107 protein-coding genes, 1 tRNA gene and 2 pseudogenes (2 of these 110 running past the window's edge) are annotated in these 114,065 nt (G+C 67.5%); 46 read left to right on the top strand and 64 right to left on the bottom strand.

Going from position 1 to position 114,065, the window contains the following annotated elements; genetic code table 11:
* Together FND50_RS00790 and FND50_RS00795 are read left to right on the top strand one after the other, a co-directional pair.
* On the top strand, window positions 1-235 hold the end of the coding sequence (locus FND50_RS00790) for a DUF881 domain-containing protein (RefSeq protein ID WP_144284424.1). 467 nt of this gene lie to the left of the window's left edge; the window shows 235 of its 702 coding nt (coding positions 468-702); its start codon lies off the left edge, out of view; its stop codon occupies window positions 233-235.
* Window positions 236-289: 54 nt separating this feature from the next.
* Window positions 290-943, top strand: a complete 654-nt coding sequence (locus FND50_RS00795; protein ID WP_005263451.1) for an aminodeoxychorismate/anthranilate synthase component II — start codon at window positions 290-292, stop codon at window positions 941-943.
* Window positions 944-1,003: 60 nt separating this feature from the next.
* On the opposite strand, the gene pknB is transcribed toward FND50_RS00795, so the two are convergent.
* The 7 genes from pknB to FND50_RS00835 form a co-directional block, all read right to left on the bottom strand.
* Entirely contained in the window at window positions 1,004-2,923 is a 1,920-nt protein-coding gene (gene pknB / locus FND50_RS00800; protein WP_144284425.1) for a Stk1 family PASTA domain-containing Ser/Thr kinase, read from the bottom strand.
* On the bottom strand, window positions 2,920-4,305 hold the full coding sequence (locus tag FND50_RS00805; RefSeq protein ID WP_005561059.1) for a protein kinase domain-containing protein: 1,386 nt from the start codon (window positions 4,303-4,305) through the stop codon (window positions 2,920-2,922). Before FND50_RS00805 ends, pknB begins: the two co-directional genes overlap by 4 nt.
* A gap of 2 nt (window positions 4,306-4,307) precedes the next feature.
* Window positions 4,308-5,795 carry a penicillin-binding transpeptidase domain-containing protein gene (locus FND50_RS00810; RefSeq protein WP_005263445.1) on the bottom strand — a complete coding sequence of 496 codons (1,488 nt, stop codon included), beginning with the start codon at window positions 5,793-5,795 and terminating at the stop codon, window positions 4,308-4,310.
* Window positions 5,792-7,246, bottom strand: a complete 1,455-nt coding sequence (locus FND50_RS00815) for an FtsW/RodA/SpoVE family cell cycle protein (protein WP_005249076.1) — start codon at window positions 7,244-7,246, stop codon at window positions 5,792-5,794. The genes FND50_RS00810 and FND50_RS00815 overlap by 4 nt, the downstream gene beginning before the upstream one ends.
* Window positions 7,246-8,715, bottom strand: a complete 1,470-nt coding sequence (locus tag FND50_RS00820) for a PP2C family serine/threonine-protein phosphatase (protein WP_144284426.1) — start codon at window positions 8,713-8,715, stop codon at window positions 7,246-7,248. Before FND50_RS00820 ends, FND50_RS00815 begins: the two co-directional genes overlap by 1 nt.
* Window positions 8,712-9,176 (bottom strand): FHA domain-containing protein, encoded by a 465-nt coding sequence (locus FND50_RS00825; protein ID WP_005249074.1) that lies wholly within the window; start codon window positions 9,174-9,176, stop codon window positions 8,712-8,714. Before FND50_RS00825 ends, FND50_RS00820 begins: the two co-directional genes overlap by 4 nt.
* A 256-nt stretch (window positions 9,177-9,432) precedes the next feature.
* Window positions 9,433-10,737 carry a DUF3662 and FHA domain-containing protein gene (locus FND50_RS00835; protein ID WP_005263441.1) on the bottom strand — a complete coding sequence of 435 codons (1,305 nt, stop codon included), beginning with the start codon at window positions 10,735-10,737 and terminating at the stop codon, window positions 9,433-9,435.
* A 255-nt stretch (window positions 10,738-10,992) separates the two neighbouring features.
* Here FND50_RS00835 and FND50_RS00840 point away from each other — a divergent pair.
* From FND50_RS00840 to FND50_RS00860, 5 genes are all read left to right on the top strand, one after another.
* Window positions 10,993-11,078 (top strand) — tRNA-Leu (locus tag FND50_RS00840).
* 280 nt (window positions 11,079-11,358) lie between these two features.
* On the top strand, window positions 11,359-11,754 hold the full coding sequence (locus FND50_RS00845) for a DUF6292 family protein (protein ID WP_144284427.1): 396 nt from the start codon (window positions 11,359-11,361) through the stop codon (window positions 11,752-11,754).
* Between the two features lie 54 nt (window positions 11,755-11,808).
* Complete coding sequence (locus FND50_RS00850) at window positions 11,809-12,462, top strand: hypothetical protein (RefSeq protein ID WP_144284428.1); 654 nt, start codon at window positions 11,809-11,811, stop codon at window positions 12,460-12,462.
* Window positions 12,459-12,920 (top strand): RDD family protein, encoded by a 462-nt coding sequence (locus FND50_RS00855; protein ID WP_144284429.1) that lies wholly within the window; start codon window positions 12,459-12,461, stop codon window positions 12,918-12,920. The genes FND50_RS00850 and FND50_RS00855 overlap by 4 nt, the downstream gene beginning before the upstream one ends.
* A 40-nt stretch (window positions 12,921-12,960) precedes the next feature.
* Window positions 12,961-13,644: a helix-turn-helix domain-containing protein gene (locus FND50_RS00860; protein ID WP_144284430.1), complete on the top strand. Its 684-nt coding sequence runs from the start codon at window positions 12,961-12,963 to the stop codon at window positions 13,642-13,644.
* Here the strand turns inward: FND50_RS00860 and FND50_RS00865 are convergent.
* Window positions 13,634-14,029 carry a VOC family protein gene (locus FND50_RS00865; RefSeq protein ID WP_186301215.1) on the bottom strand — a complete coding sequence of 132 codons (396 nt, stop codon included), beginning with the start codon at window positions 14,027-14,029 and terminating at the stop codon, window positions 13,634-13,636. The two genes, FND50_RS00860 and FND50_RS00865, sit on opposite strands and share 11 nt — an antisense overlap.
* Before the next feature lie 110 nt (window positions 14,030-14,139).
* Here FND50_RS00865 and FND50_RS00870 point away from each other — a divergent pair, with 110 nt between their 5' ends.
* The 3 genes from FND50_RS00870 (at window position 14,140) to FND50_RS00880 (ending at window position 16,122) form a co-directional block, all read left to right on the top strand.
* Window positions 14,140-14,535 carry an SRPBCC family protein gene (locus FND50_RS00870; protein ID WP_186301216.1) on the top strand — a complete coding sequence of 132 codons (396 nt, stop codon included), beginning with the start codon at window positions 14,140-14,142 and terminating at the stop codon, window positions 14,533-14,535.
* 112 nt (window positions 14,536-14,647) lie between these two features.
* Window positions 14,648-15,106, top strand: coding sequence for a hypothetical protein (locus FND50_RS00875; RefSeq protein ID WP_186301137.1), 459 nt, complete (start codon window positions 14,648-14,650; stop codon window positions 15,104-15,106).
* Window positions 15,079-16,122, top strand: coding sequence for an IS3 family transposase (locus tag FND50_RS00880; RefSeq protein ID WP_144284433.1), 1,044 nt, complete (start codon window positions 15,079-15,081; stop codon window positions 16,120-16,122). Before FND50_RS00875 ends, FND50_RS00880 begins: the two co-directional genes overlap by 28 nt.
* Here the strand turns inward: FND50_RS00880 and FND50_RS36570 are convergent.
* From FND50_RS36570 to FND50_RS00925, 9 genes and pseudogenes are all read right to left on the bottom strand, one after another.
* A complete protein-coding gene (locus FND50_RS36570) occupies window positions 16,094-16,726 on the bottom strand; it encodes a DUF6531 domain-containing protein (RefSeq protein ID WP_260851090.1) in 633 nt (210 codons plus the stop codon). The two genes, FND50_RS00880 and FND50_RS36570, sit on opposite strands and share 29 nt — an antisense overlap.
* On the bottom strand, window positions 16,705-17,952 hold the full coding sequence (locus FND50_RS36575) for a putative T7SS-secreted protein (RefSeq protein ID WP_144284435.1): 1,248 nt from the start codon (window positions 17,950-17,952) through the stop codon (window positions 16,705-16,707). Before FND50_RS36575 ends, FND50_RS36570 begins: the two co-directional genes overlap by 22 nt.
* Window positions 17,888-18,166 (bottom strand): putative T7SS-secreted protein, encoded by a 279-nt coding sequence (locus FND50_RS00895; protein WP_144284436.1) that lies wholly within the window; start codon window positions 18,164-18,166, stop codon window positions 17,888-17,890. Before FND50_RS00895 ends, FND50_RS36575 begins: the two co-directional genes overlap by 65 nt.
* Window positions 18,167-18,481: 315 nt before the next feature.
* Window positions 18,482-18,790: a hypothetical protein gene (locus tag FND50_RS36580; RefSeq protein ID WP_260850861.1), complete on the bottom strand. Its 309-nt coding sequence runs from the start codon at window positions 18,788-18,790 to the stop codon at window positions 18,482-18,484.
* Window positions 18,790-19,167, bottom strand: coding sequence for a hypothetical protein (locus FND50_RS00905; RefSeq protein ID WP_005263426.1), 378 nt, complete (start codon window positions 19,165-19,167; stop codon window positions 18,790-18,792). Before FND50_RS00905 ends, FND50_RS36580 begins: the two co-directional genes overlap by 1 nt.
* A 58-nt stretch (window positions 19,168-19,225) precedes the next feature.
* Window positions 19,226-19,993, bottom strand: coding sequence for a hypothetical protein (locus tag FND50_RS00910; protein WP_144284437.1), 768 nt, complete (start codon window positions 19,991-19,993; stop codon window positions 19,226-19,228).
* The gene (locus FND50_RS00915; RefSeq protein ID WP_144284438.1) at window positions 19,990-20,667 is read right to left on the bottom strand and encodes a hypothetical protein; all 678 of its coding nucleotides are present in this window, start codon (window positions 20,665-20,667) and stop codon (window positions 19,990-19,992) included. The genes FND50_RS00910 and FND50_RS00915 overlap by 4 nt, the downstream gene beginning before the upstream one ends.
* Window positions 20,668-20,738: 71 nt before the next feature.
* Window positions 20,739-21,602, bottom strand: coding sequence for a glycoprotein (locus FND50_RS00920; protein ID WP_144284439.1), 864 nt, complete (start codon window positions 21,600-21,602; stop codon window positions 20,739-20,741).
* 317 nt (window positions 21,603-21,919) lie between these two features.
* A pseudogene (locus tag FND50_RS00925) lies at window positions 21,920-22,915 on the bottom strand (FAD-dependent monooxygenase); the annotation flags it as partial.
* A gap of 54 nt (window positions 22,916-22,969) precedes the next feature.
* Between FND50_RS00925 and FND50_RS00930 the strand changes: the two are divergent.
* The 5 genes from FND50_RS00930 to FND50_RS00955 all read left to right on the top strand — a co-directional run bounded on the left by FND50_RS00930 (window position 22,970) and on the right by FND50_RS00955 (window position 31,465).
* Window positions 22,970-23,518: a TetR/AcrR family transcriptional regulator gene (locus FND50_RS00930; RefSeq protein WP_144284440.1), complete on the top strand. Its 549-nt coding sequence runs from the start codon at window positions 22,970-22,972 to the stop codon at window positions 23,516-23,518.
* A 306-nt stretch (window positions 23,519-23,824) separates the two neighbouring features.
* Window positions 23,825-28,453 carry a glutamate synthase large subunit gene (gene gltB, locus FND50_RS00940; RefSeq protein WP_144284441.1) on the top strand — a complete coding sequence of 1,543 codons (4,629 nt, stop codon included), beginning with the start codon at window positions 23,825-23,827 and terminating at the stop codon, window positions 28,451-28,453.
* On the top strand, window positions 28,446-29,897 hold the full coding sequence (locus FND50_RS00945) for a glutamate synthase subunit beta (RefSeq protein WP_005263409.1): 1,452 nt from the start codon (window positions 28,446-28,448) through the stop codon (window positions 29,895-29,897). Before gltB ends, FND50_RS00945 begins: the two co-directional genes overlap by 8 nt.
* 181 nt (window positions 29,898-30,078) lie before the next feature.
* Window positions 30,079-30,993 (top strand): cutinase family protein, encoded by a 915-nt coding sequence (locus tag FND50_RS00950; protein ID WP_039953080.1) that lies wholly within the window; start codon window positions 30,079-30,081, stop codon window positions 30,991-30,993.
* 22 nt (window positions 30,994-31,015) lie between these two features.
* Window positions 31,016-31,465 carry a thioesterase family protein gene (locus tag FND50_RS00955; protein ID WP_005561111.1) on the top strand — a complete coding sequence of 150 codons (450 nt, stop codon included), beginning with the start codon at window positions 31,016-31,018 and terminating at the stop codon, window positions 31,463-31,465.
* Window positions 31,466-31,497: 32 nt separating this feature from the next.
* Here the strand turns inward: FND50_RS00955 and FND50_RS00960 are convergent, their stop codons facing one another.
* Window positions 31,498-32,163 (bottom strand): TetR/AcrR family transcriptional regulator, encoded by a 666-nt coding sequence (locus FND50_RS00960; RefSeq protein WP_144284442.1) that lies wholly within the window; start codon window positions 32,161-32,163, stop codon window positions 31,498-31,500.
* Window positions 32,164-32,279: 116 nt separating this feature from the next.
* On the opposite strand from FND50_RS00960, the gene FND50_RS00965 reads away from it, so the two are divergent.
* Entirely contained in the window at window positions 32,280-32,732 is a 453-nt protein-coding gene (locus tag FND50_RS00965) for a hypothetical protein (protein WP_144284443.1), read from the top strand.
* Window position 32,733: 1 nt separating this feature from the next.
* A complete protein-coding gene (locus FND50_RS00970; RefSeq protein ID WP_144284444.1) occupies window positions 32,734-33,573 on the top strand; it encodes an SDR family oxidoreductase in 840 nt (279 codons plus the stop codon).
* A gap of 9 nt (window positions 33,574-33,582) precedes the next feature.
* Here the strand turns inward: FND50_RS00970 and FND50_RS00975 are convergent, their stop codons facing one another.
* Window positions 33,583-34,491 carry an SDR family NAD(P)-dependent oxidoreductase gene (locus tag FND50_RS00975; RefSeq protein WP_144284445.1) on the bottom strand — a complete coding sequence of 303 codons (909 nt, stop codon included), beginning with the start codon at window positions 34,489-34,491 and terminating at the stop codon, window positions 33,583-33,585.
* A 31-nt stretch (window positions 34,492-34,522) separates the two neighbouring features.
* Between FND50_RS00975 and FND50_RS00980 the strand changes: the two genes are divergently transcribed.
* The 3 genes from FND50_RS00980 to FND50_RS00990 all read left to right on the top strand — a co-directional run bounded on the left by FND50_RS00980 (window position 34,523) and on the right by FND50_RS00990 (window position 36,088).
* Window positions 34,523-35,020, top strand: coding sequence for a hypothetical protein (locus FND50_RS00980; protein ID WP_065488378.1), 498 nt, complete (start codon window positions 34,523-34,525; stop codon window positions 35,018-35,020).
* 61 nt (window positions 35,021-35,081) lie between these two features.
* The gene (locus tag FND50_RS00985; RefSeq protein WP_005249047.1) at window positions 35,082-35,375 is read left to right on the top strand and encodes a putative quinol monooxygenase; all 294 of its coding nucleotides are present in this window, start codon (window positions 35,082-35,084) and stop codon (window positions 35,373-35,375) included.
* An 11-nt stretch (window positions 35,376-35,386) separates the two neighbouring features.
* Window positions 35,387-36,088 carry a dienelactone hydrolase family protein gene (locus FND50_RS00990; protein WP_007301388.1) on the top strand — a complete coding sequence of 234 codons (702 nt, stop codon included), beginning with the start codon at window positions 35,387-35,389 and terminating at the stop codon, window positions 36,086-36,088.
* Here the strand turns inward: FND50_RS00990 and FND50_RS00995 are convergent.
* The gene (locus tag FND50_RS00995; RefSeq protein WP_005561104.1) at window positions 36,063-36,635 is read right to left on the bottom strand and encodes a dihydrofolate reductase family protein; all 573 of its coding nucleotides are present in this window, start codon (window positions 36,633-36,635) and stop codon (window positions 36,063-36,065) included. The two genes, FND50_RS00990 and FND50_RS00995, sit on opposite strands and share 26 nt — an antisense overlap.
* Window positions 36,636-36,673: 38 nt before the next feature.
* On the opposite strand from FND50_RS00995, the gene FND50_RS01000 reads away from it, so the two are divergent.
* The 3 genes from FND50_RS01000 to FND50_RS01010 all read left to right on the top strand — a co-directional run bounded on the left by FND50_RS01000 (window position 36,674) and on the right by FND50_RS01010 (window position 40,031).
* Window positions 36,674-37,204 (top strand): trans-aconitate 2-methyltransferase, encoded by a 531-nt coding sequence (locus FND50_RS01000; RefSeq protein ID WP_144284446.1) that lies wholly within the window; start codon window positions 36,674-36,676, stop codon window positions 37,202-37,204.
* Window positions 37,205-37,263: 59 nt separating this feature from the next.
* The gene (locus FND50_RS01005) at window positions 37,264-38,733 is read left to right on the top strand and encodes an Hsp70 family protein (RefSeq protein ID WP_186301217.1); all 1,470 of its coding nucleotides are present in this window, start codon (window positions 37,264-37,266) and stop codon (window positions 38,731-38,733) included.
* Between the two features lie 71 nt (window positions 38,734-38,804).
* Window positions 38,805-40,031 carry an Hsp70 family protein gene (locus tag FND50_RS01010; protein WP_144284447.1) on the top strand — a complete coding sequence of 409 codons (1,227 nt, stop codon included), beginning with the start codon at window positions 38,805-38,807 and terminating at the stop codon, window positions 40,029-40,031.
* A 7-nt stretch (window positions 40,032-40,038) separates the two neighbouring features.
* On the opposite strand, the gene FND50_RS01015 is transcribed toward FND50_RS01010, so the two are convergent.
* Genes FND50_RS01015 through lysX form a run of 4 tightly spaced genes read right to left on the bottom strand, consistent with a single transcriptional unit; the run spans window position 40,039 to window position 45,498 of the window.
* Window positions 40,039-40,638 carry a histidine phosphatase family protein gene (locus tag FND50_RS01015; RefSeq protein ID WP_144284448.1) on the bottom strand — a complete coding sequence of 200 codons (600 nt, stop codon included), beginning with the start codon at window positions 40,636-40,638 and terminating at the stop codon, window positions 40,039-40,041.
* A gap of 5 nt (window positions 40,639-40,643) precedes the next feature.
* Window positions 40,644-41,462, bottom strand: coding sequence for an alpha/beta fold hydrolase (locus FND50_RS01020; protein WP_144288946.1), 819 nt, complete (start codon window positions 41,460-41,462; stop codon window positions 40,644-40,646).
* A 14-nt stretch (window positions 41,463-41,476) separates the two neighbouring features.
* Window positions 41,477-42,157: a DUF998 domain-containing protein gene (locus FND50_RS01025; RefSeq protein ID WP_144284449.1), complete on the bottom strand. Its 681-nt coding sequence runs from the start codon at window positions 42,155-42,157 to the stop codon at window positions 41,477-41,479.
* Entirely contained in the window at window positions 42,154-45,498 is a 3,345-nt protein-coding gene (lysX, locus tag FND50_RS01030) for a bifunctional lysylphosphatidylglycerol synthetase/lysine--tRNA ligase LysX (protein WP_144284450.1), read from the bottom strand. The genes FND50_RS01025 and lysX overlap by 4 nt, the downstream gene beginning before the upstream one ends.
* A 110-nt stretch (window positions 45,499-45,608) precedes the next feature.
* On the opposite strand from lysX, the gene FND50_RS01035 reads away from it, so the two are divergent.
* Complete coding sequence (locus FND50_RS01035; RefSeq protein WP_005263380.1) at window positions 45,609-45,836, top strand: RNA-binding S4 domain-containing protein; 228 nt, start codon at window positions 45,609-45,611, stop codon at window positions 45,834-45,836.
* Here FND50_RS01035 and FND50_RS01040 read toward each other — a convergent pair.
* From FND50_RS01040 to rraA, 3 genes are all read right to left on the bottom strand, one after another.
* Window positions 45,827-47,182 carry a dipeptidase gene (locus tag FND50_RS01040; RefSeq protein WP_144284451.1) on the bottom strand — a complete coding sequence of 452 codons (1,356 nt, stop codon included), beginning with the start codon at window positions 47,180-47,182 and terminating at the stop codon, window positions 45,827-45,829. The two genes, FND50_RS01035 and FND50_RS01040, sit on opposite strands and share 10 nt — an antisense overlap.
* A 98-nt stretch (window positions 47,183-47,280) precedes the next feature.
* Entirely contained in the window at window positions 47,281-48,021 is a 741-nt protein-coding gene (locus FND50_RS01045; protein WP_260850864.1) for an APC family permease, read from the bottom strand.
* Between the two features lie 162 nt (window positions 48,022-48,183).
* The gene (gene rraA / locus FND50_RS01050) at window positions 48,184-48,654 is read right to left on the bottom strand and encodes a ribonuclease E activity regulator RraA (RefSeq protein WP_005563989.1); all 471 of its coding nucleotides are present in this window, start codon (window positions 48,652-48,654) and stop codon (window positions 48,184-48,186) included.
* Between the two features lie 41 nt (window positions 48,655-48,695).
* On the opposite strand from rraA, the gene FND50_RS01055 reads away from it, so the two are divergent.
* Together FND50_RS01055 and FND50_RS01060 are read left to right on the top strand one after the other, a co-directional pair.
* Window positions 48,696-49,541: an SDR family oxidoreductase gene (locus FND50_RS01055; RefSeq protein WP_144284452.1), complete on the top strand. Its 846-nt coding sequence runs from the start codon at window positions 48,696-48,698 to the stop codon at window positions 49,539-49,541.
* Window positions 49,542-49,577: 36 nt separating this feature from the next.
* Complete coding sequence (locus tag FND50_RS01060) at window positions 49,578-50,255, top strand: TetR/AcrR family transcriptional regulator (RefSeq protein WP_005263375.1); 678 nt, start codon at window positions 49,578-49,580, stop codon at window positions 50,253-50,255.
* Between the two features lie 30 nt (window positions 50,256-50,285).
* Here FND50_RS01060 and FND50_RS01065 read toward each other — a convergent pair whose 3' ends face one another.
* Window positions 50,286-50,690, bottom strand: a complete 405-nt coding sequence (locus FND50_RS01065) for a hypothetical protein (protein ID WP_005263374.1) — start codon at window positions 50,688-50,690, stop codon at window positions 50,286-50,288.
* A 134-nt stretch (window positions 50,691-50,824) separates the two neighbouring features.
* Window positions 50,825-51,730 carry an oxygenase MpaB family protein gene (locus FND50_RS01070; RefSeq protein ID WP_144284453.1) on the bottom strand — a complete coding sequence of 302 codons (906 nt, stop codon included), beginning with the start codon at window positions 51,728-51,730 and terminating at the stop codon, window positions 50,825-50,827.
* A 115-nt stretch (window positions 51,731-51,845) separates the two neighbouring features.
* Here FND50_RS01070 and FND50_RS01075 point away from each other — a divergent pair, with 115 nt between their 5' ends.
* On the top strand, window positions 51,846-52,751 hold the full coding sequence (locus FND50_RS01075; protein ID WP_144284454.1) for an IclR family transcriptional regulator: 906 nt from the start codon (window positions 51,846-51,848) through the stop codon (window positions 52,749-52,751).
* Window positions 52,752-52,790: 39 nt separating this feature from the next.
* Here FND50_RS01075 and FND50_RS01080 read toward each other — a convergent pair whose 3' ends face one another.
* The 7 genes and pseudogenes from FND50_RS01080 to FND50_RS01110 form a co-directional block, all read right to left on the bottom strand.
* Window positions 52,791-54,572 carry an acetyl/propionyl/methylcrotonyl-CoA carboxylase subunit alpha gene (locus FND50_RS01080; RefSeq protein WP_144284455.1) on the bottom strand — a complete coding sequence of 594 codons (1,782 nt, stop codon included), beginning with the start codon at window positions 54,570-54,572 and terminating at the stop codon, window positions 52,791-52,793.
* A 26-nt stretch (window positions 54,573-54,598) separates the two neighbouring features.
* A complete protein-coding gene (locus FND50_RS01085) occupies window positions 54,599-54,868 on the bottom strand; it encodes an acyl-CoA carboxylase epsilon subunit (RefSeq protein ID WP_005265720.1) in 270 nt (89 codons plus the stop codon).
* Window positions 54,865-56,486, bottom strand: a pseudogene (locus tag FND50_RS01090) (acyl-CoA carboxylase subunit beta). Before FND50_RS01090 ends, FND50_RS01085 begins: the two are co-directional and overlap by 4 nt.
* 162 nt (window positions 56,487-56,648) lie before the next feature.
* Window positions 56,649-57,038, bottom strand: a complete 390-nt coding sequence (locus FND50_RS01095; RefSeq protein ID WP_144284456.1) for a DUF5313 family protein — start codon at window positions 57,036-57,038, stop codon at window positions 56,649-56,651.
* 70 nt (window positions 57,039-57,108) lie between these two features.
* On the bottom strand, window positions 57,109-57,870 hold the full coding sequence (locus FND50_RS01100) for a MerR family transcriptional regulator (protein WP_144284457.1): 762 nt from the start codon (window positions 57,868-57,870) through the stop codon (window positions 57,109-57,111).
* A gap of 39 nt (window positions 57,871-57,909) precedes the next feature.
* A complete protein-coding gene (locus FND50_RS01105) occupies window positions 57,910-59,760 on the bottom strand; it encodes a long-chain fatty acid--CoA ligase (protein WP_007296296.1) in 1,851 nt (616 codons plus the stop codon).
* A gap of 50 nt (window positions 59,761-59,810) precedes the next feature.
* Entirely contained in the window at window positions 59,811-61,130 is a 1,320-nt protein-coding gene (locus FND50_RS01110) for an MFS transporter (protein WP_144284458.1), read from the bottom strand.
* A gap of 53 nt (window positions 61,131-61,183) precedes the next feature.
* Between FND50_RS01110 and FND50_RS01115 the strand changes: the two genes are divergently transcribed.
* The gene (locus FND50_RS01115; protein WP_144284459.1) at window positions 61,184-62,194 is read left to right on the top strand and encodes a GlxA family transcriptional regulator; all 1,011 of its coding nucleotides are present in this window, start codon (window positions 61,184-61,186) and stop codon (window positions 62,192-62,194) included.
* Here FND50_RS01115 and FND50_RS01120 read toward each other — a convergent pair.
* The gene (locus tag FND50_RS01120; protein ID WP_144284460.1) at window positions 62,172-63,590 is read right to left on the bottom strand and encodes a hypothetical protein; all 1,419 of its coding nucleotides are present in this window, start codon (window positions 63,588-63,590) and stop codon (window positions 62,172-62,174) included. The two genes, FND50_RS01115 and FND50_RS01120, sit on opposite strands and share 23 nt — an antisense overlap.
* A gap of 6 nt (window positions 63,591-63,596) precedes the next feature.
* A complete protein-coding gene (locus FND50_RS01125; RefSeq protein WP_005257648.1) occupies window positions 63,597-63,995 on the bottom strand; it encodes a hypothetical protein in 399 nt (132 codons plus the stop codon).
* 166 nt (window positions 63,996-64,161) lie between these two features.
* Between FND50_RS01125 and FND50_RS01130 the strand changes: the two genes are divergently transcribed.
* Window positions 64,162-64,569: a hypothetical protein gene (locus FND50_RS01130; RefSeq protein WP_144284461.1), complete on the top strand. Its 408-nt coding sequence runs from the start codon at window positions 64,162-64,164 to the stop codon at window positions 64,567-64,569.
* A 36-nt stretch (window positions 64,570-64,605) separates the two neighbouring features.
* Here FND50_RS01130 and FND50_RS01135 read toward each other — a convergent pair whose 3' ends face one another.
* Together FND50_RS01135 and FND50_RS01140 are read right to left on the bottom strand one after the other, a co-directional pair.
* Window positions 64,606-65,166: a potassium channel family protein gene (locus FND50_RS01135; RefSeq protein ID WP_260850865.1), complete on the bottom strand. Its 561-nt coding sequence runs from the start codon at window positions 65,164-65,166 to the stop codon at window positions 64,606-64,608.
* A 173-nt stretch (window positions 65,167-65,339) separates the two neighbouring features.
* A complete protein-coding gene (locus FND50_RS01140) occupies window positions 65,340-66,122 on the bottom strand; it encodes an MBL fold metallo-hydrolase (protein WP_144284463.1) in 783 nt (260 codons plus the stop codon).
* Window positions 66,123-66,156: 34 nt separating this feature from the next.
* Here FND50_RS01140 and FND50_RS01145 point away from each other — a divergent pair, with 34 nt between their 5' ends.
* Together FND50_RS01145 and FND50_RS01150 are read left to right on the top strand one after the other, a co-directional pair.
* The gene (locus tag FND50_RS01145) at window positions 66,157-68,187 is read left to right on the top strand and encodes a phage holin family protein (RefSeq protein ID WP_144288947.1); all 2,031 of its coding nucleotides are present in this window, start codon (window positions 66,157-66,159) and stop codon (window positions 68,185-68,187) included.
* Between the two features lie 132 nt (window positions 68,188-68,319).
* Window positions 68,320-69,669, top strand: a complete 1,350-nt coding sequence (locus FND50_RS01150) for a diacylglycerol kinase family protein (protein ID WP_144284464.1) — start codon at window positions 68,320-68,322, stop codon at window positions 69,667-69,669.
* Here the strand turns inward: FND50_RS01150 and FND50_RS01155 are convergent.
* The 5 genes from FND50_RS01155 to FND50_RS01175 are packed head-to-tail and all read right to left on the bottom strand — an operon-like array spanning window position 69,636 to window position 75,720.
* A complete protein-coding gene (locus FND50_RS01155; protein WP_005257658.1) occupies window positions 69,636-69,902 on the bottom strand; it encodes a hypothetical protein in 267 nt (88 codons plus the stop codon). The two genes, FND50_RS01150 and FND50_RS01155, sit on opposite strands and share 34 nt — an antisense overlap.
* 26 nt (window positions 69,903-69,928) lie before the next feature.
* Window positions 69,929-71,644, bottom strand: a complete 1,716-nt coding sequence (locus FND50_RS01160) for a SulP family inorganic anion transporter (protein ID WP_144288948.1) — start codon at window positions 71,642-71,644, stop codon at window positions 69,929-69,931.
* A gap of 10 nt (window positions 71,645-71,654) precedes the next feature.
* A complete protein-coding gene (locus FND50_RS01165) occupies window positions 71,655-74,414 on the bottom strand; it encodes a cation-transporting P-type ATPase (RefSeq protein WP_144284465.1) in 2,760 nt (919 codons plus the stop codon).
* A 27-nt stretch (window positions 74,415-74,441) separates the two neighbouring features.
* Window positions 74,442-75,296: a polyphosphate kinase 2 gene (ppk2, locus tag FND50_RS01170; RefSeq protein ID WP_144284466.1), complete on the bottom strand. Its 855-nt coding sequence runs from the start codon at window positions 75,294-75,296 to the stop codon at window positions 74,442-74,444.
* A gap of 25 nt (window positions 75,297-75,321) precedes the next feature.
* Window positions 75,322-75,720 (bottom strand): hypothetical protein, encoded by a 399-nt coding sequence (locus FND50_RS01175; RefSeq protein ID WP_144284467.1) that lies wholly within the window; start codon window positions 75,718-75,720, stop codon window positions 75,322-75,324.
* Between the two features lie 218 nt (window positions 75,721-75,938).
* Here FND50_RS01175 and FND50_RS01180 point away from each other — a divergent pair, with 218 nt between their 5' ends.
* The 4 genes from FND50_RS01180 (at window position 75,939) to FND50_RS01195 (ending at window position 78,992) form a co-directional block, all read left to right on the top strand.
* Complete coding sequence (locus FND50_RS01180; protein ID WP_037204034.1) at window positions 75,939-76,163, top strand: three-helix bundle dimerization domain-containing protein; 225 nt, start codon at window positions 75,939-75,941, stop codon at window positions 76,161-76,163.
* 80 nt (window positions 76,164-76,243) lie between these two features.
* Window positions 76,244-76,693, top strand: a complete 450-nt coding sequence (locus tag FND50_RS01185; RefSeq protein ID WP_005237957.1) for a DUF6325 family protein — start codon at window positions 76,244-76,246, stop codon at window positions 76,691-76,693.
* A gap of 76 nt (window positions 76,694-76,769) precedes the next feature.
* Window positions 76,770-77,147, top strand: coding sequence for an SHOCT domain-containing protein (locus FND50_RS01190; protein WP_144284468.1), 378 nt, complete (start codon window positions 76,770-76,772; stop codon window positions 77,145-77,147).
* A gap of 129 nt (window positions 77,148-77,276) precedes the next feature.
* Complete coding sequence (locus FND50_RS01195; RefSeq protein ID WP_144284469.1) at window positions 77,277-78,992, top strand: alpha/beta-hydrolase family protein; 1,716 nt, start codon at window positions 77,277-77,279, stop codon at window positions 78,990-78,992.
* Between the two features lie 21 nt (window positions 78,993-79,013).
* On the opposite strand, the gene FND50_RS01200 is transcribed toward FND50_RS01195, so the two are convergent.
* The 11 genes from FND50_RS01200 to FND50_RS01250 all read right to left on the bottom strand — a co-directional run bounded on the left by FND50_RS01200 (window position 79,014) and on the right by FND50_RS01250 (window position 90,150).
* Entirely contained in the window at window positions 79,014-79,844 is an 831-nt protein-coding gene (locus FND50_RS01200) for an alpha/beta fold hydrolase (protein WP_144284470.1), read from the bottom strand.
* On the bottom strand, window positions 79,841-80,287 hold the full coding sequence (locus FND50_RS01205; RefSeq protein ID WP_054246618.1) for a MaoC family dehydratase: 447 nt from the start codon (window positions 80,285-80,287) through the stop codon (window positions 79,841-79,843). The genes FND50_RS01200 and FND50_RS01205 overlap by 4 nt, the downstream gene beginning before the upstream one ends.
* Before the next feature lie 33 nt (window positions 80,288-80,320).
* Window positions 80,321-82,018, bottom strand: coding sequence for an alpha/beta hydrolase (locus FND50_RS01210; RefSeq protein WP_144284471.1), 1,698 nt, complete (start codon window positions 82,016-82,018; stop codon window positions 80,321-80,323).
* A gap of 16 nt (window positions 82,019-82,034) precedes the next feature.
* Window positions 82,035-83,606 (bottom strand): long-chain fatty acid--CoA ligase, encoded by a 1,572-nt coding sequence (locus FND50_RS01215; protein WP_144284472.1) that lies wholly within the window; start codon window positions 83,604-83,606, stop codon window positions 82,035-82,037.
* Window positions 83,607-83,642: 36 nt separating this feature from the next.
* The gene (locus tag FND50_RS01220; protein WP_144284473.1) at window positions 83,643-84,290 is read right to left on the bottom strand and encodes a CoA transferase subunit B; all 648 of its coding nucleotides are present in this window, start codon (window positions 84,288-84,290) and stop codon (window positions 83,643-83,645) included.
* A gap of 1 nt (window position 84,291) precedes the next feature.
* Window positions 84,292-85,050: a CoA transferase subunit A gene (locus FND50_RS01225; RefSeq protein WP_144284474.1), complete on the bottom strand. Its 759-nt coding sequence runs from the start codon at window positions 85,048-85,050 to the stop codon at window positions 84,292-84,294.
* Entirely contained in the window at window positions 85,047-85,655 is a 609-nt protein-coding gene (locus FND50_RS01230; RefSeq protein ID WP_144284475.1) for an alpha/beta hydrolase, read from the bottom strand. The genes FND50_RS01225 and FND50_RS01230 overlap by 4 nt, the downstream gene beginning before the upstream one ends.
* Before the next feature lie 27 nt (window positions 85,656-85,682).
* On the bottom strand, window positions 85,683-86,999 hold the full coding sequence (locus tag FND50_RS01235; protein WP_144284476.1) for an MFS transporter: 1,317 nt from the start codon (window positions 86,997-86,999) through the stop codon (window positions 85,683-85,685).
* Window positions 87,000-87,120: 121 nt separating this feature from the next.
* On the bottom strand, window positions 87,121-88,173 hold the full coding sequence (locus FND50_RS01240; protein ID WP_144284477.1) for a 3-keto-5-aminohexanoate cleavage protein: 1,053 nt from the start codon (window positions 88,171-88,173) through the stop codon (window positions 87,121-87,123).
* 49 nt (window positions 88,174-88,222) lie between these two features.
* A complete protein-coding gene (locus FND50_RS01245; protein ID WP_144284478.1) occupies window positions 88,223-89,137 on the bottom strand; it encodes a TauD/TfdA family dioxygenase in 915 nt (304 codons plus the stop codon).
* A 38-nt stretch (window positions 89,138-89,175) separates the two neighbouring features.
* Entirely contained in the window at window positions 89,176-90,150 is a 975-nt protein-coding gene (locus FND50_RS01250; protein ID WP_144284479.1) for a quinone oxidoreductase, read from the bottom strand.
* Between the two features lie 204 nt (window positions 90,151-90,354).
* Here FND50_RS01250 and FND50_RS01255 point away from each other — a divergent pair, with 204 nt between their 5' ends.
* Entirely contained in the window at window positions 90,355-91,365 is a 1,011-nt protein-coding gene (locus FND50_RS01255; RefSeq protein WP_144284480.1) for an AraC family transcriptional regulator, read from the top strand.
* Here FND50_RS01255 and FND50_RS01260 read toward each other — a convergent pair.
* On the bottom strand, window positions 91,341-91,928 hold the full coding sequence (locus tag FND50_RS01260; RefSeq protein WP_144284481.1) for a GNAT family N-acetyltransferase: 588 nt from the start codon (window positions 91,926-91,928) through the stop codon (window positions 91,341-91,343). The genes FND50_RS01255 and FND50_RS01260 overlap by 25 nt on opposite strands.
* A 188-nt stretch (window positions 91,929-92,116) precedes the next feature.
* Here FND50_RS01260 and FND50_RS01265 point away from each other — a divergent pair, with 188 nt between their 5' ends.
* The 5 genes from FND50_RS01265 (at window position 92,117) to FND50_RS01285 (ending at window position 98,340) form a co-directional block, all read left to right on the top strand.
* Window positions 92,117-93,478 carry an MFS transporter gene (locus FND50_RS01265; protein ID WP_144284482.1) on the top strand — a complete coding sequence of 454 codons (1,362 nt, stop codon included), beginning with the start codon at window positions 92,117-92,119 and terminating at the stop codon, window positions 93,476-93,478.
* Window positions 93,479-93,528: 50 nt separating this feature from the next.
* The gene (locus tag FND50_RS01270; protein ID WP_144284483.1) at window positions 93,529-95,124 is read left to right on the top strand and encodes an aldehyde dehydrogenase (NADP(+)); all 1,596 of its coding nucleotides are present in this window, start codon (window positions 93,529-93,531) and stop codon (window positions 95,122-95,124) included.
* Window positions 95,125-95,149: 25 nt separating this feature from the next.
* Window positions 95,150-96,085: a 5-dehydro-4-deoxyglucarate dehydratase gene (locus FND50_RS01275; protein WP_005257696.1), complete on the top strand. Its 936-nt coding sequence runs from the start codon at window positions 95,150-95,152 to the stop codon at window positions 96,083-96,085.
* A complete protein-coding gene (locus FND50_RS01280; protein ID WP_144284484.1) occupies window positions 96,085-97,356 on the top strand; it encodes a glucarate dehydratase family protein in 1,272 nt (423 codons plus the stop codon). The genes FND50_RS01275 and FND50_RS01280 overlap by 1 nt, the downstream gene beginning before the upstream one ends.
* 90 nt (window positions 97,357-97,446) lie before the next feature.
* Entirely contained in the window at window positions 97,447-98,340 is an 894-nt protein-coding gene (locus tag FND50_RS01285) for a LysR substrate-binding domain-containing protein (protein ID WP_005257699.1), read from the top strand.
* Between the two features lie 12 nt (window positions 98,341-98,352).
* Here the strand turns inward: FND50_RS01285 and FND50_RS01290 are convergent, their stop codons facing one another.
* The 3 genes from FND50_RS01290 to FND50_RS01300 all read right to left on the bottom strand — a co-directional run bounded on the left by FND50_RS01290 (window position 98,353) and on the right by FND50_RS01300 (window position 101,185).
* Window positions 98,353-98,835 carry a carboxymuconolactone decarboxylase family protein gene (locus FND50_RS01290; protein WP_144284485.1) on the bottom strand — a complete coding sequence of 161 codons (483 nt, stop codon included), beginning with the start codon at window positions 98,833-98,835 and terminating at the stop codon, window positions 98,353-98,355.
* A gap of 144 nt (window positions 98,836-98,979) precedes the next feature.
* The gene (locus tag FND50_RS01295) at window positions 98,980-100,398 is read right to left on the bottom strand and encodes an SLC13 family permease (RefSeq protein WP_144284486.1); all 1,419 of its coding nucleotides are present in this window, start codon (window positions 100,396-100,398) and stop codon (window positions 98,980-98,982) included.
* Between the two features lie 313 nt (window positions 100,399-100,711).
* The gene (locus FND50_RS01300) at window positions 100,712-101,185 is read right to left on the bottom strand and encodes an Lrp/AsnC family transcriptional regulator (protein WP_011593973.1); all 474 of its coding nucleotides are present in this window, start codon (window positions 101,183-101,185) and stop codon (window positions 100,712-100,714) included.
* Between the two features lie 242 nt (window positions 101,186-101,427).
* Here FND50_RS01300 and leuC point away from each other — a divergent pair, with 242 nt between their 5' ends.
* The 5 genes from leuC to FND50_RS01325 all read left to right on the top strand — a co-directional run bounded on the left by leuC (window position 101,428) and on the right by FND50_RS01325 (window position 109,018).
* The gene (leuC, locus tag FND50_RS01305) at window positions 101,428-102,831 is read left to right on the top strand and encodes a 3-isopropylmalate dehydratase large subunit (RefSeq protein ID WP_144288949.1); all 1,404 of its coding nucleotides are present in this window, start codon (window positions 101,428-101,430) and stop codon (window positions 102,829-102,831) included.
* 6 nt (window positions 102,832-102,837) lie between these two features.
* Window positions 102,838-103,455 (top strand): 3-isopropylmalate dehydratase small subunit, encoded by a 618-nt coding sequence (gene leuD / locus FND50_RS01310; protein WP_144284487.1) that lies wholly within the window; start codon window positions 102,838-102,840, stop codon window positions 103,453-103,455.
* Entirely contained in the window at window positions 103,448-104,224 is a 777-nt protein-coding gene (locus tag FND50_RS01315) for an RraA family protein (RefSeq protein ID WP_144284488.1), read from the top strand. The genes leuD and FND50_RS01315 overlap by 8 nt, the downstream gene beginning before the upstream one ends.
* 47 nt (window positions 104,225-104,271) lie before the next feature.
* Window positions 104,272-107,769: an indolepyruvate ferredoxin oxidoreductase family protein gene (locus FND50_RS01320; protein ID WP_260851091.1), complete on the top strand. Its 3,498-nt coding sequence runs from the start codon at window positions 104,272-104,274 to the stop codon at window positions 107,767-107,769.
* A 103-nt stretch (window positions 107,770-107,872) separates the two neighbouring features.
* Window positions 107,873-109,018, top strand: a complete 1,146-nt coding sequence (locus FND50_RS01325) for an acyl-CoA dehydrogenase family protein (RefSeq protein ID WP_144284490.1) — start codon at window positions 107,873-107,875, stop codon at window positions 109,016-109,018.
* A gap of 137 nt (window positions 109,019-109,155) precedes the next feature.
* Here the strand turns inward: FND50_RS01325 and FND50_RS01330 are convergent, their stop codons facing one another.
* The 4 genes from FND50_RS01330 to FND50_RS01345 form a co-directional block, all read right to left on the bottom strand.
* Window positions 109,156-110,391, bottom strand: a complete 1,236-nt coding sequence (locus FND50_RS01330) for a fatty acid desaturase (RefSeq protein ID WP_144284491.1) — start codon at window positions 110,389-110,391, stop codon at window positions 109,156-109,158.
* 147 nt (window positions 110,392-110,538) lie between these two features.
* Window positions 110,539-112,080 (bottom strand): bifunctional 3-(3-hydroxy-phenyl)propionate/3-hydroxycinnamic acid hydroxylase, encoded by a 1,542-nt coding sequence (locus tag FND50_RS01335; protein WP_144284492.1) that lies wholly within the window; start codon window positions 112,078-112,080, stop codon window positions 110,539-110,541.
* Window positions 112,077-112,433 (bottom strand): DoxX family protein, encoded by a 357-nt coding sequence (locus FND50_RS01340; protein ID WP_144284493.1) that lies wholly within the window; start codon window positions 112,431-112,433, stop codon window positions 112,077-112,079. The genes FND50_RS01335 and FND50_RS01340 overlap by 4 nt, the downstream gene beginning before the upstream one ends.
* On the bottom strand, window positions 112,430-114,065 hold the 3' portion of the coding sequence (locus tag FND50_RS01345; protein WP_144284494.1) for an acyl-CoA synthetase. The gene runs 254 nt beyond the window's last position; only the last 1,636 of its 1,890 coding nucleotides appear in the window; its start codon lies off the right edge, out of view; its stop codon occupies window positions 112,430-112,432. The genes FND50_RS01340 and FND50_RS01345 overlap by 4 nt, the downstream gene beginning before the upstream one ends.

Consider the following 114,065-nt stretch of genomic DNA (forward strand, 5'->3'; position numbering starts at 1 on the left):
GCGAATCGTGAACACGTCGGCGCCGCGCTGCATCGGCAACACCCTGCTGCTGCACGGCCGCACCTACAGCCCGCCGTACGTGATGTCGGCGATCGGGGACCCCACGCGACTGGAGGCGGCGCTGGCGAACGAACCCGGAATCCGGGTGTTCAAGCAATACGCGTCGCGGTTCGGCCTCGGCTATTCGGAGGCGGCGTCCGGCCAACTCACCGTGCCCGGCTACGCGGGGCACTGACCTGAACGGTCCCCGGCCGAGCAGCGCACGAGGCGGGCAGAATACCCTGCTTCCATGAGGATTCTCGTCGTCGACAACTACGACAGCTTCGTGTTCAACCTGGTCCAGTACCTCGGACAGCTGGGAACCCGGGCCGTGGTCTGGCGCAACGACGATCCGAACCTCACCGGGCCCGATGCCGTTGCGGCGGCCGCGGCCGAGTTCGACGGCATTCTGCTGAGCCCCGGCCCCGGCACACCGCAGCGGGCAGGCGCGACGATGGACCTGGTCACGGCATGCGCCGCCGCCGAGACACCGCTTCTCGGGGTGTGCCTCGGGCACCAGGCGATCGGGGCCGCGTTCGGCGCGACCGTCGACCGGGCACCCGAACTCCTGCACGGCAAGACCAGCGTCGTCCACCACACCGGCGAGGGCGTTCTCGCGGGTCTGCCCGACCCGTTCACCGCCACGCGCTACCACTCGCTGACCGTCCTGGAAGACACCATCCCGGACGAACTCGAGGTCACCGCCCACACCGACAGCGGCATCGTCATGGCGATGCGGCACCGGGAACTGCCGATCCACGGCGTCCAGTTCCACCCGGAGTCCGTGCTCACCGAGGGTGGGCACCGCATGCTCGCGAACTGGCTCACCGTCTGCGGCGAAGCCCCGAAGGAATCCCTCGTCGCCACCCTCGAGACCGAGGTCGCGCAGGCATTGGGCGCGTAGCGCCCGTGCGCCTTTGTGGTAGCTACCGCAACCAGAAAGGCGCACAGGCGGCGGAGCCGCCTACCGCGGGATGCCCAGCGCGCCGACACCGACCGAGACGACACCGTTCTTGGTGATCTCCGATCCCGGCGGCTGTTCCTGGCTGATGATCTTGCCGACCATCTCCGGGTCCAGGGTGGACGTCTGCGTCTGATTGATCGAACTCGACGACCCACTCCAGCCGGCGCTGCGCAGCTCGGCGAGCGCCTGCGACACCGTCTTGCCCGTCAGGTCCGGCATCTCGATGTTGTTCCCGTTCGACACCCGGATCTGGATGGTGTCGCCCTTGGCTGCGGTGGAGCCGCCGACGGGGTCGGTGGAGACGACCTGGCCCTTCGGCACACCGGAATCGATGTTCTGGATCTGCACCTTGAATCCGGCACCCTCGATGTTGGCCTGCGCGACCTCGACCTTCTGGCCGGTCACGTCGGGGATGCGGATCTGCTCCGGCCCGGTGCCCAGCGTGACGGCGACCTCGGAGTCGAGGGAGATGCTCGCCCCGGAGGACGGGTTCTGCTCGATCACCTTGTCGACGTCGGACACGTCGGACGGTGCGCGGGCGACGGCGGTGTCGAGCCGCAGACCCACCGCGTTCAGCTCCTGCTGCGCTTCCTGCTGGGTGAGGCCGGCGAGCCGCGGGACCTTCACCTGTTCGGGTCCGGACGACACCTCGAGGGTGATCGTGCTGCCCTCGTCGACCTGCACCCCGCCGACGGGCCGGGTGGTGATGACGTTGCCGGTCGCCACGACGGCGTCCGGTTTCTGCTGCCGGGCGACGCGGAAACCGAGGTTCTGCAGTGTCGTCTCGGCGTCGTCCGCGGCCTGGTTCGTGACGTCCGGCATGGTTACCTGATCGGCCTTCGAACCCGGTCCCACGGACCACAGGAACGCGCCGACGATGCCGACGACGATGAGGGCGCCCAGCGCCATCAACGCCACCCGCATCGGGTTCTTCTTCTTGTCGGGCTCGCCGCCGTCCGTCTTCGACGCGGTGGCCGGGGTGGGTGACTGCGGGCGCCGGTAGTTCCCCGCGCCGGAGTCGACGGCACCGAGGATCGTGGTGCGGTCCTCGTCGCTCATCACCATCGGCGCGCTGGGGCGCTGCCCGCCGAGCACCCGGACCAGGTCGCTGCGCATGTCCGCGGCGGTCTGGTAGCGGTTGGCGGGGTTCTTGCTCATCGCCTTGAGGATCACCGAGTCGAGCTCACGCGGAATGTCCGGGTTGACCACGGACGGAGTCTGTGGGTCCTCCCGCACGTGCTGGTACGCGACCGCGACCGGGGAGTCACCCTTGAAGGGGGGTTCTCCGGTGAGGATCTCGAACAGCACGCACCCGAGCGAGTACACGTCGGAGCGGGCGTCGACCTGCTCGCCGCGGGCCTGCTCGGGCGACAGGTACTGGGCGGTGCCGATGACGGCAGCGGTCTGCGTCATGGGGCTGGACGCGTCGGAGATCGCTCGCGCGATGCCGAAGTCCATCACCTTCACCGCGCCCGCCCGGTTGATCATCACGTTGGCGGGTTTCACGTCGCGGTGGACGATGCCGTTGCGGTGGCTGAAGTCGAGCGCCGCGCACACGTCGGAGATGACCTCCATCGCGCGGCGGGGCGCCATCGGGCCCTCGCTGCGCACGATGTCCCGCAACGTGTCGCCGTCGACGTACTCCATCACGATGTACGGCAGCGGTCCCGCGTCGGTTTCCGCCTCGCCGGTGTCGTAGACGGCCACGATCGCCGGATGATTCAGCGCCGCGGCGTTCTGCGCCTCGCGGCGGAACCGGAGGTAGAACGTGGGGTCGCGGGCTAGGTCGGCGCGCAGGACCTTGATCGCGACGTCACGGCTGAGCCGGACGTCGCGGGCGAGGTGGACCTCGGACATGCCACCGAAGCCGAGAATCTCACCCAGCTCGTAGCGTGAGGAGAGGTTGCGCGGTGTCGTCATGGCAGTCCTTGTGGGGTCGGAGTAGTTGACTCCTCCGACGTGGTCGTCGTGGTCGTCGTCGTGGGTGCGGTGGTGGTCGTGGTGGTGGTAGTCGTCGTCGGCTCTGTCGTCGTCGTGGTCGTCGGTTGCGTGGTGGTCGTCGTGAACGGCTGGGTGGTGGTCGTCGTGTACGGCGGCTCGGTGGTGGTCGTCGGTTCCTCGGTCGTGGTGGTGGTCGTCGGCCGCGGTGTCGTCGTGATCGTCCGCAGCGACGACGTGATCGCCGGCGACGTCGGTTCCTTCGTGTCACCACCGTCGAACAGGACGAGCGCGAGCGCGATGATCGCCGCCAGCACGAGCAGACCACCCGCACCCCAGGCCACGGCCTTCTGGCCGCTGGTCAGCCCGCCCTTCTTGCCGTCACCGTTCGAGTCGTCCGGCGGCACCTGCCCCGTGACAGGTCCCGCGTACGCGGTCTGCGAGGGCGGCATCATCTGGGTTGCGCCGGTCATCGGCGGGGGCAGTACCCGCGCCGCCCCGGTACCCGACATGCCGGGCGGCGGGGGACGCCTGCCTGCCCGGACCGCCGCGACCGCGTCGGCGAACTCTCCACCACTGGCGTAGCGGGTGCTCGGATCCTTCGCGATCGTGATGTCGATGAGTTCACGGATGTTCGGCGGCAGGTCGCTCGGCAACGGTGCCGGTGCCTCCTGCACGTGCTTCATCGCGACCGTGATCGCGCCGTCGCCGACGAACGGGCGACGTCCGGACAGCGCCTCGTAGCCGACGATGCCGAGAGAGTACACGTCGCTCGCCGCGGTCGCGTCCTGCCCGAGCGCCTGCTCGGGGGCGATGTACTGCGCGGTGCCCATCACCATGCCGGTACGCGTGACCGGCGAGTTCTCCACGGCCTTCGCGATGCCGAAGTCGGTGATCTTCACCTGGCCGGTGGGGGTGATCAGAATGTTGCCCGGCTTCACGTCCCGGTGCACGACTCCGGCGTCGTGCGCCACCTGCAACGCCCGGCCGGTCTGCTCGAGCATGTCCAGGGCGTGCGGCACCGCGAGACGGCCCACCCGTGCGAGGACGGCGTTGAGCGGCTCACCGTTGACGAGTTCCATCACCAGGTAGGCGGTGGAATCGCCGGTGGCGTCGCGGACCTCGCCGTAGTCGTAGATCCCGGCGATGCCGGAATGGTTCAGCTGCGCGGTGGTGCGCGCCTCGAAGCGGAATCGTTCGACGAACTCCGGGTCGGACGAGAACTCGGACTTCAGCACCTTCACCGCGACACGACGGTTGAGCCGGTTGTCCGTCGCTTCCCAGACCTGTCCCATTCCGCCCGTGGCGATGAGCCGGATCAGGCGGTATCGATTGGCGATCAGCGCGCCGTTGTTCAGTGCCACAATCAGCCCCCTTGTAGTCCGGCTGCGATGACGGCACGGCCGATAGGTGCAGCCACCGAGCCGCCGGTTGCGGCCAGTGCACGATCTCCGCCGTCCTCGACGATGACCGCGATGGCGACGGTCGGGTTCTGGGCGGGTGCGAATCCGATGTACCAGGCGTGGGGCGGGGTGTTCCGAGGGTCGGTCCCGTGCTCGGCGGTGCCCGTCTTGGACGCGATCTGGACGCCCGGGATCTTGCCTTCGCCGCTGGTGTTGTTCTCGGAACCGATCATCAGGTCGGTCAGGGTGGCCGCCACCTGGGACGACATCGCCTGGCCTTCGGAGACCGGGTTGGTGGTCGCGAGGTTGGACAGGTCCGGGCCCTGCAATTCGGATACCAACTGCGGTTGCATCCGCACGCCACCGTTGGCGACGGTAGCCGCGATCATCGCGTTCTGCAGCGGAGTGAGTGCGACGTCTCGCTGGCCGATGCTGCTCTGGCCGAGTGCGGCGTCGTCGGGGATCGATCCGATCGTGCTGTCCGCGACGGGGAACGGGACGCCGGGCATCTGCCCACCGATGCCGAGCGCGCTGGACTGGTCGCTGACGGCGTCGGTGCCGGTCTTGACTCCGAGTTCGACGAACGCCGTGTTGCACGACCGCGCGAACGCCTCACGCAACGACGCGGTGGGGGCACCGCCACACGTGGAGCCGTTGTAGTTCTCGAGCGTCGTGGAGGTGCCGGGAAGGGTGATCTGCGGGGCCGCGGTCAGCTGGGTGTCGGGGGTGGTTCCGGCGGCGAGCGCGGCGGCGGTCACCACCACCTTGAACGTGGAACCGGGCGGGTACGTCTGCGACACCGCACGGTTGATCAGCGGCTTCTCCGGGTCGGCGTTCAGGGCCTCCCACGCCGCGGTGGTCTCGGTGCCGTCATGGCTGGCGAGCGAGTTGGGGTCGTAGCTCGGGGTGCTGACCATCGTGAGGATGCGTCCGGTGCTCGGCTCGATCGCCACGACCGAACCGGTGTAACCCTTCGCCGTCAGCTCGTCGTACGCAACCTGCTGCATGACCGGGTTGATGGTGGTCACTACGTTGCCGCCGCGGGGGTCGCGCCCGGACACGAGGTCGAAGAAGCGTCGTCCGAACAGCCGGTTGTCGGAACCGTTGAGGACCGGGTCCTCGGTCCGCTCGAGACCGGTGCTGCCGTATTGCATCGAGTAGAACCCGGTGACCGGTGCGTTGGCCAGCGGGCTGGACGGTGCCGCCGGGTTCGGCGGGTAGGTGCGCAGGTACTTGTAGCGGTCGTCGGTCGGGACGGACGCCGCGAGCACCTGGCCGGCCGCCGAGATCTGGCCGCGCTGACGCGAGTACTCGTCGAGAAGCACGCGTGAGTTCCGCGGATCGGCCCGCAGGTTGTCCGCCTTGATGACCTGGACGTAGGTGGCGTTGGCGAGGAGGGCGACCACCATCACCATGACGGCGATCGCGACGCGACGCAGAGGTGTGTTCATGAGCGCGGCACCATCTCGGTCGGGGCGTCGGCGATGGGTGCGGGGCCCTTCTTCTTCGGGACGGCCGGCTCACGGGCGGCGTCGGAGATCTTGATCAGGATCGCGAGGAGGAGATAGTTGGCGAGCAGCGACGACCCACCGTACGACATGAACGGCGTGGTCAGCCCGGTGAGGGGGATCAGCTTGGTGACGCCGCCGACCACCACGAACACCTGCACCGCGATCGTGAACGACAAACCGGCCGCGAGCAGCTTGCCGAAGCTGTCCCGGACGGCCAGCGCGGTGCGCAGACCACGGATGACGAGGATCAGGAACAGCATCAGGACGGCGGCGAGACCGATGAGACCGAGCTCCTCACCGATCGTGGCGACGATGAAGTCGGTCTTCGCGAACGGCACCTGGGCGGGCCGTCCGCTGCCGAGTCCCGTTCCGGCGACGCCACCGGTCGCGAGCCCGAACAGCGACTGCGAGATCTGGTAGCCGGTGTTGTTGTAGTCGGCCAGCGGGTCGAGCCAGGTGCTGACGCGGACCCGGACGTGGCCGAACAGCTGGTAGGCGAAGAAGAAGCCGATACCGAGCAGTCCGGCGCCGATCAGCAGCCATCCGACGCGCTCGGTGGCGATGTACAGCATCACGAGCACGGTGCTGAACAGCAGCAGCGACGTGCCGAGGTCCTTCTCCAGCACGAGCACACCCACCGACACCATCCATGCGAGCAGGATGGGTCCGAGGTCGCGGGCGCGGGGGAGGTCGATGCCGAACACGTGCTTGCCTGCGGTGGTGAACAGGTCGCGCTTCGCGACCAGCACCGACGCGAAGAAGATGATCAGAAGGATCTTCGCGAACTCGCCGGGCTGAATGCTGAAGCCGGGGAGGCGGATCCAGATCTTTGCGCCGTTCACCTCGGAGAAGCTGGACGGCAGGATCGCCGGGATGGCGAGGAACACCAGTCCGGCGAGGCCCAGCGTGTAGCTGTAGCGGGCCAGGAGGCGGTAGTCCTTGAGCAGCACCAGCACCGCCACGAAACCGGCGATGGCCAGCGTCGTCCACAGCACCTGCTGGTTGGCGTCCGGCGACGGCACGGGCAACCCGAAGTAGGCGGCGGACTGTGCGTCGGCGAGGTCGAGTCGGTGGATCAGCACCAGTCCGAGGCCGTTGAGCAGCGCGACGATCGGCAGGATCAGCGGGTCGGCGTACGGAGCGAACCGGCGCACCGCGAGATGCGCGATCAGGAACAGCGCCGAATAGGCGGCGGCGTACTTGGCGAGATCCCAGGTGATGCTCTGTTCCTGGCTGGCCTCGACCAGCACCAGCGAGATCGTCGTGATCAGGATCGCGAAACCGATCAGGATCAGCTCGGTGCCCCGACGCGTCGACTGGACGGGGGCTGGCGCGAACCCGCCGGGTGGACTGGGAAACTGCGCCCCCGGTGATGCACTTGCGACCGACATCAGCTAGCCGTCCTGCAGTTCTGACCGGGAACCTGGGTCACGGTCGGCGCCGGGGTGGCGGTCGGAGTCGGGGGTGCGGTCGGCCCCGGAGCGGGCGGTACCTCGGCCGGGGGAACAGGTGCAGGCGCGGGCGGCGGCGTGGTCTCCGGGACGGGAGCCGGCGTCGGTGCCGGCGTGGTCGTCGTGGTGGTGGACGACTCCGACTCGCAGACCGGAAGCAGATCGTTCTGGGCGAGCCGCGTCATCTGGTTGCGGACGTCGTCGAGCTTGCCCGAGGGCAGCCCGGCACGCACCTGCTCGCGGGCGGACGGCTGGAGGTCGTCGACCTCGAGGATGGTGCACCCGTTCGGCGATTCGGTCGGCGACATCAACGTCAGGTCGCCGGCATCGCTGACACAGCCGACGAGATTCGCTTCCTGCAGCGAGTAACCCAGCACCGAGCCGGGGACTCCGCGCAGCACGGTGACGCGTTCGCCGTCGGCGCCGACGTAGTAGTTGTTGCGGACCAGAGCCCGCCCCACGAAGGCAGCGACGGCGACCACGACGATCAGACCGAGCGCGAGTGCAGCCCACCACATGCGGTGACGCTTCTTCTTCGTCGGCGGTTCCTCGACCTGCGGGACGACCCGCTTCGGGGTGGCCCGCGGCGGACGCATCGCGGCGGCACGCCCCGCGGCCGTGTTGGGCGGCGGGGTGTCCTCTTCGTCGTCGGCGGAGGCGGCACCGGCGACGATGGGGTGGCTCTGCCCGTAGTCGAGGTCGATGACGTCCGCGACGACGACCGTCACGTTGTCCGGGCCGCCGCTGCGCAGGGCGAGTTCGATGAGCCGGTCGGCGCACTCGTCCTGCGAGCCCTCCCGCATCGTGTTCTCGATGGTCTCGTCGCTGACCACGTCCGACAGTCCGTCGGAGCACAGCAGGTAGCGGTCGCCCGCACGCGCCTCGCGGACCGTCAGCGTCGGCTCGATCTCGTTGCCGGTGAGGGCTCGCATGATGAGCGACCGCTGCGGGTGGGTGTGAGCCTGCTCGGCGGTGATCCGTCCCTCGTCGACGAGGGACTGCACGAACGTGTCGTCCCGGGTGATCTGCGCGAGGGAGTCGTCGCGGAGCAGGTAGGCGCGGGAGTCACCGATGTGGACGAGCCCGAGCTTGTTGCCGGAGAACAGGATTGCGGTGAGCGTGGTGCCCATGCCGTCGAGCTCGGGGTCCTCCTCGACGTGGTCGGCGATGGAGTCGTTGCCCTCCCGGGTGGCGGCCTCGAGCTTGCCGAGAAGGTCTTCGCCGGGCTCGTCGTCGTCGAGATGCGCGAGGGCCGCGATCATCAACTGCGACGCGACCTCACCGGCCGCGTGCCCGCCCATGCCGTCCGCGAGCGCCAGCAGGCGGGCCCCGGCGTACACGGAATCTTCGTTGTTGGAACGGACAAGGCCACGGTCGCTGCGGGCGGCATAGCGGAGTACGAGGGTCACGGGCGCAACTCGATTACCGTTTTGCCGACCCGTACGGGGGTACCGAGCGGCACGCGGACAGATGTGGTGACCTTGGCGCGATCCAGATACGTGCCGTTGGTCGAGCCGAGGTCTTCGACGTACCAGTCGGCGCCTCGCGGGGAGAGCCGAGCGTGGCGGGTGGAGGCGTAGTCATCGGTGAGAACGAGGGTGGAGTCGTCGGCCCGGCCGATGAGGACGGGCTGGGTGCCGAGGGTGATGCGCGTGCCGGCGAGGCCGCCCTGCGTCACCACCAGATACTTGGCCGTCTTGGTCTTTCCCAGCGACGGCAGCACATTGCCGCTGCGCGAATATCGGGGCGGCACACGGACGCCGGAGCCGGCGTAGATGTCGCCGCGCAACGCCCGCAGAACGGTCCAGACGAACAGCCACAGCAGAAGCAGGAACCCTGCTCGTGTGAGTTGCAGAATCAAACCTTGCACGGCAGTCCACCTCCTTCTGTGGCCGGAACGTTCGAGGTTCCAGCGTCTTTTTCTGGCAGCATCATAGGGGCAACCCGCACCCTGCGATCAGGATACGGACAGCCCACAACGATACGGAGTCCCCACCGTGTTACGTCCGACACGGGCTCCGACGCGGTGTCGGTCCAGTATCGAAGCCGTCTCGGTTGTGTCTCGGTGAGGGAGTTCGGGATCGGGTATCGGCGGTGTCTACTGGGGGACCTGATTCGTTGGAGCCTCAGAGGATTCGGACCAGGATCTCCGAATGACCTGCCCGGATGATGTCTCCGTCGGCCAGCTGCCAATCCTGCACGGGGGCACCGTTGACGGTGGTTCCGTTGGTGGAGCCGAGGTCGGACAGCATCGCGACCTGTCCGTCCCAGCGAATGTCGATGTGGCGGCGCGACACACCGGTGTCGGGCAGGCGGAACTGTGCCTCCTGGCCGCGGCCGATGATGTTGTTGCCCTCACGCAGCTGGAAGTGGCGTCCGCTGCCGTCCTCGAGCTGCAGCGTCGCCGTGAACGTGTGGCCGTCGGTCGCGTAGGCCTGCTGGCCGTAACCGCCCTGGTCGTAGTCGGCGTAGCCCTGCTGGTCGTACGCCTGCTGGTCGTAACCGCCCTGCTGGTACCCGCCGCGGTCGTAACCCTGGTCGTAGCCCTGCGGCTGCTGGTAGCCGGCGTCGGCGTAGGAACCGTCCGGGTAGCGGGCCGGAGCCGCCTGCTGGTCGTACGCCTGCGGGTCGTAGCCCTGCTGGTAGCCGCCCTGCTGGTAGTCGTAGCCGGCGTCCGCGGGCTGGTCGTAGCCGGGAGCCTGCGCGCCCTGGTCGTACGCCTGGCCGTACGCCGCATCCTGGGGGTACCCGCCGCGCTGGTCGTCGGGGTACTGCTGCTGGTCGTAGCCGCCCTGCTGGTAGCTGCCGCGGTCGTAACCGTTCTGGTAGCCCTGCGGGTACCGCTGATCCTGACCTGCATGGGCATGACCGTTGCGCGCGTACTGGGGATCGGGATTGCGGTTGCCCGCTGGTTCGCGGCTGGGGTCGTAGCCTGAGTTCTGCGTCATGGGGCCAGCTCCTGGATTCGACGTGACGGGTACAAACGGTGCCTGTGGTCGCGGTGCGGGACCGCCTGGCGGTTCGGGTCGCCCCGGCGTGGCCGCCCCTGGGCGGCCGGCGTCCGGATCCACCGAACCCCGGGTGCGGAACTGCCCGGTGTGCAGTGAAGGCGACGGTTCGAACGCGACATGAATGGGACCATACGTCTGCCAGCCCTGGTCGCGAATGAAGTCTTCGAGGTGTCGGGCGAAGGCCTTGACCGTCAAGTCTCTGTCGGCGGCAAGTTCTTCGTGGTCCGAGTTGTTGATGGCGATGACATAGCTGTTCGGCGCGAGCAGGTGCCCACCGTCCAACTGCTGGATTCGGTCGGAGGCTTCCTGCTGAAGCGCGGCCTCCACCTCCTGTGGCACCACGCCGCCGCCGAAGACCCGGGCGAACGCGTCACCCACGGCTCCCTGGAGCTTCCGCTCGAAACGTTGAACTATCCCCATCGGAACCTCCTCACGGTGCCTGGCTGTCGGGCCTTCTGTCCTCGGTGCGCGGTGGCTGTGACGGGACATGTCCGTGTCGCGGCACTGCCGTGCGTGTATCCCACGGTACTGTCATTGCCTCGGGCCACGACACGGGTCTACGCCATTGCATGATATCGGTCTTTGTCTGGACGGGTGTTTTTGTGGACTTTTCGGGTCCTGACCTGTACGAATCGTAATTTCTGGCGACCTCGTGTTAATGTTTCCGGGTCGCTCGGGCGAGTGGCGGAATGGCAGACGCGCTGGCTTCAGGTGCCAGTGTCCTTCGGGACGTGGGGGTTCAAGTCCCCCTTCGCCCACCACAAGCGATTCTCCGGAATCGCGACATCGAGGCCACGAACTCCACGAGTTCGTGGCCTTTGTGTTTTCCCCGCAAGGGGCGGGGGTGGTGTATCCCCACCCCAGGGTGGCTACCGGGCGCCCCGTCGCCGCCCGACGATGGAGTAGAAGCTTCGTCGCGAACCTCCGGCCCTCACGGACCCGAACCCGTCCTCTCGGCGGTCCGTGACGAATGACTCAAGTGTGAACCTGCCGTCCGGCTCTTTCCGCTGGGTTTCTGCGAACGTCGAGAGTGGGTTGTGTATGAGCATCAGCCAGGTCCGGGCCACCAGCTCGGCGAATGTCGGTGAGTACGTCGGTTCCGTCGCGACGACGGTGGGCGCCCTGTCGGTCGACTGGTGGTGCACCCCCGCTTTCGACGCGGTCGTGACCCTGTCCTGCGAGATCCCCTACTACCGCGGCCGGAAGGCCGTTCTGGCCTGGAACCGCCACTTCGGGTGGTCGCTCGGGGTACACGGACTCACCCAGGGGAACGTGCTGGTGGTCGAGGGACTCGGGTTGGGACCGGCACCGGAGCCCGCGCACTGCTCGGATCGGGTCGCCGAGTTGATCGCCGAACTCGCCGACTGGGCCCCTCGGCCGGCGTCCGGACAGCCCGCCCCACGTATCGTGCACGGCCCCGGCGCACCCCGCGGGTGACTCAGATTCCGGGAACCCCTGCATCTCCGGCGTAGACCGGCTTGGATTACGAGTATGGACGGCAGGAAAGACCCCGATCCGCTGCGCCTCGCGGCCGGCGTCGCCGCGACTGCCGGCGGTGCGTTGCAACGTGTGATCGGATTCGGCGTCGACACGGCGCGACTCCTGCCGGGCGTCGATCCGCTGCTGGTCACCCTGGAGGAACGCGGCACCCAGACACTCCGCAGCGCGGACGAACTCGCGGATCGGTTGCTGCACGCGGTACTCCGGAGAATCGTGCAGGTCGCTCTTCAGGAGGTTGACCTCACCGCGATCGTGCGTGATCACGTCGACCTGGACGTCGTCGCCGAGGGCATCGACATCCAGCGCATCATCGACCGGGTGGACGTGGATGCCATCGCCGCCCGGGTGGACATCCCGCAGATCCTCGATCGCGTGGATATCGACGCCGTCGCCGCACGGATCGACGTGGATGCGATCGTCGACCGCGTCGACGTGGACTCCGTCATAGGGCGGGTCGACCTGGTGGTTCTGGCCGACACCGTGATCGAGGGCGTGGACCTGCCGCGCATCATCCGTGAGTCGACGGACTCGATGTCGAACGAGGCGGTCCGCGGCGTGCGAACCCAGGGCATGCAGGCCGACGACGCCGTCGCCGGGTTCGTGGGCAAGTGGTTCGGGCGCGGGCACGAACCGGACGATGCATGAGCACGCCGGCGCATCGTGCGGCCGGGATCGTGACCCGCGGACTGGCCGCAGGTATCGACCTGGCGGTCGTCCTGGCCATGATGGGCGGCATCTATGTCGGAGTGTTGTTCCTGCGGTTGCTGTTCTCGCCGCAGGAGTTCTCGTTCCCCGATGTCAATGCCGTGCTCTCCGCGACCTTGTTCATCGGCGTGGCGGTGCTGTACCTGACGGCATGCTGGTCGGTGAGCGGCCGCACCGTCGGTGCCGTGACGATGGGGCTGCGGGTGGTCAGCCGCAACGGTGAACTGATCGGCTGGCTGCGGGCCCTTCTCCGGGCGGTGCTGTGCGTGATGTTCGGGTTCGGATTGCTGTGGGCGGCAGTCGACGGCCGCCGCCGGTCACTGCAGGACATTCTGCTGCGGACCGCCGTCATCTACGACTGGGAGCCCGATCTGCATGTCGGCGAGCCGGAGATCTGACGCCACGCAGAGTGTCGTAGCAGCTGCCTAGCATGGGGTCATGTACACGGAGCGGCGGTCGGTGTTCCCCGGCGCTGTGGTGTGGCAGAAGACCGCAGCCGGGGGTGAGGCGGCCATCCTGCCCGACGGCTGTATGGACCTCATCTGGATGAATGGTGACGTCGTCGTGGCCGGCCCCGACTCCCGGCCGTATCTCACCCGGAGCCGCGAAGGTGACCGCTACGTCGGATTACGTTGTTCCCCAGGCACTCTGCCGGATCTCCTGGGGACGCCGGCGGAGGAGCTGACCAATCTGCGGGTGCCGCTCGCCGAGGTGCTGACAGACCGCGCCACCACGGAGTTCCTGGGCAGGATCGCCGACGACGCCGATCCGGACCGGGCGCTCGAGGAGTTCGCGAGATCTCGCCGGCTCCTCGGGCCTCCGCCGGACGGCAGGATCCCCGCTATCGCGCGACTTCTGGAGCAGCAGAAGTCCGTCCGTGAGGTCGCGGACCGGATCGGTGTCGGCGAGCGCCAACTGCACCGCCTGTGCCGACGGCAATTCGGTTACGGGCCGAAGATGCTGGCCCGGATCCTTCGGTTGCAGTCGGCACTGGGGCTGGCGGATTCATCCATTCCCGCAGCTCAGGCCGCCGGCATGGCGGGGTTCGCCGATCAGGCCCACCTTATCCGCGAGGCGCACGAGTTGACCGGCCGCACGTTCGGTCAGCTGGTCACGGTGTGAGCGCGGCGAACAGGTCGACGGGGTTGCCGTCGGGATCGTCGACGGTGGCGTAACGCTGGCCCCACGGTGCATCCCACGGCTTCTTCCGACCGGTGTAGCCGTCGCCCGTGAACTCGTCGAACAGCGTGTCGACGTCGGCGGCGGTTCCGCAGTCGAAAGCGAGGGCGAGGCGATGCCCGCCGGCCGGTTCGGTCCAGTCGGGTGTGAACGAGCGGATGGTCTCGACCGTGTCCCACAGCAGGCGGACACCACCGGTAAACTCGAATTCGACGTGCGGTGCCTGATCGGCGTCAGCGGGAATGTCGAGTCCGAGCCGCCGATAGAACGCGAGCGACGTGGGCAGGTCGTGGACGACCAGTTCGATGGCACTGAATGTTGCGGTCATACCGAGAACGCTAACGACCTCAGGCGGACCCGCATTGAAGGTTTCGGACATGAGCACCGGAGTCCGATTTCTTCAATCACCTGTGACGTGTAGCGGGGATGCTGGGAGCCATGACCACCGAATCAACCCACATCAGTGTGTTCATCGCTCGGACCGCCGCCGACGTGTACGCCTATGCGAGCGACCCCGCCAACCTCCCCGCCTGGGCGGCGGGCCTGAGCACCAACATCACCCGGGACGGCGACCGCTGGCTCGCCGACTCCCCGATGGGACAGGTCGCAGTGGCCTTCGCACCTGCCAACGACTACGGCATCCTCGACCACGACGTCACCCTCCCCAGCGGCGACACCGTCTACAACCCCGTGCGGGTTATTCCTGACGGCGACCACAGCGAAGTCGTCTTCACCATCCGGCGACGCGACGGCGTCACCGACGAAGAATTCGCGGAGGACGCAGCAGCCGTCACGGCCGACCTACAGAGATTGAAAGGGTTGCTGGAGGCGTGAGGGGTTCGCGGGCACATCCGCGCACTGATTGGCCACACGCGCGCGCAATTCGTTCGTTGTCAGGATGGTCGTGAGACACCCGACTACGAACGCGGGGAAGCTGGAGCATGACGTGATCGAGGCAGAGGTCGGACGAACCCCCACCGGCAGACGCTCTTATCCGGTGGCCTACCGGATCGAGTTCCTGCGGCGCTGGGACGAGTGCCTGGAGCGAGGAGCCAAAGCTCGGCTGATGCGGGAGAACAACCTCGACCGTTCCACAGTCCAGGCGTGGCTCAAGGCCCGCAATCGGGGAGAATTCACTGCATCAATGGTGACCGCAGCGGAGAAGTCGAGGAGCCGTCGGATGAACAGTCGTGAACGGGCGGAGGTGGCCAAGCTCCGCGCGGAGAACGAACGGCTCAAGGAGAAAGTGGTCCAGGCCGAGGCCGCGCAGCAGATTCTGGGAAAAGCATTCGAGCTCTTGCAGGGGATCACCGAGCGCTCGACGGAAGATACGACGGAGATCCCGCCGGCCCTGATGAGCGCGAGCGAGTACGCGCAGTGGCTCGAACGCAGAAGTCTGTCCTGATCGACACGGTCACCGCCCTCCACGGGCAGGCCGGTATGCCTGTCGCCCGGGCGAGTGCCCTGCTTGGTCTGGCCCGGTCGAGTTACTACCGGCTGGCCCACAATTACCAGCACTACCGACCGGTCGAGGAGCCGATCCCGCACATCGATCGCCGGCAACCGGCGGCGTTGTCGGCGACCGAGCGGCGGGTGATCATCGACCTGCTGCTCGCCGAGGAGAACGCGGATCGGTCTGTGGTGCAAACATATTGGCGTTCGTTTGATGCGGGCTTGGTGGCCTGCTCGGAGCGGACGTTCGACCGGGTCGCCCGGTCGCAGAATCTGACCGGGGATCGCCGGCGCACCCGCCGCGGCGGAAGCACTGCGAGACCGAAGCCGGTCGTGGCGGCCGCGCAAGTGGGTCAGTTGTGGTCTTGGGACATCACGATGCTTCAAGGGCCGCGTAAGCAGGACCGGTACTTGCTGTATCTGGCGATCGACGTCTTCTCCCGTTACCCGGTGGCGTGGCGGATCGAGTACGCCGAAACGACACAGCTGGCGGTGCTGATGTTCGCTGCCGCGTTCGAGAAGTTCGGAGCGCCGCTGGTGTTGCATGCCGATAACGGGGCATCGATGCGCTCGACCGGGCTCCTCGATGCCCTCGAGTCGGCGGGGGTGTCCGCGTCGTATTCGCGGCCGCGGGTCAGTGACGACAACCCGTTCTCCGAATCGCTGTTCAAAACACTCAAGTACGACCTGAGCTGCCCGGACCGGTTCGACAGCATCGACCACGCCCGGCAGTGGACCGAGCAGTTCCTGCACCGGTATGCCACCGAGCACCGGCACAGCGGTCTGAGTCGGCACACACCGGCGGCGGTGTTCTTCGGCACCGCCACCGAGACCCGTTTGCACCGTCAGGACCGGCTCGACCGGATCTGGACCGAATATCCCGAACGGTTCCGTCGCCGCCCCCGAGCGCCGGAACTACCCCAATTGACAGGAATCAATATCAACCACGACCTGTCTCAGACAGGTTGACAACTTCCGAATTGCGTGTGAAGCTGGCCAAAATGTGTGCGGATGTGTGACTTCGCTCAGCTATTGCCGCTCGGCGTCGACGGAAGATCTGCACCGTGAATCGCTTGGCTACCCCGGGGAAACCCGCCCCGGACCGTGTGTCGACGAGAACCCGGTAGCCACCGGAGTGCGACACCTCGACGGGAGTCCCGGAAGTGTCGTACCGGAAGAGGATGCGATTGCGGTGGCGGTCGGTGATCGCACTGATTGCGATGTTGCCGAGCACCGAGTCGAGACCCTCCAGTTCCGCCTTGGGTGTGAAATGCCAGGTGAGTCCGCGGTCGGGGTCGTGAACCCGGTAGCCGCCGGTGTCGGTCCGCGACAGCGGCCAGCGCTGCCCGGAATCCGGCACCACCGGCGTCCCCACCTCGGGGTGCGGATACGTGAGCATGACACCGTCTTCGGCGAGCAGCGTCACCCCCGGTTCCTCGACCACCACGCGCATGCCCACGGTGGCCGACCAGCTCGGACCGAACCAGCGACCGAACCGATAGCCGGAACGATGCCGCCGGCCGAACACCAGTGGCAGCACACCGGGAAGTGTCAGATCGGTTTCGGGGAGCAGGAATTCACCGGTCGCGACGTCGACGGGGTCGCGGCCTTCGCAGTTCTGGTTGCTCGTGCGATCGGTTTCGGGGCCGGCGTCGTGAGCGGCGTCGTTCGCGCCCGAATCCGCACCGGCATGCTCGGCGGGGCCGGGATGGGCAGGTTCGGGACTGCGCGGTTCGGGAGTCGGTGCCGGGTCGGTGCTCGTCGGATCGGATGCGTGTCCGCGTGCGGAGTGGGCGAGTCGACGTGCGGGGTGTCGGGCTTCGGGATGTGGCTGACATCCGCGACGTCGTCGAGGAGTCGGGCACCGATGCCGAGGTCGCCGGCGGTGTCGAGCACGCGGACCGCGGTGCGAGCGCCTGCGACTCCTGCGCCCGCACCGCCGGTGGCGGCGGTGAGCACTGCGTCGCCGGTGAGGCTTCCGGCGAACTCGAGTGGGTTCTTCCGGATGTCGCTGACCATCGTCGAGACTATGGTGCCGGTGTCGGCGGCCGCGACCACGATTCCCGTCGCGAGGTTGGACAGGCCGGCCTGGTATTCGGCCGGATGCGTCATGTTGTAGGTGTCGGTCGGGTTGATCTGCCGGACGAACTGGACGATTCCGCTGAGTCCGGTGAGCAGACCGGAGTAGAAGTTGGCGACGCCCAGGTGCACGCCGTCGGTGGCGTCGGTGAGGTTGTTCATCCACCGTTCGGTGAAGGGCGGCTCCGTGGGGGCTGTCGCGGTGGCGCTGGTCAGTGCACCGGAGACCTGGCCGGCGACGCCGTCGCGGTCCGCTCGGGCGCCGCGCAGGATTTCGCGGGCCTCCTCGCGCATCGCGGTCCAGGTGTCGACGAGTGGGTGGTCTGCCTGTTGCTCACCGGTGAGTGCGTTGTAGGCGGACTTCTTTGCCCTCTCCTCCGCCTCGCCCTGCTTCCATCGCGCCACCGCGGCGGCGGCGCGGGCCTGGGCGGCTTCGACGGTATGACCCCAGGAGACGAGTGTCCGGGCTGCGGAATTCATCGCGTCGGCCGCATCGCGCCACAGTGCGGGTTGTTTGTCGATGATCTCGTTGAATCCGTCAGCCGCGCTGCCCGTCCAATCGGCCGCGTCGACGGTGCGCAGTGCGTCACCGGTGGAGCCGATGCTGGTGGCCAGGTCGGTCAGCGTGGTGGTCGCTTCGGCGATGGCCGACGGCTCACCGCGGATCAGTTCCTTGGGTTCTTCGGTCTGTCCCAGGTCCAGGTCGGTCGACGGGTCCACCGGTGGCACTGGCGATGTCGTCACCGAGATCGGTGAGGGTGTCTGCGATACCGTCGGCGCCGACCCGTTGCGCGAGTCCCGCCGCGGCATCGAGGCCCGAATCGGCAGCTTGCCCGACGTTCTCGACGGTGCTCTCGATCGCATTCTCGGCGGCGTCGCCGAAGTCGTCGATCGCACCCTTCGCGTCGTCCCACGTATCACTGAGCCAGCTCACGACGGACCGCCACCAGCCGACATGATCTCGGCGGCCTGCTCCGTTGCGTCGGTGTCCCGGTTTCGTGTGGTGCCCGAATCGAGCATGTCCGCCAGCGGTGAGACATTGGCGAGGGCCTGCGGGCCGACGGCGGCGATGACCTCGTTGTTGGTTGCGATGGTCTGGTCTGGTCTGCCGCCTCGAACGAGTCGAGGCTGTAATCGGCGTTGAGCGTCTGGGTGATCGGGTTGTCCGCGAGCGTTTCGCCCCACGTGCGGTCGCTGATCTCGTCGCCGCTGAGGTGGGGGTTGCCGACGGTGTTGGTCCACACCGTTTTCAGCGCATCCGAGTAGACCTGTTCGGTGGTGTAGTAGCTGCCCGCAGCCAGATCGAGGACGCGGCGATCTCGTTGGCCGACTGCACGAGATGACGGACGCCCCAGGACCACCGTTCCGCGAACTCCTCGAGACTCGTCTGGACCTCCTGCTTCCCGGCTTCCGTCGGCGACAGGGCGAGGAGGGAGAACCCGCGCCCCACGGATGCCGTTTCGCCGGTCCCGAGCCCGGACGGTGATTCGGTGATCGCCGTGATGCCCTGCGCCGCCTGGATCAGCACCGACGGGTCGACTTCGAGGTGGTCACCCATCAGGCCACCTCCTCGACTGCCGGCGGGAAGGCCATCGGTGTTGCACCGGCGACGTCGATGACGACCCCGGTCGGGCCGGGAACTGACGGGACGAGGATGTCGAGCAACCGCCACCCGAACACGGTGTGGAAGCGGCACGGCCCGCCCTGTTCGTCGCGGGCGAGCAGATACCGGGCGTATTCCTGCTTGCTGGTGAAGGCGCACACCCAATTCAGTCCGCCGAACGTGCTGGTCAGCAGCCGGTCGTCGCCGGTCAGCGGAATGAGAAGCAGCGCCGAACGGAGGGCGTCGGTCAGCAGCGCCGGCTGGCCGAAACCCTGACGGAACGCGTCCATTTCGGCGAGCAACGCGCTGCAGTCGCCGACGGATTCCCCCATGACAGCCCCCTGATGTCGAATGTCCTCCCCGCCCGGGAGGGTACTGGACGCGCCCCGCTCAGACCCGTTCCGGCCGACCTTCGGCTACCGCCGACGCTGCCGCGGACACCCGCTCGTACGCGGCCCGGGTGTCGGTTGCCAGCTTGCTGTGTTCGATGACGATCCCCATGCCCAGATGTTCGTCGTAGGGGATGGTCTCGATGCCCCACACCTGTCCGCCCAGGTACTCGCGGAGGAGGTCGACGTCCACCTGCCAGCCGGTGGCGTCCTGATTCGACACGGTGACGACGGTACGGGCGAGCCCGGGTTCGCCGAGCGTGTCACCGATCGACTGCAACGCGGAGCGGAGACGGTTGAACGCGTCCGCCCGGCACGGCACGACGAGGACGAGGGGCGACGGAGTGGCCAGCAGCGGCGCGAGGTACGCGGCACGCAACCGGTGACCGAGGTCGTGAACGGCACTCACACCGCGAGCGCGGAGTGTCCCTGTGACAGTATGGAATTCACGTTCTGATGCGGTCTGATTCCCGATGCGGTTCAGGATGCGGGTCCCGGCGCTCGTGCGGGAGAAGTACCTGTCGAACACGTAGTCCGCGACGGGGCCGGCGGCCACCAGTTGCTCGAGGCCGCTCACGGAGAGCACGGCGTCGGCGCCGCGTTCGGCGACATCGCCGCCCGCGGGTGTCGCGTCGACGGCCACGACCGCGCCGCCGCGAGCTGCCGCGGTGTTGGCGAGCCCGAGCGTCGTCGTGGTGGCGCCGGCTCCTCCACACGCCCCGAGGACGAGGGTTGACACCGGAAGTGCTTGCAGCAGTTGGTCGGTCACTTCGCGTCTCCAATGGATGTGATATACGTGCGACCGTCGCGGTCCGCGGTGGTCACGACCTGCTCGTACTTCTTCGCCGACCCGTCCGGACGCAGCTCCGACAGCGTCACGGCGTAGCGACCGGGTTCGGTCTCGGTGATGGCGAGGCAGTGCTCGGTGCCCTCGGGCACCGAATCGATGCCGCCCTGGATGGTCTCGGCGGACCCCACCGGCGCGTCGGGGGCGACCACCTCGCGGGCCTTCGCGCCGCTCCGTGCGACGTAGTACGCGTGGTCGAAGCCCAGGATCGCGGCGACGCCGTCGGAGGTCCCGCCCGGACCGTTGCCGGTCACCGTCGAGCCGTCGCGGGATTCGACGCACCAGCCCGAATCGGCAGCGGCGACGGGGGTTCCGCTCGCATCACCGGACGTCGAGTTGAACACGGCGACCACACCGGCGATCCCGGCGATCACCGCTGCCGCGGCTCCGGCGACCGCGAGTGTCTGCTTGCCGCGACCGCTGCGAACAGGTGGGGTGGGATCGGCCTCGTCGCCCGGGGCCAGCCACGTCGGAGCGGGGGGTTGCTGCTCGGTTTCCGCGGCAGGGGCCGTCGACCGCGGTGCCGGGGCCGACGCGAAGGGCGGGAACCAGTGCGAGAAGCGGTCGAGGGGTGCCCTGTTCGGCGGTTCTGTCACAGTTGAATCCTCCACACCTCATTCCCTCGCGCGGAGCCGACCCCTGGCGGGCTCCACGCGAGGAAATCGGATCACACGTGCAGCGTCGCCTGGCTGCGCACGTTCACGCCGCCGATCGTCGTGGTGGCCGGACCGCTGTCGGTGGACTGCAGCTGCGGCAGTTGCGGTGCGGGCAGGGACGCGATCGTCTGGACCAGTTCCCCGAAGGCCGGGTACCGGTGGGCCGCATCCGCGATCGCGGCGGCGGCGGGTGTGACGTCGACGGGCGCGGACCAGTTGGTGGGGTGCTCAGCGTTGGAATCGGCCGAGAACGCGGAGACGGTGGCCGCGGTCGGCGAAAACGGGTCGACGGCGATGCCCGCGGTGCCGGTGGCGTCACCGATGCGCCAGCCGATGGTGCCGACGTATCCCTCGGGGTTGCCGTACTGGCGTCCGTTGGCGGCAACCGGCACCGCGCCGACCAGTGTGTCGACGGCCGCATTGACCTCGACCACCGGCTTCGGCACGGGAAGGGCGGGGGCGACGGGTGCCTGGTGCGCCTTCGGCATGTCGTCGGGGTCGATCCACACGGTCGCCGGCTGGGCGGCCGGTGCCTCGTCGACCACTCCCTCGTCGACGACTCCCTCGGCGGTGGACGCTGCCAGGTCAGGAGCAGCGGGCACAACCGTCTCGGCACCCGGCACCGCCAGCGGAGCCTGCGGGGGAGCGGGCGTCGTCGCGGCCGGAGCCGCCGGGTCGGTGACGCCGGGCTGCGACGTGGTGGGTGGCGTCGTCGGGTCCGTCACGCCGGGCTGCGACGTGGTAGGCGCCGCATCCTGGGGGTCGGTGACGCCCGGCTGCGACGTGGACGGCGGGGTGGTCGGAGCGGCGTGTGCCGTCGCGGCGCCGAGCAGTGCGGCGGCGGACACCGAAATCGCGGCTGCCAGAGCGTGCATGCGGATTCTCAAGTCTTTGACTCCTGAAGTCGAACGGACATGGTGATCGAACGGACTGGTGCTGACGAAGCAAACGCAAGAGTGGTGCAGTTCAGAGGCACCGAGAGAGGGAAGCGAGCACAGCAGAATGCCTCCACCGACGAGGTGGATGTGTTGTTTCCCCGATGAGATACGTCCGTGCTGCCGGCGCACTGCCGCAGCCGTCGTCCACCGCCCCCATGACCGCCCCCGGTTCTTTCTCGTCCCCCTAACGCGGCAAAGTACCAGACGGGCAAGCGTTCCCGCGCCCCCGCGTTCCGGTCAGGCCAGGCCCGCGGCGTCAGATCGCGCAGCGGACGGAGACGGCCGGTCATTGCAAGGGAGGACATGGCGCGCGATCCACGCACGAGCCGCCGCGTCGCGGGCCGCCGCGTGCGGTCGTAACGGTGTAGCGCGGTGTGAATGTCGGTGTCGGCGGTGAGGAATCGGCCGAGCGCGACGGCGTCGACAAGGGCCTCGCAGGCGCCCCGGCCAAGGTTCGGTGCCATCGCGTGGGCCGCGTCGCCGAGCAGGGCCGTGTTGCCCGATACGTACGACGGCAGCGCGGGGGACTCGTACAGGTCGTGGTGGAGCATCGCGTCGGGGGTGGCGGCATCCAGCACTGCCCGGACGTCGGCGTGCCAGTTCCCGAACCGCGAGCGGAGGTAGTCGAGGCCGCCGGGGTGCCCGGCGTCGGTGCGGACGCACGCGAACCAGTTGACGAGATCGCCGTCGCGCGGGGTGATACCGAAAAGCGCGTCTGCGTCCCAGGTTTCGCTGACGGTGTCGCGATGGCCGGGCACCCACCCGCGCCAGGCGGTCGCTCCTGTGTACCGCGGCTCGAACTTCTCGCCGAACAGTTGTCGGCGGGTCGGGCTGCGCAGACCGTCCGCGCCGATCACGACGTCGTGGTCCGTCAGCGCGTCGAGGGCGGGGGCGGGTGTGCCGAACGAGATCATTCCGTCGGGCAGGGTCTCGGCCAGTGTGGCCAGGAGGGTGGGCCGCGACAGCAGGTAGGCGGTGCGGTCGCGGTTGTCGATGGTGCCGATCACGGATCCGTCGGGGCGCAGGAGCGAACCGCGGTGCTGGGGTGATCTCAGCGTGCGCACTCGGTCACCTGCGCCGATCGCGTCCAGCGCGTCGAGTGCCTGTGGCCACATGCCGAGCGCGGTGCCCGACGTGGGCAGGGTGTCGGCACGCTCGAAGACCTCGGCGTGCCAGCCGGCGCGGGACAGGTAGCGGGCGACGGCGAGTCCGCCGATGCCGCCGCCGAGGACTGCTGCGGAGTGCGTCATGACCACCACGCTACTACGGGTGTAGTGAATTTACTACCGTTGTAGTGTCGGGGTATGGCAGACAAACGGGAGCAGGTGCTCGACGCCGCCATCACGCTTCTCGGCACGAAAGGGGTCCGGGCCCTCACACACCGGGGCGTCGACGAGCTGGTCGGGATGCCCCAGGGGTCCACGTCCAACTACTTCCGCAGCCGGGGCGCGCTGCTCGAGGGGATCGTCACACGGCTCGTCGAACGTGACCGGGAGGACTGGCAGAAGTTCGCGCACCTCCGGCCGGCCGGCACGGATGCGCTGGTCGAGGCGCTGGTTACGCTCGTGAGGTTCTCCACTGGTCCGGACCGCGTGCGCACGAGTGCCCGCTACGCGCTCTTCGTCGAGGCCTCCGTGACGCCGGGACTGGACGCGAAGATCGGATCGGCACGCCGCGCGCTCGTAGAGTGGGGTGCGGAGATGCTGGAACTCGTGGGATCGAGGAACCCGGCTTCCGACGCAGTGGTGGTCACCGACTACCTGGACGGTGTGATCCTTCATCAACTCACCGTCCCGGATCCCGATTTCGATCCGACTGCGGGAATTACAGCGGTGCTCGGCGCTCTCACTTAACATGTACTCAGTGCAGTCGGACGAGGTCCGCCCTCGACAATGCCCAGTTCAGAGGGTAAATAGGCCAACCTAAGTTGTGTTTCGTCGGGGGTTCTGAATTATCGTTTTCGTTACACGTTGGACCCACGAAAGTCCGACCCGACCGAAAAGCCACGTCGCCCGGTGCGAGGACCACACCCAGCGTGCTGCAAAAGGGCGATAGCCGATCGGTGGTGCCGATCACGTCGTGACGGCACCTGCATTGCAAGTTGATGGCCATCAGCGCTGCTGGTCGTCGGTGCATCTTTTGGCATACGAAGGCTAGGTATGAAGCAACTTCCAGGCCCCCAGGGGCTGTATCACCCGTCGAACGAGCACGATTCCTGTGGTGTCGCGTTCGTCGTGGACATGAAGGGCCGCCGCAGCAGGGACATCGTCGAGAAGGCGATCACCGCGCTGGTGAACCTCGAGCACCGTGGTGCCGCGGGCTCCGAACCCAACACGGGTGACGGCGCCGGCATCCTCCTCCAGGTCCCGGACAAGTTCTTCCGCGCCGTGGTCGACTTCCCGCTGCCCGCGGAAGGCACGTACGCCACCGGCATCGCGTTCCTGCCGCAGAGCAAGGCCGACGCGCAGCGCGCAGCCGACGCCGTCGAGAAGATCGTCGAGAGCGAGGGCCTGAAGGTCCTCGGCTGGCGTGAGGTCGCGACCGACGACTCGTCGCTCGGCGCCTTGGCCCGCGACGCCATGCCGACGTTCCGGCAGATCTTCATCGGCAGCGAGAACGACGCCCTCACCGGACTCGATCTCGAGCGCCGCGCCTACGTGGTCCGTAAGCGCACCGAGCACGAGCTGGGCAGCGAAGGCGCAGGCAAGGACGGTCCCGGTCGCGAGACCGTGTACTTCCCGAGCCTGTCGAGCCAGACGTTCGTCTACAAGGGCATGCTGACCACTCCGCAGCTCAAGGGTTTCTACCTGGACCTGCAGGACGAGCGCGTCGAGTCGGCCCTCGGCCTGGTGCACTCGCGCTTCTCCACCAACACGTTCCCGTCGTGGCCGCTGGCCCACCCGTTCCGGCGCGTGGCCCACAACGGTGAGATCAACACCGTCACCGGCAACGAGAACTGGATGCGTGCCCGTGAGGCGCTCATCGACAGCGACATCTTCGGTGTGGCCGGAGAGGTTGGGCCCGGCAAGGATCGGCGCAGCCAACTCGAGAAGATTTTCCCGGTCTGCACGAACGGCGCCAGCGACACCGCGCGGTTCGACGAGGTGCTCGAGATGCTGCACCTCGGTGGCCGCAGCCTGCCGCACGCCGTGCTGATGATGATCCCGGAGGCCTGGGAACGGCACGAGAGCATGGACCCCGCCCGCCGGGCGTTCTACCAGTACCACTCGTCGCTCATGGAGCCGTGGGACGGACCGGCGTCGGTGTGCTTCACCGACGGCACCGTCATCGGCGCCGTCCTGGACCGCAACGGCCTGCGCCCCTCGCGTCTCTGGGTGACCGACGACGGCCTCGTCGTCATGGCCTCCGAGGTCGGCGTCCTGCCGATCGACCCCGCCACCGTCGTGAAGAAGATCCGGCTGCAGCCCGGCCGCATGTTCCTCGTCGACACCGCCGAGGGTCGCATCATCAGCGACGACGAGATCAAGTCGGAACTGGCCGCCGAGCACCCCTACCAGGAGTGGCTCGACCAGGGTCTGACCCACATGGACGACCTGCCGGACCGCCCGTACACCTACATGTCGCACGAGCGCGTCGTGCTGCGTCAGCAGATGTTCGGGTACACCAACGAAGAGGTCAACCTCCTCGTCAAGCCGATGGCGCTCTCCGGCGCCGAGGCTCTCGGCTCCATGGGTACCGACACCCCGATCGCCGTGCTGTCCTCGCGGTCGCGGATGCTGTTCGATTACTTCTCGCAGCTGTTCGCGCAGGTCACGAACCCGCCGCTCGACGCCATCCGCGAGGAGGTCGTCACCAGCCTCGGCGGCACCATCGGCCCCGAGCACGACCTGCTGCACCCCACCGCGGAGTCCTGCCGGCAGATCTTCCTGCCGCAGCCGATCCTGCACAACGACGACCTGTCGAAGCTCATTCACGTCAACGACGACGGTGAATTCCCGAACTTCCGCAGCGTCATAGTCCGCGGTCTGTACCCGGTGGCCGAGGGCGGAGCGGGTCTGCGCAAGGCCCTCGACGACGTCCGCTACCAGGTGTCGGAGGCCATCGCCGGCGGTGCGCGCCTCGTCGTCCTGTCCGACCGTGAGTCGAACGAGACGTACGCGCCCATCCCGTCGCTGCTGCTGACGTCGGCCGTGCACCACCACCTGGTGCGTGAGAAGACCCGCACGAAGGTCGGCCTCATCGTCGAGGCCGGCGACGCCCGCGAGGTGCACCACATGGCGCTCCTCATCGGGTTCGGTGCGGCAGCGGTCAACCCGTACATGGCGTTCGAGACCGTCGACGAGGCGGTGCAGAACAACGAACTGCAGGGCGTCAGCCTCGACAAGGCCATCCAGAACTACATCAAGGCCGCGGGCAAGGGCGTGCTCAAGGTGATGTCCAAGATGGGCATCTCCACCCTGGCGTCCTACACCGGCGCCCAGCTGTTCCAGGTCATCGGCCTGTCGCAGGAACTGGTCGACGAGTACTTCACCGGCTTGCAGTCCAGCCTCGGCGGCATCGGTCTCGACGAGATCGCCGCCGACGTCGCGGTCCGGCACTCCAACGCGTACCTGGACCGTCCCGAGGAGCGCGCGCACCGCGAGCTCGAGGTGGGCGGCGAGTACCAGTGGCGTCGTGAGGGCGAGTACCACCTGTTCAACCCGGACACGGTGTTCAAGCTGCAGCACTCCACGCGCACCGGGCAGTACGAGGTGTTCAAGGAGTACACGAAGCTGGTCGACGACCAGTCCGAGCGCCTCGCGGCGTTGCGCGGCCTCTTCGAGTTCAAGAAGGGCGTCCGCGAGCCCGTCCCGCTGGACGAGGTCGAGCCCGCCACCGAGATCGTCAAGCGCTTCTCGACGGGTGCGATGAGCTACGGCTCCATCTCCGCCGAGGCGCACGAGACCCTCGCCATCGCCATGAACCGCCTCGGCGGCCGGTCCAACTCCGGTGAGGGCGGCGAGAGCCCGGCCCGCTTCACCCCGGACGAGAACGGCGACTGGCGGCGGTCCGCGATCAAGCAGGTCGCGTCGGGACGCTTCGGTGTCACGTCGCACTACCTGACCAACTGCACCGACATCCAGATCAAGATGGCGCAGGGAGCGAAGCCCGGTGAGGGCGGCCAGCTGCCGGCGCACAAGGTGTACCCGTGGGTGGCCGAGGTCCGGCACTCCACGCCCGGCGTCGGGCTGATCTCGCCGCCGCCGCACCACGACATCTACTCGATCGAGGATCTCGCGCAGCTGATCCACGACCTGAAGAACGCCAACCCGCAGGCCCGGATCCACGTGAAGCTGGTGTCCGAGGTCGGTGTCGGCACCGTCGCCGCCGGTGTGTCCAAGGCACACGCGGACGTCGTGCTGATCTCCGGTCACGACGGTGGCACCGGTGCCACCCCGCTGACGTCGATGAAGCACGCGGGCGCCCCGTGGGAGCTCGGCCTCGCCGAGACCCAGCAGACGCTGCTGCTCAACGGTCTGCGCGACCGCATCGTCGTGCAGGTCGACGGCCAGCTCAAGACCGGCCGCGACGTCATGGTCGCCGCGCTGCTCGGTGGCGAGGAGTTCGGTTTCGCGACCGCCCCGCTGGTGGTGTCGGGCTGCATCATGATGCGGGTCTGCCACCTCGACACGTGCCCCGTGGGTGTCGCCACGCAGAACCCCGTTCTGCGCAAGCGGTTCAACGGCAAGCCGGAGTTCGTGGAGAACTTCTTCCTCTTCATCGCCGAAGAGGTGCGCGAACTCCTCGCCGAGCTCGGCTTCCGCACCCTCGACGAGGCCGTCGGACAGGTCGACGTCCTCGACACCACGAAGGCGCTCGAGCACTGGAAGGGCAGCAAGGCAGGCAACCTCGACCTGTCGCCGATCCTGCACGAGACCGAGTCGGCGTTCATGGACCAGGACCTGTACTGCACGGGCACCCAGGACCACGGCCTCGACAAGGCACTCGACCAGCAGCTGATCGTTCAGAGCCGCAACGCTCTCGACAAGGGCCAGAAGGTCACGTTCGAGTCGCCGATCACCAACGTCAACCGCACGGTCGGCACCATGCTCGGCCACGAGGTGACGAAGGCGTACGGCGGCGAGGGCCTGCCGGACAACACGATCGACATCACGTTCACCGGTTCGGCCGGAAACAGCTTCGGTGCGTTCGTCCCCAAGGGCATGACCCTGCGCCTGCACGGCGACGCCAACGACTTCGTCGGCAAGGGCCTGTCCGGTGGACGCCTCGTGGTGCGCCCGCCGCTGGAGACCGCGCCCGGCTTCGTCGCCGAGGACAACATCATCGGCGGCAACGTGATCCTGTTCGGTGCCACGAGCGGTGAGGCTCTGCTCCGCGGTGTCGTGGGCGAGCGATTCGCGGTCCGTAACTCCGGCGCCACCGCGGTGGTCGAGGGAGTCGGCGACCACGGTTGCGAGTACATGACCGGCGGAAAGGTCGTCATCCTCGGTGCGACGGGACGTAACTTCGGTGCCGGCATGTCCGGTGGCGTCGCGTACGTCTACAACCCGGACAAGGTGTTCGAGGACAACCTCAACACGGAACTGGTGGATCTCGAGGACCTGACGGGTGACGACTTCACCTGGCTGAAGTCCGCCATCGAGCGTCACCGCGACGAGACGGGCTCGGAGGTTGCCGCGCGCATCCTGTCCGACTGGTCGCAGCAGGTCAATCATTTCGCGAAGGTCATGCCCCGCGATTACAAGAAGGTGCTCTTGGCCATCGAGGCCGCGAAGAAGGATGGAAAGAACGTGGACGAGGCAGTGATGGAGGCAGCTCGTGGGTGATCCAAGCGGCTTCCTGAAGCACACGTCACGCGAACTTCCGGTTCGCCGGCCGGTGCCGTTGCGCCTGCTCGACTGGAACGAGGTCTACGAGGAGTTCTCGCCGGACACCCTGAAGACTCAGGCCAGCCGGTGCATGGACTGCGGTATCCCGTTCTGCCACAACGGCTGTCCGCTGGGGAATCTGATTCCCGAGTGGAACGACCTGGTCTACAAGGACCGGTGGCACGACGGCATCGAGCGTCTGCACGCGACCAACAACTTCCCGGAGTTCACCGGGCGGTTGTGCCCCGCACCCTGTGAGGCGTCGTGCGTCCTGGGCATCAACCAGGACCCCGTCACCATCAAGCAGGTCGAGGTCGAGCTCATCGACCGCGCCTTCGACGAGGGCTGGGTCAAGCCGGTGCACCCGACCCGTTCGACGGGCAAGAAGGTCGCCGTCGTCGGTTCCGGTCCTGCGGGGCTCGCTGCAGCGCAGCAGCTGACGCGCGCCGGGCACATGGTCACCGTGTTCGAGCGGGCCGACCGCATCGGCGGGCTGCTGCGGTACGGCATCCCCGAGTTCAAGATGGAGAAGCGGCACATCGACCGCCGTCTCGATCAGATGAACTCCGAGGGCACCGTCTTCAAGACGGGTGTCAACGTCGGCGTCGACATCACCGCGGACGCACTGCGCGCGCAGTTCGACGCCGTGGTCCTGGCCGGCGGTGCCACCGAGGCCCGCGACCTGCCGATCCCCGGCCGCGAGCTGGACGGCATCCATCAGGCGATGGAGTTCCTGCCGATCGCCAACCGTGTGCAGCTCGGCGACCTGGAGAAGCCGACCATCACCGCGGAGGGCAAGAAGGTCGTCATCATCGGCGGCGGCGACACCGGTGCGGACTGCCTGGGTACCTCGCACCGGCAGGGCGCCGAGAGCGTTCACCAGTTCGAGATCATGCCGAGACCGCCCGAGACCCGCGCCGAGCACACCCCGTGGCCGACGTACCCGCTGATGTACCGGGTCGCGTCCGCGCACGAGGAGGGCGGCGAACGCCTCTTCTCCGTGAACACGGAACGGTTCGTCGGTGCCGACGGCAAGGTGACCGCACTGAAGGCCCACGAGGTCGAGATGAAGTCGGGTCGTTTCGAGAAGGTCGAGGGTTCGGACTTCGAGCTCGAGGCCGACCTCGTGCTGCTGGCGATGGGCTTCGTCGGACCCGAGAAGCCGGGCCTGCTCACCGATCTCGGCGTCGACCTCAACGAGCGCGGCAACGTCGCCCGCTCCGCGAAGTGGGCCACCAACGTCGACGGCGTCTTCGTGGCCGGCGACATGGGACGCGGTCAGTCGCTGATCGTGTGGGCCATCGCCGAGGGTCGCTCGGCGGCCGCCGCGGTCGATGCGTACCTCGAGGGCGAGTCGGCGCTGCCGTCTCCGATCGAGACCACCACCGCCCCGCAGCGGTAGATGTAACTGCTCGTACAACCCGCACCCCGGTAGGTTTTCCTACCGGGGTGTCGGTTTATCGTGCGGGGGTCACGTTCGGTCGGTAACGTTCATTTACCGATCGTGCATCTTTAGGTCACGTCGCCCTGGCAGCATCCCGTCTGCAGGACGGCGAAGGGGAGAACAGGTTGAGGCCATGGCAATGAAACGGGTTGTCGCATTTCTGACCGCAGTGGCTGCTGCGGCAGCCATCCCGGTGGTATCGGGAGTAGCGGGCACGAGCGCAGTGGCGAACGCGGACCCCTGCCCGAGTCTGTACGTGGTCGCGATTCCGGGGACGTGGGAAACGTCCACCAAGGACAATGTCAGGCCGACGCCCGGTCTGCTGTCCGCGGTGACGAACGGTCTGCCGTCGTCGATCCGCACCGACTACGTCACGTACGCCGCCACGGCCTTCCCGTGGGAGTCCGAGGTGTACGGGCGCTCGAAGGCGCAGGCGGTCAGCAATGCCAAGGGCATGCTGTCGTCGATGTCGCAGCAGTGCCCCGACACGAAGCTGTCGATCATCGGTTACAGCCAGGGCGCCGACGCCGCAGGTGATCTCGCTGCGGAGATCGGCACCGGCCTCGGTGTGGTGCCCGCGGACAAGATCGCGGCCGTCGGACTCGTGTCCGATCCGCGGCGGTCGCCGACCGACGCACTCGTCGGCCCTGCCGTCGCAGGCAGCGGCGCCGGTGGTCCCCGCATCGGCGGGTTCGGCTGGGTCAGCCAGAACACGCGCACCTTCTGCGCGTACGGCGACCTGTACTGCTCCACGCCGAAGGAAGACTTCGTGACGCGGCTCGCCGGATTCCTCGCGCAGACTTCGGATCCGACGCCGACGCTGTTCGGGCGCTACCAGCAGGAAGCGCTCGCGATCTGGAACGACATCCTCGCTGTGGGCGGTGTGCCTGCCCTGATGGCTCAGCTGGACGAGCAGTCCAACGAGAAGCGCATCGACGAGCTGGAGCAGTTCTACAAGTCGCAGGCTCACCAGGACTACACCAGGTACGCGGTCGACGGATCGGGTACGCCCGCCACGACGTGGCTGAGGAACTGGTTGCGCGACATCGCGTGAGTTCGGCCGACGGCGGCAGGGGATGATGTCCAACGTGACTGACACCCCTGCCGCCGTCGTCGGCTACGACGCCTTCGTGACCGTCCGGTGGTCCGACATGGACGCTTTTCAGCACATCAACCATGCGCGGATGGTGACGTTGCTCGAAGAGGCCCGGATCGACTGGCTGCTCAGCGAGGGCAGCGAGAATTCGTCGCTCATCACGAGCGCGTTCATCGCCGACATCCACGTGAAGTACCGGGGACAGTTGCGGCACTCCGACAGTCCCCTGCGGATCACCATGTGGATCGCCAAGCACCGGGCGGTGGATTTCACCATCGGCTACGAGGTCCGGGGCGCCCGTACCCCGATCACCGACCCGCCTGCCGTCACCGCCACCACTCAGATGGCCGTCGCGGACGTGGATGCCCAGCGGCTACGCCGCATCACCGCCACCGAGCGCGAGTACCTGACCCGCTGGTCCCGCACGTGAGTGAGAATGTGTGTTCCGGCACGCTTTCCCACTCACGTGCGGAGGTCGTCGGGGGCCGGTAGGGGACGGTCCGGGTCGAGGACCGCGCCGCGGCTGCGCATCGTGGTGTCGACCAGCGACCACGCCCACGCGGCCAGTTGTTCGGTCAGCGCGCTGACGTCGGTGCCGCCCGGTCGATCGATCCACTCCGCGGACACCGACTCGACCATTCCGATCAGCGCATTGGCCAGCGGTGTCGCGGTGGCGGGCGCGCCGAGAGCGTCCAGGTAGGGGTGGAGCATGTCGGCGACCGCGGTGCTGATGGCTCGCCGCACCTCTCCGGCCGCGGGGGAGAACGACATCAGGTAGCGGTACAGGTTGGCGTGTTCGGTGACCCAGTCGAGGTGGGTGCGGGCGGCGCGGGTGAGGATGGCGTGCGGTGCGCCGTCGACGGTGATCACGGGGGCGTATTCGAGGAGCATCATCGCCGCGACCCGCCGGGCGACGGCCTTCTTGAGGTCGGTGCTGTCGTCGAAGTGCCGGTAGATGCGGGTTCGCGCGACCTCGGCGTAGACGGCCATTGTCGCGACCGACACGTCGGGACCTTCTGCGTCGATGGCGACGAGTGCCCGTTCGACGAACTCCGAGCGCCGCTTCTCGCGTTGGCCGCGCCACCGGGCAGCGCGCCCGTCACCGGCGTCTTGCTGGGGTTTCGTCATCGAATCGAATCGTAGTCTTCCCTGTCGCTGCGTTTCCGTATACCGTCGGCAGTATGCGGTACATCGATGTACCACACATTTTCTGCCTCGGACGTCGACACGTTGGGATATCCGTCTTGTCCATTCAGCTCTGCCTGTCCGGCCCCCGCAGTTCCGGGCGTTCGATGATCGGCTTACGCAGCACCACGGTGGTCGTCGTTCCGCCCGCGATGGCCTTCGAGTACCTGGCGGATCCGGCGGCCGTGCCCGGTGCGATCACGCTGCCGTCCCGCGCCCGGGTCGTCGCATCGGACCCGGGTCGCCGGCTCGTCGTCGAGGCCGATCACGGCGTGCACGGATCGGTCTGGACGTTCGACGCGGTCAGCCCGGACGAAACGGAGCTCACCGTCGCCTTCCGCTACCACTCTCCCGGCAGACCGGCCGGACAACTGCTCGGCGGTGTCGCCGCACCCGTGGTGTGGCAGGCACTGCGACGTGCACAGGCCACGTTGAAGGATCGGATCGAAACCCTCTACCACGAGCCGGCCGGCCCGGCCGGCCCGGCCGGTATCGACCGCAGGAGAGCATGACGTGGGGTTCTCGGTAGCGGGCAAGACGGTCCTGATCACCGGGGCGGCCATGGGGATGGGGCGTCTGTTCGCCCGGCTCGCCGCCGCCGACCGCGCCGGAACGGTGGTGTTGTGGGACATCGACGCCGCCGCGCTCGAACGCACGGCGCACGAACTGCGCGAATCGGGGTGTACCGTCAGCGCACACGTCGTCGACGTCGCCGACCTCGAATCCGTCCGCACGGCGGCCGCCGAGGTGCGGGACGCGGTCGGTCGTCCCGACGTGCTCGTCAACAACGCCGGTGTGGTGCGCGGCAAGTACTTCTGGGATCACGACCACGAGTCGGACACCAAATTCGTGATGGACGTCAACACGCTCGCACCGATGTACATCACCAACGAGTTCCTGCCCGCCATGATCGAGGACCGCGGCCGGGACTGCCGCATCGTGAACATCGCCTCTGCCGCCGGGACCGTGGCGACACCGAGAATGGCCGTGTATGCGGCGTCGAAGTGGGCTGCCCTGGGCTGGAGCGATTCGCTGCGACTCGAACTGGTCCAGGCCGGCCACGGGCACGTCAAGGTCACCACCGTGTGCCCGAGCTACATCTCCACCGGCATGTTCGACGGTGTGAAGAACCCCCTGTTCGCCCCGATCCTGAGCCCGGAGGACGTCACGGCCCGATCGTGGCGGGCGATGAAGCAGGGGAAGCCTCTGCTGATGCTGCCGCGGTCGCTGTATCTGTCGTGGGTGGCGAAAGCCGTGCTGCCGGTGCGTGCCTGGGACCGTCTGGCCGACCGGCTCGGTGTGTACCACAGCATGGACGCCTACACAGGCCGGGTGCAGGCACCCACCCCCTGACGTTTCGGATCAGCCGAGGTCGAAGCGTGCGCCGAGCCGCATGCTGCCCGGGGCCAGGCGGCTCAGCGCACGCCCGAACTTGGCCTCGGGCGTGACGGGGACGACGGCCTTGTTGTGCTTGACGGCCCTCACGATCTGCGTCGCCACCCGGTCCGGGGTGAAACCGCGTCTGCGGTAGAGCTTGTCGGCCCGCTCCCGCATCTTCGTCTGCTCCTCCGGTATGGCGCCGGCGAAGTCGGTGGCCTTGACGATGTTGGTGTGGACCAGTCCGGGACAGATGGCGCTGACACCGATGCCGTGGTTCACCAATTCCGCACGGAGACAGTCCGACAGCATGAACACCGCGGCCTTGCTCGTCGCGTACGCGGTGAGCCGCTTCTGCGGCGTGAAAGCCGCGGCGGACGACAGGTTGACGATGTGCCCACCGGTTCCGCGGTCGATCATCTGCTGGGAGAACGCGCGCGAGCCATAGACGACACCCCAGAAATTCACGTCCATCACCCGCTCGAAATCCTTCTGCGGGGTCTTCGTGAACGTGCCCGAATATCCGATTCCGGCGTTGTTGACCACGATGTCGGGGGTGCCGTGCTCGGACTGCACCTTCTCCGCGAAGCGTTGCACCTCGTCCTCCACCGCGACGTCCACCTGATACGCGTGGGAGCCGCCCCCGAAGATGGCCACCGCACCGCCGCCCTTCATCTGGGCGGAGTTGATGAGATCGGAGGTCTGCTGCGCGGATTCGAGGTCGCGGTCGGCGACCACCACGACAGCGCCTTCGGACGCGAACGCCAGCGCGGTCTCGCGGCCGATCCCGCTGCCGCCACCGGTGACGACGACGAGAGTGCCGTCGAGGTCCCGCAGGCGGTGATGCTTCCGAGTACCGCTGCGCCAGCCTCTTACTTCGCCGAGAAGACTCATGTGACCATCTTGTCCGAGTACGGTCGTGTGTGTGCTGATCTGGTACGTCAGCTATGGATCGAACATGGCGACGACGCGTCTGACCTGCTACCTGCGTGGTGGTTGCCCGGCGGGGGGCAACCTCGTGCACACGGGCGCCCGTGACGCGAGCGCCCCCCGCGAGTCGATACCGGTGGTGATACCCGGCTCGGTGTTCTTCGCGGGAGAGTCGCGGATCTGGGGCGGCGGCCGCGCGTTCTACGACCCCGACGCGCCCGGCACCGTCGCGGCCCGCGCATTCCTGGTGACACAGGAGCAGTTCGAGGACATCCACGCGCAGGAACCCGCCTGCTACGACCGCCTGGTCACTCTCGGAGCCCGCCACGATGTTCCCATGTGCACGTTCACCACCCGGGCCCGCGGTGACGTCGTCGCCAGGAACGCACCGGCACCCGCCTATCTCGCGACCATCGCGGACGGTCTCCGTGAAGCGCACGGCTGGGACGAACCGAAGGTCACCGATTATTTGACGCGACTTCGGGTTTCCTAGCCGACCCAACTGTGCTTACGTGAGACGGGCCACACGAGGTGGCGTTCACGAAAGGGAGTCGATGTCCGATCTGCATGTCGTAGCGACCATTCCTGCCAAGCCCGGTTCCGAGGACACCGTCCGCGACGGACTGTCCGCGCTGGCCGCGGAGAGCCGCAAGGAAGAGGGCTGCATCTCGTACGAGGTGTTCGAATCAGCCGCGGTCGCGGGAACCTTCGTCACCGTCGAGGTGTGGACCGGTCAGGAGGCGGTCGACGCGCACATGAAGTCGCCGCACTTCCAGGCCGCGCTCGGGACGTTCGGTGAGCACCTCGCCGGGGCACCGGCGATCCACCCGCTGAAGCCGGTTTCCTAGAGTCGTAGTTCGTGACCACGCCACTCACCAGCATCACCCCTGAAGGTCCCGTCCGCGGCGGTGTCGTCGTCATCCAGGAGGCGTTCGGCGTCACCGGGCACATCGTCGATGTCTGCCGCCGTTTCGCCGCCGCCGGGTACCACGCGGTCGCGCCGCACCTGTTCCACCGGAGCGGCGATCCGGTGCTGGAGTACGACGACATGAAGTCGGCGATGTCGTTGATCGGTGAGCTCACCGCCGCGCACATCGACGAGGACGTCGACGGGGCCGTCGCGGCCCTGTCGGCGGCCTCGATCGACCCGCGGAACACCGCGATCGTCGGATTCTGCATGGGCGGAACGGTCGCGTTCCACACGGCGACGCGCCTCGACCTGGGGGCCGCAGTGAGTTTCTACGGCGGAGGCGTCGCGAACGGACGCTTCGGGTATCCATCGCAACTCGACGTCGCCGGGCAGCTGAGTACGCCGTGGCTCGGCCTGTTCGGCGACCGCGACAAGGGGATTCCGACCGAGGAAGTCGAGGAGCTGCGCGCCGCGGTCGCCCACGCGCCGGTGGACACCGACATCGTCCGCTACGCAGACGCCGAACACGGCTTCCACTGCGACGACCGCCCTGCCGTGTACAACGAGGAGGCCGCCCGGGACGGTTGGGCACGAACGCTGCAGTGGTTCGGCACCCACGTCGACGTCACACGCGCCGCCGGAACCGACTGACCGCGGCCCCGCTCGGGTAGGCCTCCCGGTGGACGACATCGAAGTGGGTGGGCCGAAAGTCGCCGCCGAACATCGGAGTTCCGCGGCCGGCCACCACCGGATAGTGCTTGACGACCAGTTCGTCGATCTCCGGCAGGAGGGTGCCCGCGAGCTCGCCGCCGCCCGCCACCCAGACGCCCAGCGCGCTGTCCTCGGCCTTGAGCTTCCGGACCTTCTCGAGCGGGTCGGCGACGATCTCGACGGCGGGATCGGGGCTTTCGGTCAGAGTGCGGGAAGCGACGTACTGACGCAGGTGCGCGTACGGGCTCGTGATGCCGACGGCCAGGGCGGGCTCGTACGTTGCGCGGCCCTGGATCACGGTGTCGAACTGCTTGTTGGCGCCGTCGACGCCGAACTGCTCCCGCAGGTGTGTCGGAATCGTCTCCGGGTATTCCTGCGCCATGAATCCGAGGATGTCGTCGTGCATCGGGAAGAAACCGATGTCGCCGTCCGGGCCGGCGATGAAGCCGTCGATGGTGATGCCGACGAAGTAGGTGAGGTCCCGCATGGTGTCCTTACTGGGGCGCTTCGGATAGGTGGTATGCCGTGAGGGCTGCGGGCATTCCCGGTCGGGTGCTGTGGGCGGTCGATCGTCTCGACGTGAATCCTCGCGATCGGATCCTAGAGGTGGGTTGCGGGCCGGGTGTAGCGATTTCTCTCGTCGCCGAGAAACTCGACGGCGGACGGATCACCGCGATCGACCGATCGACGACGGCGATCGAACGGGCGGCACGGCGCAACGACGCCCACGTCTCGACGGGGACGGTGGTGCTCCGGAACACCGACCTCGCCGGATTTCGTTGCGATCAGGCCTCCTTCGACAAGGCGTTCGCGGTCAACGTCAACGTGTTCTGGGTGCGTGACGCGACCGCTGAGATACGCGTCCTGTGGGAGGCGCTCCGACCGGGCGGAATCCTGCACCTCGTGTACGGCGGAGCGGTGTCCGTACACGACCGTGACAAGTCGCGGCGTGTTGCGGATACCGCCACGCGGGCTCTGGTTTCCGCAGGTTTCGACGTGGATGTCACGAACGGGAACCCGATGTGCGTCACTGGGGTACGGCCGAAAAGCGCCTGACGTGCCGTCCGGTCTGCTTCATGCGCGAGACCCGTGACCGAACCGTTATAGTCTGCGTCATGACTTCAGTTCTCGGTGTATCGGTAGGCGCCAGCGCGGTGCGCTTCGCGTGCCACGACGCCGTGACTCTCGAAACGCCGATCTTCCAATCGCGGTCGGTGACCGCAACACTCGAACGGCCGGAGGAACTGGCCGCCGAGTCCATCGGGACGGTGCTCGCCGAGCGCGACGAGACCGACGAGGTGCAGGCCATCGGTGTCGCGTACCAGGACGAGGCGCAGGCCGGTGCCGTGCAGGCCGCGATGGCCCGGCTCCAGATCGGCAACTTCCAGATGGTCCCCGAAGTGACGGCCGCACTCCAGATGCTCGAGATGTCCGGAGAACTCGGCGACCACTCGACACTCGTGTTCTACGACCTCGGCAGTTCGGGTCTCACCGTCACCGTCGTCGACCGGGACACCGGCATGGTGCTGAGCAGTGCGCGTTCGGACCAGATCAGCGGCGACCTCGTCGACAGGTTGATCTGTGACAACCAGCTCGAACTGCACCGCTTCGCGCACCCCGCCGACGCGGCAGCCGCGCTCGCGCTCGCCGCGCGGTGCCGCGATGCGAAGGAACAGCTGTCCACCAACGGTGCGGTGTGCATGCCCGGCGAGGGCGGTCTTCTTCTCCTGTCGCAGGACAGTTTCGATTCGCTCATCGTCGGCCCGGTCGAGACGTCGGCGCGCCTGACCCGGGAGGTCATTCGCCGCTCGGGACGCCTCCCCGACGCCGCCGTGCTGATCGGCGGTGGCGCACATATTCCGTTGGTCACATCGGTGATGGAGTCCTGGCTCGACCTTCCGGTGATCGTCCCCGCGCAGCCGGAACTGGTGGCGGCGGAGGGTGCGGCCCTGCTGGCGCGTCCGACGTCCGACGAGTTCGTCGCGGCGGTGGCGCCGGACCACCCGTTCGAGCCGGAGTTCGAGCCCGAGCCGGAGTTCGAGCCCGAGTCCGAGTTGGAGCTCGAATCCGAGATGGAGCCGGAGCCCGAGTCGCAGTCGGCACCGATCCGGAAGCGTCGTGGCCTCGTCCTCGCCGGAGGTGTCGTGGCCGTGGTCGCCGCGGTGGGTCTCGGACTCGGCGTCGGCACCGACCTCCTGCAAGGTGCGGAGGAGGACGCGCAACCGGCCGCCACGCAGTCGAACACGCAGGCGCCGGCAGCGCGGCAAGTGATACCGCCGCAGCCCACGACGACCGCGGAAGTGGCCCCGCCTTCGGAGGCCGCCCCGTCGGTGGTCGACGAGCAGCCGGTGATCCCGCCGCAGACCGAGGTGCGCACCACGTACCAGCCGCAGCCGCAGAGCCCGACCCGGGCGCCGGCGGCTCCCGAGGCACAGGGTGCCGTGCCGTCCGACGCGTCGTCGGCTCCGCCGACCACGCCGGAACCCGCTCCGCTCGTTCCAGGTCTGCCGCAGTTTCAGCTCCCGACGATTCCGCCGCCCGCGCCGCTCCCGATGCCGGAGTTTCCCCGGATACCCGGACTCTGAGCGCATATAACGAAGGTGGAGGCCGCGAGGCCCCGACACGCTTTCCGTGATCAAACCGTTATAGTCGTTCCATGGTTTCAGTTCTCGGTGTATCGGTGGGTGCCAGCGCGGTGCGCGTGGCGTATCCGGACGACGAGGGGGCCATCTTCCGGTCATTCCCGGTGGACGCCGCGAGCGAGCACCCGGAGCACGTGGTTGCCGACGCCATCGGAACGGTGATGGCCGAGCGCGCCGGCGCCGACGACGTGCGGGTCTTCGGTGTCGCGTACCGGGACGAGGCACAGGCCGCTGCCGTGCGGGCCGCGATCGACTGCCGGCTGGTCCCGGAAGTGACGGCCGCGCTCCGCATGCTCGAGGCGTCGCGACAGCTCGGCGACCATTCGACGCTCGTGTTCTACGACCTCGGCAGCTCCGGCCTCACCGTCACCGTGGTCGACCGACTCACCGGCACGGTGCTCGGGACGGCTCGGACCGACGAGATCAGCGGCGACGTCGTCGACCGGTTGATCCGCGACCACCAGCTCGACGAGAAGCGCATTGCGCCACCGGCCGATGCGGCCGCGGAGTCGGCGCTCGACGCCCGTTGCCGCCGCGCCAAGGAAGAGCTGTCCACCAACACCGCAGTCTGCGTGCCCGGCGACGGCGGCCTGCTCCTGCTCTCGCAGGACATCCTCGACTCGCTGATCGTGCGCCACGTCGAGGCGTCGGCGCGCCTGGCCCGCGAGGTGATCGAATCGTCCGGGCGGGCTGCCGACGCGGTGGTTCTGATCGGGGGCGGCGCGCATATTCCGCTGGTCGCGTCTCTGATGGAGTCGTGGCTCGCGCTCCCGGTGATCGTGCCGGCGCAGCCGGAACTGGTGGCCGCGGAGGGCGCTGCGCTGCTGGCACAGGAGCACTCGGGCACGTCGCACCGCATCGGTGCCGGGGGATTCGCCAAACCGGTGATCCGCGGTGGCGCGCTGGCGGGCGGTGCGCTGGCCGTCGTCGCGGTGATCGGACTCGGCCTCGGCGTCGGCGGCAGCCAACTGCAGAGCTCCGACGGCGACGCACGTCCCGTCGCCACTCAGCCGAGTGACGCGGAGATGTCCCCGTCGCCCGCACCCGAACCGGTGTCGACGCCACCGTCCGCCGCGGTGTCGATTCCGGGCCCGGCCGAGGAGGAGGCAAGCGTGCCGGAGCCCGCTCCCGCGCCTGCCCCCGCCCCGCGCCCACTCATTCCCGGTCTGCCGCAGATTCAGCTGCCGACACTTCCGCCGCCCCCGCCGCTCCCTCCGCTGCCACGGATTCCGGGCCTCTAGCGACCGCTTATCGGCGCAGCATGTCCCTGACGTGACCGGTCTCATTGACCGAGGCCACCCGTCGCTCGCCGCTGCGGGAGACGAGCACCCGGGTTACGGACACGTACTCGATCGGGAACACGAGGGGTCGGTCGAGCCCGAGCAGTTGCTGCAGGAACACGTTGATGACGCCGCCGTGGGCGAATACCGCGACGGTGTCCTCGTGGCCGGACTCGTCGACGATGCGGCCGAGGGACTCGAACACCCGCGTGCGGAACGCGTCGGCGTCGACGGACTTCGGGAACTCGCCGGCCCGAATCCGGGCGAAGGCCTCCGGCGCCCGCGCCTCCGCCTCGTGGAACGGGATGTAGTGGTCGAGGTCGTAGTCGTACTCCGCGAGGCCGACGTACTCGGTGACGGGAAGGCTGAGGGCCTCGGCGACCGGCGCCGCCGTCTCGAGTGCGCGGCGCTGCGGGCTGCTCACGATCCGGGCGATGCGGTACGGGGCCAGCGCAGGAGGCAGCCGCTTGGCCTGGGCGTGACCTTCCTCGGTCAGTGCGGGGTCCGCGCGCCCGTCGGACGCGGTGACGAGCTCGGGCAGCGCGTGGCGGATCAGTAGCAGTTGCACGTCGATCAGCTTGCCAGCTCCCGCACCAGTGCCGCGATCTGGCCGGGCTGATCGATCATGGCGTGGTGGTGCGCGGGCCGCACGACGCGGAACGCGGCGCCGAGGAATTCCGCGAACTGCCTCTGCATGCGGATCCACGCCGACCCCCAGGGCGTCGGGCGTCCGGTGTGGGCGGCGACCACGACGACGGGTGCCGTCATCGTCGTGGTCTCGCGCAGCGCGGCCAGCTCCTGGGCCAGCGCCGGGTACGACGCGTTCTCGACGATCGAGGACTCGAGGTACGCGGGCTCGCGGTAGATCCGCTCGACCCATCGACGGGTGCCCGGCGCGATCCCGTCGGGGGGTGTCGAGTGGTTCAGGATCCGGCGGACCGTGGGGCCCAGGAGGCGCTGCAGCCCCACCCTGCTGGCCGTTCGGGCCACCCGTCTGCCCATCGTGACGCGCCACCGGGTCGGGATCACGCGGTGCGGGTGGGCCGTGACGGTGGCGTCCAGCAGGATCACGCCGCCGGTTCGGTCGGGGTACAGCCGGGCGAAGGCCTCGACGTAGATGCCGCCGAGCGAGTGGCCGACTAGCACCGCGGGGGTGGTCACGGAAAGCGCGTCGAGAACGTCGGCGATTCTCGCCGCCTCGCCACGGGCGGACGGGCGCTCGGCGGACGGGGGACTGAGTCCGTACCCGGGACGATCGATCCGCACCACGAGGCAGGTCTCGGACAGCAGTTCGACCACCTCGTCCCAGTCGAACCAGTTCCCGCCCAGGCCGCCGTAGAGGACGACGGGTGGGCCCTCGCCGTCCACCACCACGTGCACTCCCGCGACCATTTCCCCAGGACGTTTCACGTGGAACCATCCCTTTCCGCGGTGACATGAATCACGCTGAGCGCCACGAAGATCAGCCATCCGCAGAAGGCGAGCAGCTGGACGCGCTGGCCGAGTCCGAGCCAGGCGTCCTGTTCGCCGCGCAGTCCCGCGGCTGTCAGCGTCCATACCGTGCCGCCGACGAACACCGTCGCCACGGCCACGCCGGTAGCTTTCAACCAGGTCGGCCACTGGTAGCGGAACGCGGCCAACAGGAACGCGAGGGAAGACACCACGCCTCCCGTCGAGGCGGACGCGCTGGTCACGGCGTGCAGGTCGTGGGTGAGCGGCAGGTGTCCGGCGGCCTCACGCGCAGCGCAGACAGGGTCGTTGGTGGCCGCGCAACTCATCGGCAGGCGCGAATCGGCGATGGTCGCGAACGCGAACACCATCAGTGCGATCCACCCGACCGCCGTCACCCAGCCCTGCGAGTACCGCGACAGTCCGAGCACCCCGGCCACGGCGACGATGCATCCGGTCAGCAGGTCGCCGCTGCGGAACCAGAATCCGTACGGCTGGTCCGCGGCGGCGAGTTCGCTCGCGAACCCCCGCAGCGGATCGATTCCGGTGTCGAGGACGAATTCGAGCAGCCACGACGCGTAGCCGACGGCGCCGAGGATCAGCAGCGCAGCGACGGCGACCCGGCCACTGGAGGTCATTGCCTCGGCTTGGCCAGGGGGAACGCGAGGGTTTCACGGATGCTGCCGCCGGTGATGAGCATGACCACCCGGTCGACGCCCATGCCGAGCCCACCGGTCGGGGGCATGGCGTGTTCGAGGGCCTGCAGGAAGTCCTCGTCGAGTTCCATCGCCTCCTCGTCACCGCCGGCGGCGAGCATCGACTGCTCGGTGAGCCGGTTCCGCTGGTCCACGGGGTCGGTGAGTTCGCTGTACGCGGTGCCGAGTTCGATGCCCCACGCGACGAGGTCCCACTTCGCGGCGACCCCCGGAATCGTGGGGTGCGGCCGGGTGAGCGGTGACATCGACGTCGGGAAGTTGGTGTAGAAGGTGGGGAATTCGGTGTAGTCCTCCACCAGGTGCTCGTACATCTCCTGCGCGACGGCGCCGGCGTCCCAGGTGGACTGGTACGGGATCTCGTGCTCGTCGCACAGCCGTTGCAGTTCCGCGAGGGGCGTCTCGGGTGAGACGTCGACGCCGAGCTTCTCGGCGACCGCCCGGTGCATCGTCTTGACGGGCCATTCGCCGGAGATGTCGACCTCCACCAGCGTGCCGTCGGGGCCGGGCCGCATGATGATCTCGCGTCCGTACGCCGCCGTCGCCGCGGTCTGGATGAGCTCCCGGCACAGCACCATCATCTTCTCGTAGTCGCTGTGCGCCTCGTAGGCCTCGAGGATCGTGAACTCCGGGTTGTGTTTGAAATCGACGCCCTCGTTGCGGAAGACGCGGCCGATCTCGAACACCTTCTCCATTCCTGCGACGCACAACCGCTTGAGGTACAGCTCCGGCGCGATCCGCAGGTACAGGTCCAGGTTGTAGGCGTTGATGTGGGTGAGGAACGGGGCCGCGTTGGCACCGCCGTGCACCTGCTGCAGGATCGGGGTCTCCACCTCGAGGAAGCCGCGGCCGCCGAGCGTATCGCGCAGCGATTTCACGACGGCGCTGCGGGCCTCGAGCAGGCGGCGGGCGTCGGAGTTGATGGCGAGGTCGACGTACCGTTGCCGGACGCGGGTCTCCGGGTCGGACAGGCCCTTCCACTTGTCCGGCAGGGGATGCAGGCACTTGCCGGTCATGCGCCACTCGTTCGCGAGCAGCGACAGCGCGCCGCGGCGGCTGTATCCGATGACGCCGGCGACCTCGACGAGGTCGCCGAGGTCGAATTCGGCGGCGAACGCCCGGATCCGGTCGGTACCGACCCGGGCCTCGTCGACGAGGATCTGGATGTCGCCGGACCAGTCCCGGACCACCGCGAACACGACACCCCCGTAGTCGCGGATCCGGAGCAGGCGCCCTGCGATTCGGACCGTCGTTCCCTCCGGCGACTCCACGGCCTCGGTCACCGTGTGCGTGGGCGGATACGCGACCGGGTAGGGGTCGATACCCTGTTCGGCGAGGTCGGCCAGTTTGTCGAGCCGGACGCGGACCTGCTCGGGACGTTTCGGTCCGGTCGCGGTCGGTGCGACGCCTTCGCCGGGTGCGCTGCCGTCGGAGTGCAGTCCTTCGGCGGCGACGAGTGCGGCGGGGACCGCGGCGTGGGTGCCGGTGTGCTCGATGGCGTCCCGGGTTCCGGAGCGGCCGAACCGGGGCAGGGTCACGAATCCTTCCGCGACGGCCGACGCGAATCCGACGCGCAGCAATTCCCGGTTGTCCTCGAAGCAGAGGAACCGCGGCACCCATTCCGGCTGGTACTTCACGTTGGATCGGTAGAGCGCCTCGAGCTGCCACCAGCGGGAGAAGAAGACGAGGATCGAGCGCCAGATCCGCAGGATGGGTCCGGCCCCGATGCGGGAGCCCTCCTCGAAGACGGAGCGGAACACCGCGAAGTTCAGTGACACCTTGGTGATGCCGAATTGGTCCGAGGTGGTGGCCAGTTCGGACACCATCAGCTCCACCACCCCGTTGGGCGAGGTCGGCTTGCGGCGCATCAGATCGAGCGAGACACCGGTCGGTCCCCACGGCACCAGCGACAGGATGCCGTCGATCTCGCCGTCCTCGGCGACCGCCTCCACCAGCAGGCAGTCGCCGTCGAGGCGGTCACCCAGCCGGCCGAGGGCCATGGAGAAACCGCGCTCGGTCTCGGTGTCGCGCCACGCGTCCGCGAGCCGGATGGCTTCGGCCATCTCCTCCGCGGGGACGTCCCGGTGTCTGCGGATCCGGACGGTGACGCCCTGACGCCGGACGCGGGTGACGGCTTGGCGGACCTGCCGCATGTCGCGTCCGCTGAGGTTGAATTCGCGGGTGCGGAGGATGGCTTCGTCGCCGAGCTGGAGCACGGTGAGACCGGCCTTGTTGTAGGCGGTGGCGCCGGTTTCGCTGGCGCCCATCACGGCGGTGGCCCATCCGTATTGGGACGCGAGTGCCTGCCACTCCTCGATCGCGTGGGGCCACGCCTCCGGGTCGCCGATCGGATCGCCACTGGCCAGGCACACGCCGAGCTCGACGCGGTAGGTGATGGCGGCCTTCCCGCTGGGCGCGAACACGACGGCCTTGTCGCGGCGGGTGGCGAAGTAGCCGAGGGAGTCGTCCGCGCCGTACTGCAGCAGCAGCCCGCGCAGCGCCGATTCGTCGTTGCCGGTGAGCGCGTTGTGGGAGCGCTGGGCGCGGAACAAGGTGATGACGGCGGCCAGCAGCGCCATTGCGCCGAACAGGCCGAGGAGGGTGTTGACGAATCCGTGCGGGCGCCCACTGAACTGTTCGTTGTCGGCCGCGGCGAGGGCGGTCACGCGGTTGAGCGCCCACAGGAAACGTTCACCCTGCGGCAGCGTGCCGGGGAAGAGTTCGACGAGCGCCCAGCCCACGAGGGTGCCGATCGCGAGACCGACGATGAGCACGCCGAGGGCTTTCCAGCCCGCCCCGCGCCGGACCCGCGTGTAGAACTCGGGCCGGGCCGCGATGAGAATGCCGATCAGCACCACCTGGACCACGGCGGCGACCATCGCGTTCACGTTCCGGTCGGTGATGCTCACGATCACGTTGGTGATCAGGATCAGAACCAGATAGATCGTCAGCAGCCACCAGGCGATGCGTTTGCGGCTCGCCAGCGCCGCCGCGAGCAGCGCGACCACCAGAGCCCACGACAGGCTGGTGTCCGGAGCGTCGAAGTAGTAGGTGTCGACGTATTCCCGCGGCACGTGCACGTAGTAGCGCAGTACCGGCGAGATGCTCCACAGGAACACGAGCACCGAGAAGACGCCCAGGATCAGTCCCGCGATGTGGGGAACCTGGTGCAGGCGCCCGTTCTTCGAGCCGAGTGCGGGTCGGGGCCGTGGTGCGGTGCGGACGGCCGCCTCGGACGCGTGGTGTGTCTCGGTGCTAGCTGACATCGAGCGTTTCCTTCCCGGCGAGAGATACGTACCGATCACGGGAGACAGGTGTTCCAGTGTTCAGTGTGAGCCGTCGGGCCGCGATTTGGGTCAAGAGGGAAGATAGAGGCATGTCCGACATTCACGACGCCGTCCCGATCCGCGACGAATCCATCCGTCTCGGCCAATTCCTCAAGCTCGCCAACCTCATCGAGTCGGGCGCGGAGGCGAAGGAAGTGATCGCCGACGGACTCGTGTCGGTGAACGGTGAGGTCGAGGTTCGGCGGGGGCGGCAGTTGCGGGACGGGGATGTCGTGGAGATCGGTGGGATGACGGCTCGGGTGAGTTCTCAGTCCTGACGGTCGGCGGTCGCGAACCTCTGCAGGAACAGCGCCTCGGCGACGGCGAGATTCTCGATTTCGCCGGGATCCACACTTTCGTTGGGGGCGTGGATGAGGCAGCGCGGTTCCTCCACCCCGATCAGGGCGATCTCCGCTGTCGGGACGACGGCGGAGAAGACGTTGCACAGCGGGATGGAGCCGCCCTGCCCGAGGGTTCCGAGTTCCTTCCCGAACGCCTCCTCCATCGCAGCGCCGAGGGCCGCGTATCCGGGGCCGTCGGTGGTCGCGCGGAACGGGGAGCCCACCGCTTCGCGTTCCACCGTCACCCGCGCATTCCACGGGGCGGCGTTCTCGAGGTGCGCGGCGAGCGCGTCCTGCGCCTTCTGCGGGTCCATACCGGGTGGTACCCGCAGGTTGAGGCGGGCCGATGCGCGCGGCTGGATGGCGGCGGCCGAGCCGACCACCGGCGGGCAGTCGATGCCGAGGATCGTCAGGGCCGGCCGGGCCCACACGGCGTCGGCGACGGAACTCGAACCGGCGAGACGCACACCGTCGAGCACGCCGGCGTCGGTGCGGAACTGCACCTCGGAATAGTCGACGCCCGTCCACTTCTGGTCCGACTCGAGCCCGTCGACGACGGTGTTGCCGTCCGCGTCACGCAGGGTGGCGAGCATCTGGACGAGGGCGGCCAGCGCGTCGGGGGCGGGCCCGCCGAACATGCCCGAATGCACCTCCCCGGCCAGGGTCTCGACGTGGACCACGACGTTCGCGATGCCGCGCAGCGTTGTGGTGACGGTCGGGCTGCCGACCGCGGCGTTTCCGGTGTCGACGACGAGGATCATGTCGGCGTCGAAGAGTTCGGGCCTGGCCTCGACGAGGTTCTCGAGCCCGCCGGTGCCCATTTCCTCGGATCCTTCGGCGACGATTCTGATGCCGACGGGGAACGGGGTGCCGAGTGCGCGCAGCGCCAGCAGGTGCATGACGATGTTGCCCTTGCAGTCGGCTGCGCCGCGCCCGTACCAGCGGCCGTCCCGCTCGGTGAGGGTGAAGGGGTCGGTGTGCCAGAGCTTCTCGTCACCGGGCGGTTGAACGTCATAGTGGCAGTAGAGCAGTACCGTCGGGGCCCCGTCCGGCGCGGGCTGGTGTCCGACGACGGCGTGTGAACCGTCGGATGTCTCGAGCAGTTCGACGTGTCCGATCCCGGCTCCGATGAAGGCGTCCCTGACCCACTCGGCGGCGCGAACGCATTCCTCCGGTGGGAACTGCCGCGGATCGGCCACCGACCGCATGGCCACCAGTTCGGCGAGTTCGTCACGCGCCGTGGGCATCAGCGCGGCTACTGTGGAACGGATTTCGTCGGACATCAACGCCTCCTCGGGGTTCCCCTAATTCTCGTCCACGAGTTTCGGATCGGCGACGGCGGACTCGAATTCCGCCGACCTGTCCGGGCAGTGCACGGCGATCACCAGTCGCTCACCTTCGACGATGGAGTCCGACGAACGCGGCGGCGAGGACGGAATACAGGATCCAGTGGGTGTTTTCGGGTCTCTTGTGCAGGTCGTCGACCGAGACGGTGTTCACGGACTGGTCGTCGGGGCGGCCCATACGGCCGGATGTGGTCATCACGCCTCCTCCGCGAGCGGGTCGGCCGCCAGTCGTGTTTCCAGGACGGTGTGCGCAGCGCGAACATCAGCCCGTGCACCACGAGATACACCTGCATGGTGATGGCGGAGAGAATCCAGTACGCGAAGATTCCGAGGACCGGCCCAGCGACGAACATCGCCCGAGGGAATTCGCTCGCTGGTCGCCGCAGGCTGGAGACGTGCACGGCGTTCATCTCCATGCCCGAGTAGGACAGGAAGTTGTCGACGATCAGCACGAGACTGGCGATGCCGGTCCAGGCGGGGAGCAGGGCGCTGAATTCCATCTCCTCGGCCGACGCATTGCCCTGGCCGAGGAACACGATGAGCAGCACACCGGGAATAAACGTGCCCAGTACGAGTCCGGCACTCGACAGTCCCGCGACGGCCTTCATTCCCCGTGCGGACACGAGAACACCGGTCCAGAACAGGGTGACGATGATGATGGCCGTGTACAGGCCGTTCGCGGCGAGCGCCGGATTGATCACGTACGCAAAGGTGCTCGCGACGTAGGCCAGGAGCGTCGGGTAGTAGAAGCAGGAAGACGATGGCGGGGACGACATACAGGAACACGCAGGCCGGCCCGTACGGCCATCGAGTTCGCCCTCCGTAGGAGCGGGTCGTGCGAACGACCGCTGAATCCTCCGGATTATTGCGTCGGCGCTCGGAGCCTCGCAGCGGTTCGGCATCGATAGATACCGAACCGCCGCTCGGTTCTCGCCGGATCAGCGGACGACGACGCCGTCCTGATCGCTGTAGACGGTCTCGCCCGGATTGAACGTGACGCCGCCGATCTCGATCGGGACGTTCTTCTCACCGGAGCCGGTCTGGGTGCTCTTGCGGGGATTGGTGCCCAGCGCCTTGACGCCGATGTCGAGGGTCTTCAGGATCGCCGAGTCGCGGACCGCGCCGTTGACGATCACGCCTGCCCAGCCGTTGTCGACGCCGCGTCCGGCGATGATGTCGCCGACCAGGGCGGTGTGGATGCTGGCGTCACCGTCGACCACCAGGACGCCGCCGTTGCCGGGCTCGCCGAGGGTCTGCTTGACCAGCAGGTTGTCCTGGAAGCACTTGATGGTGGTGATGGGGCCGGAGAACACTTCACGGCCGCCGAACTGGATGAACTGCGTGTCGCAGCTCCGGATGTCGGGTCCGATCTCGTCTGCCAGGTCAGCGGTTGCCACGGGTTCAGTCATACGCGTCAGGATAGAGGGCCGGCGCTGGGAGAATGCGGGCCATGACCATTGCAGTGACAGGAGCCACGGGGTCGATCGGCGGCAAGGTGCTCGAGCGGCTCGGCGGCGGCGCCGGGGTCCGGCTGATCGGGCGGAACGCCGAGCGGCTCGAGCCGCTGGCCGAGCATTTCGACTCCGCGTTCGCGGTGGCCACGTACGCCGACGGTCCGGCGATGACCGCCGCGCTGGACGGCGTCCGGCTGCTGTTCCTGGTCTCGGGTCACGAGAGCGCCACCCGCCGTGAGGAGCACCGCACCGTGGTGGACGCCGCCCGTGCGGCCGGGGTGGAGCGGATCGTCTACCTTTCGTTTCTCGGCGCGGCGCCCGAGTGCACGTTCACCTTCGGCCGCGACCACTACTTCACGGAGCAGCACATCCGGGAGACCGGGCTGAAGTACACGTTCCTGCAGGACAGCTGGTATCAGTCGATGATCCCGCTGATGGCCGACGATCAGGGCGTCATCCGGGGTCCCGCCGGGGACGGACGGGTGAGCGCGGTGGCGCCCGACGACGTCGCCGATGCGGTGACGGCGGTCCTCACCACCGGCAACGGCGACCACGACGGCGTCACCCACCGGCTGACCGGGCCGGAGGCGTTCACCCTCACGGAGGCCGCCGAGACGATCACGAGGGTGACCGGACGTTCGGTGCGTTTCGAGAACGAGACGCTGGACGAGGCGTACGCGTCCCGCGCCCACTTCGGGGCGCCGGACTTCGAGGTCGCAGGGTGGGTGACCTCGTACGCAGCGATCGCGGCCGGTGAGTTGGCGGTGGTGACGGGGGACGTCGAGGCGCTCACCGGGCGGCCGCCGCAGACCTTCGACGACTATCTGAACAGCTACACTTGACCCGTCCTGGCATAGCGAGCGGTAGATAGGTCTTTGATGGTCAGCTCATCCAAGGGTGCGACGCCCACCGAGGTCGGCAACGCAGCGGACTGGCGCCGCCTCGAACCCACGAAGTTGACGCCGATCCTCAGCGCCTCCCTCGACGCGTTCTACGAACACGGTTTCCACGGCACGTCGGTGCGCGACATCGCCCGCCGAGTCGGTGTCACGGTACCCGCTCTCTATTACCACCACGAGAACAAGGAGGCCGTTCTCCTGGCGCTCCTGGAACTCTCCACCAGCGACGTTCTCGAGCGCGCCCACGCCGCGAGCGCCGACGGCGGCGACGATCCCGTGCAGCGACTCGCGAACGTCATCGAGGCGATCGTGTTGCGGATGACCATGCGATCCCGTCTGGCGGCCCTCGAGAGCGAGGTGCGCTACCTGAGTCCGGAGAACCGGCAGCGTTACCGCACCGTCCGCAAGGGTGTGGAGGAACTGGTCCTCGAGATCGTCAAGGAAGGCAAGAAGCGGGAGCTCTTCGACGTGTCGGATGCCGCGGAGACGACGCGGGCACTTCTCGGTATGTGCCAGTCGATTCCGCGCTGGTATCACGCCGAGGGCAAGCTGACCCCGGACGCGGTGGCCCGCAAGTACGTCGAGATCGCGATGAAGACGGTGGGATCCACCGAGGCTCCCGTCAAACCGAAGAAGAGGCGCACCGCCGGCGTCTGACCGGTGATGCGCCTCGGCAGGTTCCGGTGGTCAGCTACCCAGGCCCAGCCCTGGTGACGCGACGGCGTCGAACTGTGTCGTCGTCTCGGCGGGTGTGCCGTTCGGTGGGGCGTAGGTGAACACGGCGGTGTAGCGGCCGGCCTCGTGCGTCCGGATCGCTGCCGTCCCGGCACCGAGGGTGAGCGGGATGGTTCGCGTGTTCACGTCGCCGTCGGGCTCGGTGATCTCGAGTTCGACCGGAGTGGATCCGTCGGTGCCGGTCGGGGTGGGCGTGACCAGCGCGCCGAGCGTCACCAGATTGTTGGCGTAGACGGTCCCGAGCGGCGGAACGACGGAGATTTGATAGGTGGTTGCGGCGGTTGCCGTGGGCGCCAGAGCGAGTGAGGCCGCTCCTGCCAGTGCGGCAATGGTCAGGGTCCCTCGCGAGAAGTGCACAAAATCCCTTCCTGTCGACGGTCTCTACGCGCAGCCACGTTACGGCAGAACCGGGAGTTGCCAACCCTCATTCGCCGTGTGTCCGAGAATAGTTCGAACACACGGCATTCCGTCGATCAGGCGTCCAAAGCGGTTCAGGATGCGGTGTTTTCCCGCGCGACCGTACCGATGGTGTGCTGTACGGGGCACGTTCTGGGGAAGGTGCCCAGTTTCTCCACTTCGTACCCAGTCGGGTAGCTGCGAATGTTGGGGAGGTCGCGGGCGAACTTGGGCTCGGTGCGCACGGGGTAGAACCGGACGAGGCGGGCGCGGGCCTTCAGTGCAGCCCGCGACAGAGTTCGCGCGAGGCGGGACGGCCGACGGTAGGCGAACGCGTCGAGAAGCGGATCGTCCATGAGTGCCCAGGAGAAGCGCTTGATCAGGGCGGCGGGCGCGAGGTTGTTCGGCGGGAACGTGCAGAGGAGTGCGAGCGTCGAGTCGGCGACGGCGCGGCCACCCTCGTCGAAGAGGAAGTGTTCACGCTCGTAGTCGTCGAGGAATCTCTCGAACGCCTCGAACGTCTCGGGAATCTGCTTGATGCCCATGTACTTGCCGAGCGCACGGTAGTAGTTGGTCGATCCGACGATCTCGTTGCGGGTGAGTTTCCGCCAGCCGAAGTCGTCGATCCAACGCACCGGGGTCACCACGAACGTCGACAGCACGTAGCGCATGTCATCGTTGGAGATGTCGTAGGAGCCGTGCATCTGGTTCATCCGGCGGATCCCGGCGCGACCGGGATCGCTGGTGAGGCCGTGTTCGAGGACGGCGTCGAGGATCAGGCCGGTGTCGTCGTAGCGTTTCTGCACGCGTTCGGTGAATTCACCTGTCTCGAACAGCAACCGCCCGATGCTCGGCACGGCGTACGTCCGGAACAGCGCGAAGCTGAGGGCCTGGTTGATGTCCCAGGGAAATTCCTGCGTGGCGAGAATGCGAGCGATCTCTTCGTACTGCGTCTCGGGATCGAGTCGGTCGGTCCGGCGACGTAGATCGAAGCGTTTCATGGGTTTCACTTCCTGCAGCGGCTGTGACGGAGGTCCACGTGATTTAGCGATCGTTCAGACGACTCGACTGTAACGCCGTTCACAGTGCGACGCCAGAGTGGCATTATGCAAACACATGGCGCGAAATTCACCGCAGACCGAACGCATCGTGATGTTGACGGAACTCCTCGCGGACGAGCCGGAGACGCCCCGGAGCCTCGCCGACATCGCCCGGCACCTGGGTGTTGCGAAGGCGACCTGCTATCCGATGGTCGTGGCGCTGACCGAGGCGGGGTGGCTCATCCGGCACCCCACCCGCAAGACCTACCGACTCGGTCCCGCGCTCATCCCCATCGGACGTGCAGCGACGACGGCCACGGATGTCGTCGACCTCGCGCGGTCGGTGATGCACGAACTGGCCGACGCGTCGGACATGGCGTCCATCGCGTTCGTGCAATCGGGAAACGACGTGGTGGTGGCCGAGGTGGTGCAGCCGGTGGGGGGTCGCCGCGGAACCCTGGGCCTGCGGCTCGGCGACAAGGTGCTGCTCGCGCCGCCCATCGGTTCGGGGATCGCGGCCTGGTATCCGCCGGAGCAGCGCGAGGACTGGTATGCCCTCGGCGGGCAGAATCTGGGTGTCGAGGTGGACGTGCTGCGGGCGACGTACGAGCCGGCCCTCGCGCTCGTGCGGGAGCGCGGATACGCGATGGAATGTATGGAGCAGCAACAGCATTCACTTGCGGATGCCGTGTCGGAACTCCGCGGTCGCGGTGTGGGCGGGCATCGCTCGACCGTCGCGCTTCGAGAGGCCCGCACACTGTTGTCGGCGGATGCCGTGGTCGGTGACATCGACCCGGAGGGCAGCTACCAGCCGCTGTCGATCAATGCCGCGGCATTCGACCGTGACGGTGAACCCGCGGTCGTACTGTGTGTCGCCGACGCGTCCCGGCCGATGTCGGGTGTGCGCACAACGGAGATCGGTGAAATGGTCCGGGACGCCGCGGCGCGGGTGACGGCCGCCATGCACGGCCGCCACCCGTGAGTACTTGTCAACCGCGGGCGGTTGACAAGTACTCACACGCTATTTCAGTTCGGCGAGGACGGTGCCCTGGGTGATGGCGGCGCCGGGTTCGACGGCGAGGCCGGTGACGGTGCCGGCCTTGTGGGCGTTGACGGGGTTTTCCATCTTCATGGCCTCGAGGACGGCGATGAGGTCGCCCTCGGCGACTTGTTGTCCTTCTTCGACGGCGACCTTGACGACGGTGCCCTGCATGGGGGCGGTGACGGCGTCACCGGAGGCGGCGCCGCCGTGGGCGCCGCCGCGGGTGCGGGGCTTGGGCTTCTTGCGGACCGCCCCGGCCGGGGCACCGGCGCCGGTGCCGAGGGTGAACTGTCCGGGCAGGGACACCTCGACGCGGCGGCCGCCGACCTCGACGACGACGTTCTGCCGGGGCCCGGACTCGTCCTCGTCGATCGGCTGGTTACCGGTGAACGGTTCGATCTGGTTGTCCCATTCGGTTTCGATCCACTTGGTGTAGACGTCGAAGGTGGTGCCGTCGCCGATGAAGGCGGGGTCGGAGACGATGGCCCGGTGGAACGGGATGACCGTGGCCAGTCCTTCGACCTGGAATTCGGCGAGGGCGCGGCGGGCGCGGGCCAGGGCCTCGTCGCGGGTGGCGCCGGTGACGATGAGCTTGGCGAGCATGGAGTCGAACTGGCCGCCGATCACGCTGCCGGTTTCGACGCCGGAGTCCATCCGCACGCCGGGGCCGGTGGGCGGGACGAACTTGGTGACCGGTCCGGGGGCGGGCAGGAAGCCGCGGCCGGCGTCCTCGCCGTTGATGCGGAATTCGAAGGAGTGCCCGCGGGGGGTGGGGTCCTCGGTGAGGTCGAGGTGTTCGCCGTTGGCGATCTTGAACTGTTGCAGGACCAGGTCGAGGCCGGCGGTTTCCTCGGTGACGGGGTGTTCGACCTGCAGGCGGGTGTTGACCTCGAGGAAGGAGACGGTGTCGCCCTGGACGAGGTATTCGACGGTGCCGGCGCCGTAGTAGCCGGCCTCTTTGCAGATGGCCTTGGCGGAGGTGTGGATGCGGTGGCGTTGGTCGTCGGTGAGGAACGGGGCGGGGGCCTCCTCGACGAGTTTCTGGAAGCGGCGTTGCAGGGAGCAGTCGCGGGTGCCGGCGACGATGACGTTGCCGTGCTGGTCGGCGATGACCTGGGCTTCGACGTGGCGGGCCTTGTCCAGATACTGTTCGACGAAGCATTCGCCGCGGCCGAACGCGGCGACGGCCTCGCGGGTGGCGGAGTCGAACAGTTCGGGGATTTCCTCGATGGTGTGGGCGACCTTCATGCCGCGGCCGCCGCCGCCGAACGCGGCCTTGATGGCGACGGGGACACCGTATTCCTTGGCGAAGGCGACGACCTCGTCGGCGTTTTTGACGGGGTCCTTGGTGCCTGCGGCCATCGGGGCCTTGGCTTTTTCGGCGATGTGGCGGGCGGTGACCTTGTCGCCGAGGTCGCGGATCGATTGCGGGGAGGGGCCGATCCAGATCAGGCCGGCGTCGATCACGGCCTGGGCGAAGTCGGCGTTTTCGGAGAGGAAGCCGTAGCCGGGGTGGATGGCGTCGGCGCCGGACTTTTTGGCGGCGTCGAGGATTTTGTCGAACACCAGGTAGGACTCGGCGGAGGTTTGTCCGCCGAGGGCGAATGCTTCGTCGGCCAGGCGCACGAACGGGGCGTCGGCGTCGGGTTCGGCGTAGACGGCGACGCTGGCCAGGCCGGCATCGGCTGCGGCCCGGATCACCCGCACTGCGATCTCACCGCGGTTCGCGACGAGCACCTTGGAAATACGTGCACTACTCATCGAAATGTCTTCCCTTTTCTACAGTTTCAGTAGCCTGCGTTGACCAGGACGGCAGCGGCGGCTACTTGCCGACGCAGAATGAGGGCGGGAGTGCCCCACGAATCGTTATCGACCGCGGGCGCTTCCGCCGCGGAACCGGACGAGGCGATCGCAGCGAACACTGCCAGCACCGCGGCGATGTCCGTGTCGCTCGGGTTGCCCGTGAACGTCACGGCCGGCGCCGCCGGCGGCTCTTCGGCGATGCCGGCGCCCAGCTCGTCGAGCACCTCGTCGACAACCAATTCCGCCGCGGTCATAGGGGGATGTTCCCATGCTTCTTGGGCGGGAGGGTGACCATTTTGCGTTCGAGTAGGCGCAGGGCGGCCACGATCTGTCCGCGGGTGTGGGACGGGGGGATGACGGCGTCGACGTAGCCGCGTTCGGCGGCGACGTACGGGTTGACGAGGGTGTCCTCGTATTCCTGTTGCAGTTGCAGGCGCAGCGCGTCGACGTCGTCGCCGTTGCGGGCGGCCTCGAGGAGGCGTTTGCGGTAGACGAACCCGACGGCGCCGGAGGCGCCCATGACGGCGATCTGGGCGGTGGGCCAGGCGAGGTTGACGTCGGCGCCCATGTGCTTGGAGCCCATCACGTCGTAGGCGCCGCCGTAGGCCTTGCGGGTGATGACGGTGATCTTCCCGACGGTGGCCTCCCCGTAGGCGTACAGGAGTTTCGCGCCGCGGCGGATGATGCCGTTGTATTCCTGGTCGGTGCCGGGCAGGAAGCCCGGGACGTCGACGAGGGTGATGATGGGGACGTTGAACGCGTCGCAGGTGCGCACGAAGCGGGCGGCTTTTCGGAGGCGTCGATGTCGAGGCAGCCGGCGAACACGGTGGGCTGGTTCGCGACGATCCCGACGGAGCGGCCGTCGACGCGGCCGAAGCCGACGACGATGTTGCCGGCGCGTTCGGCCTGGACTTCGAGGAATTCGTCGTCGTCGAGGATGCGGCGGATGACCTCGTGCATGTCGTAGGGCTGGTTCGCCGAGTCCGGGATGAGGGTGTCGAGTTCGAGGTCCTCGGCGGTGAGGGAGTCGTCGATCGATCCGGTGATCGGGTCGGTGGGCAGCATCCGGGGGGCCGCGGCCTGATTGTTGCTGGGCAGGTAGGACAGCAGGTCCTTGACGTAGTCGAGGGCGTCTTGTTCGCCGGAGGCGACGTAGTGGGCGACGCCGGATTTGACCATGTGGGTGTGCGCGCCGCCCAAATCTTCCATGGTGACGTCTTCGCCGGTGACGGTTTTGATGACGTCGGGGCCGGTGACGAACATCTGGGAGGTCTGGTCGACCATGACGACGAAGTCGGTCAGGGCGGGGGAGTAGACGTGGCCGCCGGCGGCGGGGCCCATGATCAGGGAGATCTGGGGGATGACGCCGGAGGCCTGGACGTTGCGGTGGAAGATTTCGCCGTAGAGGCCGAGGGAGACGACGCCTTCCTGGATGCGGGCGCCGGCGCCTTCGTTGATGCCGATCAGGGGGCGCCCGGTTTTGAGGGCGAGGTCCATGACCTTGACGATTTTTTCGCCGTAGATTTCGCCGAGGGAGCCGCCGAAGACGGTGGCGTCCTGGGAGAACACGCAGACGTCGCGGCCGTCGACGGTGCCGTAGCCGGTGACGACGCCGTCGCCGACGGGGCGGTTGTCGGCGAGGCCGAAGTTCACCGAGCGGTGCCGGGCGAGGGCGTCGAGTTCGACGAAGCTGCCGTCGTCGAGCAGGGCGGTGATGCGTTCGCGGGCGGTGAGCTTGCCCTTGGCGTGGACCTTCAGGGCCGCGGCTTCACCGCTCGGGTGCTGCGCCTCGGTCTGACGATTACGCAGGTCGGCGAGCTTTCCCGCCGTCGTGTGAATATCGGGCGTGACCGCCGAATCTGTGACTGTCATCTATGACTGCTCTTCCCGTCGAGGCTGTCGGAACCTGCGCTGCACCCTGTGGGGTACGCGGTTCGTGGGATTACCCACTCGGACGCCGCCACTTTAACGCATTACTTATCGATCGTTCACGTGCGCTGCGTCACCCTCGAAGCGAGAGTGTGATGCATCACGCTACTGGTCCTCGGTGCGGCCGTGGCGGCGCTCGTAGTCCTCGCGCGTGCGGTCGGCGCGACGCTGCGCCTTCGCGCCCAGGAGGTCCGGATCGAGGCCGTGACTGAGCAGACGGTGGCGACGGTAGATGTTCATCAGCGCGACCGCAAAGTAGAGCAGCGGGAGCAGCAGGAGGGCCATCATCGCCAGCGGAATCCAGATCGGACCGGGGATGAGGAGGAACAACGCCAGCACCGCGACGACGGGAAGCATGAAACGGAGGACGTACCGCACCGAGGCTCCCGGCCCGACGAGGTCGTTGCGGACCCAGTCCTGCATCGAATCGGGCAGCGTGCGGCCGAAGAGATACCCGACGTACTGACTGGAGCTGGGACGCTGCGCATCGGACATGGTTTCAGGATAGTGCTGACAAACGGAGCGAACTCGACGACGGTGCGTGGTCGAGTTCGCTCTGTTCCCGCTACTGCTGCTCCGCATTCGCGACGATGACGTCCCGGACGTACTGCGCCAGACCGGGGGCGACGTCGTCGTAGTGCCGGCGAAAGCGGTCGTCGGCGAGGTACATCTCGGCGAGGTTCACCTGCATTGCGTGATCGCAGTCGTAGAACCGTTCGATGCCGGCGCGGTGTTCCTCGGCCAGTGTGTTGGCCCGATCGGATCCGGGTTCGACACCATCGGCCATCGCCTGCGCGAGCGACGCCTCGAATGCCTCTCCCTCGGCCTTGATTCGCTTCCAGTCCTCCTTGCTCATCTTCGCGGACCGCTGCAGGGACTGCTTCCACGCGTCGGTGTCGCCCCAGCGCTCTTCGGCCTCGGCGGCGTACTCCTCGCCCGGCCAGTTGTCGCCGAAGATTTCGTTCTGCTCTTCGGGGGTGAGCTGAATGCCCATGCTTTTCGCCTCCATCATCTTCTCCACGGCAGCAGCCATCTCGTGCAAGCGATCGATCCGTTCGCTCAGCAACGCGTGCTGTCGCCGTAGATGCGCGAGGGCATCGACGTCCGGGTCGTCGAGGAGGGCTGCGATCTCCTCGAGGGGGAAACCCAGTTCGCGGTACGTCAGCACGCGGTGCAGACGTTCCACGTCGGCGTCCGAATAGCTGCGGTACCCACCGGTTGTGCGGTCGGACGGTGTCACCAGGCCGATCTCGTCGTAGTGGTGCAGAGTGCGCACGCTCACTCCGACCAGCCTGGCGACCACGCCGACCGTGTGTTTCTCGCTCACGTCCTCTACCGTGCAGCCTTACGTCGCGTGAGGGTCAACTCAGTTGTAGAGATCTTCGAGTTCGTCGGAGAAATTGGTCATCACGACCTTGCGCTTGAGCTTCATGCTCGGTGTGATCTCGCCGTTCTCGACGGTGAGTTCCCGGTCGAGGATGCGGAACTTCTTGATCTGCTCCCACCGGTTCAGTCCGGCGTTGAGTTCTTCGACGTATCCGCCGATCAGGTTGCGGGTTTCCTGGGCGTTCGCGATCTCGGCGAACGATTTGCCGCCCAGCCCGTGATTCTCTGCCCATTCGCCGATCGATTCCGCGTCGAGGGAGATCAGGGCGACGCAGTACGACTTTCCTTCGCCGTCGACGATGAGTTCACCGACGTAGGGGCAGATGCCCTTGAACGTGGCCGCCACGGCGGAGGGTGCGACGTATTTGCCGTTGGACGTCTTGAACATGTCCTTCTTGCGGTCGGTGATCCGTAGGTAGCCGTCCTCGTCCATTTCGCCGATGTCGCCGGTGCGGAACCAGCCGTCATCGGTGAGCGCTTCGGCCGTGGCTTCGGGGTTCTCGTGGTATCCGCTCATGACGCCGGGACCCTTGATGAGGATTTCGCCGTCGTCGCCGATCCTGGTCTCGGTGCCCGGGATGGCCCAGCCGACGGTACCGAACCGGTAGGCCGACGGGCGGTTGACGAACGATGCGGCACTGGTCTCGGACAGTCCGTACCCTTCCAGGACGACGATGCCGACGGCATCGAACCATTGCGCGACATCACGATTGAGCGCTGCGGAACCGGAGATGAAGAACTTCAGGCGTCCACCGAACCGTTCGCGAATCGTGCTGTACACCAGCCGATCCGCGACGGCGTGCTGGACCGAGTCGAGTAGCGACGGACTCTTGCCCGCCTGCTTGGCCTTCGACACCCTCAGCCCGACGCCGATGGCCCAGTCGAAGATCTTCTCCTTCACACCACCTTCCTCGCGCACCGTGGAGACGATCCGCGCGTGCGCTTTCTCGAAGATGCGGGGTGCCGCGCCCATGAACGTCGGTTTGACCACCGCGAGGTTCTCGACGATCTTGTCGACGCGCCCGTCGACCGCCGTCGCGAAGCCGATCTGCAGGGGCAGGGTGAGCAAGACCTTCCCGAACACGTGGGACAGCGGGAGCCAGAGGTATTGCAGGTCGTCGGCGTCGAGGATGCCGGTGGCGTCGATGGCGGCCGCCACATACGTCCATGCGGAGTGCGACAGCCGCACACCTTTCGGCCTGCCGGTGGTGCCGGACGTGTAGATCAGGGTGGCGAGGTCGTCGGGGCCGATCGCCTCGATCCGGTCGTGCACGGCGTCGGGTGTCTCGGCGAGCAGTTCTTCGCCGAGGTCGTGTAACTGGTCGAACGTGATCACCCAGTCGTCGTCTCCGGGGTCGCCGTCGATCAGGACGACCTTCTCGACGGCACCGAGTTCGCTGCGCTCCTCGCGCAGTTTGGCGAGCTGCGCGTGGTCCTCGGCGAAAACGATGCGGCTGCCGGAGTTGGCGACGATGTAGGCGACGTCGCCTGCGGTGGTGGTGGGATACACCGTGGTCGTGGCCGCGCCGGCGCACATGACGGCCAGGTCGGCGAGCACCCACTCGTAGCGGGTGGCGGAAGCCAGCGCCACCCGCTGCTCGGCCTGCACGCCGAGGACGATGAGTCCGGCCGCGAGGTTGCGTACACGGTCGCCCGCCTCGGACCAGGTGACGCTGGACCACTTCTTCGGGTCCGCCGCGTCGACGTGTCGGAACGCTTCGCGGTTGGGTGAGTGGGCCACCCGATCCACGAACAATGCGGCTACCGACGGAGCCCGATTCTCGATTTTGGAGCGGTCAATGACCTCGTCCGATGCGCGCTGAGCTGCCATGTATCGATCTTAGGAACCGGGACCGCTCGGGGGAGTGGTTTCGGGGCAGGTCAACCGTGCTCGGCCGCCATTTTGCGGGGTCTCGCGGCGATGGCCAGAGACATGACGGCAGCGATCGCGCACAGTCCGCCCGCGACGTAGAACGCGGAGTCGTAGCCGCCGAACTGGTCGCGCACCAGTCCCGCGAGGAACGCCACGATGCCGGCGCCGATCTGGTGCGACGCCAGCACCCAGCCGAACACGATGGGTGCGTCGCCGCCGAAATGTCTGCGGCACAGTGCGACCGTCGGGGGTACGGTCGCCACCCAGTCGAGTCCGTAGAAGATGACGAACGCGATCATCGGCGGGTGCACGGTGTTCGCGAACAGGATCGGCAGCAGCATCAGCGAGATCCCGCGCAGTAGGTAGTAGATGCCGAGGAGCTTGCGTGAATCGAACCGGTCGGTGAACCACCCCGACGCGATGGTGCCGATCACGTCGAAGATCCCGATCACCGCCAGCAGGCTCGCCGCCGCCGTCACCGGCATGCCGTGGTCGTGCGCGGCCGGGACGAAGTGGGTTCCGACGAGTCCGTTGGTGCTCGCCCCGCAGATGGCGAACGTGCCGGCCAGCAGCCAGAACACCCGGGTCCGCGCCGCCGACACCAGCACCGTCACGGCCCGGCCCGCGGCGCCGCCGCGCCCGGTCGGGGCGGGTGGGGCCGCGACGTAGTCGGCTCCGGCGCCGTACGGCACCGTCCCGACGTCGGACGGCCGGTTGCGCAGGAATGCGAGGACCAGCGGCACGACGGCGAGGGCCGCGAACGACACCGTCAGCGCCACGGTCTGCCAGTTGTAGTGCTCGGCGACCATTGCGAGAATCGGCAGGAACACCAACTGTCCGGCGGCGCTGCCCGCGGTGAGGATGCCGGTCACGAGGCCGCGGCGGGTGACGAACCAGCGGTCGACGACGGTGGCCACGAAGGCGAGCGCCATCGACCCGGTACCCAGCCCCACGAGCACGCCCCACAGCAGCACGAGTTGCCAGGTGGCGGTCATGAAGACGGTCAGTCCGCTGCCGGCGGACACCAGGACCAGCGCCGCGGTCACCACCCGCCGCATGCCGAAGCGTTCCATGAGCGCCGCCGCGAACGGCGAGGTCAGCCCGTACAGCACCAGGTTGATCGACACCGCGGCGGAAATGCTTGCCCGCGACCAGCCGAAGTCCTCGTGCAGGGGGTCGATCAGGATCGAGGGCGCCGCCCTGAAACTGGCGGCCCCCACGAGGGCGAGGAACGCGACGGCGGCGACCAGCCAGGCGTAGTGGAGGCGCGGCGGGCGCGTGTCGGTGAGCGGCGCGGGCGGGCCGGGCGGCGCGATCTCGGAAGTCACCAGGCAAGTCTGGTGGGTGTGCCCCGCCCGGGGAAAGCTGCCAGAATGACAACATGCGAAAGAATCTGGCCAGGGCCGAACGTCATCGGGTGGTCGTGCTCGCCCTGGACGGTGTGATCCCGTTCGAACTCGGCATTCCGTCGAGGGTCTTCGGCCGAGCGCACGACGCCGACGGAAATCCGCTGTACGACGTGCAGACCTGCACGGCGGACGGACGGCCTGTGCGTTCGGACGCCGATTTCTCGGTGTCCGTCGATCACGGGCCCGAATTGCTGGCCGAGGCGGACACGGTGGTGATCCCCGCGTCCTACGAACTCGGCCCGGCCTACGACGACGGGCATCTGCCCCCGAACCTGGAGGCGGCTCTCTCCTTCGTCCGGCCCGGCACGCGCTACGTCTCCATCTGCACCGGCTCCTACATTCTCGCCGCCGCGGGGCTCCTCGACGGACTGCGTGCCACCACACACTGGCGCAACGCCGACCATTTCCAGCGCACCTATCCGCAGGTCCGCGTCGATCCCGACGTGCTGTTCGTCGACGAGGGGCACATCCTCACGTCGGCAGGCGTCGCGGCCGGACTCGACCTCTGCCTCCACATCGTGCGCCGCGACCACGGCTCCGGCGTCGCCAATCAGGTGGCGCGCCGATGCGTCGTCCCACCGTGGCGCGACGGCGGGCAGGCGCAGTACATCGAGCGGCCGATCCCGGAGACCACGGCCGAGTCCACCGCGGCCACCCGGGACTGGGTGCTGGATCGGCTGGGTGAGTCACTGACGCTGAGCCGAATGGCCGCGCACTCGAACATGAGCGTCCGCACGTTCACACGGCGGTTCGGTGAAGAGGTCGGCACCACCCCGAACCGCTGGCTGATCACTCACCGGGTCGACCGCGCGCGGCAACTCCTCGAGATCACCGACCTGTCCGTCGACGTCATCGCCCGCGAGGTCGGATTCGGGACGGCGGTGTCACTGCGCCAGCACATGGGCGCCGTGCTCGGCGTCCCACCGTCGGCGTATCGCAGAACGTTTCGCGTCCGGGCGCTCAAGACGACGGCACCGGCGTAGATCCCGAGTCCTCCTTCGTCCCGCTGTCCTCCGCGGTGGTTGTGCGGGCCGGGCGGATTAGCAGTTCGAGTGCCGCGAGCACGAGCAGGGCAATGAACACGATCCACAACACGACCAGTCCGGTGGGGTAGCGCCAGAACATCAGCAGCAGAGCGGCGACGCCGATGATGGTGCAGCGCAGCGGAATTCGGAGTTGGTACGCCCACCGTTCCACTTCGTTCGGCGGTCGGCCGGCGCCGGACTTGCGGGCGAAGTCCAGTGCCTGCCCATAGCCGCGACGCACGGCGGTCGCGGACGACGAGCCGCCGATGAGGAAGGCGCCGATCGCGATCACCAGACCGAGGACCGCGACCGCACGCAGACTTGTCCGCAGCGGTACCAGGACGGTGTCGATGACCGCTGCCGCCGCGTCGGGCGACAGGACGTCGGGTGGGACGCTGTCGAGGTAGATGGCGCGTCCGACGAGGATCCCGATCGCGAGGACGAGCATTCCCAGGGCGATGGACAGGCCGGCGAGGGAGAGCGCGCGCAGCCGTCGGCCACTGGGGGCGACGGCGACCGCGGCGGCGGCGCAGGCGATTCCCAGCCACGGCAGGATGGCCGACGCCTTGTCGAGAGCATTGACTGCGCGCTGCGCCTTCACCAGTTCGGGGGACTGGAACAGTACGAATTGTTTGTCGACCGCGGGGATCTTGTCGGCGAACGCGAAACCTCGCTCGGTCAGCGCGGCCTTCACATTGTCGATGACGGTGCCCAGAGAGATGCTGACGGTGCCGCTCTGGTCGACCTCCACCGAGCTGAGACCGTAGTTCCCGGTCATCACCGCCACCAGCGCGTTGTGCGCCGAACGGTTCGCCTGGATCCAGAGGTCCTCGAACTGTTGGGACTGCACGAGCGAGCTGACGGTGTCGTGGACGAAGTTCTTTGCCTGGCTGGTGATCACCGGTGCGAGGCCGACCACGGCCGCGTCCAGCCGGGGAGCGTTCGCTGCGAGATTCGAGACGTCGGTCAGTGCCTCGAGTGCGTCCTTGGTGAGCCCCTCGACGTCGACTCGGGTGAAGATCTCGTCGGTGATCTGGTTCGTGATGTCCGCCTGGAGGGCCGGATTCGCACCGAGGGGGGCGACCGTGCTCACGTAGCGGTCGGTGTCGAGGATCTGACTTCTCGTGAAGCGTGCGGTGACCGACGCGAGTGCGAGAACGGCGACCAGGACCAGCAGAATCGTGACGGCGGTCCAGCGCAGTCCGTTCCGGGGTGGGCGGGCGACCGGTTCGGTCGGAACACCGGCGGCGGCGCCCGCGGCCTGTCCGCGCAGCGTCGCCACCTCTTCGCGCAACCGGAGGAGTTCGGTGCGTTCGTCCTTGTCGAGTGGGCCGGTGCTCGTGCCGTCTTCCATTGCGGATCAGATCACTTCGGGGTTCCAGGTGGCGACCGCCCAGATCACGACGGCGTTCAGCGCGATGATCGTGATCGCCCACACGGGGTAGTAGGGCAGCCACAGGAAGTTGACGAAGATCGACAAGGCGCACAGCACCATCGCGCCGACACGTGCCCAGGTCGCCCCGGTGAACAGTGCGACACCGACGGCCGCAACGATCACGCCGAGCACGAGATGAATCCATCCCCAGGTAGTGACATCGAATTGATAGGTGTACTCGATGCCGACGACGATCACGTCGTCCTTGGCTATCGCGGAGATCCCCTGGAAGAACTCGAGTACGCCGACGGTGACGAGAAGAACCGCCCCGCCCATCGACGTTCCCTTTGCCACACCTTGCTTGACCAGCGATTCATCGGACATGACCGTTCCTCTTTCGTCACCGTACGAAATGAACTGGCGTAAGTAAGTATCCTCCGTCGGCTCGCCCTTTGTCTGGAAGATGCCCGGACGTACGTGTATTGACCTCGCTCTACGCGGCGACGGAAAATATTTGCAGGCCAATGTATGTCCGGGAAGGGGGATCGCGATGTCCGACGAGTCGTTGGTCAAGCAGGGGGTCGCGGCCGCGACATCCATGGTGGCGGCGATAGTTTTGCTCACTATCGGAATTCTCCATGTGCTCTCGGGCATCTCGGCGCTCATGCAGGACGACCTCGTCGTCGCCGGCCCCGAGTACGTTTACCAGTTCGACACGACCGCATGGGGATGGATTCACCTGGTGCTCGGTGTGATCGTTGCGGCCGTCGGTGTCATGTTGTTCACCGGGGCGACGTGGGCCCGTGTCGGCGCCATGGTGATCTGTGCTCTCTCGATCCTCGCCAATTTCCTGTGGCTGCCGCACTACCCGTGGTGGTCGGTCGTCATGATCGTGCTGGACGTGTTCGTGATCTGGGCTGTCGCGACATGGAAGCCGGGTTACGAGCAGAGGCTCTAGCCCGCAACCCGTCGAGTGCCGGCTCGCGTTCCGTTGTCACTGCGCCGCCGAGTCATGGACGATCCCGGGCTTCCGCCGCCAGCGAACCGAGGCCGTCAGCACACGGATGCCCAACGAGATCAGGATCAGATTGCCGATGATCTGTGCCGACACCACCGCCCGCGCGGCCTCCGTGGAGGCCACGATGTCACCGAACCCGACCGTGGCGAACACCGTCAAGGTGAAATAGAGTGCGTCGAGGCGGGTCAGCGCTTCGTTGAAGTTGTCCGGCCCCGAGTACGAGAGCAGAAAGTACGTCGTCGCGTAGGCGACGAGGTAGACCCCCACGGTGACGGCCAACGCCTCCACTGCCTGCGCGACCGGGTACTCGGCCCGCAGCACCCTGCGGATCTGCCAGACGTACACCGCGCAGACCACAGCGAGACCACCGATCAGCAGGGACACGGTGCGCAGGTTGTCCACCGTGGTGAAGGGCAGCAGGAAATATGCGCTCACCAGCACCACCGTGGCGCACACCGGGCGCAGCACCGCCGGCACCAGTACACGCACCCGCGCACGTCGGGAGAGACTTCGCACACCGTCCTCGGCCACCGTCACCGCCCGTTTCTCGTCGTCGGCTGCGCTCGGATCCGTTCGGCTCCCAGGTCGAGACCGCCGGATCACCACCCTCCAGTTTCCGCCGATCGCGGAGCCGACCAGAGCACATTGGCCGTCTTTGTACTCCGGAGCGCAAAGACCCGTCGACCGTCAGGGTTTCAGGGCAACCGAGTTCACACGCCGAGTTCGTCACCCGGGTGCAACTCCACCGCAACGACACCCGCCCGCTCGGCGTGGTGGACGAACTCGGCGCCCGGACCGAAGAACAGCCGGGGGCGCACGGCGTCGAGGCCGACCGGCCACAGAGTGCCGTAGTGGATCGGCACCGCCAGTTCCGCCTCCACCAGACGCGCGACGACCGCGGCCCGAGACGGGTCGAGGTGACCCTTGCCGAGTGTCGGACCCCAGCCCCCGACGGGTAGCAGCGCGAGGTCCACGGGGCCGACGTGGTCGGCGAGATCCGGGTACAGGTCGGTGTCACCGGCAAAATAGGTCCGCCGGTCCCCCTCGACGACATACCCGATCGCGGGCGCGAGCTCAGGGCCGCGCCGCCAGCGCCGTCCGTCGTGTCGGGCGGGCACGGCGCGCACGGTGACCTTGCCGATCCTCGTCTCGTCGCCGGGCCGCAGCAGCACCAGGCGGTCGGCGAACTGGCGCAGCGCGGGCAGGCCGTCGACCGCCCGCCACGGGGCCACGATCGGGACGTCCGGATCGAGCAGCCGCAGCGACGGCAGATGGACATGGTCGGCGTGCAGGTGCGAGAGCAGGACGGCGTCCGGGTTACGCACGTGCGGCCCGGTCGGCGCGGGACCTCGGCGGCGACGTAGGTGCGCGACGCGGTCGGTCAGCACCGGATCGGTCAGGACGACCGTCCCGCGGTCCACGATCAGCGCGCTGGCATGTCCGAGCCAGCGCACACCGGCTGCGGCGGCATCCGACCACGGCGTTGCGCTCACACCCTTACGATTCCAGATGACGAAAGGCGGTGCGATGCGCACGGTGGGCGGCGTGGTGCGGGTGCTCGTCGAGTTCTTCGTGCTGTGGGGGTCGTCGGCGCTCGCGCTCATCGTGCTCGACCGCATCCTCGGCGGCATCGCCCTGGACCGGTCGAGCTTCGCTCCGCTACCGGCACTCCCGGCCGCGCTGGTGCTCGCGTTGGTGTTCGGCCTGCTCAACGCCGCGCTGTGGCCGGTGATGATGCGGTTCATGTCGTGGATCGGCCCGGTGCTGCTGTTCGTCGGGGTATTCCTCGCAGGCGGTGTGATCATGCTGTTGACGCTGTACCTGGTACCGGTCGCGTCGGTGGACCAGCTGAGCGATGCATTCGTCCTCGCGGCGCTGCTCTCGCTGTTCACCTCGGTGGTGTCGGGCGCGATCGCGTCCCGCTCCGATACCGCGTACCGACTGATGCAGGTGCGTCGACAGCGGTTCCGGTTGCGTCGCAACGCCGCCCTCGTGGACGCGACCCCGGGGCTGTTGTGTATCCAGATCGACGGCCTCGGTTACGACGTGCTGCGTCGTGCGATCGCCGACGGCGTGACGCCCGGGCTGGCGAAGTTGGTGCGCGAGACCCACCGGCTGGTGCCGTGGCACACCGACTGGAGCAGTCAGACGGGTGCGACCCAGCTGGGCGTGCTGCACGGTTCCAACCACAACGTGCCGGCGTTTCGCTGGTACGACAAGACGACCGAGCGTATTTCGGTGTTCAGCAACCCGACCGACAACGAGCAGCGCGAACTCGAACGAACGGACATTCCCGGCCTGCTGGCGCACGACGGTGCGAGCCGCGGCAACCTGTTCACCGGCGGCGCGCACGACAACGTGCTCGTCGTCAGTCGCATGCGCGGCGCCCGCCTCGGCGGCGGTGCCGGCTACAGCGACTATTTCGCCGACCCGGCGAGCGCGCTGCGCACGTTCATCCGAATGTTCGCGGAACTGCAACGGGAACTACGCCAGTCACTGCGGCAGAAGCGAAAGGACATCCAGCCGCGGGTGCCGCGGGGCGGGGTCTATCCGTTCGTGCGGGCGTTCGCGACCGTGCTCGCCACCGACGTCGCCGTCGCCGCGGTGGTCGGCGATCTGATCAAGGGACGCAGTGTGGTCTACGTCGACCTGATCGGCTATGACGAGGTGTCGCATCACTCGGGCATTTCCCGGCCGGAGACCCTTGCGGTGCTGACCAAACTCGACGACGTCGTCGAGATGGTGCTCGCCGTGGTGGAGCAGGCCGATCGGCCCTACCGCGTCGTCGTGCTGTCCGATCACGGGCAGAGTCAGGGTGCGACCTTCCTGCAACGGTACGGGGAAACTTTGGGGCAGTTGGTTATCCGGCTCGCCGCACAGCGCGAACCGGCGGCGGTGAAGCGCCACTGGTACGAGCGCGAATCCGGCATCTCCCACCAGCCCGGGGCTGAGGGGCGCGGCTACGCCGCAGCGAGCGTGCATTCGCCGACTGCCGGTGAGGAGGCCCACGCCTCTGCAGGCGAGCCGATCGTGCTCGGCTCCGGCAATCTCGGTCTGGTCTACTTCCCGCACCTGCCCGGCCGCGCCGATGTCAATGCCATCGAGGCCGCCCATCCCGGGCTGCTCACCGGGCTGCGCGAGCATCCCGGGGTCGGCTTCCTGCTCGTTGCCGCCCCGGGCGGGTCCGTGGTTTTCGGGCCCCACGGCCAGGTCGACGTGACGACCGGCGAGGTCACCGGCGAGAACCCGCTCGCGGTGATGGGCCCTGACGCGCTGGCAAAGGTGCGACGCACCGACACCTTCGACAACGTTGCCGACATCATGGTCGGTGGCGCGTACTGGCCCGAGACCGACGAAGTCGCGGCGTTCGAGGAGCAGGTCGGGTCGCACGGTGGAATGGGCGGACCGCAGAGTACTCCGTTTCTCATCTACCCCGCCGACCTGCCCGCACCGCCCGACCCGCTGCGCGGGGCCGAGGCCGTGCACACGGTGCTCGTCGGCTGGCGGGATCTTTCGACGGGACCGCGCGCACGCGACCTATCGGGCACCGGCCCTTGACGGCTGGCGAAGACCCGCAGCCCAAGACGTGCAATGTACTGCGATCGCCTCCGGGCACGGCGGAAGATGGAACTACGACGGGAAGTCGGACCGTTGTGAGGAAGTGCGCGCCGCCGTCGAGGGGGTAGTCACGTGAACAGATCAGGCATCCCCGATACCGGCGACCGTGGCCGGCGGTGGTGGGCCCGTGTGGCGTTCGTGTTCGCCGTCGGTGCGGCGGCGGTGCCCGTGCTGTTCGCCGGGTTGCTGGGCACCGTGGCGTTGCTCATCGTGGGGGCCGGTGGCGTCGTGGTCACGGTGGCAGCGTTGTACTGGTTCCTCACCCGGCGCGGGGTGCTCAGGTGGATCTCGCTGGGGGTGGCGATCGTCGCGCCGATCGTCGTGCTGACGCTGTTCATCCGCGCGCACCTGCTGTGGGTGGTGCTGCTCGCGTACGTGCTCGCTCTGCTGGCCGTCGTCTGCGCCCGCGCCGCTTTGCGTGGCAGACGTGCGGAGATGACCATGCCCGAATACCCTGCCCCGCCCGCGGAGCACCCGTTCCTGATTATGAATCCGCATTCCGGTGGCGGGAAGGTCGCGAAATTCGACCTGAAGCGCAGAGCCGAAGAGTTGGGCGCCGACGTCGTGCTGCTCGAAGGGCCGGCCACCGTCGACGTGACGGCACTGGCCCGGCAGGCGGTCGCGAAAGGGGCCGATCTGCTGGGGGTGGCGGGCGGAGACGGGACCCAGGCGCTCGTAGCTGCGGTCGCGGCCGAACACCACCTGCCGTTCCTCGTGATCAGTGCCGGAACCCGCAACCACTTCGCGATGGATCTCGGACTCGATCGCGCCGATCCGACCCGATCGCTGGACGCACTCCGGGACGGTGTCGAGCTGCGCGTCGACCTCGGCACCATCAACGGTCGAACCTTCGTCAACAATGCCTCGTTCGGGGTCTACGCCGAGATCGTGCGCAGCCCCGCATACCGCGACGACAAGGCCGCGACAGTGCTGACGCTGCTCCCCGATCTGCTCACCGGGCACGGCGGGCCTCGATTGGTCGCACGGATCGGTGAGACTGCCGTGGAGGGACCGCAGGCGGTCCTGGTGAGCAACAATCCGTACGGCAACAGTGATCTGGCGGGTCTGAGCCGCCGGGACCGTCTCGATCGCGGCGTCCTCGGCGCGGTCACCCTGTCGGTGGCGAACACCCGGCAGGCGGTCGGTCTGCTGCGCCGCACCAACGTACGCGGCCTGACGCAGGAAACGTCGATGGAGGTGGTCGTAGACGCCGACACACCGGAGATCCCCGTGGGAGTCGACGGCGAATCCCTCCTGCTCCGCACTCCGGTGCGGTGCACCATCGAACCGGACGCCTTGCGGGTGCGGGTGCCCAGGACGAGGCCCGGGGTGCGTCCCGCTGCACCATCGTTCGACTGGGTTCGACTGTGGCGGAAGGCGTTCCGACCTCACCCCCCGTCCGGGTCGGCGCCTCGAGACTGAATTCGGGAGGTGGTTCTCGATCGTTCGGCAATGCCGTCGCTCTTCAGGATCACGTAGATCAGCGCCGACACGAACGGAACGAGGAGCAGGAAACACACCCAGAACGCCTTCATCCACCCCGAGGTCCCGTGGTCGCGGAACAGGTCGGCGCTGATCGCGAACAGCAGCAGAAGATACGCCAGGAACGCGAAGGCGATGGCACCGAGCCAGAAGATCGTCCAGAAGGAATCCATGCGCCGCGCCCCGTCCTGTGGTCGGTTCAGTCGTCGGTCGGATCGGCGGTGTGATCGGCTCGACTGTGGAATGCGGCCACGGCGGCGTCGATGGTGGGATAGAAGTGTGTCGCGTCGAACCTGTCGCCCACCCCGAACCGGATGAGCCGATCCTTGATCGGGCCCTTCATCTCCGCGAACGCCAACCGGATCTGCTTCCCTTCGAGATACGTGTCGAGGTCGACGAGTTCGTCGACGGCGGTGGTGTCGAGACCGGTGATCGGCTCGGCGGCCACGATCACCCACTCGACCGGGCTCGGCGCTGTCGCCACCACCGAGCGCACGTATTCGTCGAAGATCTCGCCGTTGGCGAAGAAGAGGGGAGCGTCGAAGCGCACCAGCACCAGTCCGGGGATGCGGACGCCGCCGGGGTGGCGTTCGACGTCATGGAAGCCGGGGCGGTCGGTCGTCCGGACGAGTTCCGTGCGGTACGGCTGCCAGGCGTGCGCGACCACCGCGACGAAGGACAGCCCGATCGCGACGAGGATGCCCTGCAGCACGCCCACCAAAGCGACCCCGAGGAATGCCGCGACGGCGAGTCCGAACTCCACGGTGCTCATGCGCCACATCCGGATCATTCCACTCACATCGACCAGCGCCGTGGCGGCGACGATCACCACGGCCCCGAGTGTCGCGTCGGGGAGGTACGTGGTGACCCCGGGGGCGACGAGAACGAAGACCAGGACGGCGAGTGCTCCGACGACGCAGGCGAGTTGGGTGCGGGCGCCGCTCTGTTCGGCCACCGGGGTCCGCGACCCGCTGGCGGAGATGGGGAACCCGCCGAACAGTCCACCGGCGATGTTGGCCACGCCGACCGCCTTCATCTCCGTGCTGCCGTTCACGTCTTCACCGTGCCGGGCGGCGAACGTGCGGGACAGCACCCCTGTGTCGGCGAACGCGATCAGGGCGATACCGGCCGCGGGGCCGACGAGGTTCCCCACGTCCCCCCAGTCGACACCGCCGAACGACGGCAGCGGCAGGCCGGCGGGCAGGGCGCCGACCATCCCGATGTCGTCGGTGAGTCCGAGTGCGGCGGACAGGATGATCGCGCCGACCACGGCCACGAGGACGCCGGGGATGCGGGGCACCCAGATGCGGAACCCGATGATGACGGCGAGGGAGCCGATGCCCACTGCGGCGGCGACGGGGTCGATGTTGCCCTGTACCACGGACTTTCCGATCTCCCCGATCTCTCCGATGAGGCCGGACGCGTCGACGGAGAATCCGAGCAGCTTGGGCAGTTGGCCGACGACGACGATGAGCGCGATCGCATTGAGATAGCCGAGCCGGATGGGCTTCGACAGCAGTTCGGTCACGAAGCCGAGATGCAGGAATCCGCCGACGAGGAGAATGAGGCCGACGAGGACACCGAGGATCCCGGCGAGCGCGAGCGCGCTCTCCGGGTCGTCGGCCACGGCGAGAGGCAGTACCGCCGCGGCGATGAGCGGCGCGAGCGACGAGTCCGGGCCGAGCACGAGGATTTTCGACGGCCCCACCACGGCATACGCGAGGAGCGGGATGATCGTGGCGTAGAGGCCGGCGTAGGCGGGCAACCCGGCGGCCTCCGCGTACCCCATCCCGGCGGGGATGAGCAGGGCGGTGAGGACGAGCCCGGCGGTGATGTCGGGGCGCAGCCATTCGCGGTGGTACGCCCGCGCCGTCGCGATGCCCGGCAACTGCGCGAGGCTACCTGTCCAGGACATGGTCACGGCCTCAGCGTGCGCGCTGGGGGTCGACGGCGGCGGGGGCGGTCATCGGTGCGGGCGGCGCCGAGTGGAGGTGGCGCCGGCGCCGGAACGCCTTCTCCGCTTCGACGACGATCGGGATGATCAGTGACCACCCGAGGCAGGCGAGCCACTGGCCGCCGGTCAGCGACGTGGTCATGAGGAGGTCCTGGAGGAACCCAGCCTCGACCGCGAACACCGTCACGATGGTCGGGATCGAGAGGATCTTCAGTGCGCCGAGGATCGGTGGGGTGAGCCCGGATTCCGGGTCGCGTCGCATGACGAGCCCGGCGAGGATGGAACCGAACGACAGCACCACGAACGCCGTCGTCATGGGAACGTTCGCCTCGGTCGTGCTCATCTCGCCCGGCGCGAGGAGCATCGCGGCGAGCGTGACGGCGAACTGCAGGACGCCGTATGCAAGCCACTGTACGAACGCCCTCCGGTTGGCGATCGGCATCTGCGGGTCGCGGGGCGGCTTGTTCATCAGATCCGGTGCAGGCGGGTCGAGCATGATGACGGCGACCGGGAACAGCGTGATGAAGAAGTGCTGGAACAGCACCATCAGCGGGGTGAGCGCGACCCCGTCGTTGATGTCGAAAATGCTCGCGACGAGAAACAGCAGCACCAGCGAGAACAGTTTCGACATCTGGTACCGGATGTAGGACACGATCTTGTCGTAGATGTTGCGGCCCAACCGGATCGCGGTGATCAGGGTCCCGAAATTGTCGTCGGTGAGCACCATCTTGCCCGCCTGTTTGGTGACTTCGCTGCCCGAGCCCATGGCTACGCCGATATCGGCCTTCTTCAGCGCGGCCGCGTCGTTGACGGCGTCCCCGGTCATCGCCACGACGGCGCCGTTCTTCTGCATGATGTCGGCCAGGCGCAGTTTGTCCTGGGGGGTGACGCGGCCGAACACGTGCAGATGCGGGAGTGCGGCCGACAGTTCCTCATCGGTCATGGCCTGCAGTTCCGCACCACCGATCGCGCCTGGTCCGAGCCCGAGTTCGGCGCCGATCGCGGATGCCGTGATCGCGTGGTCGCCGGTGATCATGCGGACGTCGATGCCCGCCTCGTGGGCGGTGCGCACCGATTCGATCGCCTCCGGCCGAAGCGGGTCGATGATCCCGACCATGCCGACGAACGTGAGGTCCGCGACGTAGGACATGGGGTCGGCCACCGCGGCCTCCTCCTGCCCGTCGAGGCGGCGGACCGCGAAGGCCAGCACGCGAAGCCCCTTCTCGGACATGGTCCGGTTCGCTGCCGTCAGTTCCTCCCGGACCTCGTCGAGCGGCACCTCCTGCCGGCCCGGCCGGAAGGCGGTCGTGCACCGCGCCAGGACCACGTCGGGCCCTCCCTTGACCAGTTCCACGAATTGGGTTCTGCCATCGACCTCGAGATGGTGGAACGTCGCCATGAACTTGTACGCGGAGTCGAACGGCACGGCGGCGACGCGCGGATACGTCCGCCGGGTCAGTGGGGCGTCGACACCGATCTTCGCCGCGAGCACCACCAGCGCGGCCTCCGTCGGGTCGCCGACGACCTCTCCGGTGCCGGAGACCGTGGCGTCGCTGTCGAGGCACAACCCGTACGCGAGCAGTGTGAAATCCGGAACCGCCTCGCCCGCGACGTGGGTGATCTTCCCCGACTTGGCGTAACCCTCACCGTCGACGGTGTACCACCGGCAGTGGAAGTACAGCGACCGCACGGTCATCTGGTTCATCGTCAGCGTGCCGGTCTTGTCCGAGTTGATTACGCTGGTCGCGCCGAGCGTCTCGACGTCCGTGAGGTTCTTCACGATGGCTTTGGCGTCGGCCAGCTGCCGTGCGCCGTAGGCCAGCATCGCCTGGACGAACGTCGGCAGGCCGGTCGGGATCGCGGAGACCCCCATGGAAATGCCGAGCAGCAGCAGCGTCGTCACGTCCTGTCCGCGAATCACCCCGATGATCACGATGATCGCCACCGAAGTCCACGCGATGACGCCGAGCACTTTCGTGAGCGAGTCCAGTTCGCGCTGCAGCGGAGACTTGCTGGGCGCGACCGCAGAGAGCATCGACGCGATCTGACCCATCTGGGTGTGCATGCCGGTCTCCGTGACCACCATGGTGGCGGTGCCGCGGGTGACCGAGGTGTTCTGGAAGCCCATGTTGCTGCGGTCGCCGAGAGAAACGTCGATGGTGCCGAGCGTCTGGGGGTCCTTCGCGACGGGTGCACTCTCACCCGTCAGTGCCGCCTCCTGGGTCTCCAAGGTGGCCGTCGTGAGAAGGCGGCCGTCCGCGGGGACGATGTCGCCCGCCTCGAGCTGCACGACGTCGCCCGGCACGAGCTCGGTGGCGTCGAGCTGGGTCAGAGTGCCGTCGCGGACCACCCGCGCCTGCGGTGTCTGCATCTTCGCCAGTGCGTCGACGCTGGCGCGCGCCTTCACTTCCTGCCGTGTGCCCAGCACGATGTTGAGCCCGACGAGAACCGCGACCACGATCGCCGTCGGGATTTCGCCGATGACGATGCTGACCACGGCCACCGCGACCAGCATCAGGTTCATGGGGTCCTTCAACTGCAGCAACGCGATCGACCACGTCGACGGCGGCGGCTCGGAGGCGATTTCGTTCGGACCGTGCCGTCGGCGACGTTCGTCTACTTCGCCGGTCGTCAGCCCCGCCTGCCGATCGGAGGCCAGCGCGGACACGACGGCGTCGGCATCCTGGGCATGCCAGGCCGTCTGCGCTTGCGCGGGTTCCGTCGAGACCATGACCGCTCGTCCTTTCGGCTCGGATCCTCAGTAGGGGGTGGGAATCCAGTGCAGTGGTTGCCTCGGCGCCTCGTAGCCGTGCGGGCCCCGCCGCTCCGGCAAGGTGATGTCGGGGCGTTCGAGGGGTTCGTAGGGGATCTGGCTCAGCAGATGGCTGATGATGTTGAGCCGACCGCGTTGCTTGTCGTCGTTGACCGCGACGTACCAGGGCGCCCAACCGGTGTCGGTGAAGTGGAACATTTCGTCCCGTGCCCGCGAGTAGTCGTACCAGCGGCTGTACGACTTCAGGTCCAGGTCCGACAGCTTCCAGATCTTCCGCGGATCGTCGATCCGGCTCTGCAGGCGCAGCGTCTGCTGCTCCTCGCTCACCTCCAGCCAGTACTTCAGCAGGATGACGCCCGAGTCGACGATCGCGCGTTCGACCACCGGGACGAGTTGGAGGAACTGCTGCGCTTGCTCCTCGGTGCAGAAGCCCATCACCCGTTCGACGCCCGCGCGGTTGTACCAACTGCGGTCGAAGATGACGACCTCCCCGCCGGCCGGGAGATGGGGCAGGTACCGCTGCACGTACATCTGCGACTTCTCGCGATCGGTCGGGGCCGGCAGGGCGACGACACGGAATACGCGCGGACTGACCCGCTCGGTGATCGCCTTGATCACGCCGCCCTTCCCGGCGGTGTCGCGACCTTCGAACACGATGCAGATCCTGGCGCTCGACGATTTCACCCACTCCTGCAATGCGACGAGTTCGCCGTGGAGCGGACGGAGTAAGCGGCGGTACTCCTTGTTCTTCATCTTGTTCTTCATCGGCACGGCGGGCTCGGCACCGTCCGGCCGGGGCAGGTCGAACCCGGACCTGTCGTGTTTCGACTTCTTTCCCACGGTGTCTACCCCGGCCGCCGACTGCTCAGACCCGAGCCGGCTGCCAGGTCGACACTGCCCAGATCACCACGACGTCGAGTGCGATGATGAGCACCGACCACCACGGGTAGTACGGAAGCCACAGGAAGTTGGCGAATATGGAGACTGCTGCGATCACGATCGCGGACACCCGCGCCCATCCCGCACCGGTGAGCAGCGCGAGGCCGACCGCTGCGACGAGCACACCCAGCACGATGTGAATCCAGCCCCACGTGGTCAGGTCGAACTTGTAGACGTAGTTCACCCCTGCCACGAATACTTCGTTCTCGGCGACCGCGGCGATTCCCTGGCAGAACTGGATGATGCCCACGGTCACCATGATGATGGCTGCCCCGATCGACGTGCCTGCAGCGACGCCCTGCTTGACCGACGTTGTCTCGGACATGACCGTCCCTTTCTCTACCGCGAGCCGGGCGGCCCGGTAGCTCCATTGTCCGCCGTCTCCGCGTCGTATTAGTTGTGAAACGGTATTTCCGGGTAGTGCTCCGGATACTTGATTGATCCCAGAGTCCTGAATATTCACGGTCTCGACACCGAACCGAGTTGCTCGAGAGGCCATTTCGTGTCTTGACGATGGCTTCGCAGCGGGACGACGATGAGTCGATGATCGGTGACGACGAGTTGCTTCAGGTCGAGCAGGTCATCGAACGCCTGATGACTCGGTACCCGTCCGTCTCACCCGTGGACATCGAGCACGCCGTGCGCACCGTTCACAAGCGCTTCACAGACTGCAGGATCCGGGACTTCGTCCCGCTCTTGGTGGAGAAGGGGGCCCGACGCGAGCTTGCCGACAGTACGGTGCCGGCCGTAGGTGACATTGTGCTCTAGCGGTGTCGTCGTGGGCTGGGTAATGCTAGGGCGACGGCGTGTGCGGCTGTCGCTGCTGTCTTCAGAAGAGAGGTCCTGCAGTGAACGACACCGATTTCGACGAACTCGGACCCATCGATTATCTCGTCGTGGAGTTCCCTGCCGACCGGAGACCCGACGGATCGGCGTTGCCCCTTCTCATCGACCTGGTCGAACGAAACATCATCCGAGTGCTCGATCTGGTCTTCGTCCGCAAGGAAGCCGACGGATCGCTCGCCGGTATCGCCGTCGAGGACCTCGGGTTCGAGGGCGGTGTGGACGTGACGGTGTTCGCCGAGGCGACTACGGGTCTGATCGACCGAACCGACCTCGAGGATGCGGCTGCCGTCCTCGCCCCGGGCTGTTCCGGGGCCATTCTCGTCTACGAGAACACTTGGGCCGCACCGTTCGCCTCCGCCCTCCGGCGCGAGGGCGCGCAGCTCGTGGCCTCGGGCCGTATCCCCGTCCAGGGAATTCTGGCCGCGCTCGACACGCTCGACGCCACTAGTTGAGATTTCGAGGAGCACCTCACGCCAGGCCAGAGTCCTGGCCTCCTGACCGGAACACCGAGTGGACGGAGCGTCGAAAATGGAAGGCTTCTGGGAGTTCTTCTGGTTCATCTTCGTCTGTTTCGCCTTCGCGGCCTACTTGTCCGTGTTGTTCGCGATCATCTCCGACCTGTTCCGGGACCGCGAGACGTCGGGGTGGGTGAAGGCGATCTGGATCCTCTTGCTGTTCGTCGTTCCCTTCCTGTCGGCACTGGTGTACGTGATCGCCCGAGGCGACGGCATGGCGAAGAGGTCGATGGCCGCCGCCGAGCAACACAGGCAAGCGCAGGACACCTACATCCGGGACGTCGCCGGAAAGTCTCCGGCTCAGCAGATCACGGATGCCAAGGCGCTGCTCGATTCCGGTGCGATCACCGACGCCGAGTTCCAGGCGATCAAGACGAAGACACTGGCGTAGCGCCCGCCGGCGGTCGGCCGGGCAGACTTGTCCGAATGCGAACATCCCAGGTGGGCTTCGGTGTTCACCGGACGTGGTGTGATTGCGGATTGCTGTCGACAGCGACTCCGTGGCGGCTACGCTTGCCAGGTGCCGAACGATGTAATCGATGGTGCACCCGAGCGCGAAGCCGGTCCCGCCCGGCCACCCGGGTATCGCCGCTGGCTTCCGGACCGCTATGCCTTCGGGGGGCTGGTGGTCGCGGTCCTGTTCGTGTGGCTGTCGTTGACGCCGACACTGCTGCCGCGCGGTCCGTTCTTCCAGGGATTGGTCACCGGCGTGTCGGCGGCGCTCGGCTACGCCATCGGATTCCTCGGTTCCAAGTTGGTCCGCTACCTCGTGCAGCGGGAGGCGCCCACGCGTGTGAAGACAATGGTGCGCCGGGTGGCGTCGGTGATCGGAATCGTCGGAACCGTGGCGATACTGGTGTGGTTCTGGGATTGGCAGTCGCAGTTGCGGGCGATCATGAGCGCCGCACCGTTCCCGTGGTTCGGCTATCTCGTCATGGTGGTCGTGGCGGTGCTGATCTACGTCGGGTTGGTGGCGCTGGCCCGGGTGCTGCTGCGGGCGGTGCGGTGGGTCGAACGCAAGATCAGCCGGGTGGTGCCGCGGCGGATCTCGGCGACGGCCATCGGTGTACTGGTGGTGGCGCTGTTGTTCGCACTCGTCAACGGCGCCGCAGTGCGCGTGATCATGTCGGGGCTGAACAATTCGTTCGCCGCGGTCAACCAGGAGACCAAGGCCGGTGACGAGCCGCCGACGTCGTCGCTGCGTTCGGGCGGACCGGACTCGCTCGTCACGTGGGATTCGCTGGGACGGCAGGGCCGTTCATTCATGTCGCGTGGCCCGACCGTCGAAGAATTGTCCGCGTTCAATGGTGGGCGGCCCGCGGTGGAGCCGATCCGGACGTACGCCGGGCTGGCCAGCGGCGGCGATTCGATCCGCGGGAACGCCCAGCTGGCAGCGGACGAACTCGAACGCGCCGGCGGGTTCGATCGTGCGGTGGTGGGCGTGGCCACTACCACCGGTACGGGGTGGATCAACGAGAGTCTCGCCTCATCGCTGGAGTACATGTACAACGGCGACACCGCGATGGTCGGATTGCAGTACTCCTATCTGCCGAGTTGGCTGTCCTTCCTGGTGGACAAGGAGCGTGCCCACCAGGCCGGGGAGGCATTGTTCGACGCTGTGTACGACAAGTGGAAGGTATTGCCACCGGAAACTCGTCCGAAACTCGTCGTGATGGGAGAGAGTCTCGGATCCTTCGGGGGCGAAAGTGCGTTCGGCAGTGTCGACGATGTCGAGGCCCGTACCGACGGTGTGCTGTTCACGGGGCCGCCGAATGCGAACGAGATATGGACCGACGTCACCACGAACCGCGATCCGGGCTCGCCCGAATGGCTGCCGATCTACGAGCAGGGCGGGACCGTCCGCTTCGGAGCACGCGCACCGGAGGACCTGCCACGCCCCGACGCCCCGTGGGGACGGCCACGGATGGTCTACCTCCAACACCCATCGGACCCGATTGTCTGGTGGTCACCGGAACTCCTGCTGAGCGAGCCCGACTGGCTGAAGGAGGACCGTGGCTACGACGTCCTCGACAGCACGCAGTGGTTCCCGTTCGTGACTTTTCTTCAGGTGGCGGCCGACATGGCGGTGTCGACGGGTGTTCCCGACGGGCACGGACACACGTACGTCGTCGACATCGCCGACGCGTGGAGCGCAATCCTGTCGCCCGACGGCTGGACCCCGGCAGACAACGATCGCCTGCGGACGACGCTCGCCGAGATGGGGGAGGACGGCTGACCTCCTCGCGTGCGCCGACGGCTACGGCGCCGCGAGGAAGGAGCTGACAGCGGGCGCGAGATCGGCTGCGTTGGTGACGATGTCGAGGTGACCGCCGAGGTGCAGGTGCAGGGTCGCGTGTGGCAGAAGCGCGTTCATGATGTGGGCGTTGGCGATGGGGATGATCGGGTCGTCGGTGCCCGCGACGATCAGGGTGGGCTGCCGGATGAGCGGAAGTATCGGCAGGCTCGTCCACATCGCTCCCGCGAGGAGTTGATGGAGATAACCGATGCGGGAGCCCGTGTGCATCTGTTTTCTGAAGACTCGCGCGACGGCTTCACCGCCGAGGCGCGCCGTGCCACCGTACAGGTCGCCGGCGATGGCAGCCGCATAGCCGGTGTCGGTGAACCGCCTCGGAGTCAGCATCTTCGCGAGCACACGCGGGTGGCCCGGAATCATCAGGGCCCCGGTCCCGGTGGCGACGAGGACGGCGCGCCGGCAGCGCCGAGGGTTCTGGAGGGCGAACTGCTGGGCCAGCGCTCCGCCCCAGGACAAGCCGAGGATGTCGACGACGTCGACCCCGATCTCGGTGAGGAGGCGGCTCAGGCCGCACGCGAGGGCGGGAATCCCGTACGGGACCGGGGATGCCGGCGAACCCCCGGTGCCGGGCACGTCGAAACTGATGATCGTCGCTGTCGGATCCATTGCGGCGACAAGCGGGTCCAGCACTTCCAGGCCGGCTCCGATGCCGTTGCACAGGACCAGGGGCACACCGGTCCCGCGGCGGATCCGCACCCGGATCCGCCGACCGCCGACCGGAACGACCCTGTCGTCGAACCGGTCGCGCCCACCGAACAATTCGGTCACGCTCACGTGTAGAGCACCACGACGTCCGCGATGCACACCGGACGCGTTCCGCCGTCGATCTCGTAGGTCAACCCGAAGACTGCCTCGATGCCGGCCGGTTTCCGTTGAGCGGCGATCACGGACACGGTGACGCGCAGCGCGGAACCGACGGGAACGGGCGCCGGGAACCGCACCTTGTTCAGGCCGTAATTGAGGGCGGCGTGCACGCCGTCGACGGTGAGAACTTCGGCGAGGATGCTCGGGGCCAGCGACAGCGTGAGATAGCCGTGCGCGATGGTGCCGCCGAAGGGGCCACGGGCCGCGCGCTCGGGATCCGTGTGGATCCACTGGTGGTCCCCGGTCGCGTCGGCGAACAGATTCACCTGATCCTGCGCAATTTTGAGCGTGCCGGTGGTTCCGATGGTCTGTCCGACGAGCCCGAGGAGTTCGGTGGGCTGTGTGAGATGCATGGGTAGGAATGTCCCTCTGTGGTGTCGAGCGGGTCAGCTGTGGTGGACGTAGGTGCCCGGGGCGGGCCCGAGCGGGGGGAACCGCCGGGCGCCGAGGCCGCCGGGGGCGTCGATGTCGGGTCCGCTGCGCTCGGCGAGCCAACGGGCGTAGTCGGGCCACCACGAATCCGGTGCGGTCTCCGCTGCGGCCAGCCACTCGTCCGGAGTCTCCGGGGCGGGCTGCCCGAATCGGAAGGACGCTCGCGGATTGCCCGGCGGGTTCACGAGCGAGGCGATGTGACCGTTCGACGACAGCACGAATCGGGAGTCCTTGCTGCCGAGGAGGCGAGCGCTACGGTAGGTGGACTGCCACGGGCAGAGGTGGTCGGCGGAGCCGCCGACGACGTACGCGTCGGCGGTCACGGTGGCCAGGTCGACGGGTGTGCCGAGCATGGTCGCCGCGCCCGGCGTCGTCAGCGCGTTGCGCAGTCCGAGCAGGACGAGATCGCGGTGCAGTGCCGCCGCCATGCGGGTGGTGTCGGAGTTCCAGAACAGCACGTCGAAGGCGGCGGGAGCCCGGCCCTGCACGTAGTTGTTCACCCAGTACCGCCAGACCAGGTCGGTCGGACGCAGCCAGGCGAACATCTCGGCGAGGGTGCGGCCGTCGAGATAGCCCTTGGCGGCCGAGTCGCGGATCGCGGCCGCGGCGGCGCGCTCGCTCATGACGGCAGCCGCGGTGCCGGCCTGGGTCTGGTCGAGGACGGTGACGGCCAGGGTGAGGCCGGCGATGCGGTCGCCCTCACCGATCTCGGCGAGATGTGCCGCGACCATCGCAGCGAGAATCCCACCCGAGCAGGTGCCCAGGAAGTGGGCGCTGTCGGTTCCGGCAATGCACTGCACCGTATCGAGCGCCTCCACGATCGCCGCGCCGTACGTGTCGGCATCCCAATCCCGGTGCCGGGCGTGGGGGTTGCGCCAGGAGATCGCGAAGACCTGCTGACCCTGCTGCAGGAGGTACTCGATCAGACTGCGGCCCGGTGCGATGTCGAGAATGTAGTACTTGTTGATGACGGGCGGGACGATCAACAGTGGTGTGGCGTGGACTTGTTCGGTCTGCGGCGTGTAGTGGATCAGTTCGAACGTGCGGGTCTGCAGGACCACGGCACCCTTCGTCGCAGCCACGTCCTCCCCGACGGCGAATGCGTCGGGTTCGACCATGGCAGGCACGCGAGGTTTGGACAGCATGTCGCGGACGAGCGCGCGGACTCCGCGTGCCGCACTGAGGCCGCCCGTGTCCACCATTGCCTTCCAGCCCAGCGGGCTGAGGAGTGGATTGTTGGTGGGGGACAGGCCTTCGACGAGGTTGTCGAGGACGAACCGCATCCGTTCGTGGTCACGCCAGTCGAGTTCGGCGTCGTCGAGCAGGGCAGCAGCGGTGTGCGACGTCGCGAGATACGCCTGCATCGCCCGGCGCAGGGCCGGATTCTGCTGCCACGCGGCGTCGCCGAAGCGTTTGTCCGACTTCGCGGGAGTTCGATCCGAGGTGCCGACGGCGATGGCGCCGAGTTCGCGGACGAGGGCGCCGCCGCGCCGGGCAACGGTACCCGGCCGGCCGGCGAGGCCGACCCCGAGACGGGTCCACGAGCTGTCGGGGAGCATGCGGGCGGCGACGCCGCGGGTTCCGCTGGTGAGGAGAAGGTCGAGGGGAGCGGTGAGCTCGTCGGGGATGGTGGGGAGGGGAGTGTCGCTCACGCTTGTGCTTTCGGTATCAGAGTGCGGCCGCGGCGCGGCCGAGTTCGCGTTTGAGGATCTTGCCGGTGGCGGTCATGGGAAGGGTGGTGACGAATTCGACGGTGCGGGGGTACTTGTAGCTCGCCATCTGCTGCTTGGCCCAGGCGATCACATCGTCCGCGGTGACCCGTGCGCCGGGCTCGAGGATGACGTACGCCTTGATCTCCTCGCCGTGGCTGTCGTCGGGGACGCCGACGACGGCGGCGAGAGAAATGGCGTCGTGGCCGAGGAGGACTTCTTCGATCTCACGGGGGTACACGTTGAATCCGCCGCGCACGATCAGGTCCTTGGCCCGGTCGACGATGTAGTAGAAGCCGTCGTCGTCGACGCGGGCGAGGTCGCCGGTCCGGAACCAGCCGTCCCGCAGCACTTCTGCCGTGGCGTCCGGGCGGTTGTAGTAGCCCGTCATGATGTTGTGGCCGCGCAACGCGATCTCGCCGATGTCACCGGCGCCGGTGACGGTGTTCCAGTCCTTGTCGACGAGCCGGGCCTCGATTCCCCACACGGGGACACCGATCGAGCCGGGCCGTGGATCGCCGCCGGGATCGCTGAACGTCGCGAGCGGCGACGTCTCGGACAGTCCGTATCCCTCGAGGATCTGCACACCGAAGCGGTCGGCGAACCGGGTGAGGATCTCCACCGGCAGCGCGGCGCCACCGGAGATCGCGAGTCGTATGTTGCCGGCGATGCGGTCGATGTCGGCGGGGTGTTCGTCGAGGGCGCCGAGCAGACCCCAGTACATGGTGGGCACCCCGGCGAAGACGGTGATGTTCTCCCGTTCGATGAGATCGAGTGCGGCGGCGGCCTCGAACCGGGGCAGCAGCACGAGGGTCGCCCCGACCGAGATTCCGGCGTTGAGGGTGACGGTCTGGCCGAACGAGTGGAACAGCGGCAGGGTCACCAGGTACCGGTCGTGGGTGGCTGGTGTGCTCTCGAAGAGACGATTGGCGGTCAGCGCGTTGAGCACCATGTTGGCGTGGGTGAGCTCGGCGCCCTTGGGTTTTCCGGTGGTCCCGCTCGTGTAGAGGATGACAGCGGTGTCCCCGGGTTCGCGGACCACGGTCTCGACCTCGGTGTCGCGATCCGCGACGGCGTCCGCGAGTGTTTCGATGCCGTCGATCGTGGCGGGAGCGTCCGGGTCGGCGGTGATGCGGAACATGGTGCGGCAGTCGGAACTCTGCGTGAACGCGGAGCGCCCGTACTCGCCCATCGGCAGGTCGGGGGTGCCGTCGTAGCACAAGTACGCCTTGGCGTCGGAATCGGCGAGGTGGTAAGCGATCTCGCGGTCCTTGAGGAGGACGTTGAGCGGTACGACCACGGCGCCGGCCTTGAGGATGCCGTAGTAGACGACGGGGAACTGGGGGATGTTGGGGCAGGAGAGCGCGACCTTGTCACCGGGTTCGATGCCGCACGACATCAGCAGGTTCGCGACCTGGTTCGACCGGGTGTCGAGGTCGGCGTAGGTCATCCGTGCGTCGCCGAGAATCAAGGCGTCACGGTCGGGGAATCGGCGGGCGGAGTCTTCGAGAAGGACGGAAAGGTTGAGCACGGGAGACTTTCTCGTGGTGGGAGGGTGGGAGGAGCGCTACGACAGCGCCGCTGCGGTGGCGGCGCGCACCAGGTCTTCGGTGACCCCGGGCGCGCACTCGCGCAACACCAGGCCGGTGTCGGTGACGTCGACGACGGCCAGGTTGGTGATGATCCGGTGCACGACACCGCGTCCGGTGAGAGGCAGGGTGCAGCGTTCGACGATCTTCGGGGCACCGGACTTGTCGCAGTGCTCCATGACCACGATGACTTTGCGGGCGCCGTGCACGAGGTCCATCGCACCGCCCATGCCCTTGACCATCCTCCCCGGAACCATCCAGGTCGCGAGGTCGCCGGCCGCGGAGACCTGCATTCCGCCGAGGACGGCGGTGTCGATGTGGGCGCCGCGGATCATCCCGAAGCTGAGCGCCGAATCGAAGAACGACGCGCCCGCGTTGACGGTGACCGTTTCCTTGCCGGCGTTGATCAGATCCGCGTCGACCGCGTCCTCGTCCGGATACGGGCCCGTGCCGAGGATGCCGTTCTCGCTGTGCAGCGTCACGTCGAAGCCCGCGGGCAGGAAGTTCGGGATCAGTGTGGGCAGCCCGATACCGAGATTGACGTACTCGCCCGGCGACAGTTCCCGGGCGGCACGGGCTGCCATGTCCTCGCGGGTCCAGCCGATCGTCTCGACGATGGTGGTCATGTCAGTCCCTCCTCGCGGCGACGGTGCGCTTCTCGATCTGCTTGTCCTGAGTCCCGGTGTGGACGATGCGGTCGACGAAGATCCCCGGCAGGTGCACCCGCGCCGGGTCGAGGACCCCGGGCTCGACGAGCTGCTCGACCTGTGCGATACAGATGCGGCCGGCCATCGCGGCGAGCGGGTTGAAGTTGCCTGCGGCCTTCGCGAAGACGAGGTTGCCTTCGGCGTCGCCGATGCGGGCGTGGACGAGTGCGAAGTCGGCGGTGATCGACTCCTCGAGCACGTACTGGCGGCCTGCGAACTCGCGGACCTCCTTCGGCGGAGACGCGACGGCCACCGATCCGTCGGCTGCGTACCGCCACGGCAGCCCGCCGTCGGACACGGGCGTTCCGACCCCGGCAGGGGTGAAGAACGCGGGGATCCCCGCACCGCCGGCACGCAGCTTCTCGGCCAGGGTGCCCTGCGGCGTCAGTTCGACCTCGAGTTCACCCGACAGGTACTGGCGGGCGAATTCCTTGTTCTCCCCGACATACGACGCGGTGACGCGGCGAATCCGGTTGCGGGTGAGCAGGATCCCGAGCCCGCGGTCGTCGACGCCGCAGTTGTTGGAGTACACCTCCAGGTCGGTGGCCTCACCGGCGGCGATCGCGGCGATCAGCTCGTCCGGGATGCCGCACAACCCGAACCCGCCGACCGCCAGCGACGCACCGGGCCCGATGTCCGCGACGGCGTCGGCGGCCGAACCGAACACTTTGCGCGTCATCGGGCATCTGCGTTCGCGAGGCCGGGGACGACCGTGCTCTCGATCAGTTCCCGGAGCAGTTCCTCGGCGTACGGCCAGTACCCGTAGCCGGCGGCGGGATTGAGGTGGCCGACCGCGCCGAGGTCGACGAACTTGCTGCCCCACGACTCGGCCATCCCGGCGACCCGACGGAATCGGGCCATCGGATCGTTGGTGCTGGCGGCGACGACGCTGGGGAACGGCAGCCGGCCCCGGGGGACGGGATCCCAGCCACCCTGCTCGAGTTCCCCGGGGGTGGGATACCCCTCGGGCAGTGGTTCCTCGAGGTCCGGTGGGGTGACCAGCAGGGCGCCCTGGACCGGGCGGGTGGACTGCTGCGCCCAGTGGACGGTGATCGCCACTCCCGCACTGTGAGCGACCAGCACGACCGGGCCGTCGATGTCGGCGACAACGGCGTCGAGTGCGGCGACCCGGGCCGCGAGGCTGAGCTTGTCCTGTTCGAGCGGCGGCACCGTCCGCGCGGTGTCGAGTCGCTCGGCGAGCAACGTCTGCCAGTGGTCGGCGACGTGATCGCGCAGTCCGGGCACGATCACCACGGTCGGTGCGGTGGAGGTGGAGGTGGTCACGGTCGACTCCAGTTCTTCGGAGGTGGATCAGGCGGGTGCGGTGGTGAGGGCGGCGAGCTTGCGGCGTCCGGCCGGGTAGGCGCGCTTGCCGAGGACGAGGGCGACGATCGCGACGATGTAGATCAGGGGAGCGATCTGCAAGGCAGTGACGAGCCCGAAGCGGTCGGCCAGCACCCCGACGACGAACGGTCCCAGTGCCAGTCCGAGGAGGTTGTTCGCCAGAGTGAGCGTGCCGAAGGCCGAGGCGCGCACCGACGAGTGCGTGAGGTTCGCGACCATCGCGGCGATGGGGCCGGACGAGCCGGCGGAGAAGAAGGCACCGATACCGATCAGGACCAGTTGGGACGTGCCGGTAGGCAACTGGAACCCGGCGCCGAGGAAGACGAGGGAGATCACTCCGAAGACCACCGCGGTGGTCCATTTCCGAGCGGGATCGTTGCGGCTCACGCGGTCGGTGATGATGCCGCACACCACCATGCCGCTGCCGACGAGGAGGACGAAGATCGAGGCCATCGCACCGGCCTTGTCGAGGGCGAGACCGTAGGACCGGTTGAAGAAGCTCGGCAGCCACGCCAGAAGCACACCTGCGGTGAACATCTGGAGACCACCACCGATGTAGGCGAACACGACGGCGGGGGTGGTGAACAGGCTCGAGATCGGCGCCCGGAATCCGGCGGGGCCGGGTGCGTCGGCCGGGTCGTCGTCGGCCGCATGCTGAGCAAGTTTGCGTTCGGAGACCAGAGCCCGGAACAGGGCGACGAGCATGAGCCCGAAGACGGCCATCGCGGCGAACGACCAGCGCCAGCCGAGGTTGACGGCGATCACACCGCCGAGGGCGACGCCGATCACGGACCCGAACGATCCGCCGCCCATGAAGGCGCCGCTGAGCGTGGAGTGCACTCGCGGGGCGAACACGCTGAGAACCACCGCGATGCCGACGCTGCCGTAGGCGGCTTCACCCACGCCGACCAGGAAGCGGGCCCCGAGCATTTGCTCGTAGCTGCTCGCCACGGCACAGAGCAGGGTGGCGATGCTCCAGAGCACGGCCATCAGGACGAGGCTCTTCACGCGACCCCACCGGTCGGCGAGCAGCGACAGCGGGAGGGTCAGCAGTCCGACCATCAACGCGACGACGCTGCTGAGCGACGCCAGCTGGGAATCTGTCAGCGTCCATTCGGTTTTGAGGAGCGGGAAGACGGCACTGAGGACCTGCCGGGACATGTAGTCCGACAGCAGCAGACCGAAGGTGAGTGCGAAGACTATCCACGGATAGAACCGGGACCGGGAGGCCGGAGCGGTGCTCCCGGTGGTGGTGTTCAGGGCGGTGGTGGCAGGCAGTCCCATGAGGCCTCCTATGGCCGTCAGGAGTGATAAAGGGGTGGGGAGAGGGCCGGCCGTGCTCGTGTGAGCGGCGGTCTGTCCGGCTCTCTCCCCGGCGTGATGCAAGATCCCCCGGCGCCGAAAATCAGGCGTGGTGGGTGAAGCCGACCTGTCCGGGACGGCGGTTGGGCGCGTAGCCGAGCTTGGCGAGGGTCTCGTCGGCATCGGCGTAGGTCTGGCCGATCCGGTAGATGTCGCGGGCCTCCTTGCCGGTGGCCACCTCGCGGCCCAGTTCACCCGCGACGCGGACCAACTGCTCGACCTGCTGGACGGAGGTCATCTTCTCGCCTTTGCGTCCCCAGATGGTGTCTTCGTTACCGCAGCGGGGGTGCAGACCCATCGCGATCGCCATCGCGTTGACCGGCAGCACGCTGCGCATCAGGGTCTCGAGGGTCAGGCAGGCGCCGTCCGGGACTCGCTGGATGAAGTTCATGATGTTGTACGGGTTGGGGCCGTCGAAGCCGCCGCCGATGCCGACCCAGGTCAGGTTGAGCGGACCGGTGTAGATCCCGCGCCGGATGAGCCGCTCGACGGTCTCGAGCTGGGGGATGCTCGACAACTGGAAGTGCGGCTGAATTCCGGCCGCCTGCAGGCGACGCAGATGCTCCTCGACCCACGCGGGGCCTGCCGGAACCGTCATCTCCCGGTACGCCTCGGCGAGCTCGGGCCGCTCCATCGAGGTGCCGGCGATGTCGTCGGCGGTCATGAGTTCCATGATGTTCATCTGCGAGGTGTTGATTGCGATCGTCACCTGGTCGGGTGCGGGATCGAGGTCGGCCAGCATGTGCCGGGTGTCGTCCGAGAGCCACTTCGCATCCGACCCTTCCCCTTCGGGTGCGAAGGAGATCGATCCGCCGACCTGCAGGATCATGTCCGGCACCGCCTGGCGGAGTCCGGCGAGCAACTCGTTGAACTTCGAGAGCCGCTTGGAGCCCTTGCCATCGAGCTCACGGACGTGGATGTGCAGGACGGTGGCGCCGGCCTCGTAGCAGTCCACCGCTTTCTGGACGTGCTCGTCCATCGTCAGCGGCAGGTCTTCGCGGAAGTCGTCCGGCTCCCACTCGGGACCGTACGGGGCACAGGTGATGACCAGCTTCTCCTGGGCCTCGGGGAAGAGGGCGTCGTCGTGGAAGTGCATGGTGTTCTCCGTTCGAAATCGGATCTGATGAAAAGGGGCAGTGAGTAATTCAGAAGGGCCGGTCGCCGATGATGCCGGCGCGCTCCATCTTGCGGACGGCGGGCCAGTAGTCCTGGACCGCGTAGTGCTGGGTGGAACGGTTGTCCCAGATCGCGACGCTGTTCTTCGTCCAGCGCCACCGCACCTGGTACTCGGGAATCGACGCCTGGCTGATCAGGTAGTTGAGCAGGTTGCTGCTGCCGGGCGCGTAGTCGATGCCGTACCGGATGTGCTCGGGGGTGTGGTAGTTGACGAAGTGGGTCGCGAAAGCGTTGACGAACAGGATCTTTTCGCCGGTCTCGGGGTGCGTGCGCACCACGGGGTGCTCGGCGTCGGGGAACCTCTCGTGCAGCGCCTGCCGCTGTTCCAGCGGCTGCGCGGCACCGAACGACGCCTCGATGCTGTGCCGGGCGCGGAGTCCGTCGATCTGCTTCTTGACCTGCTCGGGAAGCTTCTCGTACGCCAGGGCCATGTTCACCCAGATGGTGTCTCCGCCGATCGGGGGCGTCTCCACGCAGCGGAGCACGCAGCCCATGGGCGGGTTCTCCCGCCAGGTGGCGTCGCAGTGAAAGGCGTTCTCGTAGTGCTCGGCCGGGCTGTCGAGGTCCTTGTAGATTTGCACCAGCCCCGGGTGGTCGGGGTCGCTCCCCACGGCGGGGTGGTCCTCGAGCGGGCCGAACCGCTCGGCCAGCGCCACGTGCTCGGCGCGGGACATTTCCTGGTCGCGGAGGAACAAAACCTTGTACTCGAGCAGCAGTTCCCGCAGTTCGGCGAACAGGGCGTCGTCGCGGGCGGCGTCACCGAGGTTCACGTCGAACAGTTCGGCGCCGATCGAGCAGGTGAGCGGTGCGAATCGGAAGGATCCGGAAGGGGAGAGGATCGTGTGCGGTTCGGGCGAGTAGGTCAGTTGCGCGGTGTCGGTCATGGTGGTGTCTCCGTCGGGGTGAATGTGTTGGCGCGCTCTCAGAGTCGGAACACGGAGGAGCCGATGCTGCGTCCGGATTCGAGGTCGTGGTGCGCTCGGACGGCGTCCTCGAGCCCGTAGCTCTGGTTGATCTCGATCCGGATCCGGCCGGCCTCGACGTGCCCGAAGAGTTCACCGGCGAGTTCGGCGCGCTCGGCCGGGTCTGCGATGTAGTCGGCGAGCGCGGGTCGGGTGACGAACAGCGAACCCTTGACGGCCAACTGCATCGCGTTGATCGGAGGAATCGGTCCGGAGGCGGTTCCGAAGCACACCAGCAGTCCGCGCCGGGCGAGGCAGTCGAGCGAGGTCTGGAAGGTGGACTCGCCGATGCTGTCGTACACGACGGGGACGCCGGCACCGTCGGTGATTTCCCGAACCCGCTCGGCGACGTTCTCCCGGGTGTAGACGATCACGTGCTCACACCCGTGGGCGCGGGCGATCGCGGCCTTCTCGTCGGTGGACACGGTGCCGATCACGTTGATGCCCAGCAACTTTGCCCACTGCGTGAAGATCAGGCCGACGCCGCCGGCCGCCGCGTGCAGGAGCACGGTGTCGCCCGCCTTCAGCGGGTGGATGCGCCGCAGCAGGTAGGCCGTGGTCAGACCGCGCATCGTCATCGCGGCCGCGGTGTCGAAGCGGATCGCCTCGGGCAGCGGGATCAGCGGGGCGGCCGGCATCACGCGTTCGGTGCTGTAGGCGCCGAGGGGGCTGCCCGTGTAGGTGACGCGGTCACCGACCTGCACGTGGGTCACGCCGGAGCCGACTTCCTCGACGACACCGGCCGCCTCCACTCCCATGCCCGCGGGCAACTCGGCCGGGTACAGGCCGGTGCGGAAGTAGGTGTCGGCGAAGTTCAGTCCGACGGCCTCGTGCCGGATCCGGACCCCGTGGGGACCGGGCTCCCCGACCTCGACGTTCTCCCACTTCATGACTTCCGGAGCGCCGTGCTCGTAGAACCGAACAGCCTGTGCCACAGTATTTCTCCTCTTCGATGTGATGAGCGGTGCGGTGCCGCCGCCGGACCGGTCGCGGTCGGGCGGGGCGGGGGTGACCCGGTGTGGCGGATCACCTCTCCGACCGCTTCTGTGATGCACCTAACAGTACGGGCGCATCCGGTCGATTGCTTATCCTGACGGGACAGACGGCCTATCATTTTGGGACAGGGCATTGGAGGTGGCATGAAACCCCTTGCGCGCTACGCGTCGCTGAACGGATACCTCGAGCTGTGCCGGTCGCTCGGTGTCGATCCGGTGCCGTTGATGAGGTCCGCCGGCCTCGATCCGTCCGGCCTCGCACTGCAGGACCGATGGATCCCGGCCGCGGCGATCGCGCGCCTCCTCGAGCAGTCGGTGGAGGCGTCCGGGCACGAAGACTTCGGGGTGCGCCTCGCCGAGCGCCGGCAGTTCTCCAACCTCGGCCCTCTCAGCCTCGTCGTGCGCGAGGAACCCGACGTCCGCAGCGCCCTGCGCGTGCTCACGCGGTACACGCACACGTACAACGAGGCGTTGCAGACGCGGATGTCCGAGTCGAACGGTCTCGCGACCTTGCGTGTCGAACTGGACGTGGGGGAGGCAACCGAGACGCGGCAGTCGGTGGAACTGGCGGTCGGAGTGCTGCACCGGCTGCTGCGCGGCTTCCTCGGGGGCGGCTGGAAACCGCTCGCCGTCTGCTTCCCTCATCCGGCTCCTGCGGACACGGCTACCCACCGGCGTCTGTTCGGGCCGGTGGTGAACTTCGACCACGAGTTCGCGGGCATCGTCATCGACGCCGGCGACCTGGCCGAGCCGAACAAGATGTCCGATCCACTGCTCCGTCGCTACACCCAGCAACTCCTCGAGTCCTGGGAGCCGTCGGACGACGTGACGATCGTGAGCCGGGTCCGCGAGCTGATCGAACTACTGTTGCCGACGGGCCGCTGTTCCGTCGAGCAAGTGGCTCGCAGTCTGGGGGTCGACCGGCGAACGGTGCATCGCCGCCTCGCCGAGAGTGGGGAGACGTTCTCGACCGTCCTCGACGCGACCCGCGTCGAACTCGCCGAACGGATGGTCGCGAATCCCCGCCTGAGTCTCACCGAGATCGCGGACGTGCTGGCGTTCTCGGCGCCGAGCAACTTCTCCCGCTGGTTCAGTGGGCGGTTCGGGTGCAGCCCGAGTCGCTGGCGCGCTCAGCGTGCGGGCGACTCCGGCTGAATCGGCCGGCCCTCGTCCAGATCGAGCCTGCTGATGTAGTGGGCGCCGTCGTCGATCGGGTTGTCCGGTGGGAGGTAGCCCTCGCCCACACGGCGGAAGCCGGCTTTCTCGAGCGCGCGCCACGACGCCCGGTTGGGGACGACGACGGGGACGACGATCGCGGTGGCGTCGGGTAGGTCGGCCCGGCACTTGGCGACGAACGCGCTGATCATCGCGGTTCCCAGCCCGTGGCCGGTGTGCTGCGGGTCGCCGACGTAGTAGTCGATGGAGATGCTTCCCGGCGGGATCTCGACGAGGGCGGTGAGGAGCGCGAGGTCTTCGGGATAGTCGGCGATCCGGTACCGCTGGATGAACCCGAACGGCAGGCCGTCTCGCAGGACGAGGAAGTCCTCGCAGGGCTCGGTGCCGTCGACGCTGCCGCCGAAGTCGCGCTCGATGTCGGCGTCTGCGGTGTCGTGGTTCCAGAACCGCGCGACGTGTGGTTCGCGGAGCCATCGTTGCAGTTGAGGGAAGAATTCGCGGGTCGTGCGGACGAACTCGAAGGTGACTGCGTCGGCGCTCACCGTAGGAAACTAGCAGGAACCACGTCGATTCAACTTCGGCATCGATAACGAGAATCTTTGACTTGGACATGTATCGACCATGCCTCTAGCGTGATTCCTATGACTCAGGTCACGCCTGGTAGCCGGGCGTGATCGGAGTCCTCCAACGTTCCCCGCACCACCAGCGCCAGCACAGAGAGGAGTCACCGATGACCCTCCCCCTCGCCGTTTCCCCGGCAGTCGACGGCGCGGTCTCCAAGATCTTCCGTCGCGTCGTCCCGCTGTTCATCGTCATGCTCATCTGCAACCAGCTCAACAGGTCCAACATCGGTTACGCGCAGACGCATCTCGAGGCGGACGTGGGCATCGGCGCTGCGGCGTACGGATTCGGTGCGGGTGTCTTCTTCATCGCCTACGCGATCTTCGAACTCCCGTCGAACGTGCTCATGGAGAAGTTCGGCGCCAAGGTGTGGCTTACCCGCATCATGATCTCGTGGGGCCTGGTGTCCGCGGCGATGGCGTTCGTCAACGGCCCGGAGATGTTCTACGCCCTGCGGTTCCTCCTCGGTGTCGCGGAGGCCGGCTTCTTCCCGGCCATCATCTTCTACTTCACCCGCTGGCTGCCGAACAACCACCGCAGCCGCGCCACGGCACTGTTCATCGCCGGGTCCTCCATCGCGGCCGCCATCTCGGGACCGCTGTCCGGACCGCTGCTGTCCCTCGACGGACTCGGCGGGCATCACGGCTGGCAGTGGATGTTCGCGCTGGAGGGACTGCTGTCGGTGGTCGTCGGTTGCTTCGCGTACCGCCTGCTCGACTCGAAGATCGACGACGCGAAGTGGCTCACCGGAGCGGAGAAGCACGACCTGCAGGCCGTCATCGCCGAGGAAGACGTGCTGCGCAGTGAGGCGTCCGCGAAGCGTGGCGAGTCGGGCTCGCGCTGGAAGCTGCTCCTGCAGCCGCGGATCCTGGTGTGCTGCGGCATCTTCTTCGCGATCACCATGGCGATCTACGCCAACACGTTCTGGTTGCCGTCGATCATCCGCCGCATCCCGGGTACCACCGACGTCACCGTCGGGCTGCTCTCCTCGCTGCCGTGGATCTGCGCGATCTTCGCAATGTACTTCTCCAACCGCTCCGCGGACCGCACCGGACGGCACAAGCCCTACCTCGTCGCCGCGCTGCTCATCGGCGGTATCGGCACGATGGCTGCCGCATTCGTCACGCCCTGGCTGGCGCTTCCGCTGCTGTGCGTCGCGACGATGGGATTCAAGAGCGCGAGCCCGCTCTTCTGGTCGATTCCGCAGCGCACGCTCCACCCGATGGTGCTGGCGCCGGCGATCGCGATCATCAACTCGCTGGGCAACCTGGGTGGCTTCGTGGCCCCGTTCGGCTTCGGAGTGATCAAGGAGCAGACCGGCACGGTGACGATGGGCCTGGTCGTGTTGTCGCTCTTCGCCCTGGCCGCCGCCGCGGCGGTGACCTACTTCCGGCGAGACAAGGAAGACATCGACGACGTCGCCGACCTGGCCGAGGTGGGCTCCGACGAGCCCACCGTGGCAGCCAAGTGACCTCTCCCCGGCACATACGAAACGCAGACGAGAACTCGAGGACTTGAATCATGACAGCAACGGTGAACCGGACCGACGTGACCGGACAGATGATCATCGCAGGGAAGCCCGTTCAGGGTTCCGGCACGACGATCCACGGCATCGACCCCACCACCGACGGCTGGCTGGAACCCGGCTTCGCGCACGGTGACGAACGGGACGTCGACGCCGCCTGCGCCGCCGCCGCCGACGCGTTCGCGCCGTTCCGCGCCACGCGCAGCGAGAAGCGCGCCCAGTTCCTCGAGGCGATCGCCGACAACATCGAGGCCCTCGGCGAGACGCTCATCGCCCGGGCGTGTGCCGAATCCGGACTTCCCCAGGGCCGCATCACCGGTGAGGTGGGCCGCACGTCCGGGCAGCTGCGGCTGTTCGCCGGCGTCCTGCGTGACGGCGGCTGGAACGGCGCCCGCATCGATCCCGCGATGCCCGACCGGACGCCCCTGCCCCGTGCCGACATCCGGCAGCGGAAGGTGCCGCTCGGACCCGTCGCGGTGTTCGGCGCGAGCAACTTCCCCCTCGCCTTCTCCGTCGCCGGCGGAGACACGGCGTCCGCGCTGGCGGCGGGCTGCCCCGTCGTCGTGAAGGCTCACGACGCGCACCCCGGCACCTCCGAACTCGTCGGCCGCGCCATCGCCGACGCCGTTGCGAGCACCGGCATGCCGGCGGGCACGTTCTCGCTGCTGTTCGGCTCGGGCCGCGGGCTCGGCACCGCGCTCGTCACCGACCCGCGCATCAAGGCCGTCGGATTCACCGGATCCCGTTCCGGTGGAACCGCTCTGGTCGCCGCTGCCGCCGCACGTCCGGAACCCATCCCGGTGTACGCGGAGATGAGTTCGATCAACCCGGTGTTCGTGCTCGAGAACGCTCTCGCCACCCGCGGCGCCGACCTCGGTCGGGCGTTCGTCGCATCCCTGACGCTCGGATCCGGACAGTTCTGCACCAACCCCGGACTCGTCATCGCCGTCGACGGTCCCGGTCTCGCCTCGTTCGTCGAGTCCGCGAGCGCCGCCGTGGCCGGGAGCACCCCCACCCCGATGCTCACCCCGAACATCGCCGGCTGCTACGCGGACGGCGTCGCAGCGCTCACCGGCGAGGCCACCGTGGAGGCCCGCGGCACCGAATCGGATGCACCCAATTCGTGCCGTGCCGCGCTGTTCAGCACTGACGCCGACACGTTCCTGAGCTCGGAGGTGTTGCAGCAGGAGGTATTCGGCTCGTCCAGCCTGATCGTCAAGTGCCGCGACGCCGAGCAGGTGCGTGCCGTGGCGGCGAAGCTGGAAGGCCAGCTGACCGCGACCGTCCACGTCGACGACACCGATCTCGACGAGGCCGGACGCCTGCTGCCCGTCCTCGAGCTCAAGGCCGGCCGGATCCTGTTCAACGGCTGGCCCACTGGGGTCGAGGTCGGCCACGCGATGGTGCACGGTGGCCCACACCCCGCGACATCCGACTCGCGCACCACGTCCGTCGGCTCGCTGGCGATCGAACGGTTCCTGCGTCCCGTTGCCTACCAGGATGTTCCGAGCTCGCTGCTCCCCGCCGCCATCGCCGACGGCAACCCCGACCAGTTGTGGCGTCGCATCGACGGCCGACTCACCCAAGCCTGATTTTCCCTTCGTGAAGGAGTTCCCCATGCTCGACGGCGTCCTGTTCTTCCCCGTCACCCCGTTCACCGCATCCGGCGACGTCGACTACGACCGGCTCGCCGAGCACGTCGCCAAGGGTGTCGACGCGGGCCCCGGAGGCGTCTTCATCGCCTGCGGCACCGGAGAATTCCACGCCCTCGGGCTGGAGGAGTTCGGCAAAATCGTCGCCAAGGCGACCGAGGTCGTCGCCGGACGCGTCCCCGTGTTCGCCGGGGCCGGCGGCTCAGTGCAGCAGGCCAAGGAGTTCGCCGCCAGCGCGAAGGCCAACGGCGCCGACGGCATCCTGCTGCTCCCGCCGTACCTGGTGACGATGCCGCAGGCCGGTCTGGTGGAGTACACCCGCGCGGTCGCCGACACCACCGACCTCCCGCTCGTCGTCTACAACCGCGGCAACGCCCGGTTCGACGAGGCGGCCGCCGTGGAGGTGGCGCAGTTCCCGACCGTGATCGGGTTCAAGGACGGCACCGGTGATCTCGACAAGGTGGGCCGCATCGTGCGTGCGGTGAAGGACGCACTCGCCCCGTCCGGCAAGCCGTTCCTGTTCTTCAACGGCATGCCCACCGCCGAAGTCACCCAGCAGGCGTACCGCGCGATCGGCGTCACGCTGTACTCGTCCGCGACGTTCGCGTTCGCGCCCGAACTCGCCCTCGGGTTCTACGAGGCGCTCGAATCCGGCAACGAGGAACTCACCGACGCGCTGCTCCGCGACTTCTTCCACCCACTGGTGCGCCTGCGCGATCAGGTGCCCGGATACGCGGTGTCGCTGATCAAGTCGGGGGTCGCGATGGAAGGTATCGACGCCGGGTCGGTGCGGCCGCCGCTCGTCCCGACGAGCGAGGCCCACCTGCGGGAACTCGCGCAGATCACCGCAGCCGGGCGCGCCGTTCTCGCCGACGCACTCGCCGTGCAGGCGGCGGTCTGATGACTGCCGCACCCATTCGGATCACCGGCGCACGGATCACGCCCGTCGCGTTCGTCGACCCGCCGCTCCTCAACACCGTCGGAGTGCACCAGCCCTATGCGCTGCGTGCGATCATTCAGCTCGACACGGACGGCGGGCTCGTCGGCCTCGGTGAAACGTACGCCGACACCGCCCACCTCATCCGGCTCGAGGCGGCCGCCGAAGCGATCGTCGGTCTGGACGTGTTCGCGCTCAACGCGATCCGCGCGGCGATCGACGAGAAGATCGCGACCCTGACCGTCACGGGCGGTGACGGCGTCGCGGGCATGATCACCACGGCCAGCACCACCGACCGCGTGTTCTCCCCGTTCGAGGTGGCGTGCCTCGACGTGCAGGGCAAGGCGCTCGGCCGGCCGGTCTCCGATCTGCTCGGCGGCAAGGTGCGCGACGCCGTCCCGTTCAGCGCCTACCTGTTCTACAAGTGGGCCGGGCACCCCGGCGCCGAATCCGACGAATGGGGCGAGGCGATCGACCCCGACGGTCTGGTCCGTCAGGCGCAGAAGATGATCGGCGAGTACGGCTTCGAGGCCATCAAGGTCAAGGGCGGCGTGTTCTCACCGGACGAGGAGATCGCCGGCATCAAGGCGCTGCGCGCCGCGTTCGCCGACCTGCCGCTGCGTCTCGACCCCAACGCCGCGTGGACCGTCGACACCTCGATCAGGGTTGCGTCGGAACTCGACGGCATCGTCGAATACCTCGAGGACCCGACGCCGGGCCTCGACGGCATGGCCGAGGTCGCACGTGAGGCGAAGATGCCGCTGGCCACGAACATGTGTGTCGTCGCGTTCGATCAGCTCGAGCCTGCCGTGCTGAAGGATTCCGTCCAGGTCGTGCTGTCGGATCACCACTACTGGGGTGGCCTGCAGCGGTCGCGGCTGCTCGCCGGTATCTGCGACAACTTCGGCCGGGGCCTGTCGATGCACTCCAACTCGCACCTGGGCATCAGCTTGGCCGCGATGGTGCATCTCGCCGGCGCCACACCGAACCTCACGTACGCGTGTGACACGCACTGGCCGTGGAAGACCGAGGACGTCGTCAAGCCCGGTGTGCTGAAGTTCGTCGACGGCGCGGTCCCGGTGCCGACGACGCCGGGGCTCGGTGTCGAGATCGACGAGGACACCCTCGCCGCCCTGCACCAGCAGTACCTGGACTGCGGGGTGCGCGACCGCGACGACACCGGGTACATGAAGTCGGTGGACCCGACGTTCGAGAACACCTGCCCTCGCTGGTAGCTGTCCCACGGAAGGCGCCGACCGCGGTCTCGGTCGGCGCCTTCCGGGTGGGATACATTGAGTCCACCCCGAGGCAAAGGAGTGGATCGAATGTTCTCCCTCGCGCGGCTGTCGTGTTTCATCGCGGTCGCGGAGGAACTGCATTTCGGTCGCGCCGCGGAGCGCCTGCACATGACGCAGCCGCCGCTGAGCCGTCAGATCCAGCAGCTCGAAAGCGAACTCGGCGTGCAGTTGATCGACCGCACCAGCCGATCCGTCACCCTCACCGCCGCCGGTACGGCGTTCCTGCCCGACGCCCGGCGCATCCTGAGTCTGTCGGAGAGTGCCGCCCTGACGGTGCGGCGCGTGCCGGCCGGCGACCTCGGCACCGTCGTCGTCGGGTTCACCGGCGCGTCCGCGCACGCGGTGCTGCCGAGATTGCTCGAGGCGGCCCGCGACCGACTCCCCGACGTGAAAGTCGTTCTGCGGGAGATGGTCACCTCCGTACAGATCGAATCCCTGATCAGCGGTGAACTGGACCTCGGGCTGATCCGCCCCATCCTCACCCGCCCCGGTATCGACACCCGCCCCATCCATCACGAGCGGCTCGTCGCCGCGCTGCCCGCCGGTCATCCCCTCGCCGACGCCGAGCAGCTGGCGGTGGAGGATTTCGACGATCAGCCCGTCGTCATGTATTCGCCCGTCGATGCCCGGTACTTCCACGAACTGCTCATCAGCACGTTCACGATCGTCGGTGCCTCCCCGCGCTACGTCCAGTACGTCACACAGGTGCACACCATGCTGGTGCTCGTCCGGTCCGGGCTGGGCATGGCCCTCGTCCCCGAATCCGCGCAGACGATGCACCCGGAAGGGGTCGTGTTCCGCCCCGTCTCCGCCGTCCGCGACCGGCCCGTCCAGATGAACGCCGCCTGGCGTTCGGACAACCGGAACCCCGCGCTGCGCAGGTTCATGGAGGACGTCCTCCCGCAACGGGAGTGGGAATGAGAATCGGAGCGCTCAGAGTGTGAGCTTGCACGTCTGACCGATGTCGAGCACCCGCAGCACCCGGCCCGTCCCCAGCCACAACGCACACGACAGCGCCAGGTCGGTCAGGATCTCGTCGGGGAAATGCTCGTGACACCGCGCCCAGAAGTCCTCGTCGTCGCGGAGCGCGGTGTGATCGGTGGCGAACCGGTGGGCGAACTCCGCCGCCGTCCGCTCCTCGGCGCTGTACCCCGGCCACGACTCCCACTCGAGAACGTGATCGTAGAAGTGCTCGTCGATCCCCGCATCGGCGCCACTCCTGTCGCGGGTGCCGAGGCACACGGCACACTCGTTCGCCTCCGCGACGGCCATTCGCGCGATCTCCCGGACCCGTAACGGTAACCGGTTCCGGTTGTACACGGCGTCCGTGAAAGCCCCGAGCGCACCACCCAGCTCGGGTGAGATCGACAGCCAACCGGCCACGTCATCGTCACTGTAGCTACCTACTCGACTCATCCCCGAATGCTACAGCGGGAGGTGTCGCGGGGGATAGATCTGACACGTGTTCTATGTCAGTACCCAGTGCTTCCCTCACGATGGAGCGCCGGCCACACGGGGTGACCGGCGCTTCGATATCGCTGCTGAATTGATGGTCTGGGGTCATACGGAGGTGGGAAGGACGACGAGGAGCCAGGCGAGGACGGGGGCGACGAGGACGACATAGCCGGTGTATTTGAAGAGGGATCGCTGGAATTTGTCGCGGTCGGGGACCTGGGCGTTGGCGAGGACCATGACTCCGTTGCTCGACAGGGGGCTGACGTCGACGATGACTGCGGAGAAGGAGACGGCGGCGACGAATCCGATGAGGCCGACCTCGCCCATCATGAGCAGCGGTGCTGCGAGGGGGAGGACGATGCCGAGGGTTCCGATGGAGGAGCCGACGGCGGAGACGGCGGCGACGGCGTAGCAGAGGATCAGGGCCGTGAGGAGCGGGGAGCCGAGGGAGGCGGCCGCGTCGCCGAGGAAGTCGAGGGTGCCGTTGGCCTTGAGCACGCTCATGTAGGTGAGCATTCCGCAGACGAGGAGTACCGCGGACCAGGTGACGTTGTTGACGGCGGGCTTGTGCTTGTTCGGTGCGATGACGAGGAGGATGGCCGCGATGACCATCGAGCAGACACCGACGTCGATCTGGAAAACGGCGGATCCTATGAGTAGGGCGACCATGCCGAGCAGGGTGAGGACACGCAGCGGGGTGAATCCGGCGGATTCGATCTCGGCGAGCCGATCGGGTTCGCGGGCGGGCTGCGGCGATCCAGCAGTCAGCACCATGGGGCCGGCACCGTGTCGGGCTGAGGTGGCGTGCTGTCCGGCGGTCGTTCCGGCTGGGACGAGGTCGCTTCCGCGTGGTTGCGGTGCGGGACTGCCTGCGACGGTGGGGTTGTCGCTCGAGGTGAGGTCGTCGATGTCGATCGTCTGGTCATCGGCACGGAGCAGGTCACGGCCGCGGACGAGGAAGAGGCCGAGGGCGAGCAGGAAGCTGAGGCCGAGGGGGATGACGTACAGCGCGAAGGGGTTGGTGGGTAGGCCGGCGGACTGGAGCCAGCCGTTGGTGAATGCGCCGTAGACGGTGATGGGGGAGAAGGCCGCACCGAGTACGCCGTGGCTGATCATCATGCCCATCAGCAGGGGGTCGATCTTGTAGCGCTTGGCGATCGGCATGGCGATGGGGGCGAGCATCCCTACTGCCAGTACCGAGCCCATGGTCATCAGGCCGGCGCCGAGGAAGAACATCAGCCAGACGATGGCCCAGCGTTTGCCTCGGACAAGCTTCAGTGCGCCGCCCACGAGGAGGTCGACGGTGCCGTTGACCCGGGCGATTCCGAACAGCAGGGTGATCCCGACGATGATGGTGAAGATACTGCCGGGGAAGAACCCGAAGATCTCGTCCATGGACAGTCCGGACAGCCAGCCGCCGATCACGAAGGCGGCGGCGAATGCCAAGACGCCCATGTTGATGGGTGTCATGGTGCCGATCGCGAACAGGGCGATCAACGCCGCGATCGAGATGAAGTAGAGCATCGGAGGTAACCCTTTCGGTGGATGCCCGGAGATCCGAGCCGCCTGCCGGTGTAAACCGGTGGCAGTGAGCCGATAGCGGCGACGCCTGATCCGCCGGGGACGGCATGTGGCGTTGCCGTGCCCCGCTATTCAAGGGTGATGGCGGTCACAGAATCAACTCCCCCGCCGAGAAAGCATCCAGGTGCTCAACGTGAACCAGCCGCGGTCGGGGCTATTGAGCCAATAGCCCAGTATCCCGGCCCTCGGGTGGCGGATGGTTCAGCTGTGTCGCGGGCAGTGAGCCAGAAGCTCGGCTACCCCGCCATCCGGCAGATCAATTTTCTGCCCGCAGTTTCTCCACGATCGGAATGGTCCGGGGCCAGATGCGCCGACTCAGGACGATCTCGGAGCGGGTGCGCAGCACACCTTCGGTCTTCATGACGGACTGGAGGACGTCCTCGAAGTGGGAGTTGTCTCGGGCGACGAAGCGGCAGAGGAGGTCTCCTTCGCCGGAGACGGTGTTGGCCTCGATGAGTTCGGGGATCGCGGTCAGCCGTTCCAGGGTTTCGTTGACTTGGCTTTGGGCGATGTGGACGTGCACGAACGCCATGACGGCGTAGCCCAGCGGGGCGAGATTGATTTGAGGGCGCCAGGTGACGATCACGCCTGCTTTTTCGAGTTTGGTGATCCGGGCCTGCGCGGTGTTGCGGGCGATGTTGAGTCTGCGGGAGTACTCGCGCACGCCGGCCCGGGGTTCTTCGACGATGAGTCGAAGGATGTCGAGGTCGAGTTTGTCGAAGCCGTCCATTGGTACTCCAGTCGTAAGGGCGGGAAAGTAGTCCACATGCGCATCCGGTTGTTCCGAGGTCATCCGTAGTTGAGCACTTGGCAGCATTTTTTGCACGTGTGTTTATCTCACGGTACAGGTCTGCGTATGTTGTGGGTCACATCGAGCACGGCGGTCCGGTCCACGGACGGCCGCTCTGCACACTCCGCCTCACCACAGTGGGTCGATGGCGAATGCCGGCTAGGAAGGAACGGGTGCTGATCATGGGCTACACGCTTGCGGACAAAATCTGGAGGAGCCATGTGGTGCGCTCCGCCGAGGGCGAACCGGACTTGGTCTACATCGACATGCACCTGCTGCACGAGGTGAACACCCCCGCCGCGTTCGCCGGTCTGCGCGCCGCCGGCCGCACCGTCCGCCGCCCCGACTTGACCCTGGGCACCGAGGATCACAACACTCCGACCGACGATGTTCTGCGCACGATCACCGACCCCGGCGCGGTCGAGCAGCTCGACCACATTCGGCGCAACTGCCGGGATTTCGGTATCGAGTTGTACTCGCTCGGTGATTCCGCGCGCGGGATCGTGCACGTCATCGGTCCCGAACTCGGACTGACCCAGCCCGGGATGACGCTGGTCTGCTGTGACTCGCACACCAGCACCCACGGCGCTTTCGGAGTTCTCGCCTTCGGTATCGGCACCAGCCAGGTCGAGCACGTTCTCGCCACCCAGACACTGCCGATGGCGCCGATGCTGAACATGCGCGTGGTCGTCGACGGTCAGCTGCCGCCCGGAGCAACGGCGAAGGACCTCATCCTCGCGGTGATCGAACAGATCGGCACCAGCGGCGGGCAGGGCCACGTCATCGAGTACCAGGGTGAGGCCATTCGTGCGTTGTCGATGGAAGGCCGGATGACGGTGTGCAACATGTCCATCGAAGCCGGAGCCCGGGCCGGTCTCATCGCCCCCGACGACGTCACCATCGAGTACCTGCGCGGCCGCCCGCACGTGCCGTCCGGGGCCGCATTCTCGAAGGAGGCCGCGTACTGGCGCACCTTCCATTCCGACGACGACGCCGTCTTCGACAAGGAGGTGCACCTCGACGCCGCCACCATCGCCCCTCGGGTGTCCTGGGGGACGACTCCCGCCCAGTCCGTCCCGCTCGACGCCAAGGTCCCCGACCCGGGCTCATTCGTCGACGTGGTGGATCGCGCCGCCGCCGAACGCGCACTGGCCTACATGCAGCTGACTCCGGGGACGCCGCTGCGCGACATCGAGGTCGATGCGGTGTTCATCGGGTCGTGCACCAACGGCCGGATCGAGGACCTGCGGGAGGTGGCCGCGGTGTGGGAGGGTCGGCGCATCGCACCCGGTGTCGACGTCCTCGTCGTTCCCGGGTCGGAGGCCGTCCGCGCCCAGGCCGTCGAGGAAGGCCTCGATGAGATCTTAGCCGCTGCCGGTGCCGCGCTGCGGTACTCCGGGTGCTCGATGTGCGTTGCGCTCAACGACGACCGACTGCGGCCGGGCCAGCGGGCGGCGTCGACCAACAACCGTAACTTCGAGGGCCGGCAGGGCCGGGGTGTGATGACGCACCTGGTCTCACCCGCAGTGGCCGCCGCGACCGCCATCACCGGACGCCTCACGGCGCCCGCAGATCTGGAGGGCTGACCACTCATGGAACGATTCACCGAACACACCGGAATCGCTGCACCGCTGCGCATTTCCGATGTCGACACCGATCAGATCATCCCGGCACGCTTCTGCACCGGGGTGACCAAGGAGGGCTATGAGGACGCCTTACTCCACGATTGGCGCCTCGACCCGAAGTTCGTGCTCAATCGACCCGACTACCGGGATGTGTCGATCCTGGTGGCCGGGAAGAACTTCGGTGTCGGATCGTCCCGGGAAATGGCGGTCTGGGCGTTGCAGAACTTCGGCTTCAAGGCCGTCCTCGCTCCGCGGTTCGGGGATATCTTCCGCGGCAACTCCCTGAAGAACGGTCTGCTGACGGTCACGCTCGCGCAGTCGGTGATCGACGAACTCTGGGACACGATCGACCGCAGGCCCGAGATCCCCATTACCGTCGATCTGGTCCGACGGGAGGTCCGTGCGAACGGTGCCACCTACCCGTTCGACCTGGACGACAATGCCCGCTGGCGACTGCTGGGCGGCTACGACGACATCAGCCTGACCCTGCGCGACGCCGAGGACATCGACACCTACGAGGCGGCCCGCCGGCGCACCCTGCCGACGTCGCGGCGTGTCGTGATGGAAGGAGCTATTCGTGGCTGACACCGACCTCACAGACAGCCGAGCGCGCATGACCGGCACCGTTCCGCCGTCGAAGATCCTGACCACCGAGATCCCGCGCTACGTCGAAGACTATGTGTCCCGGTTGCTGGCGATACCGGACACGGCCTCCGCCGTCGCCGACGCCCTCGACGAGCTGGGCATCGGCACCGCGATCACTGCGACCGAGCTGAAACCGGTTTCGGAACAGGCGCGAATGTGCGGCCCCGCGGTGACGTTGCGGTATGTGCCCCTCGGAGGGGACGTGACCGGAAACCGCGAAAGCGGCCGCGGCACCACCTTCGGCGACCGCGACCTCTACGGCCTCGGGCGCCCCGGGGACGTCGCCGTCATGGACTGTTCGGGATCGCGGTCGGGCGCGGTGATGGGTGCCCTGTCGGCCCGGTGGGCGGTGAAAGCACAGATCGGGGGATGCGTCGTCGACGGCGCGATCCGCGACACCGGCTCCATCCTCGCAAGTGGTCTGCCGGTGTGGAGTGCCACCAGGCACCCCGCCGCCGCCCGATACCGCTACGAGACCGTGCAGATGAACGGCCCGGTCTCGTTGTGCGGGCATCTGGTCAACCCCGGCGACTACGTCGTCGCCGACATCGACGGGGTCTGCGTGATCCCGTTCTTCGACGTCCCACGGGTCGTCGAGCATTGCGAAAACGCTCACCGCACCGAAGTCGCCTTCATCGACCGCATCGACGCGGCCGCGACTCTGGAAGAACTCGTCGCCGGGCTGACCCCGGGCACAGCCCCCGCCTGACCGCCGACGTCGACATCACACGAAGGAACACAGCCTTGTCCTCCACCATGCAGACCCGCCCGTCCACGTTCTCCCTCGACGACCGGTACGTCCTCGAAGACGGATCGGTCTACCTGACCGGCATCCAGGGGTTGGTACGCGTGCTGCGGGACAGGGCCATCCTCGACCGGCGGCGCGGCCACCGCACCTCATCTTTCGTCTCCGGCTACGAAGGATCACCGCTGGCCGGGTACGACCTCGAAATCGCCCGAAGATGCAAGATCCTCGACGAGTACGACCTCGTGCACCGTCCCGGCGTCAACGAAGAACTGGCCGCCACCGCCGTGCTCGGCACCCAAATGGCACCGCAGATCGGGCATTTGCGCTCGGACGGGGTCACCGGGTACTGGTACGGCAAGTCCCCCGGACTCGACCGCGCCTCCGACGCGATTCGGCACGCCAACCTCGTCGGAACCGACCCGCGCGGCGGTGCCGTCGCCCTCGTCGGCGACGACCCGGGCGGGAAGTCCTCGAGCCTGGCGTGCGCGTCCGAGGTGGCCATGGCTGATCTGCTCATCCCCACCCTCTACCCGGCCGATTCCCAGGAGGTGCTCGACTACGGGCTGCATGCACCGTTCCTGTCCCGGTTCACCGGCCTGTGGTCGGGATTGAAAATCGTCACCGCCGTCGCCGACGGCGCGAGCTCGGCCGTCGTGCACCCCGACCGGATCGACCCGAGCTTCGGTGACCTCGGACCGAGCACGTACACCCCGAACGCCAACCTCGTCGGCCCCAACCTGCTCACCCTCGAACGCAGCCAGATGATGGACCGGCTGCCCCGCGCGCTCGACTACGCGCGCATCAACAAACTGAACGAGATCGTGCAATCCGGGCCTGACGACCGGATCGGCATCGTCACCTCCGGCAAGACGTATCTCGATCTGCGCGAGGCACTCTCACTGTTCGGCCTCGGACCGGCAGACCTGCGCCGGTACGGGATCCGCATCCTCAAGCTCGGCATGATCTACCCCGTCGACCCCGAAATCGTGCACCGGTTCGCCACGGGGCTCGGCGAGATCATCGTCCTCGAGGAAAAACGTGCCTTTATCGAGACCGCGGTCCGCGACATCCTCTACCGGCGTGTCAACGCCCCCACGGTGATCGGCAAGACCGACCCGAACGGCAAATCCCTGGTCAACATCTTCGGAGAGCTCGACGCCGACCTGATCGCCAAAGCCCTCAGCCGCCGACTGGGCGACGAGTACGGCATCGAACCGGTCCAGCAGTGGAAACAGCGCCCCAGGACCTCGAAAATCGCGCTGCCGCTGCTCAGCCGCACCCCCTACTTCTGCTCGGGATGCCCGCACAACTCCTCGACCAAGGTGGCACCGGACACGCTGATCGGCGGCGGAATCGGCTGCCACGCCATGGTGATGATGATGGACGACAAGCAGGTCGGCGACGTCATCGGGTTGACCCAGATGGGCGGCGAAGGCGCCCAATGGATCGGCATGGCCCCGTTCCTCGAGGAAAACCACCTCATCCAGAACATCGGGGACGGCACGTTCATGCACTCGGGCAGTCTGGCGCTGCGCGCCGCCGTCGCCTCCGGGGAGAACGTCACCTACAAACTGCTCTACAACGCCACCGTCGCCATGACCGGCGGCCAGGACCCGGTCGGCGCCATGCCGCTGGACCAGATCACCCGGCTGCTCCTCGCCGAAGGTGTCAAGAAGGTGGTGGTCACCACCGAAGACCGCACCCGCATCAAATCACTGAAACTGCCCAAGGGCGTCGAGATCCGGGACCGGGACGACCTCGTCGACGTGCAGACGGAACTTGCGACGATCCCCGGGGTCACCGTCCTGGTGCACGACCAGGAATGTGCCGCCGAGAAGCGGCGCAAGCGCAAGCGCGGCACACTGCCCACCCCGACCACCCGGGTGATGATCAATGAACGCATCTGCGAAGGCTGCGGCGACTGCGGGGAGAAGTCCAACTGCCTGTCGGTGCACCCCACCGACACCGAATTCGGCCGCAAAACCACCATCCACCAATCCTCCTGCAACCTCGACTACTCCTGTCTCAAAGGGGACTGCCCCTCCTTCGTCACCATCACCCCCGGCCCGAAGGAACAACGCACACCCGTCCCGGCCATCGCCGCCGACCTGATCACCGACCCCGACGTGCCGACGATCGACGACCAGTTCGGGATGCGGATCATGGGCGTCGGCGGCACCGGCGTCATCACCGTCGCACAGATCCTGGCCACCGCCGCCGTGATCGACGGCAAGTTCGTCCGCAGCCTCGACCAGACCGGCCTCGCGCAAAAGGGCGGCGCCGTGGTGTCCGACCTGAAGATCAGCCCCGAACCCCGCGAGGGCGCCTCGAAGATCGGCCAGGGCCGCTGCGGCCTCTACCTCGGCTGCGACTCCCTCGTCGCCACCGACCCCAACAACCTGAAGGTCGCCAACAACTCCGACACCGTCGCCGTCGTCTCCACCACCGAAATCCCCACCGGTCAGATGATCGTCGACACCGCAGTGCACTTCCCGGAGCTCAGCACGATCCGCACCGCCATCGACGGCGCCACCTCCCGCGCCATCTACCTCGACCCCGCGCTGCTCGCGCGCGAGCTGTTCGACGACGAGCAGTACACCAACATGCTCCTGATCGGAGCCGCCTTCCAGACCGGTGTTCTCCCGATCACCGCGGCCGCGGTCGAGCAGGCAATCACCCTCAACGGTGTCTCGATCGAGGCGAACCTGCAGGCATTCCGCCGCGGCCGCCAGGCCATCGCCGACCCCGAAGCCCTCACCGCCGCCATCGACGGCAACCGGCGGGCAGTGTTCGAACCTGCAGGTCCGTCCCCCCACGCGGTCGCCCTCGCCGGCACGGTCCAGGCCGCAGCCGATTCCGAACTCGCCCGCATCGTCGGACTGCGCACCGCCGAACTCATCGACTACCAGGACACCGACTACGCCCGCGACTACGCCCAGTTCGTGGAATCGGTACGCCAGCGCGAAGCCGCGTCGGTCGGCGGGACCACCGCACTGACCGAGGCTGTCGCGAAGAACCTGTTCAAGCTCATGGCCTACAAGGACGAGTACGAAGTCGCACGCCTCGCCCTCGATCCTGCCTTCGACGCCGCGATCAAGGACACCTTCGGCCAGGGTGCGACACGGTCCGTGCGGCTGCACCCCCCGATGCTGCGCGCGATGGGGATGAAGAACAAGCTGTCCCTGGGGTCCTGGATCAACCCCGGATTCCGGACCCTGCACCGGATGCGCAAGATCCGCGGCACCAAACTCGACCTCTTCGGCTACCACCACATCCGGAAGATGGAACGCGAGCTGATTACCGAATACCGCGAAACCATCGAGCAACTCCTGCACCTGCTCAACCCGCACAGCCTCACCGCGGCGGTGCAGATCGCCGAACTGCCCGACCTCGTCCGCGGGTACGAACAGATCAAGGTCGCCAATGTGGCGTCGTACCACCAAAAACTGGACAAGCTCCTTCAGGCGTACCCGGCGACCGCCCGAGCCGAGAAGCAAGCCGTATAGCGCCCACAAACCGGCGAACACCGCCGACGGCGAGGCGCACACCCACGCAGGCGATGATGCCGCCTCGCAGCACCACACCATGAACGATCGAAAAGGAACATCCATGAAGAAGAACGTCCCGTCATGGCACGACGAGGAGGTCACAGCACTGTCCGACCTCGCCGCCGGATTCTTCGAACGAGAAGTACTCGCCCACAACGAAATCTGGGACACTCAGCACCGCATCGACCGCTCGGTATGGCGCGAAGCCGGAAAACTCGGACTGCTGTGCTGCTCGATCCCCGAGGAGTACGGCGGCGGAGGCGGAACCTTCGCGCACGACCTCGCCGTCTTCGACGCCCAGGGCTACGCCGGTGACCTGTCCTTCGGCATCTCCGTCCACTCCGGCATCGTGGCGCACTACATCCTCGAATACGGCACCGACGAACAAAAGACGACGTGGCTGCCCGGCATGGCGACCGGGGACATCCTCGGCGCCATCGGCATGACCGAACCCGGCGCTGGATCGGACCTGAAGGCAATCAAGACCACAGCAGTCCGCGACGGCGACCACTATATTGTCAACGGCTCCAAAACCTTCATCACGAACGGTTCCTCGGCGGACATGATCGTGCTCGCGGTCAAGACCGACCCGAAGGCCGGCGCCAAAGGGGTGGCGCTGCTGATCGTCGACCTACGCGACTGCCCCGGCTTCGAAGTCGGGCGAGTCCTCGACAAGGTCGGCCAGCACGGCGCCGACACCTCCGAGCTGTCCTTCACCAACGTCCGCGTCCCAGTGACGAACCTGCTCGGACGAGAGGGACAGGGATTCGGACAGCTGATTGCGCAGCTGGTGCAAGAACGGCTGATCATCGGCGCGCAGGCGGCGGGGGCCATGCGACGCGCGGTCGAGGACACCGTCGACTACACCAAATCACGGCAGGCATTCGGACACAGCCTGTTCGAGTTCCAGAACACCGCCTTCGAACTCGCCGAATGCCAGACGATCGCCCGCACCTGCGAGGTGTTCCTCGATCACTGCATCAGCGAACATCTGGCCGGGCAGCTGGACCCGGCCGAGGCAGCGATGGTCAAGTACTGGCTCACCGAACAGCAGTGCTCCGTCATCGACCGATGCGTCCAACTGCACGGCGGCTACGGTTATATGCGCGAGTACCTGATCGCCCGGATGTACGAGGATGCCCGCGTCCAGAAGATCTACGCAGGCGCCAATGAAGTGATGAAGAGCATTATCGCGCGTGCCCTCTGAATTCACGCCGCCGCCGACACCTGGACGGCGCCAGAGTGACTGCGTTCGGCGATGTTCACCGGGCGGTTACGGTCGGCATCGCCCGGGCGCAATATGGTGGAAGTGCTGTGGCTGTCAGCCCGCAGCGACGTTGATGGTCAGCGCATTCCGAGGATTCGGCGGACGACACCGCGTTTGCGCTTCTTCTCGATCGTCGTCGCCAGGCCGATACGGCGGCCGGTGAGCGGATCGGTGGCGGGGGGGCCGCCGAACCCGGCTTCGGACGCAGTTTCGGGCGCTGCGTCGCGGGTGTCCGTGAGGTACTTGTCGGGAAGCGAGAGCTTCGCGATGGTGCGCCACGACTTCCAGTACTGCACTGCGAGCGGGCCGGTCGTGTACGGCAGGTCGTACTTCTCGCACAGCTGCTTCACGCGGATCGAGATCTCGTGGTAGCGGTTGGACGGCAGGTCCGGGAAGACGTGGTGCTCGATCTGATAGCTCAAGTTGCCGGTCATGAAGTCCATGACGGGGCCGCCCGAGATGTTCGCGGAGCCGAGCATCTGCCGCAGGTACCACTGGGCGTGCGTCTCGTTGTCGACGTCCGTCTTGGTGAATTTCTCGGCGCCGTCCGGGAAGTGACCGCAGAAGATCACGGCGTTGGTCCACAGGTTGCGGACGAGGTTGGCGGTCGCGTTCGCCTTGGCCGTGGACTTCCATGCCTTGCCGGTCAGCGCCGGGTACACGAGATAGTCCTTGAGGGTCTGCCTGCCGAGCTTGGCGAGCACTTCCTTGCCGCGCTTCCTGGTGAGTTCACGGTCGTCCCGCCCCCGGGTCACTTTGCCGAGCTCGAGCAGTTGGATGGCGAGGCCGTACTGGAACAGCGCCGCGAGGATCGCATTGTAGGCGAGGTTGCCGAGGTAGAACGGCTTCCAGCGCTGGTCACGGGTGACGCGGAGCAGGCCGAATCCCACGTCGTCGTCCATGCCGAGGACGTTGGTGTATTTGTGGTGCGCGTAGTTGTGGGTGATCTTCCAGTGCGCCGACGGATCGGCGTTGTCCCATTCCCAGTTCGCGGAGTGCACTTCGGGGTCGTTCATCCAGTCCCACTGCCCGTGCATCACGTTGTGCCCGAGCTCCATGTTCTCGATGATCTTCGACAACGAGAGCATCCCGGTGCCCAGCACCCACAGCGAACGCTTGCGGGAGCCGAAGAGCACCGCCCGGCCGCCGAGTTCCAGTCCGCGTTGCAGCCGGATGGTGTTGCGGAGGTACCGGGCGTCGCGTGCCCCGCGGGATTCCTCGATGTCCCGTCGGATCGCATCCAGGTCGCGGCCGATGGCCTCGACGTCGGCGTCCGTCAGGTGCGCGTACTCCTTGATGTCCGATATCGCCATGCACCTACGGTACCGTAAGTTACGATCCCGTAGGTTACGGGCGAGTAATTTATGATGCGAATCACTTCGACTGGTACGCAGTGATTTTCGATGTCGACTGGTGCACGGGACGAGCGAATATCGCGTGCTCGCGCCCGCGGGGGTGGGTCACTGGGTGAGGAACGTCGGCACGCGGTCGGTGTGGAAGCGGGGGAGGTTGGTGCAGACGGCACACAGGTCGTTGCCGCTACTCAGGACGGTGCCGTCGGGCCGGATGACGGCGGCGCGGGCGCGGGCGCGGTGTAGCCAGTGGTGCAGATCGGTGCCGGGTCGAGCCACCAGGACTGTGCCGCCGCGTTGTTCGATGTCGGTGCGTTGTGTCGGGGTCGGGGAGAGGGAGGTGACAACCGCGAACCGGCCTGCGACGACCTCGGCGAATCGGCGACCCCGGTCGAGGTCCGGATTCGGGATCAGGCGGCCCGCTCGGCTTCTGCGTAGTCGAGGTCGTTCTATCAGAGTGGAGCGGTGGAGGGCCGGCGTCTCGCCGTCCATGATCTTGTCGCTCAGGCCCGGCATACGATGCAGCAGTGGTACGACGATGCGACGGATGAGGTTGCCGAGTTCGCCTCCTTCGGTCATGGCCATTCCGACGAGCTTGGCGCGCCGGATCAGTGCGAGCGCGTGGGGCTTGCGTTCGATCTCGTAGGTGTCGAGTGCGCTTTCGGGCAGATCCCCGGTGAGGACGCCGGCAAGTTTCCAGGCGAGGTTCATCGCGTCGCGGATCCCAGCCCCCATCCCCTGTCCGATGAACGGCGGTGTGAGATGGGCGGCGTCGCCGAGTAGGAACACGCGCCGGTCGCGCCATCGGTCCGCGATCTGGGCTCGGAAGGTGTACTCGGCCACGCGGACGAGCGTCAGGTCGGCGACCGGTGTTTTCCGCGTCCACGGCGAGATGAGGGGTTGCAGTCGGGCGATGTCGCGATAGTCGTCGGCGGTCTCGCCGGGCTGGAGCCGGAACTCCCAGCGGTAGCGAGTGTTTCCGATCCGCATGTATGTTGCCGCGCGCACGGGGTCGCACACCTGGTGGGCGCCCTCCCACTCGCCGAGGTCGGCGGTGGTCGCGACGTCGACAACCAGCCAGCGTTGTTCGAACTTCAGGTCCCGCATCGTTGCCTGAATCTGGTCCCTGACCAGACTGTTGGCGCCGTCGCAGCCGAGGACATATCTGGCCTGCACCGATTCCTGCATACCGGTGCTTCGGTCGGTGAAGTCGACGCGAATGGTGCCGGGCGTGTCGTCGGTCAGCCCGGTGACCGCTACGTTGCCGCGCAGGGAGGCCTTCGGGTGCCGTTTCAGGTTGGCGCACAGGATCTCCTCGAACTGCGGCTGGTCGAACATGTTGGCCTCGGGGTAGCCGTGTACGCCCAGGCCGGGGTCTCGGTGAAACTCGGTGAGAACGCGCATGTTCCGGTCGAGAAGCCGCAACCCGAGGCACGGCCGGGAGATCGCCGCGAACTCTTCGGCGATCCCGAGGTGCGCCACGATCCGGTGGATCTCACCGTCGAGGTGGACCGCCCGCGGCTGCGCATAGACGCCCTCCCAGCGCTCGAGTATCAGGCACTCGACACCGTACTGGGCCAGCAGCGTGGCGGCGGTCAGTCCGGTGGGCCCGGCACCGACGATGACGACTGGGACGACCCGCTCGCTCATCGGATCGATCCGAACAGGACTACGAGGTAGGCCACGATCGCTACGCCGACGACGATGGCGGGCGCCATCTCACGCAGTCCGTCACCGTTCCGTACGTGCGTCACGACGGCACCCACCATCAGGAGCAGCAGCCCGATGCCGGCTGCGGCGCCGAGCGCCGGCACGAGTCCGCCGATCAGGAGACCGACGGCACCGGCGACCTCGAGCGCACCGATACCCCGATACGTGCCGACGGGCATACCGACGTGGGCTGCTCGTTCCCGCATCGGCGAGGTCGCCGCTATCTTGCCGACGCCGAGCAGGAGGTAGAAGACTGCGAGGCAGAGTGCCAGAACCAGTGATGCGGTGGTCATGTGCGCACCGTGACCTTCCAATTGATCGCGTATCGGTCCAGGATCGCCTTGACCGTCGGTTCGCCGACAGATCCATCGATCTCGACCGTGGCGAGGATCGAACCGTCCTCGACGGACGCATGGATGCTGTCGATGCCTGCGACGGCGGCGAGGGCATGCTCGAGTTCGCGCCGTGTCGCGTCGGCGCGCAGTGCGAGCTTGTAGAGCTTGCCTACCGCCGTGACGGGCAACGCGGGGAGGATGGTGACCGCCTTGGGTGCCGCGGCCCGTTCGGGGACGCGCTCGCCCGCCCAGGCTTGTAGCTCGTGAGCGGTGATACCGGCGTCGGCGACAACGGTGACGTAGGCAACGGGCACTTCGCCGGCATGGGCATCGGGCCGCCCCACCGCGCTGGCCGCGGTGACCTGCGGATGGGCCAGAAGGGCGTCTTCGATGACCGCTGGATCGATGTTGTGCCCGCCCCGGATGATGACGTCCTTCGCGCGTCCGACCAGGTAGATGAAGCCGTCGCTGTCGACGCGCGCCAGGTCGCCGGTGTCGAGCCAGCCGTCGACCAGTTTGCCCATGCCGTCGAGAACGGGTCCGTGTTCGTCGTGGGCGGCGACATAGCCGGCGAACACCGTCGGACCGCTGATCGCCAGCACTCCGGTCGCTCCGGTGGGCAGGTCTTCCCAGGTGCCGTCTTCGCGGACGCGTACCACTTTGACCTGCTGATAGGGCATCCGTACCCCGACCGAGCCAGGACGTGGCGCGTCGGTGAAGCTGCGTGCAGTCGCGCAGGTTGCCTCCGTCAGTCCGTAGCCTTCGAGGAGGGGCACACTCGTGTGGTCCTGGAACTTTTCGATGAGCGCGGTCGGTAGAGGCGATGCTCCCACCATGGCGAATCGCAGACTACTGATGTCGGCATCGACCGGGCGCTGCGCGAGGGCCGCGTATACGGTGGGCACCGCGCTCATCGACGCGATGCGGTAGTGCTCGACGATCTTCCAGAATTCGCTGGACAAGTCCGGGTCGCGATAGCCGAGCGGGCCGGCCCACACCACACCCTGGCCCTTGAACAGCGGCGCCAGCAGCGTGACCATCAAGGCGTTGACATGGAACAGCGGCAGGGCGGCGAAAACGACGGAGTCCGAGTCCCAGGACGAGTTCGCGGCCAGCATCCAGGCATCGGCGACCTCGTTGTCGTGGGTGTGGGCGGCCAGCTTCGGAACACCGGTGGTACCACCGGTGTGAAACAGTGCGGCCACGTCGAACCCACGGGGGGGATCACCGACGAAGTCGGAGGAATCGATATCGGCCGCCAGCGCACTGAGGTAGCCGATCCGCACTCCGTCGACCTCGGGCAGGTCCGCAGGCGCGCCGGCTGCGCCGGTGGGCCGCAAGACCAGCACGGCGTCCACCTTCCCGCTCACGGCAATCCTGTGCGCGGCCTCCCATGTCTCGGGCGCAAGTTCCGGTCCGGCCGCGACGAGTACCCGGGCACCTGAGCGGCGCAACAATTCGGCGATGTGCTGCTGCGACTGCGCGGCGTTGATGGGAGCTGCGATGCCGGCAAGCTGTGCGGCGAGAGTAGCGGGGATCAACTCGGCGCAGTTGGGCGCCAGCAGGGCGACGGCGTCGTGACGCCGCACG

This window comes from Rhodococcus sp. WB9, assembly GCF_007558985.1.
GTDB classification, from domain to species: Bacteria; Actinomycetota; Actinomycetes; order Mycobacteriales; family Mycobacteriaceae; genus Rhodococcus_F; species Rhodococcus_F opacus.

What these genes read in the sequence shown, in the direction of transcription:
- FND50_RS00930 (WP_144284440.1), top strand. Translation starts at nt 22,970, where the DNA reads ATGGCAGACAAACGGGAGCAGGTGCTCGACGCCGCCATCACGCTTCTC.
- leuC (WP_144288949.1), top strand. Translation starts at nt 101,428, where the DNA reads ATGGGCTACACGCTTGCGGACAAAATCTGGAGGAGCCATGTGGTGCGC.
- FND50_RS00810 (WP_005263445.1), bottom strand. Translation starts at nt 5,795, where the DNA reads ATGAACACACCTCTGCGTCGCGTCGCGATCGCCGTCATGGTGATGGTG.
- FND50_RS00975 (WP_144284445.1), bottom strand. Translation starts at nt 34,491, where the DNA reads ATGAGTCTTCTCGGCGAAGTAAGAGGCTGGCGCAGCGGTACTCGGAAG.
- FND50_RS01160 (WP_144288948.1), bottom strand. Translation starts at nt 71,644, where the DNA reads ATGTCCTGGACAGGTAGCCTCGCGCAGTTGCCGGGCATCGCGACGGCG.
- FND50_RS01115 (WP_144284459.1), top strand. Translation starts at nt 61,184, where the DNA reads ATGCGAAAGAATCTGGCCAGGGCCGAACGTCATCGGGTGGTCGTGCTC.
- leuD (WP_144284487.1), top strand. Translation starts at nt 102,838, where the DNA reads ATGGAACGATTCACCGAACACACCGGAATCGCTGCACCGCTGCGCATT.
- FND50_RS00985 (WP_005249047.1), top strand. Translation starts at nt 35,082, where the DNA reads ATGTCCGATCTGCATGTCGTAGCGACCATTCCTGCCAAGCCCGGTTCC.
- FND50_RS01075 (WP_144284454.1), top strand. Translation starts at nt 51,846, where the DNA reads ATGGCGCGAAATTCACCGCAGACCGAACGCATCGTGATGTTGACGGAA.
- FND50_RS01175 (WP_144284467.1), bottom strand. Translation starts at nt 75,720, where the DNA reads ATGTCCGAGACAACGTCGGTCAAGCAGGGCGTCGCTGCAGGCACGTCG.
- FND50_RS01130 (WP_144284461.1), top strand. Translation starts at nt 64,162, where the DNA reads ATGTCCGACGAGTCGTTGGTCAAGCAGGGGGTCGCGGCCGCGACATCC.
- lysX (WP_144284450.1), bottom strand. Translation starts at nt 45,498, where the DNA reads ATGTCAGCTAGCACCGAGACACACCACGCGTCCGAGGCGGCCGTCCGC.
- FND50_RS01335 (WP_144284492.1), bottom strand. Translation starts at nt 112,080, where the DNA reads ATGAGCGAGCGGGTCGTCCCAGTCGTCATCGTCGGTGCCGGGCCCACC.
- FND50_RS01025 (WP_144284449.1), bottom strand. Translation starts at nt 42,157, where the DNA reads ATGACCTCCAGTGGCCGGGTCGCCGTCGCTGCGCTGCTGATCCTCGGC.
- FND50_RS01035 (WP_005263380.1), top strand. Translation starts at nt 45,609, where the DNA reads ATGTCCGACATTCACGACGCCGTCCCGATCCGCGACGAATCCATCCGT.
- FND50_RS01105 (WP_007296296.1), bottom strand. Translation starts at nt 59,760, where the DNA reads ATGGCAGCTCAGCGCGCATCGGACGAGGTCATTGACCGCTCCAAAATC.
- FND50_RS01120 (WP_144284460.1), bottom strand. Translation starts at nt 63,590, where the DNA reads ATGGAAGACGGCACGAGCACCGGCCCACTCGACAAGGACGAACGCACC.
- FND50_RS00855 (WP_144284429.1), top strand. Translation starts at nt 12,459, where the DNA reads ATGAGCACGCCGGCGCATCGTGCGGCCGGGATCGTGACCCGCGGACTG.
- FND50_RS01070 (WP_144284453.1), bottom strand. Translation starts at nt 51,730, where the DNA reads ATGAAACGCTTCGATCTACGTCGCCGGACCGACCGACTCGATCCCGAG.
- FND50_RS00865 (WP_186301215.1), bottom strand. Translation starts at nt 14,029, where the DNA reads ATGACCGCAACATTCAGTGCCATCGAACTGGTCGTCCACGACCTGCCC.
- FND50_RS01280 (WP_144284484.1), top strand. Translation starts at nt 96,085, where the DNA reads ATGACTGCCGCACCCATTCGGATCACCGGCGCACGGATCACGCCCGTC.
- FND50_RS01055 (WP_144284452.1), top strand. Translation starts at nt 48,696, where the DNA reads ATGACCATTGCAGTGACAGGAGCCACGGGGTCGATCGGCGGCAAGGTG.
- FND50_RS01300 (WP_011593973.1), bottom strand. Translation starts at nt 101,185, where the DNA reads ATGGACGGCTTCGACAAACTCGACCTCGACATCCTTCGACTCATCGTC.
- FND50_RS01340 (WP_144284493.1), bottom strand. Translation starts at nt 112,433, where the DNA reads ATGACCACCGCATCACTGGTTCTGGCACTCTGCCTCGCAGTCTTCTAC.
- FND50_RS01270 (WP_144284483.1), top strand. Translation starts at nt 93,529, where the DNA reads ATGACAGCAACGGTGAACCGGACCGACGTGACCGGACAGATGATCATC.
- FND50_RS00955 (WP_005561111.1), top strand. Translation starts at nt 31,016, where the DNA reads ATGATGTCCAACGTGACTGACACCCCTGCCGCCGTCGTCGGCTACGAC.
- FND50_RS01040 (WP_144284451.1), bottom strand. Translation starts at nt 47,182, where the DNA reads ATGTCCGACGAAATCCGTTCCACAGTAGCCGCGCTGATGCCCACGGCG.
- FND50_RS01190 (WP_144284468.1), top strand. Translation starts at nt 76,770, where the DNA reads ATGGAAGGCTTCTGGGAGTTCTTCTGGTTCATCTTCGTCTGTTTCGCC.
- FND50_RS01265 (WP_144284482.1), top strand. Translation starts at nt 92,117, where the DNA reads ATGACCCTCCCCCTCGCCGTTTCCCCGGCAGTCGACGGCGCGGTCTCC.
- FND50_RS00835 (WP_005263441.1), bottom strand. Translation starts at nt 10,737, where the DNA reads ATGGGGATAGTTCAACGTTTCGAGCGGAAGCTCCAGGGAGCCGTGGGT.
- FND50_RS01320 (WP_260851091.1), top strand. Translation starts at nt 104,272, where the DNA reads ATGCAGACCCGCCCGTCCACGTTCTCCCTCGACGACCGGTACGTCCTC.
- FND50_RS01145 (WP_144288947.1), top strand. Translation starts at nt 66,157, where the DNA reads ATGCGCACGGTGGGCGGCGTGGTGCGGGTGCTCGTCGAGTTCTTCGTG.
- FND50_RS01235 (WP_144284476.1), bottom strand. Translation starts at nt 86,999, where the DNA reads ATGGGACTGCCTGCCACCACCGCCCTGAACACCACCACCGGGAGCACC.
- FND50_RS36580 (WP_260850861.1), bottom strand. Translation starts at nt 18,790, where the DNA reads ATGGGTGACCACCTCGAAGTCGACCCGTCGGTGCTGATCCAGGCGGCG.
- FND50_RS01180 (WP_037204034.1), top strand. Translation starts at nt 75,939, where the DNA reads ATGATCGGTGACGACGAGTTGCTTCAGGTCGAGCAGGTCATCGAACGC.
- FND50_RS01205 (WP_054246618.1), bottom strand. Translation starts at nt 80,287, where the DNA reads ATGCATCTCACACAGCCCACCGAACTCCTCGGGCTCGTCGGACAGACC.
- FND50_RS01290 (WP_144284485.1), bottom strand. Translation starts at nt 98,835, where the DNA reads ATGAGTCGAGTAGGTAGCTACAGTGACGATGACGTGGCCGGTTGGCTG.
- FND50_RS00870 (WP_186301216.1), top strand. Translation starts at nt 14,140, where the DNA reads ATGACCACCGAATCAACCCACATCAGTGTGTTCATCGCTCGGACCGCC.
- FND50_RS00960 (WP_144284442.1), bottom strand. Translation starts at nt 32,163, where the DNA reads ATGACGAAACCCCAGCAAGACGCCGGTGACGGGCGCGCTGCCCGGTGG.
- FND50_RS00950 (WP_039953080.1), top strand. Translation starts at nt 30,079, where the DNA reads ATGAAACGGGTTGTCGCATTTCTGACCGCAGTGGCTGCTGCGGCAGCC.
- FND50_RS01125 (WP_005257648.1), bottom strand. Translation starts at nt 63,995, where the DNA reads ATGTCCGATGAATCGCTGGTCAAGCAAGGTGTGGCAAAGGGAACGTCG.
- FND50_RS01005 (WP_186301217.1), top strand. Translation starts at nt 37,264, where the DNA reads ATGACTTCAGTTCTCGGTGTATCGGTAGGCGCCAGCGCGGTGCGCTTC.
- FND50_RS00815 (WP_005249076.1), bottom strand. Translation starts at nt 7,246, where the DNA reads ATGTCGGTCGCAAGTGCATCACCGGGGGCGCAGTTTCCCAGTCCACCC.
- FND50_RS00850 (WP_144284428.1), top strand. Translation starts at nt 11,809, where the DNA reads ATGGACGGCAGGAAAGACCCCGATCCGCTGCGCCTCGCGGCCGGCGTC.
- FND50_RS01045 (WP_260850864.1), bottom strand. Translation starts at nt 48,021, where the DNA reads ATGTCGTCCCCGCCATCGTCTTCCTGCTTCTACTACCCGACGCTCCTG.
- FND50_RS01245 (WP_144284478.1), bottom strand. Translation starts at nt 89,137, where the DNA reads ATGACCGACACCGCGCAACTGACCTACTCGCCCGAACCGCACACGATC.
- FND50_RS01010 (WP_144284447.1), top strand. Translation starts at nt 38,805, where the DNA reads ATGGTTTCAGTTCTCGGTGTATCGGTGGGTGCCAGCGCGGTGCGCGTG.
- FND50_RS01325 (WP_144284490.1), top strand. Translation starts at nt 107,873, where the DNA reads ATGAAGAAGAACGTCCCGTCATGGCACGACGAGGAGGTCACAGCACTG.
- FND50_RS01080 (WP_144284455.1), bottom strand. Translation starts at nt 54,572, where the DNA reads ATGAGTAGTGCACGTATTTCCAAGGTGCTCGTCGCGAACCGCGGTGAG.
- pknB (WP_144284425.1), bottom strand. Translation starts at nt 2,923, where the DNA reads ATGACGACACCGCGCAACCTCTCCTCACGCTACGAGCTGGGTGAGATT.
- FND50_RS00795 (WP_005263451.1), top strand. Translation starts at nt 290, where the DNA reads ATGAGGATTCTCGTCGTCGACAACTACGACAGCTTCGTGTTCAACCTG.
- FND50_RS01165 (WP_144284465.1), bottom strand. Translation starts at nt 74,414, where the DNA reads ATGGTCTCGACGGAACCCGCGCAAGCGCAGACGGCCTGGCATGCCCAG.
- FND50_RS01275 (WP_005257696.1), top strand. Translation starts at nt 95,150, where the DNA reads ATGCTCGACGGCGTCCTGTTCTTCCCCGTCACCCCGTTCACCGCATCC.
- gltB (WP_144284441.1), top strand. Translation starts at nt 23,825, where the DNA reads ATGAAGCAACTTCCAGGCCCCCAGGGGCTGTATCACCCGTCGAACGAG.
- FND50_RS00860 (WP_144284430.1), top strand. Translation starts at nt 12,961, where the DNA reads ATGTACACGGAGCGGCGGTCGGTGTTCCCCGGCGCTGTGGTGTGGCAG.
- FND50_RS01285 (WP_005257699.1), top strand. Translation starts at nt 97,447, where the DNA reads ATGTTCTCCCTCGCGCGGCTGTCGTGTTTCATCGCGGTCGCGGAGGAA.
- FND50_RS01225 (WP_144284474.1), bottom strand. Translation starts at nt 85,050, where the DNA reads ATGACGCGCAAAGTGTTCGGTTCGGCCGCCGACGCCGTCGCGGACATC.
- FND50_RS01155 (WP_005257658.1), bottom strand. Translation starts at nt 69,902, where the DNA reads ATGGATTCCTTCTGGACGATCTTCTGGCTCGGTGCCATCGCCTTCGCG.
- FND50_RS01255 (WP_144284480.1), top strand. Translation starts at nt 90,355, where the DNA reads ATGAAACCCCTTGCGCGCTACGCGTCGCTGAACGGATACCTCGAGCTG.
- FND50_RS01085 (WP_005265720.1), bottom strand. Translation starts at nt 54,868, where the DNA reads ATGACCGCGGCGGAATTGGTTGTCGACGAGGTGCTCGACGAGCTGGGC.
- FND50_RS00905 (WP_005263426.1), bottom strand. Translation starts at nt 19,167, where the DNA reads ATGGGGGAATCCGTCGGCGACTGCAGCGCGTTGCTCGCCGAAATGGAC.
- FND50_RS01060 (WP_005263375.1), top strand. Translation starts at nt 49,578, where the DNA reads ATGGTCAGCTCATCCAAGGGTGCGACGCCCACCGAGGTCGGCAACGCA.
- FND50_RS01095 (WP_144284456.1), bottom strand. Translation starts at nt 57,038, where the DNA reads ATGTCCGATGCGCAGCGTCCCAGCTCCAGTCAGTACGTCGGGTATCTC.
- FND50_RS00995 (WP_005561104.1), bottom strand. Translation starts at nt 36,635, where the DNA reads ATGCGGGACCTCACCTACTTCGTCGGCATCACCATCGACGGCTTCATC.
- FND50_RS01295 (WP_144284486.1), bottom strand. Translation starts at nt 100,398, where the DNA reads ATGCTCTACTTCATCTCGATCGCGGCGTTGATCGCCCTGTTCGCGATC.
- rraA (WP_005563989.1), bottom strand. Translation starts at nt 48,654, where the DNA reads ATGACTGAACCCGTGGCAACCGCTGACCTGGCAGACGAGATCGGACCC.
- FND50_RS01220 (WP_144284473.1), bottom strand. Translation starts at nt 84,290, where the DNA reads ATGACCACCATCGTCGAGACGATCGGCTGGACCCGCGAGGACATGGCA.
- FND50_RS01020 (WP_144288946.1), bottom strand. Translation starts at nt 41,462, where the DNA reads ATGGTCGCGGGAGTGCACGTGGTGGTGGACGGCGAGGGCCCACCCGTC.
- FND50_RS00920 (WP_144284439.1), bottom strand. Translation starts at nt 21,602, where the DNA reads ATGCACGCTCTGGCAGCCGCGATTTCGGTGTCCGCCGCCGCACTGCTC.
- FND50_RS00845 (WP_144284427.1), top strand. Translation starts at nt 11,359, where the DNA reads ATGAGCATCAGCCAGGTCCGGGCCACCAGCTCGGCGAATGTCGGTGAG.
- FND50_RS01240 (WP_144284477.1), bottom strand. Translation starts at nt 88,173, where the DNA reads ATGCACTTCCACGACGACGCCCTCTTCCCCGAGGCCCAGGAGAAGCTG.
- FND50_RS01330 (WP_144284491.1), bottom strand. Translation starts at nt 110,391, where the DNA reads ATGGCGATATCGGACATCAAGGAGTACGCGCACCTGACGGACGCCGAC.